At 69.3% G+C, this 96,884-nt stretch carries 90 protein-coding genes; 50 read left to right on the top strand and 40 right to left on the bottom strand.

Annotated elements, in window-relative coordinates; all coding sequences use genetic code 11:
* On the bottom strand, positions 1–244 hold a 244-nt coding region (locus tag BLR99_RS14465), incomplete at its 3' end, for a leucine zipper domain-containing protein (protein WP_139160165.1).
* A gap of 292 nt (positions 245–536) precedes the next feature.
* On the opposite strand from BLR99_RS14465, the gene pyrB reads away from it, so the two are divergent.
* From pyrB to BLR99_RS14440, 5 genes are all read left to right on the top strand, one after another.
* The gene (gene pyrB, locus BLR99_RS14460; RefSeq protein WP_017438209.1) at positions 537–1,520 is read left to right on the top strand and encodes an aspartate carbamoyltransferase; all 984 of its coding nucleotides are present in this window, start codon (positions 537–539) and stop codon (positions 1,518–1,520) included.
* Positions 1,514–2,278, top strand: a complete 765-nt coding sequence (locus BLR99_RS14455; protein ID WP_017438208.1) for a sulfite exporter TauE/SafE family protein — start codon at positions 1,514–1,516, stop codon at positions 2,276–2,278. The genes pyrB and BLR99_RS14455 overlap by 7 nt, the downstream gene beginning before the upstream one ends.
* Positions 2,279–2,464: 186 nt before the next feature.
* Positions 2,465–3,427: a tripartite tricarboxylate transporter substrate binding protein BugE gene (locus tag BLR99_RS14450; protein ID WP_011794455.1), complete on the top strand. Its 963-nt coding sequence runs from the start codon at positions 2,465–2,467 to the stop codon at positions 3,425–3,427.
* A gap of 65 nt (positions 3,428–3,492) precedes the next feature.
* A complete protein-coding gene (gene xerD / locus BLR99_RS14445) occupies positions 3,493–4,404 on the top strand; it encodes a site-specific tyrosine recombinase XerD (RefSeq protein ID WP_017438207.1) in 912 nt (303 codons plus the stop codon).
* 93 nt (positions 4,405–4,497) lie between these two features.
* Entirely contained in the window at positions 4,498–5,508 is a 1,011-nt protein-coding gene (locus BLR99_RS14440) for a Bug family tripartite tricarboxylate transporter substrate binding protein (protein WP_017438206.1), read from the top strand.
* Positions 5,509–5,635: 127 nt separating this feature from the next.
* Here the strand turns inward: BLR99_RS14440 and BLR99_RS14435 are convergent, their stop codons facing one another.
* The 3 genes from BLR99_RS14435 to BLR99_RS14425 all read right to left on the bottom strand — a co-directional run bounded on the left by BLR99_RS14435 (position 5,636) and on the right by BLR99_RS14425 (position 9,226).
* The gene (locus BLR99_RS14435; protein WP_017438205.1) at positions 5,636–6,925 is read right to left on the bottom strand and encodes an EAL and HDOD domain-containing protein; all 1,290 of its coding nucleotides are present in this window, start codon (positions 6,923–6,925) and stop codon (positions 5,636–5,638) included.
* A 152-nt stretch (positions 6,926–7,077) separates the two neighbouring features.
* On the bottom strand, positions 7,078–8,316 hold the full coding sequence (locus BLR99_RS14430; RefSeq protein WP_170838051.1) for an EAL and HDOD domain-containing protein: 1,239 nt from the start codon (positions 8,314–8,316) through the stop codon (positions 7,078–7,080).
* 109 nt (positions 8,317–8,425) lie between these two features.
* The gene (locus BLR99_RS14425; protein ID WP_074687302.1) at positions 8,426–9,226 is read right to left on the bottom strand and encodes a ferritin-like domain-containing protein; all 801 of its coding nucleotides are present in this window, start codon (positions 9,224–9,226) and stop codon (positions 8,426–8,428) included.
* A 74-nt stretch (positions 9,227–9,300) separates the two neighbouring features.
* On the opposite strand from BLR99_RS14425, the gene BLR99_RS14420 reads away from it, so the two are divergent.
* On the top strand, positions 9,301–9,825 hold the full coding sequence (locus tag BLR99_RS14420) for a gamma carbonic anhydrase family protein (protein ID WP_011794461.1): 525 nt from the start codon (positions 9,301–9,303) through the stop codon (positions 9,823–9,825).
* A gap of 31 nt (positions 9,826–9,856) precedes the next feature.
* A complete protein-coding gene (hslO, locus tag BLR99_RS14415) occupies positions 9,857–10,867 on the top strand; it encodes an Hsp33 family molecular chaperone HslO (protein WP_011794462.1) in 1,011 nt (336 codons plus the stop codon).
* Between the two features lie 18 nt (positions 10,868–10,885).
* Here the strand turns inward: hslO and BLR99_RS14410 are convergent, their stop codons facing one another.
* From BLR99_RS14410 to pyrG, 8 genes are all read right to left on the bottom strand, one after another.
* Positions 10,886–11,398, bottom strand: coding sequence for a hypothetical protein (locus tag BLR99_RS14410; RefSeq protein ID WP_074687300.1), 513 nt, complete (start codon positions 11,396–11,398; stop codon positions 10,886–10,888).
* 70 nt (positions 11,399–11,468) lie between these two features.
* Positions 11,469–11,747, bottom strand: a complete 279-nt coding sequence (locus BLR99_RS14405) for a septum formation initiator family protein (protein ID WP_011794464.1) — start codon at positions 11,745–11,747, stop codon at positions 11,469–11,471.
* 70 nt (positions 11,748–11,817) lie between these two features.
* Positions 11,818–13,104, bottom strand: a complete 1,287-nt coding sequence (gene eno, locus BLR99_RS14400) for a phosphopyruvate hydratase (RefSeq protein WP_011794465.1) — start codon at positions 13,102–13,104, stop codon at positions 11,818–11,820.
* A 96-nt stretch (positions 13,105–13,200) separates the two neighbouring features.
* Entirely contained in the window at positions 13,201–13,692 is a 492-nt protein-coding gene (locus BLR99_RS14395; RefSeq protein ID WP_074687298.1) for a hypothetical protein, read from the bottom strand.
* Positions 13,693–13,697: 5 nt separating this feature from the next.
* The gene (locus BLR99_RS14390) at positions 13,698–14,531 is read right to left on the bottom strand and encodes a hypothetical protein (protein ID WP_011794467.1); all 834 of its coding nucleotides are present in this window, start codon (positions 14,529–14,531) and stop codon (positions 13,698–13,700) included.
* 173 nt (positions 14,532–14,704) lie between these two features.
* Complete coding sequence (locus BLR99_RS14385) at positions 14,705–14,995, bottom strand: DUF1330 domain-containing protein (RefSeq protein WP_011794468.1); 291 nt, start codon at positions 14,993–14,995, stop codon at positions 14,705–14,707.
* An 8-nt stretch (positions 14,996–15,003) separates the two neighbouring features.
* Complete coding sequence (kdsA, locus tag BLR99_RS14380) at positions 15,004–15,861, bottom strand: 3-deoxy-8-phosphooctulonate synthase (protein ID WP_011794469.1); 858 nt, start codon at positions 15,859–15,861, stop codon at positions 15,004–15,006.
* A 32-nt stretch (positions 15,862–15,893) separates the two neighbouring features.
* A complete protein-coding gene (gene pyrG, locus BLR99_RS14375; RefSeq protein WP_011794470.1) occupies positions 15,894–17,573 on the bottom strand; it encodes a CTP synthase in 1,680 nt (559 codons plus the stop codon).
* A gap of 112 nt (positions 17,574–17,685) precedes the next feature.
* Between pyrG and coaBC the strand changes: the two genes are divergently transcribed.
* The 3 genes from coaBC (at position 17,686) to BLR99_RS14360 (ending at position 20,060) form a co-directional block, all read left to right on the top strand.
* The gene (gene coaBC, locus BLR99_RS14370; protein WP_074687296.1) at positions 17,686–18,903 is read left to right on the top strand and encodes a bifunctional phosphopantothenoylcysteine decarboxylase/phosphopantothenate--cysteine ligase CoaBC; all 1,218 of its coding nucleotides are present in this window, start codon (positions 17,686–17,688) and stop codon (positions 18,901–18,903) included.
* Positions 18,904–18,978: 75 nt separating this feature from the next.
* On the top strand, positions 18,979–19,425 hold the full coding sequence (gene dut, locus BLR99_RS14365; protein ID WP_011794472.1) for a dUTP diphosphatase: 447 nt from the start codon (positions 18,979–18,981) through the stop codon (positions 19,423–19,425).
* 140 nt (positions 19,426–19,565) lie between these two features.
* Positions 19,566–20,060, top strand: coding sequence for an outer membrane lipoprotein (locus BLR99_RS14360; RefSeq protein ID WP_041827272.1), 495 nt, complete (start codon positions 19,566–19,568; stop codon positions 20,058–20,060).
* 124 nt (positions 20,061–20,184) lie between these two features.
* On the opposite strand, the gene BLR99_RS14355 is transcribed toward BLR99_RS14360, so the two are convergent.
* Positions 20,185–20,709 carry an FKBP-type peptidyl-prolyl cis-trans isomerase gene (locus BLR99_RS14355; protein ID WP_011794474.1) on the bottom strand — a complete coding sequence of 175 codons (525 nt, stop codon included), beginning with the start codon at positions 20,707–20,709 and terminating at the stop codon, positions 20,185–20,187.
* Positions 20,710–20,774: 65 nt separating this feature from the next.
* Here BLR99_RS14355 and BLR99_RS14350 point away from each other — a divergent pair, with 65 nt between their 5' ends.
* From BLR99_RS14350 to BLR99_RS14340, 3 genes are all read left to right on the top strand, one after another.
* Positions 20,775–21,911: a cupin domain-containing protein gene (locus BLR99_RS14350; protein WP_011794475.1), complete on the top strand. Its 1,137-nt coding sequence runs from the start codon at positions 20,775–20,777 to the stop codon at positions 21,909–21,911.
* Positions 21,912–21,953: 42 nt separating this feature from the next.
* Complete coding sequence (locus BLR99_RS14345; RefSeq protein ID WP_011794476.1) at positions 21,954–22,466, top strand: hypothetical protein; 513 nt, start codon at positions 21,954–21,956, stop codon at positions 22,464–22,466.
* Positions 22,467–22,660: 194 nt separating this feature from the next.
* Positions 22,661–22,939: a hypothetical protein gene (locus BLR99_RS14340; protein ID WP_041827273.1), complete on the top strand. Its 279-nt coding sequence runs from the start codon at positions 22,661–22,663 to the stop codon at positions 22,937–22,939.
* Between the two features lie 197 nt (positions 22,940–23,136).
* Here the strand turns inward: BLR99_RS14340 and BLR99_RS14335 are convergent, their stop codons facing one another.
* The 6 genes from BLR99_RS14335 to BLR99_RS14315 form a co-directional block, all read right to left on the bottom strand.
* Positions 23,137–23,913 carry an MBL fold metallo-hydrolase gene (locus BLR99_RS14335; protein ID WP_011794478.1) on the bottom strand — a complete coding sequence of 259 codons (777 nt, stop codon included), beginning with the start codon at positions 23,911–23,913 and terminating at the stop codon, positions 23,137–23,139.
* A gap of 35 nt (positions 23,914–23,948) precedes the next feature.
* On the bottom strand, positions 23,949–25,043 hold the full coding sequence (bamC, locus tag BLR99_RS14330) for an NlpB/DapX family lipoprotein (protein WP_011794479.1): 1,095 nt from the start codon (positions 25,041–25,043) through the stop codon (positions 23,949–23,951).
* Positions 25,044–25,119: 76 nt separating this feature from the next.
* On the bottom strand, positions 25,120–26,016 hold the full coding sequence (gene dapA, locus BLR99_RS14325; RefSeq protein WP_011794480.1) for a 4-hydroxy-tetrahydrodipicolinate synthase: 897 nt from the start codon (positions 26,014–26,016) through the stop codon (positions 25,120–25,122).
* A gap of 61 nt (positions 26,017–26,077) precedes the next feature.
* Positions 26,078–26,632, bottom strand: a complete 555-nt coding sequence (locus BLR99_RS14320) for a class I SAM-dependent methyltransferase (protein ID WP_046060871.1) — start codon at positions 26,630–26,632, stop codon at positions 26,078–26,080.
* 83 nt (positions 26,633–26,715) lie between these two features.
* Positions 26,716–26,880 (bottom strand): hypothetical protein, encoded by a 165-nt coding sequence (locus tag BLR99_RS23145; RefSeq protein WP_162486299.1) that lies wholly within the window; start codon positions 26,878–26,880, stop codon positions 26,716–26,718.
* Between the two features lie 14 nt (positions 26,881–26,894).
* The gene (locus BLR99_RS14315; protein WP_011794482.1) at positions 26,895–28,133 is read right to left on the bottom strand and encodes an MFS transporter; all 1,239 of its coding nucleotides are present in this window, start codon (positions 28,131–28,133) and stop codon (positions 26,895–26,897) included.
* Between the two features lie 124 nt (positions 28,134–28,257).
* Here BLR99_RS14315 and BLR99_RS14310 point away from each other — a divergent pair, with 124 nt between their 5' ends.
* The 5 genes from BLR99_RS14310 (at position 28,258) to BLR99_RS14290 (ending at position 37,278) form a co-directional block, all read left to right on the top strand.
* A complete protein-coding gene (locus BLR99_RS14310) occupies positions 28,258–30,240 on the top strand; it encodes a DNA topoisomerase IV subunit B (RefSeq protein WP_011794483.1) in 1,983 nt (660 codons plus the stop codon).
* A 3-nt stretch (positions 30,241–30,243) separates the two neighbouring features.
* A complete protein-coding gene (locus BLR99_RS14305) occupies positions 30,244–31,089 on the top strand; it encodes a lytic transglycosylase domain-containing protein (RefSeq protein WP_011794484.1) in 846 nt (281 codons plus the stop codon).
* Positions 31,090–31,150: 61 nt separating this feature from the next.
* The gene (gene parC / locus BLR99_RS14300) at positions 31,151–33,508 is read left to right on the top strand and encodes a DNA topoisomerase IV subunit A (protein WP_011794485.1); all 2,358 of its coding nucleotides are present in this window, start codon (positions 31,151–31,153) and stop codon (positions 33,506–33,508) included.
* A 178-nt stretch (positions 33,509–33,686) separates the two neighbouring features.
* Complete coding sequence (locus BLR99_RS14295; RefSeq protein WP_011794486.1) at positions 33,687–35,549, top strand: methyl-accepting chemotaxis protein; 1,863 nt, start codon at positions 33,687–33,689, stop codon at positions 35,547–35,549.
* Positions 35,550–35,667: 118 nt separating this feature from the next.
* On the top strand, positions 35,668–37,278 hold the full coding sequence (locus tag BLR99_RS14290) for a methyl-accepting chemotaxis protein (protein WP_011794487.1): 1,611 nt from the start codon (positions 35,668–35,670) through the stop codon (positions 37,276–37,278).
* A 25-nt stretch (positions 37,279–37,303) separates the two neighbouring features.
* Here the strand turns inward: BLR99_RS14290 and pdxY are convergent, their stop codons facing one another.
* Both pdxY and BLR99_RS14280 read right to left on the bottom strand, forming a co-directional pair.
* On the bottom strand, positions 37,304–38,245 hold the full coding sequence (gene pdxY / locus BLR99_RS14285) for a pyridoxal kinase PdxY (protein ID WP_011794488.1): 942 nt from the start codon (positions 38,243–38,245) through the stop codon (positions 37,304–37,306).
* Positions 38,246–38,259: 14 nt separating this feature from the next.
* Positions 38,260–38,718, bottom strand: a complete 459-nt coding sequence (locus BLR99_RS14280; RefSeq protein ID WP_011794489.1) for a RidA family protein — start codon at positions 38,716–38,718, stop codon at positions 38,260–38,262.
* Positions 38,719–39,022: 304 nt separating this feature from the next.
* Between BLR99_RS14280 and BLR99_RS14270 the strand changes: the two genes are divergently transcribed.
* The 7 genes from BLR99_RS14270 to BLR99_RS14240 all read left to right on the top strand — a co-directional run bounded on the left by BLR99_RS14270 (position 39,023) and on the right by BLR99_RS14240 (position 46,916).
* A complete protein-coding gene (locus BLR99_RS14270) occupies positions 39,023–39,286 on the top strand; it encodes a hypothetical protein (RefSeq protein ID WP_228193871.1) in 264 nt (87 codons plus the stop codon).
* A complete protein-coding gene (locus BLR99_RS14265; protein ID WP_011794492.1) occupies positions 39,267–40,067 on the top strand; it encodes an ATPase in 801 nt (266 codons plus the stop codon). The genes BLR99_RS14270 and BLR99_RS14265 overlap by 20 nt, the downstream gene beginning before the upstream one ends.
* 103 nt (positions 40,068–40,170) lie before the next feature.
* Positions 40,171–40,878 (top strand): hypothetical protein, encoded by a 708-nt coding sequence (locus BLR99_RS14260; protein WP_011794493.1) that lies wholly within the window; start codon positions 40,171–40,173, stop codon positions 40,876–40,878.
* Complete coding sequence (locus BLR99_RS14255) at positions 40,878–41,336, top strand: hypothetical protein (protein ID WP_011794494.1); 459 nt, start codon at positions 40,878–40,880, stop codon at positions 41,334–41,336. Before BLR99_RS14260 ends, BLR99_RS14255 begins: the two co-directional genes overlap by 1 nt.
* Positions 41,337–41,443: 107 nt before the next feature.
* Positions 41,444–44,290 carry a DNA internalization-related competence protein ComEC/Rec2 gene (locus BLR99_RS14250; RefSeq protein ID WP_082082012.1) on the top strand — a complete coding sequence of 949 codons (2,847 nt, stop codon included), beginning with the start codon at positions 41,444–41,446 and terminating at the stop codon, positions 44,288–44,290.
* A 93-nt stretch (positions 44,291–44,383) separates the two neighbouring features.
* Positions 44,384–45,940, top strand: a complete 1,557-nt coding sequence (locus tag BLR99_RS14245; RefSeq protein WP_017439350.1) for a circularly permuted type 2 ATP-grasp protein — start codon at positions 44,384–44,386, stop codon at positions 45,938–45,940.
* Position 45,941: 1 nt separating this feature from the next.
* Complete coding sequence (locus BLR99_RS14240) at positions 45,942–46,916, top strand: alpha-E domain-containing protein (protein WP_011794497.1); 975 nt, start codon at positions 45,942–45,944, stop codon at positions 46,914–46,916.
* A gap of 51 nt (positions 46,917–46,967) precedes the next feature.
* Here BLR99_RS14240 and BLR99_RS14235 read toward each other — a convergent pair whose 3' ends face one another.
* The gene (locus BLR99_RS14235) at positions 46,968–47,312 is read right to left on the bottom strand and encodes a DUF4148 domain-containing protein (RefSeq protein WP_011794498.1); all 345 of its coding nucleotides are present in this window, start codon (positions 47,310–47,312) and stop codon (positions 46,968–46,970) included.
* A gap of 293 nt (positions 47,313–47,605) precedes the next feature.
* On the opposite strand from BLR99_RS14235, the gene BLR99_RS14230 reads away from it, so the two are divergent.
* Genes BLR99_RS14230 through BLR99_RS14220 form a run of 3 tightly spaced genes read left to right on the top strand, consistent with a single transcriptional unit; the run spans position 47,606 to position 50,234 of the window.
* On the top strand, positions 47,606–48,262 hold the full coding sequence (locus tag BLR99_RS14230) for an NUDIX hydrolase (RefSeq protein ID WP_228193870.1): 657 nt from the start codon (positions 47,606–47,608) through the stop codon (positions 48,260–48,262).
* Positions 48,187–49,329 (top strand): adenosylhomocysteinase, encoded by a 1,143-nt coding sequence (locus BLR99_RS14225; protein ID WP_011794500.1) that lies wholly within the window; start codon positions 48,187–48,189, stop codon positions 49,327–49,329. Before BLR99_RS14230 ends, BLR99_RS14225 begins: the two co-directional genes overlap by 76 nt.
* Complete coding sequence (locus BLR99_RS14220) at positions 49,326–50,234, top strand: hypothetical protein (protein ID WP_228193869.1); 909 nt, start codon at positions 49,326–49,328, stop codon at positions 50,232–50,234. The genes BLR99_RS14225 and BLR99_RS14220 overlap by 4 nt, the downstream gene beginning before the upstream one ends.
* Before the next feature lie 57 nt (positions 50,235–50,291).
* Here the strand turns inward: BLR99_RS14220 and BLR99_RS14215 are convergent, their stop codons facing one another.
* Together BLR99_RS14215 and BLR99_RS14210 are read right to left on the bottom strand one after the other, a co-directional pair.
* Positions 50,292–50,627 carry a VF530 family protein gene (locus tag BLR99_RS14215; RefSeq protein WP_011794502.1) on the bottom strand — a complete coding sequence of 112 codons (336 nt, stop codon included), beginning with the start codon at positions 50,625–50,627 and terminating at the stop codon, positions 50,292–50,294.
* A 37-nt stretch (positions 50,628–50,664) separates the two neighbouring features.
* Positions 50,665–51,576: a LysR family transcriptional regulator gene (locus tag BLR99_RS14210; RefSeq protein ID WP_011794503.1), complete on the bottom strand. Its 912-nt coding sequence runs from the start codon at positions 51,574–51,576 to the stop codon at positions 50,665–50,667.
* Positions 51,577–51,741: 165 nt separating this feature from the next.
* On the opposite strand from BLR99_RS14210, the gene BLR99_RS14205 reads away from it, so the two are divergent.
* The 6 genes from BLR99_RS14205 (at position 51,742) to BLR99_RS14180 (ending at position 61,947) form a co-directional block, all read left to right on the top strand.
* On the top strand, positions 51,742–52,587 hold the full coding sequence (locus tag BLR99_RS14205; RefSeq protein WP_011794504.1) for an alpha/beta hydrolase: 846 nt from the start codon (positions 51,742–51,744) through the stop codon (positions 52,585–52,587).
* 232 nt (positions 52,588–52,819) lie between these two features.
* The gene (locus tag BLR99_RS14200; protein ID WP_011794505.1) at positions 52,820–54,076 is read left to right on the top strand and encodes an efflux RND transporter periplasmic adaptor subunit; all 1,257 of its coding nucleotides are present in this window, start codon (positions 52,820–52,822) and stop codon (positions 54,074–54,076) included.
* Positions 54,077–54,108: 32 nt separating this feature from the next.
* On the top strand, positions 54,109–57,354 hold the full coding sequence (locus BLR99_RS14195) for an efflux RND transporter permease subunit (RefSeq protein ID WP_011794506.1): 3,246 nt from the start codon (positions 54,109–54,111) through the stop codon (positions 57,352–57,354).
* Between the two features lie 14 nt (positions 57,355–57,368).
* Positions 57,369–58,871, top strand: a complete 1,503-nt coding sequence (locus tag BLR99_RS14190) for an efflux transporter outer membrane subunit (RefSeq protein ID WP_011794507.1) — start codon at positions 57,369–57,371, stop codon at positions 58,869–58,871.
* A gap of 180 nt (positions 58,872–59,051) precedes the next feature.
* Positions 59,052–60,491, top strand: coding sequence for an NAD-dependent succinate-semialdehyde dehydrogenase (locus tag BLR99_RS14185; protein ID WP_011794508.1), 1,440 nt, complete (start codon positions 59,052–59,054; stop codon positions 60,489–60,491).
* A gap of 223 nt (positions 60,492–60,714) precedes the next feature.
* Positions 60,715–61,947 (top strand): FAD-dependent oxidoreductase, encoded by a 1,233-nt coding sequence (locus BLR99_RS14180; protein WP_011794509.1) that lies wholly within the window; start codon positions 60,715–60,717, stop codon positions 61,945–61,947.
* A gap of 34 nt (positions 61,948–61,981) precedes the next feature.
* On the opposite strand, the gene BLR99_RS14175 is transcribed toward BLR99_RS14180, so the two are convergent.
* From BLR99_RS14175 to BLR99_RS14150, 6 genes are all read right to left on the bottom strand, one after another.
* On the bottom strand, positions 61,982–64,219 hold the full coding sequence (locus BLR99_RS14175) for a TonB-dependent siderophore receptor (RefSeq protein ID WP_011794510.1): 2,238 nt from the start codon (positions 64,217–64,219) through the stop codon (positions 61,982–61,984).
* A gap of 106 nt (positions 64,220–64,325) precedes the next feature.
* On the bottom strand, positions 64,326–65,054 hold the full coding sequence (locus tag BLR99_RS14170) for a DUF4198 domain-containing protein (RefSeq protein WP_011794511.1): 729 nt from the start codon (positions 65,052–65,054) through the stop codon (positions 64,326–64,328).
* A gap of 128 nt (positions 65,055–65,182) precedes the next feature.
* A complete protein-coding gene (locus BLR99_RS14165; RefSeq protein WP_011794512.1) occupies positions 65,183–65,539 on the bottom strand; it encodes a DUF3325 domain-containing protein in 357 nt (118 codons plus the stop codon).
* Between the two features lie 5 nt (positions 65,540–65,544).
* Positions 65,545–67,233: a PepSY-associated TM helix domain-containing protein gene (locus tag BLR99_RS14160; RefSeq protein WP_046060873.1), complete on the bottom strand. Its 1,689-nt coding sequence runs from the start codon at positions 67,231–67,233 to the stop codon at positions 65,545–65,547.
* Positions 67,230–67,538: a hypothetical protein gene (locus tag BLR99_RS14155; RefSeq protein WP_011794514.1), complete on the bottom strand. Its 309-nt coding sequence runs from the start codon at positions 67,536–67,538 to the stop codon at positions 67,230–67,232. Before BLR99_RS14155 ends, BLR99_RS14160 begins: the two co-directional genes overlap by 4 nt.
* Positions 67,539–67,557: 19 nt before the next feature.
* Positions 67,558–68,307 (bottom strand): Plug domain-containing protein, encoded by a 750-nt coding sequence (locus BLR99_RS14150; RefSeq protein ID WP_046060874.1) that lies wholly within the window; start codon positions 68,305–68,307, stop codon positions 67,558–67,560.
* A gap of 368 nt (positions 68,308–68,675) precedes the next feature.
* On the opposite strand from BLR99_RS14150, the gene xopAF reads away from it, so the two are divergent.
* A complete protein-coding gene (xopAF, locus tag BLR99_RS14145) occupies positions 68,676–69,323 on the top strand; it encodes a XopAF/AvrXv3 family type III secretion system effector (protein ID WP_011794516.1) in 648 nt (215 codons plus the stop codon).
* 15 nt (positions 69,324–69,338) lie between these two features.
* Here the strand turns inward: xopAF and bfr are convergent, their stop codons facing one another.
* Positions 69,339–69,815 carry a bacterioferritin gene (gene bfr / locus BLR99_RS14140; protein WP_011794517.1) on the bottom strand — a complete coding sequence of 159 codons (477 nt, stop codon included), beginning with the start codon at positions 69,813–69,815 and terminating at the stop codon, positions 69,339–69,341.
* Between the two features lie 255 nt (positions 69,816–70,070).
* Here bfr and ahpC point away from each other — a divergent pair, with 255 nt between their 5' ends.
* The 4 genes from ahpC to BLR99_RS14120 all read left to right on the top strand — a co-directional run bounded on the left by ahpC (position 70,071) and on the right by BLR99_RS14120 (position 75,405).
* On the top strand, positions 70,071–70,646 hold the full coding sequence (gene ahpC / locus BLR99_RS14135) for an alkyl hydroperoxide reductase subunit C (protein WP_011794518.1): 576 nt from the start codon (positions 70,071–70,073) through the stop codon (positions 70,644–70,646).
* Positions 70,647–70,799: 153 nt separating this feature from the next.
* Entirely contained in the window at positions 70,800–72,368 is a 1,569-nt protein-coding gene (gene ahpF / locus BLR99_RS14130) for an alkyl hydroperoxide reductase subunit F (RefSeq protein WP_017438632.1), read from the top strand.
* 311 nt (positions 72,369–72,679) lie between these two features.
* Positions 72,680–74,887 (top strand): phosphocholine-specific phospholipase C, encoded by a 2,208-nt coding sequence (locus BLR99_RS14125; RefSeq protein WP_046060875.1) that lies wholly within the window; start codon positions 72,680–72,682, stop codon positions 74,885–74,887.
* A gap of 146 nt (positions 74,888–75,033) precedes the next feature.
* Positions 75,034–75,405 (top strand): hypothetical protein, encoded by a 372-nt coding sequence (locus BLR99_RS14120; protein ID WP_011794521.1) that lies wholly within the window; start codon positions 75,034–75,036, stop codon positions 75,403–75,405.
* Positions 75,406–75,538: 133 nt separating this feature from the next.
* On the opposite strand, the gene BLR99_RS14115 is transcribed toward BLR99_RS14120, so the two are convergent.
* Positions 75,539–76,471, bottom strand: a complete 933-nt coding sequence (locus BLR99_RS14115; RefSeq protein ID WP_011794522.1) for a restriction endonuclease — start codon at positions 76,469–76,471, stop codon at positions 75,539–75,541.
* A 132-nt stretch (positions 76,472–76,603) separates the two neighbouring features.
* On the opposite strand from BLR99_RS14115, the gene BLR99_RS14110 reads away from it, so the two are divergent.
* Complete coding sequence (locus tag BLR99_RS14110) at positions 76,604–77,032, top strand: hypothetical protein (RefSeq protein ID WP_017439353.1); 429 nt, start codon at positions 76,604–76,606, stop codon at positions 77,030–77,032.
* A 9-nt stretch (positions 77,033–77,041) separates the two neighbouring features.
* Here BLR99_RS14110 and ppsR read toward each other — a convergent pair whose 3' ends face one another.
* Positions 77,042–77,863 (bottom strand): posphoenolpyruvate synthetase regulatory kinase/phosphorylase PpsR, encoded by an 822-nt coding sequence (ppsR, locus tag BLR99_RS14105; protein WP_011794524.1) that lies wholly within the window; start codon positions 77,861–77,863, stop codon positions 77,042–77,044.
* A gap of 273 nt (positions 77,864–78,136) precedes the next feature.
* Here ppsR and ppsA point away from each other — a divergent pair, with 273 nt between their 5' ends.
* From ppsA to BLR99_RS14085, 4 genes are all read left to right on the top strand, one after another.
* Positions 78,137–80,527, top strand: coding sequence for a phosphoenolpyruvate synthase (gene ppsA, locus BLR99_RS14100; RefSeq protein ID WP_011794525.1), 2,391 nt, complete (start codon positions 78,137–78,139; stop codon positions 80,525–80,527).
* 16 nt (positions 80,528–80,543) lie between these two features.
* Positions 80,544–80,936, top strand: a complete 393-nt coding sequence (locus BLR99_RS14095) for a DUF4212 domain-containing protein (RefSeq protein ID WP_011794526.1) — start codon at positions 80,544–80,546, stop codon at positions 80,934–80,936.
* Positions 80,929–83,022: a VC_2705 family sodium/solute symporter gene (locus BLR99_RS14090; protein ID WP_046060876.1), complete on the top strand. Its 2,094-nt coding sequence runs from the start codon at positions 80,929–80,931 to the stop codon at positions 83,020–83,022. Before BLR99_RS14095 ends, BLR99_RS14090 begins: the two co-directional genes overlap by 8 nt.
* A gap of 100 nt (positions 83,023–83,122) precedes the next feature.
* Positions 83,123–83,620, top strand: coding sequence for a hypothetical protein (locus tag BLR99_RS14085; RefSeq protein WP_041827276.1), 498 nt, complete (start codon positions 83,123–83,125; stop codon positions 83,618–83,620).
* A gap of 33 nt (positions 83,621–83,653) precedes the next feature.
* On the opposite strand, the gene BLR99_RS14080 is transcribed toward BLR99_RS14085, so the two are convergent.
* From BLR99_RS14080 to BLR99_RS14070, 3 genes are all read right to left on the bottom strand, one after another.
* Positions 83,654–84,739, bottom strand: a complete 1,086-nt coding sequence (locus tag BLR99_RS14080; RefSeq protein WP_011794529.1) for a TIGR03118 family protein — start codon at positions 84,737–84,739, stop codon at positions 83,654–83,656.
* A 132-nt stretch (positions 84,740–84,871) separates the two neighbouring features.
* Positions 84,872–85,231: an FKBP-type peptidyl-prolyl cis-trans isomerase gene (locus BLR99_RS14075; protein ID WP_011794530.1), complete on the bottom strand. Its 360-nt coding sequence runs from the start codon at positions 85,229–85,231 to the stop codon at positions 84,872–84,874.
* Between the two features lie 52 nt (positions 85,232–85,283).
* Complete coding sequence (locus tag BLR99_RS14070) at positions 85,284–85,619, bottom strand: winged helix-turn-helix transcriptional regulator (protein ID WP_011794531.1); 336 nt, start codon at positions 85,617–85,619, stop codon at positions 85,284–85,286.
* Between the two features lie 244 nt (positions 85,620–85,863).
* On the opposite strand from BLR99_RS14070, the gene BLR99_RS14065 reads away from it, so the two are divergent.
* Entirely contained in the window at positions 85,864–87,099 is a 1,236-nt protein-coding gene (locus tag BLR99_RS14065; RefSeq protein ID WP_011794532.1) for a CaiB/BaiF CoA transferase family protein, read from the top strand.
* A gap of 28 nt (positions 87,100–87,127) precedes the next feature.
* Here the strand turns inward: BLR99_RS14065 and yddG are convergent, their stop codons facing one another.
* On the bottom strand, positions 87,128–88,039 hold the full coding sequence (gene yddG / locus BLR99_RS14060; RefSeq protein WP_011794533.1) for an aromatic amino acid DMT transporter YddG: 912 nt from the start codon (positions 88,037–88,039) through the stop codon (positions 87,128–87,130).
* 284 nt (positions 88,040–88,323) lie between these two features.
* Between yddG and BLR99_RS14055 the strand changes: the two genes are divergently transcribed.
* The gene (locus tag BLR99_RS14055; protein WP_011794534.1) at positions 88,324–88,764 is read left to right on the top strand and encodes a VirK family protein; all 441 of its coding nucleotides are present in this window, start codon (positions 88,324–88,326) and stop codon (positions 88,762–88,764) included.
* 24 nt (positions 88,765–88,788) lie between these two features.
* Here the strand turns inward: BLR99_RS14055 and BLR99_RS14050 are convergent, their stop codons facing one another.
* On the bottom strand, positions 88,789–89,778 hold the full coding sequence (locus BLR99_RS14050; RefSeq protein WP_046060877.1) for a LysR family transcriptional regulator: 990 nt from the start codon (positions 89,776–89,778) through the stop codon (positions 88,789–88,791).
* A gap of 150 nt (positions 89,779–89,928) precedes the next feature.
* On the opposite strand from BLR99_RS14050, the gene BLR99_RS14045 reads away from it, so the two are divergent.
* From BLR99_RS14045 to BLR99_RS14030, 4 genes are all read left to right on the top strand, one after another.
* The gene (locus BLR99_RS14045) at positions 89,929–90,867 is read left to right on the top strand and encodes a dihydrodipicolinate synthase family protein (RefSeq protein ID WP_011794536.1); all 939 of its coding nucleotides are present in this window, start codon (positions 89,929–89,931) and stop codon (positions 90,865–90,867) included.
* Between the two features lie 91 nt (positions 90,868–90,958).
* Complete coding sequence (locus tag BLR99_RS14040) at positions 90,959–91,921, top strand: Bug family tripartite tricarboxylate transporter substrate binding protein (protein WP_011794537.1); 963 nt, start codon at positions 90,959–90,961, stop codon at positions 91,919–91,921.
* Positions 91,922–91,943: 22 nt separating this feature from the next.
* On the top strand, positions 91,944–92,714 hold the full coding sequence (locus BLR99_RS14035) for an SDR family NAD(P)-dependent oxidoreductase (protein ID WP_011794538.1): 771 nt from the start codon (positions 91,944–91,946) through the stop codon (positions 92,712–92,714).
* Positions 92,715–92,769: 55 nt separating this feature from the next.
* Positions 92,770–93,939 (top strand): mandelate racemase/muconate lactonizing enzyme family protein, encoded by a 1,170-nt coding sequence (locus BLR99_RS14030; RefSeq protein WP_011794539.1) that lies wholly within the window; start codon positions 92,770–92,772, stop codon positions 93,937–93,939.
* 209 nt (positions 93,940–94,148) lie between these two features.
* Here BLR99_RS14030 and BLR99_RS14025 read toward each other — a convergent pair whose 3' ends face one another.
* Together BLR99_RS14025 and BLR99_RS14020 are read right to left on the bottom strand one after the other, a co-directional pair.
* Positions 94,149–95,981: an AAA family ATPase gene (locus BLR99_RS14025; RefSeq protein ID WP_011794540.1), complete on the bottom strand. Its 1,833-nt coding sequence runs from the start codon at positions 95,979–95,981 to the stop codon at positions 94,149–94,151.
* 568 nt (positions 95,982–96,549) lie between these two features.
* Positions 96,550–96,884 (bottom strand): transposase (locus BLR99_RS14020; protein WP_139160164.1); only part of this gene is annotated, 335 nt, incomplete at its 5' end.

The raw sequence follows: 96,884 nt of genomic DNA, 5'->3' as shown, positions 1-96,884 counted from the left end.
GCTGTTCGAACAGCTGGACCTGCTCGGGTGGGCAGGCCTGGGGGCTGCGGTGCGGGCGGGAGCTGCGGTCGAGCAAGCCATCGGGGCCTTCGTTGCGAAAGCGGGCCATCCACTTGTAGCCGGTGCGCAGGCTCACGCCTGCGGCTTCGCTGGCTTGGCGCATCGTCCAGTTCTGCTGGAGCACTCTGTCGACCAGAAGGGCTCGACCTGCGCGGGTCAATCGCGCATGCTTATGACTGTTCATCCGGTGTCCTGTCCTGAGTTGCTGGGGCCTGGTAACCACAGCTTCCCAGGTCGGGCCTGGATGAACAACCTATTGAGACATCACATCTAGATCAATGGTTGTTTCCAAAATGATTTTTATGTTTCGTATAAGAAAGAAAAACTTCTCTTATGGAAGCCTCGGAAAGAAGATTGAAGCAGAAAGTCAGCCCATCCGCACAACAAGATTGTTTCCAGTGTCGCAGTGCCATCGCCCCCAGCCCGCCGACGGGCCCACACGCATCCCACCCCACCGGGCCGGGCACAAGAACCTCGTGTCGATCGATGACTGGTCGCGAGGGGATATCGAGAACCTGCTGGACGTGACCGAGGACATCTGCCGCCATCCGGGCGAGTTCGCCTACAGCCTCGCCGGCTCGCTGGTCTGCACCGCGTTCTTCGAGCCCAGCACCCGTACGCGCCTGAGCTTCGAGGCGGCTGCGCACCGGCTGGGCGCGAAGGTGCTGAGCATGGGCGACATGCAGACCACCCGCATGGGGCTGGGGGAAAGCGCCTCCGACACCCTGCGCATGGCGGGCTACTATGCGGACCTGGTCGTGGCGCGGCATGCGCAGGACGGCATGGTGGAGCGCATGGCGCAGGCGCTGGACGTGCCCGTGGTGAACGCGGGCGAAGGCGTGCACCGCCATCCGACGCAGACCCTGATCGACCTCTTCACCATGCGCAAGCACTTCGGCACGCTGGACGGCCTGCGCGTGGGCATCTGCGGCGGGTTGCGCTATTCGCGGGCGGCCAAGTCGCTGCTGGCCGGGCTGCGTGCCTTCCGCGACGTGCGGGTGCACGTCGTGGATGCAGTGGGAGACGCCGATGAGGCCCAGCCCGTGCCGCTGGCGCAGGTGGTCGGCGCCGGCGCCCAGGAGCATGCATGCGTCGCCGACATGCTCGGCCAGGTGGATGTGCTCTACGTCGTGCGCGTGCAGCGCGAGCAGTTCCGCGACGCGGCCTCCCATGGGGCGCAGCTGGAGCGCTGCCGCGTGGATCGCCGGCTGCTGCAGTGCCTGCGGGGCGGCATGGTGGTGATGCATTGCCTGCCCCGTGGCGGCGAGCTCCCGGAAGACCTGGACGACACCCCCTTCAACCACTATTTCCGGCAGGCCGCCAACGGCGTGGCCGTGCGCATGGCGGTGCTCCAGCGCTACCTGGGGCGGTTCCGCCTGACCACGGCTGCCCTGATGGGCGACAGCCTGCACCTGGACATCGCGCCTCCGTCTTCCGCCACCAGGTCCGTCGCATGGTGATGCTCTTGAGCGCTGCCATCGCGGGCGTGGGAGGCATTGTCGGCATCGTCGCCGTCACCGTGGGCGGAGGCGTCACCCTCGGCGTGCCGCTGCTGCTGCTGCTGGGGCATCCCGCCGCCACCGCGATCGCCACCGTCAAGTTCGCGCTGATCGGTTCCTTCGCCACGGGGGCGCTGGTGCACCGCCGGGACCAGCGCTCCGAAGTCGCCGTGCCCTGGCTGCTCTGGCCGCTGTGCATAGTGGGCTCCGTGGCGGGTTCGCTGCTGGCCACGGGCATGGACGAGCGCCTGCTCAAGATCCTGGTGGTCGTGCTCATGGCCGTGGTCCTGTGGATCACCTACCGCACGGACCTGTCTTCCCGGGAGGCGGCTGCGGCGCAGGGCGGTCCGCGCATGTCGGCCGGGGGCGTGGCCACCGTGTTCGCGCTGTGCGTCTATTCCGGATTCTTCGGCGCGGGCTTCGGCACTTTCCTCATCTTCGCGCTCATGCATTTCTTCGGGCTCAACTTCGTGCAGAGCGCTTCGGTCATGACGCGCATCAACCTGCTGGTCGTCGGGGCCTCGGTGAGCACCTTCGCCAGCAAGGGCGTGATCGACTTTCAGCTGGGCATTCCCCTGCTGCTGGGGTGCGCCGTCGGAGGAATGATGGGTGCCTGGACCGCCAAGACGCTATCGCCGCCCCGCATGAAGGCGGTGTTTCTGGTGTTTTCCATGCTTCTGGGTTCCAAACTTCTCTGGGATGCCATGGTGCCTGTCTGAAACCGGGCAGTGCCCCGAGACTGTCGCGCTCGGCTCCCCGGAGGAGCGCGCCATCCACCACCGATGCGGCAAAGATCACGATGGTGAGGGTAATTCCTCACCAGGAGTGACGCTGCGTGCAACGATGCTCATGCCTTCCCCGTTCGTGGGGCTACATCGTTTTCATGCAGTTACAAAGGGATTGCCATGCATCGTCGAAATTGGTTCGGATTCGTGCTTCTTGCTGCCGCGGGCGGTGCCTGGGCCCAGGCCTATCCCTCCAAACCCATCCGTCTGGTCGTACCTTTCGCGCCGGGAGGCACCACCGACATCATCGCGCGTGTGATAGCAGACCCCTTGTCACGTGCGCTGGGGCAGCCGGTGGTGGTGGAAAACAAGGCCGGCGGCGGCGGCATCGTCGGCGCTTCCGAAACGGCCAAGGCGGTGCCGGACGGGTACTCGCTGGGCATCGCCACCGTGTCCACCACGGCCGCCAATCCCGCGATCAATCCGCGCACGCCCTACAACCCGCTGACGGATTTCACGCCGATCATCAATATCGCCGCCACGCCCAACATCATCGCGGTGAATCCCAATTTCCCGGCCAAGGACTACAAGGGTTTCGTCGCGGAAGTCAAGAAGGTTCCGGGCAAGTACTCTTATTCGTCCTCCGGCACCGGCGGGATCGGCCATCTGCAGATGGAGCTCTACAAGAGCCTGACGCAGATCTTCGTCACGCACATCCCCTACCGCGGCGCAGGGCCGGCACTGAACGATACCGTGGCCGGCCAGGTGCCGATCATCTTCGACAATCTCCCATCCACGCTGCCCTTCATCAAGGAGAACCGCCTAGTGCCCATCGTCGTGGCCGCGCCGCAACGCGTCGCCGCGCTGCCGAATGTCCCGACCTTCAAGGAGATCGGGCTGGAGCCGGTGAACCGCATGGCGTACTACGGCATCCTCGGCCCGAAGGGCCTGCCGCGGGACGTGGTGGACAAGGTCAATGCGGGCGTGCGCAAGGCGCTGGAGGATCCGGCCGTGCGCAAGCGCATCGAGGACACGGGTTCGCTGATCGTCGGCAACACGCCCGATCAGTTCGCCGAGCAGATCAAGGCGGAGTTCGATGTTTACAAGGCGGTGGTGCAGAAGCAGAAGCTTTCGCTCGAGTGACCTGCCGCCCGGCCGTCCGGGCGGGCGGCATCAGGATCCGGGGACGCGTGTTAACTTCGCGCCCCATGACCCTTTCGCCCGGCAGCCAGGCTGCCATCGACGCGTTCGTTGACACCCTCTGGCTCGAAGACGGCCTCTCGCGCAATACGCTGGCGGCCTACCGCCGCGACCTCGCGCTCTATGCGCAATGGCTCGGGGAGCATGTGCCCGATACCGCGGGCATGCTCGACGCCACAATGGAACACCACCTGCAGGCCTATTTCGCGGCGCGCCACGCCCAGACGCGCGCCACGTCGGCCAACCGCCGGCTTACGGTGCTGCGGCGGTATTTCCAGTGGGCCCTGCGGGAGCGCCGCATCGCCATCGATCCTACCGTGCGCCTGCAGGCGGCGCGGCAGCCGATGCGCGTGCCCAAGACCCTCTCGGCCGCGCAGGTGGAAGCGCTCCTCCAGTCCCCCGACACGTCCACGGCCCTGGGCCTGCGCGACCGCGCGATGCTGGAGCTCATGTACGCCAGCGGCCTGCGCGTGACCGAACTCGTCACCTTGAAGACCTACCACGCCGGCCTGGCCGAGGGCGTGCTGCGGGTGATGGGCAAGGGCAGCAAGGAGCGCCTCGTGCCCTTCGGGGAAGTCGCTGCGCAATGGCTGCAGCGGTACCTGGACCATGCCCGGGCGGACATTCTGGCAGGACAGCGGACCGACGACCTGTTCGTGACCCGGCGCGGCGCCGGCATGACGCGTGCCATGTTCTGGGTGGTCGTGAAAAAGCATGCGCAATCGGCCGGGATCCACGTGCCCCTGTCGCCGCACACGCTGCGCCATGCCTTCGCCACGCACCTGCTCAACCACGGCGCGGACCTGCGGGTCGTGCAACTGCTGCTGGGCCATGCGGACATCTCCACCACGACGATCTACACCCATGTGGCGCGGGAGCGGCTCAAGGCGCTGCATGCCCAGCACCACCCGAGGGGCTGAAGGCCGGTCCGCGCCTGGCGGGCGCGCACAATCGCCGCTGCATTCCGCATCCTTTCCCGGGTTTTTCCCGTGTTTCCTGAAACGGTGGTTCCGATGATCGATTCGTTGTCGCGCAGGCGCGCGCTCCTTTTATGTGCCTCGGCCCCGCTGGCCGCTGCTGGCATGGCCCCGGCGCATGCGCTGGCGCAGGGCTCCGTGGCGGACTGGCCGGGCTCCCGTCCCATCCGCATCATCGTGGCCTATCCGGCCGGCGGTGTGAGCGACGTCATGGCGCGGGCACTCGGAGACCGGCTCTCGGCGCAACTGGGCACGCCCGTCATCGTGGACAACAAGGCAGGGGCGGGCGGCGCCATCGCCATGGATGCGGTCGCCAAGGCCCCGGCGGACGGCCATACGCTGGGCTTTTCGTCGATCAGTCCGCTGGTGCTGAGTCCGCACCTGGGCCGGTTGCCGTTCGACCCCGTGCGCGACATCGCCCCCGTGGCCAGCGTGATGGTGTCGCCGGTGCTGCTGCTGGCCACGGCCGCCTGCACCGCCCGGGATTTCCCCGCATTGGTCGCACAGGCCAAGGCCCGGCCGGGGGAGGTACGCTGGGCGACTTCGGGGCAGGCGTCCTTGGGGCACATCATGCTCGAGCAGATCATGCAGGCCTCGGGCGCGAAGATCACGCACGTTCCCTACAAGGGCGGCGGCCAGCAGCTCAACGATGCGTTGAGCGGCCAGTTCGAGATTCTCTCCACCAACGCGGGGCCGGCGGTCGCCCAGCACATCCAGGGCGGCAAGCTGCGCGCTCTCGCCGTGGGGGCCCCGCAGCGAGTGGATGGCCTGCCGGCCATACCCACCCTGGCCGAGCTCGGGATGCCGGCGGCCAACCTGAGTTCGCAGTTCGGCATCTTCGCGCCGGGCAAGACACCGGCAGTGATCCTGGAGCGGCTCAACGCCGAGATCAACAAGGCCCTGGCATGGCCGGAACTGCGCGCGAAGCTGGTGTCCACGGGCAATGTGCCGATGGGCGGCGCGTCCGCGGATTTCGCGCGGGAGATCGCCCGGGAGTCCCAGGGCAATGCCGCCATCATCCGCGCGGCCCGCATCCAGCTCGACTGAGAGCGGCTGACACGACCTTTCTGGCGTCGCTGCCGCATCTTGTCGTACTACGTGTACTGCCTGCGACGCGGCGCCTCGCCGCAACCGCTTCGCTGGGTCGCGATGGCCGCTCCAGGACCGCGGCGGGTCAGCCTTCGCCCAGGCTTTCGGCCCAGGTCAGGGCCTGCAGGTGGGCCCAGTTGACCTGACGGTTCGAGAGGTGCAGCGCCTCGGCGGCCTTGGCGAACGCCACTTCGTCACCGCTTTCGCAGGCCTTGGTGAGGTCGAGGAACGGCGCGAACACGCCGGTGTTGTGCAGCAGCGCATCGATCACCGGCTGCGGCAGGGCCACCGATTCGAGGGCCTTTTCCAGCGGCACGCCGAGCATGGTGTCCAGCAGCGAGAACACGCCCACCACGAAGGCGTTGTCGCACTCTTCGGGCGGCAGCAGTTCGGCGGCCAGCAGTTCCATCAGGCGCCCGCGCACGACGGCCGTCTGGCCCACGGCCGGCGGCGAGCCGCCCGCGCGCGAAGTGGTCATCAGCAGCGCCGCCCAGCGGAAGAGCTTCTTGAGGCCGAGGATCATGACCGCATGCCGGAACGAGGTGATCTCGCAGGACAGTCCGAAGCCGGAGGAGTTGATGAAGCGCAGCAGGTTGAAGGACAGCGTGGGGTCCTTCTTGAGCAGGTCTTCGATTTCCGCGGTGCTCGCCTGTTTGCGCACCAGGTTGATGAGCTGGATGATCGTGGCCTGCGACGGCCGTATGGTCTGGGCCTTGACGAGTGCGGGCTTGGCGAACCAGAAACCCTGGAACAGCTTCACGCCCAGCGCGGCCATGCGCTCGTGCTGCTCGGCGGTTTCCACTTTCTCGGCGACCAGCGTGGCCTGGCTGTTGGCACGTGCGAACTTCACGAGCGGCTCGGCCAGTTCGGGACGGAAGGCCTGCATGTCGAGCTTCACGAAAGCGGCCATCCGCAGCCAGCTGCCGTAGTTGCGGCGCAGCACGTTCTGGTTGAAGGCGAGGCGAAAGCCCCGGGCCCGCAGCCCTTCGAGGGTGGACAGGCGGCCTTCGATCTCCTCCACGCCGGCCGTGTCCGGCAGCGTGGGAACCTCCAGCACGACCTTCTCGGGATGGATGAGCTCCAGGTGGCCGCCCGCGAGGCTCTCATGGGTGCAGTTGATGAACACCGTCTTCTTGCCCACCAGGGCCTCGGTGCCCGCGTATGAGAGCGCATTGAAGAGCAGGGCGGCATCGCTGGCGGCCGTGTGCGCGTCGGAGGCGGTGGAGCGGTCGAAGAGCTCGTAGCCGAAGACGGCGCGGTGCTCGTCCACGATGGCCTGGCGCGCGATGATGGCGAGGTTGGCCTCGTCCATCGCCGCGCCTTCCTGGGGCTGGGTGGACTCGAAAGCGGGTGCGTTTTCGTTATTGCTCGACATGGGCGTGAGGAGAATGGATGACCGGGCGGGTGGGCCCTTGGCAGGTCGCCACCTTACCATCAAGGAAAGCGCCTGCAAGCCTGCTTCCGGCCGGCCGGCATGCGCGAGGGCATGGGCGGAACGGCATGGCGCGCTGGCGCGGGGGCATCGGCTCAGTCCGCCATCTGGTCGGCCCAGGCCAGGGCCTGCAGGTGGGCCCAGTTGATCTGCTGGCTGGTGAGGTGCAGCGTGGTGGCCGCCTGGTCGAAGAGGGCGTCGTCGCTCGACTCGCAGGCTTCGGCGAGGCGCAGCAACTCTCCGAGGACGCCTTCGCGGCGCAGCAGGGCGGCGGCCACGGAGTCGGGCACGTGCAGCAACCCGACAGCAGACTCCATCGGCATGCTGAGCATCACGTCCAGCATCGAGAAGATGCCCACGACGAAGGCCTGGTCTGCGTCTTCCTGGGACAGCGTTTCCTGGGCGATCAGTTCCATCAGCCGCCCGCGGACCACGGCCGTGTGGCCCACGGCCGCGGGTATGCCGCCGATCCGCGACGCGGTCAGCAGCAGCGCGGCCCAGCGGAAGAGCTTCTTCAGGCCCATCAGCATGACCGCCTGGCGGAACGAGGTGATTTCGCGGGTCAGGCCGAAGCCGGACGAATTGATGAGCCGCATCAGGTTGAAGGCCAGGCCCGCGTCCTTCTTGAGGACTTCCTCGATCTCGTCGGTGCTGGCCTGCTGCCGCACGAGGTTGATCAGGTGGAGGATGTTGGTCTGCGACGGAGTGAGCAGCTTGGCCTCGACCACCGAGGGGCGCGAGAACCAGAAACCCTGGAAGAGCTGCACGCCCATGCCGGACGCCATGTCGTACTGCTGCGCGGTTTCCACCTTTTCCGCGATGAGTTCGGCGCGCGAGTGACGTCCGGCGTACTTGACGAGCACCGCGAGCTGTTCGGGCGCCAGCAGGGAAAGGTCGAGCTTGATGTAGTCGGCCAGCGGCAGCCAGGGAGCGTAGGCGGATTCCAGCACGGTGTGGTTGAACGCCAGGTGGAACCCCCGCTCGCGCAGCGCCTGCAGGATCGGCAGGCGGGTGCCGACCTCGGCGGCGGCCGCATGGCCGAGCGGCGGGATCTCCAGCACCACCTTGTCCGGGTCCACCAGTTCGAGGTGGCCGCCCGCCAGGCTTTCGTGCGTGCAATTGACGAAGATGAGCTTCTTGCCCACCAGCTCTTCGGTGCCTGCGTGCGACAGGGCCGTGAAGACGAGGAAGACGTCGGTGGCCGCGGTGTGCGCCACGCCCGCGCGCGACCGGTTGAACAGCTCGTAGCCGATCACGGAGTGCTGGCCGTTGACGATCGCCTGCCGGGCGATCATGGCGCCCGGCGCGGTGCCGGCCGGTCCCTGGGGGGTCATGGTGGGTGGGTTGGGATGCATGCCGGATGCGTGGACGAAAGCCGCCCCGCGGCGTGCGGTGCGGGCTGGGTCATTGTAGAAAATTCCCCGTGTCCCCGGTTGCTCTCCGTCATTCGGATTGCAGCCAGAGCAACTCGGCTTCGCTGAAGCCCGCCTGGCGGCGTGCGGCCTCGTTGAACGGGGGTTTCAGGCGCGGAGCCTCGTAGCGCCGCACCAGTTCGCCGTAGTGGCTTTCCGGGTCGAGCCCTTCGCGACCGCACAGCCAGCGGTACCAGTGGTTGCCGATGGCCACGTGGCCGACTTCCTCGCGCAGTATGACGTCGAGGATGGCGACGGCCGCCAGTGCGTCGGACGTGCCCACCTGCGTGAGCTTGCGCTGGATCAGCGGGGTGGCATCCAGCCCGCGCGCTTCCAGCGTGCGGGGGACCAGCGCCATGCGTGCCACGATGTCGTGCGCGGTCTTCTCGCACATGGTCCACAAGCCCTGGTGGGCGGGAAAGTCGCCGTAGTCGTGGCCCATGTCCCGCAGGTGGGCGCGCAGCATCCGGAAGTGGGAGGCCTCCTCGGCGGCCACGCTCAGCCAGTCGCGGTAGTAGTCCGGCGGCATGCCGGAAAAGCGCCAGACGGCGTCGAGCGCCAGGTTGATCGCGTTGAATTCGATGTGGGCGATGGCGTGCAGCAGCACGGCCCGGCCGAGCGGCGTGGCGGGCGAGCGCCGGGCGACTTCCGTGTGGTGCCGCAATTCAGGCCGGGCGGGGCGGCCGGGCAGGCCGTCCGGTGCCGGAGGGGCGGGGGCGCGCGGGTCCAGGGAGTGGCCCGCGGCCGAGGCGTGCAGCTCCAGCGCCCGGGCCGCCTTGTCCTCGGGATCGGTCAGGCACAGAACCTGCAGGGCACGGTGTCGAAGCTCCATACCTACAATTCTAGGTTCCCGCCCCCACATGGAAGACCTGGGGCGGCGCATGACGATGCACAGGAGACGAAACGATGGCGCTCTACGAACTCGACGGCATTTCTCCCCGCGTGGCCGATTCGGCCTGGGTGGCGGGCAGCGCGGAGGTGATGGGCAACGTGGTGCTCGGCGAGGACGCCAGCATCTGGTTCGGCGCGGTGCTGCGCGGCGACAACGAGACGCTCACCATCGGCGCGGGCAGCAACGTGCAGGATGGCAGCGTGCTCCATTCCGACTTCGGCCAGCCGCTGACGCTGGGCGAACGCGTGACGGTGGGCCACAAGGTCGTGCTGCATGGCTGCACCGTGGGCGACGAGTCGCTCATCGGCATCGGGGCCGTGGTGCTCAATGGTGCGAAGATCGGCCGCAACTGCCTCGTCGGCGCGGGCGCGCTGGTCACGGAAGGCAAGGAATTCCCGGACGGCTCGATGATATTGGGCAGCCCGGCCAAGGCCGTGAGGCAGCTCACGCCGGAACAGATCGAAGGCCTGCGCAAGAGCGCACAGGTCTATATCGCGAATGCCCGGCGTTTCCGGGCGGGCCTGCACCGCACGGGTTGAACCCCGGCGTCCACGGCCCATTTGACAGCAGATGCAGAAAGACTCCAGGGTGTCAGAACTCCACAAGTTCCTCTTCGATGGCCTGCCGGTGCGCGGCATGATCGTCCGGCTCACGGACGCCTGGACCGAGATCCTCGCGCGCCGCTCCGGCAACAGCGCCACGGGCGCCTACCCGCCCGAAGTGCGCGAACTGCTGGGCGAGATGGCGGCGGCCGGCGTGCTCATGCAGTCCAACATCAAGTTCAACGGCGCCCTGGTGCTGCAGGTCTTCGGCGACGGCCCGGTCAAGCTGGCCGTGGCCGAGGTGCAATCCGACCTCGGGCTGCGCGCCACCGCGTCCATCCAGGGCGAGGTGCCGGTGGGCGCGCGGCTGTCCGACATGGTGAACGCCGGAGGCGGCGGGCGCTGCGCGATCACGCTCGACCCGAAGGACCGGCTGCCGGGCCAGCAGCCGTACCAGGGCGTGGTGCCGCTGCATGGCGACCGGCACGAGAAGCTGGAAAAACTCAGCGACGTGCTGCAGCACTACATGCTGCAGTCCGAGCAGCTCGACACCACGCTGGTGCTCGCGGCGGACGACAAGGTGGCGGCCGGGCTGCTGATCCAGCGCATGCCCATCAAGGGCGAGGGCAACCTGGCCGGCACGGAACTGAGCCACAGCGAGAACGAGGACCAGATCGGCCGCAACGAGGACTACAACCGCATCGCCACGCTGGCGGCGAGCCTCACGCGCGAGGAACTGCTGTCGCTGGACGTGGACACTGTTCTGCGCCGCCTCTTCTGGGAGGAAAAGCTGCTGCGCTTCGTGCCGAAGGAGGGTGTGGACGGCCCGCGCTTCGCCTGCACCTGCAGCCGGGACCGCGTCAGCTCCATGCTCCGCAGCCTGGGGCCGGAAGAGGCCGAGAGCATCCTCGCCGAGCGCGGGGAAATCGAGGTGGCCTGCGAATACTGCGGCCAGCAATACCGCTTCGACGCGGTGGACGCCGCACAGATCTTCACCAGCGCAGCGGAACTGGCCCCGGGGACGAAGGCGGTTCAGTAAGGGCGCCGCGGGGGCCGCTCAGTCCGCAGCCGTCGGGGTGAGCAGCCGCTGGAACAGCCGGTGCTCGCATTCCGGGTCGCTGCATTTCTCGCACGACCATGCGAGCGCGGGCCGTGCGGCGCCCCGAGACTGGAGGCGTTCCGGCGTGGCAGCGCCTGCCAACATGAGCGCGTGCCGCAACCGCGCATCGGCATTGCCGTAGAACACGTGGTGGCCCCAGCCCAGGGCCTGCAGCAGGCTCCGCAGGGCCGCGTCATGGCCTTCCTGGCGAAGGGCTTCGCCGGGAGGCAGCATATCCAGCCCCATCAGCCAGGCCTGCGTGCAGCCGCTCTCGCGCAGTGTCCGCAAGGCCCCTGGGGCGTCGCCGGGATCCGGCTCCACCAGCACGAGGCGCGCGCGCGCGGCCGGCCAGGCCGCATGCTCCCGCACTGCGGTCACCAGCGCCGCGGCGCCCGCGCCCGGCGCGCCCAGCACGGCGATGCGCGCGGCGGGCGATGCCGCAGGCGCAGGCGTGGGGGCAGGTGCGGGCATGTCGATGGCGGGACGGGACGGAAGGGCCGGGCCGCAGGCCAGGCGGGCAGATGGGGTCGGCGGGCGGCGTTCAGCGAGGCGCCACGTGCACGTAGATCTCGTTGGGCTTGACCATGCCCAGTTCGCTGCGCGCCTTCTCCTCGACCATGTCGAGGCCGTCGCGCAGGTCGCTCACTTCCGACGCCAGCCGCTCGTTCTCCAGGCGGGCCCGGTCGTTGGCCTGCTTCTGCGCGGCGATCTTTTCCTTCATCTCCTGCACGTGCCCGATGCTGCCGCGGCCCGTCCAGAGCTGCGTCTGGACGGACACGAGCAGGAGCAGCAGCACCAGGGGGACGATACGGGGATTCATGGTGCGCAGGCGCCGCGGGAACGTGGATCGTAAGAGGGCGGGGCCGGTACGGGACCGGAGTTGGCCCGGCTCAGCGCAGGTTGTAGAACGCGGCGCGGCCGGGGTAGTGGGCGATGTCGCCCAGGTCTTCCTCGATGCGCAGCAGCTGGTTGTACTTGGCGATGCGGTCCGAGCGCGACAGAGAGCCGGTCTTGATCTGGCCGGCGTTGGTGCCCACGGCGATGTCGGCGATGGTGGAGTCTTCCGTCTCGCCCGAGCGGTGCGAGATCACTGCGGTGTAGCCCGCGCGCTTGGCCATCTCGATGGCGGCGAAGGTCTCGGTCAGCGTGCCGATCTGGTTGATCTTGATGAGGATCGAGTTGCCGATGTCCTTGTCGATGCCTTCCTTCAGGATCCTGGTGTTGGTGACGAACAGGTCGTCGCCCACCAGCTGCACGTTCTTGCCCAGGCGCTCGGTCAGGTGCTTCCAGCCGTCCCAGTCGCCCTCGGCCATGCCGTCCTCGATGGAGATGATGGGGTACTTGTCCACCCAGGTGGCCAGCATGTCGGTCCATTGCTGGGCCGTCAGGCGGATGCCGCCTTCGCCTTCCAGCACGTAGTGGCCGTCCTTGTAGAACTCGCTGGCGGCGCAGTCCAGGCCCAGGGCGATCTGCTCGCCGGCCGTGTAGCCGGCGGCATCGATGGCCTGCAGGATCAGCTGGATGGCGGCCTCGTGGTTCTCGACGCTGGGCGCGAAGCCGCCCTCGTCGCCCACGGCGGTGCTCATGCCCTTGTCGTTGATGATCTTCTTGAGGGCGTGGAACACTTCGGCGCCCCAGCGCACGGCCTCGCGGAAGCTCGGGGCGCCCACGGGGATGATCATGAACTCCTGCAGGTCCAGGCTGTTGTTGGCATGCGCGCCGCCGTTGATGACGTTCATCATCGGCACGGGCAGCTGCAGGCCGCCCATGCCGCCCAGGTAGCGGTACAGCGGCAGGCCGGACTCTTCGGCGGCGGCGCGGGCCACGGCCATGGAGACGGCCAGCATGGCGTTCGCGCCCAGGCGGCTCTTGTTGTCGGTACCGTCCAGGTCGATCAGCGTCTTGTCCAGGAAGGCCTGCTCGGAAGCGTCCAGGCCCAGCACGGCCTCGGAGATCTCGGTGTTGATGTGCTCGACGGCCTTCAGCACGCCCTTGCCCAGGTAGCGGCTCTTGTCGCCGTCGCGCAGTTCGATGGCTTCGCGGCTGCCGGTGGAGGCGCCGGAGGGCACGGCCGCGCGGCCCATCACGCCCGACTCCAGCAGCACGTCGCATTCGACGGTGGGGTTGCCGCGGCTGTCCAGCACTTCGCGGCCGACGATATCAACGATGGCACTCATTACAGGTTCTCCAGTTTTGAAAGATTATCGATGAGCGGCAGGCAGCGCCGTAGCATGGACTCTCCAATGCACCGTCTGCGTCCGCAAGGCGAGGGTTTATATAAAACGTGAGGGCGTGAGCAGGTACACCACGGTGCAGCCGATCAGCAACACCCCCATGGCCAGCGCTCCCGCTGCCAGGGCGGCCGTGGGCCATTGCGCGACGCGGGCAGCCAGGGCGCTGGGACGCAGCGCCATCCAGGGCGCGGCGAACAAGGCGGCCACCAGCACGAGCGTGCAGAACAGGCCGACCCGCTCGGCCGTCGTCAGCAGTGTGAAGCCGGAGACGATCGCCAGGAAAAAAACGACCAGCAGCCAGGAGGCGGCTTCGGCCACCTGAAGCCAGGGCGCACGCCCCGATGGCGCTGCCGGACGGCGCAGGTAGCGGTGGAAAAGGAACGCGCTGCACGCCAGAAGCACCGGCAGCGAAATGATGGCGAAGCCTGCGCCGAAACCGCCCAGCGCACCGATGCCGATGTAGATCAGGGGCGTCAGCAAGAGTCCCATGATGAGGGACGACATCGTGACCGCTGCAGCTTTGTGGATCATGGGTATCAATCCGTCGGGACTTCATACGTCTTGGTGGTCACGGCCCGCGTGACCAGGGGCCAGAATCCGAACTGGTGCTGCAATTGCCACCACGCGGTGATGCCGACGGCCGCGGTGGAAGACAGCATGGAGTCCGACTGGGCCCCGTATTCCTTCAGGTCGTCGTCGTCCAGGCCGAAGACGTCGTAGAAGATGAACTTCAGGGTGAGCCAGTACTTCTTCCTGGCACTGTCGTGCAGGTAGTGCGTGGCGACGACGTAGGCGTACTGCACGCCGTTGATCATCAGCCCCAGGCCATTGTCGAAGTCCCTCGTGGAAAAGACCTTGCTGCCCAGGTTCAACGCCGGCACTCCCAGGTTCTGCGGCATGTGCAGCTTCTGGATGTCCCATCCCGCATTCTTCAAGGCCTGGTGGATCCGCACCTGCCCCGGCGTCTTGTTCGGCGAATTGGGGGCGGACATCACCGCGTTGGAGAAGGCTTCGATGTTCGGGTGGTTGCCCACCGCCGTGTTGAGGTGGGCATCGTCGAAGTAGGCGACGCCTTTGTGGCGCTGGCTCAGGAATTCGTCGAACAGCCGCCGGGCCATGCCCGTCTTGTCACCACCGGCGAAGACTTTCAGCAGCTTGAGCATCCTGGATTTGAGATCGTTGACGTCGTCCCCCACGGACTGCCCCTGCGGTGCACGGGCACGGCAGCCCGAAGTGATGTCCTGTCCATAGCGCGGCGGACTCAGCAGCGGAATATGCGTGGTGTCCGGGAACGGATACTGCGGTGTGAGGTAGTTGTCTTTCGCGATCGCCAAGGCGAGGGGCTGCGGAAGCGGAAGGGGTTGCGACATGGAGGATCGAGCAGGAGGGGCTTCTTACAAGAAAGTCCAGGACGCGTGCAGCATTGCTGCATGCCTGCGGGACGGGGCCCCGGTCCGGGGTCTTGGGAACCTCGGCCAAGGCGGCACGGGCTTGCGCCGCTACAGCATGGCTGCAGCCGAGCCGGAGTCCGGGCCGGAAGGCCTCACACCCCTTCGACGCACACCATGCGCATGACGGCCGCGCCCAGGCGCGCGGCCTTCGCCTGCTGGTACTCGGCGGATTCGTAGAAGGCGCGGGCGGCCTCCATGGTGGGGAACTTCAGGACCACGGTGCGGCCCGGGTTCCAGTCGCCCTCCAGCACTTCCACGCGGCCACCGCGCACGCACACCTCGGCGCCGTGCACCTGCATGGCCTGCGTGCTGAGGCGGCGGTAGTCTTCGTACTGTTCGGGGTTGGTGACGGTGACGGACGCGATGATGTAGGCACTGCTCATGGGATGTCTCAAGCTCCGAAGTCGTTTTCGAGAAAGCCATTCCGCTTGGTGACGGAATCCAGGGCGACGAGGGTTTCCAGCAACGCCTTCATGTGCTTGAGCGGCACCGCGTTGGGCCCGTCCGAGAGGGCGTTGCAGGGATCGGGGTGCGTTTCCATGAAGAGGCCGGCCACGCCCACGGCCACGGCCGCGCGTGCCAGCACCGGCACCATCTCGCGCTGGCCGCCGCTGCTGGTGCCCTGGCCGCCCGGCAGCTGCACGCTGTGCGTGGCGTCGAACACCACGGGCGCGCCCGTCTCGCGCATGATGGCGAGGCCGCGCATGTCGGAGACGAGGTTGTTGTAGCCGAAGCTCGCGCCGCGCTCGCAGGCCATGAAGCTGTCTTCCGGCAGGCCCTTCTCGCGCGCGGCGGCGCGGGCCTTGTCGATGACGTTCTTCATGTCGTGGGGTGCGAGGAACTGGCCCTTCTTGATGTTGACCGGCTTGCCCGACTGCGCCACGGCGCGGATGAAGTCGGTCTGGCGGCACAGGAACGCGGGCGTCTGCAGCACGTCCACCACCTTCGCGGCCTCGGTGATGTCGTCCTCGGTGTGCACGTCGGTCAGCACGGGCACGTTCAGTTCGCGGCGGATCTTGGCCAGGATCTCCAGGCCCTTCTCGCGGCCGGGGCCGCGGAAGCTCGTGCCCGACGACCGGTTGGCCTTGTCGAAGCTGCTCTTGAAGATGAACGGGATGCCCAGCGCCGCCGTGGTTTCCTTCAGGCGGCCGGCCACGTCCATCTGCAGCTGCTCGGACTCGATGACGCAGGGACCCGCGATGAGGAAGAAGGGCCGGTCGAGGCCGACGTCGAAGCCGCAGAGTTTCATGGAAGGTGCCTTGGGGGGAAAGCGCCGACGCCTCAGGAGGCAGCGGCGGCGGGCAGGGTGGGCTGGCGGCTCTTCTGGTGGTCGATCGCCGCCTTGATGAAGGCGTTGAAGAGCGGATGGCCGTCCCACGGGGTGGACTTGAACTCGGGGTGGAACTGCACGCCGATGAACCACGGATGCACCTCGCGCGGCAGCTCGACGATCTCGGTGAGCTGCTCGCGCTGCGTGAGCGCGGAGATCACGAGGCCCGCCTTGCGGAGCCGGTCGAGGTAGTTCACGTTCGCCTCGTACCGGTGGCGGTGGCGCTCGGTGACGATGTTGCCGTAGATCTCGTGCGCCAGCGTGCCGGAGGCGACGTCGGAGCTCTGCGCGCCCAGGCGCATGGTGCCGCCCAGGTCGGAGGTTTCACTGCGCGTCTGGATGGTGCCGTCGGCGTCCTTCCATTCGGTGATCAGCGCGATCACGGGGTGCGGCGTGGCGGCGTCGAACTCGGTGCTGTTGGCGTTCGCCAGGCCCGCCACGTGGCGCGCGTATTCGATGGTGGCCACCTGCATGCCCAGGCAGATGCCGAGGTAGGGCACCCTCTGCTCGCGGGCGTAGCGCGCCGTGCAGATCTTGCCTTCCACGCCGCGCGCGCCGAAGCCGCCGGGCACCAGGATGGCGTCGTACTTGGCGAGCTTCTCGGCCGCATCGCCCGGTGCGATGGTCTCGGAATCGACGTGCTCGATCTTCACGCGCACGTGGTTCTTCATGCCGGCGTGGCGCAGTGCCTCGTTCACCGACTTGTAGCTGTCGGACAGATCGACGTACTTGCCCACCATGGCGATGGTGACCTCGCCCTGCGGATGTTCGGTCTCGTACACGAGCTGGTCCCAGCGCTTGAGGCTGGTGGGCGGCGTGTTCAGGCGCAGCTTGTCGCAGATCAGGCCGTCCAGGCCCTGCTCGTGCAGCATGCGGGGCACCTTGTAGATGGTGTCCACGTCCCACATGCTGATCACGCCCCACTCGGCCACGTTGGTGAACAGGGAGATCTTGCCGCGCTCCTCGTCGGGGATGCGGCGGTCTGCACGGCAGAGCAGGGCGTCGGGCTGGATGCCGATCTCGCGCAGCTTCTGCACCGTGTGCTGGGTGGGCTTGGTCTTGAGTTCACCGGCCGCCGCGATGTAGGGCAGGTAGGTGAGGTGAACGAACGCGGAATTGTTCGGCCCCATGCGCAGGCTCATCTGGCGCACGGCTTCGAGGAAGGGCAGGGATTCGATATCGCCCACCGTGCCGCCGATCTCGACGATGGCCACGTCCACCGCGTCGCCGGTGCCGATGCCCGCGCCGCGCTTGACGTATTCCTGGATCTCGTTGGTGACGTGCGGGATCACCTGCACCGTCTTGCCCAGGTAGTCGCCGCGGCGCTCCTTCTCCAGCACGGACTGGTAGATGCGGCCCGTGGTGAAGTTGTTGGTCTTCTTCATGCGCGTTTCGATGAAACGCTCATAGTGGCCGAGGTCGAGGTCGGTCTCGGCGCCGTCGTCGGTGACGAACACTTCGCCGTGCTGGAACGGGGACATGGTGCCCGGGTCCACGTTGATGTACGGGTCGAGCTTGATGAGGGTGACTTTGAGGCCGCGCGATTCGAGGATCGCAGCAAGGGAGGCTGAGGCGATTCCCTTGCCCAGGGAAGACACCACACCGCCGGTGACGAAGACAAATTTGGTCATGTCTTTTTATGGTGGTGGGAAATCGGGATTATAGAGGCCGGCCCATCCGCGCCCGGCCGCACCGGCGCCTTCCCCCTGCACCGTGGCAGGGCGTCTGCTAAATTGCTCGCCCATGAACGAACTGGCGGGCAAACACATTCTCCTGGGCCTTTCGGGCGGCGTCGCCTGCTACAAGTCGGCCGAGCTGGCGCGCCTGCTCGCCAAGGCCGGCGCCACCGTGCAGGTGGTCATGACCGAGGCGGCCGAGCGGTTCATCACGCCCGTCACCATGCAGGCGCTCACGGGCCGCGCGGTCTATACCTCGCAGTGGGACGCGCGCGAGCCCAACAACATGCCGCACATCAACCTGGGGCGCGAGGCGGATGCGATCCTGATCGCCCCCTGCAGCGCCGATTTCGTCGCCCGGCTGGCGCAGGGCCGGTCCGACGAACTGCTCAGCCTGCTGTGCCTCGCACGGCCCGCGCAGCGCGTGCCCCTGCTGCTCGCGCCCGCGATGAACCGCGAGATGTGGGCGCACCCCGCCATGCAGCGCAACCTGGCGCAGGTGGCTGCCGACGGCGCCGTGGTGCTGGGCGTGGGCACGGGCGATCAGGCCTGCGGCGAAACGGGCGACGGCCGCATGCTGGAGCCCGCGGAATTGCTGGAAGAGCTGACGGCCTTCTTCGCGCCCAGGCTGCTCGCCGGGCACCGCGTACTGGTCACGGCCGGCCCGACCTTCGAGGCGATCGACCCGGTGCGCGGCATTACCAACCTCTCGAGCGGCAAGATGGGGTTCGCCATCGCGCGTGCGGCCCGGGAGGCGGGAGCGGAGGTCCACCTCGTCGCCGGTCCCGTGCACCTGCCCACGCCGCGTGGCGTGCGCCGCGTGGACGTGCGCTCGGCGCGGGACATGCTGCAGGCCTGCACCGCGCTCGCCCCGCAGGCATCCATCTTCGTGGCGACCGCAGCCGTGGCGGACTGGCGCCCGGCGGAAGCCGCCACGCGCAAGATCAAGAAGGACGGCTCGGGAGCCGTCCCGGCGCTCGCCTTCGTGGAGAACCCCGACATCCTGGCGACCATCGCGGCCTCCGAACGTGCGCGCGAGGGGGCGCTGTACTGCGTGGGCTTCGCGGCCGAGAGCGACCACCTGCTGGAGCACGCCACGGCCAAGCGCGCGCGCAAGGGCGTGCCCCTGCTGGTCGGCAACATCGGTCCCGAGACCTTCGGGCAGGACGACAATGCCCTGCTGCTGGTGGACGCCGAAGGCCACCGCACGCTGCCGCGCGCCACCAAGCGCGAACTGGCGCAGCAGCTCGTGGCGGACATCGCCCGCCGGCTGGTCACCGCCTGAAGCGCAGTCCCGGAGCAGCCCGGAGGCCGGCGCTCCAGGAGTGTTGCGCCCCCGCATCATCCATTGAAAGCATTTGTGAAAATCGACGTCAAGATCCTCGACGCGCGCATGGCGGAGCAGTTGCCCGCCTACGCCACGCCCGGCAGCGCCGGCCTCGACCTGCGGGCCTGCCTGGACGCCCCCCTGACCCTGCAGCCCAATGCCTGGCAGCTCGTACCCACAGGCATCGCCATCTACCTGAAAGATCCCGGCTACGCCGCGCTGATCCTGCCGCGCTCGGGCCTGGGCCACAAGCACGGCATCGTGCTCGGCAACCTGGTCGGCCTCATCGACAGCGACTACCAGGGGCAGTTGATGGTCAGCGCCTGGAACCGCAGCGACATTGCCTTCACCCTGCAGCCGATGGAGCGTCTGGCCCAGCTCGTGATCGTGCCGGTGGTGCAGGCGCAGTTCCATGTGGTGCAGGAGTTTCCGGCCACGGCGCGTGGTGAGAACGGTTACGGCTCCACGGGCAAGGTGTAGGTATCGTCCTATCCGTCCGGGGCGATGGTGCCTACGGCGGCCGCGGCCATCTCCCGTCGCGTACCGCGGCCGGCCCCATGCTCCAATGGGTTGACCGGCGGGGCCCGAGCCTTGTCCATTTCCGCAAGAAGGAGTCGAACATGCTGAAGTTTTCCCGCACCACCGCTGCGATCGCCACCGTGGCCCTCGCCGGCGTCCTGGGCGCCTGCGCCGAGCAGCCGCGCTACGGTTCGCAGTATCCCGGCCAGCCCACCTATTCGAGCTATCCGTCTTCCGCGCCGGCCGGCATGGAATACGGCACGGTGACCAACATCGAGATGCTGCAGGGCCGCAGCGGCAACAGCGGTGTGGGCGTCGGCACCGTGGCCGGCGCCGTGATCGGCGGCGTGCTGGGCAACCAGGTGGGCAAGGGCACCGGCCGTGCGGCCGCCACCGTGCTGGGCGCCGTCGGCGGCGGCGTGGTGGGCAACCAGATCGAGAACCGCAACGGCAGCAATGACGGCCGCGCCGATGGCTACCGCATCACGGTGCAGCTCGACCAGGGCGGCCAGCGTGCCTACGATGTGAGTTCCCCCGGCGACCTGCGTCCCGGCGACCGCGTGCGCCTGAACGGCGGCCAGATCTCCCGCATGTGATCACGGCGCAGCGCCTGGCGGTATCGCCGTGGCCTCCAGGAAAAAGGACCCGAGGGGTCCTTTTTTTTCGGCCGTGCTCTCTGCCGGGCAGCCGGCGTTGCTGCGACCGCCGCCCTGTTGGCGCTCAATGCAGCTGCGGCACGCCCGTGTCGGGCGGCTGGATGCGGAAGAAGCCGGTGCCGGCCGTGCCGCGACCGATTTCCTCCTCGGTGGCCTCGCGCACGCCCTGCACGGTGAGGTGCAGGCGCAGCGCGATGCCGGCCAGGGGGTGGTTGCCGTCCAGCACCACATGCTCGGGATAGAGCTGGGCCACGGTGTAGAGCACGTCCCGCGGGGCGTCCGGGTTGGAGCCTTCGGGCAGGGCGCTGCCCTCGATGGTCATGCCTTCCTCGATGTCGGCCGGGAAGCGGCTGCGGGGTTCGAGGAACAGCAATTGGTCCTGGTAGTCGCCGAAAGCCTCCTCGGGCTCCAGGTGCAGCGCGAGGGTGTCGCCCGCGGTGTGGCCCTGCAGCGCCTCTTCGATGCGGGCGAACAGGTCGTCGCCGCCGACGAGGAATTCCACCGGGTCGTCGAGCACGTCCAGCTCTTCTCCCAATGTGTCTTTCAGGATCCAGGTCAAGGCGACCACGCATTGTTGGTTGATTTCCATAGGAGAATTGTCGCAGTTCGTCCACCGGCCGCGCCATCGGCGCGTGCGCCTTCCGCTCTCTCTCCATGGATACCCATATTCCCCTCGCCCTGCTGGGCGGCATGACCCCCGCGCAATTCATGCGCCGCCATTGGCAGAAGAAGCCGCTGCTGGTGCGCCAGGCCATCGCCCCGTTCGTGCCGCCCGTGGGGCGCCAGGAGCTGTTCGCGCTGGCGGCGCAGGAGAGTGTGGAATCGCGCCTGGTGCAGCAGAAGAAGGGGGCCTGGAGCCTGCGCCACGGCCCCTTCGCGCGCCGCTCGCTGCCCCCGCTCGCCACGCCGGACTGGACGCTGCTCGTGCAGGGCGTGGACCTGCACGACGATGCCGTGCATGCGCTCCTGCAGCAGTTCCGTTTCGTGCCGCAGGCCCGTCTGGACGACCTGATGATCAGCTACGCCACCGACGGCGGGGGCGTGGGGCCGCACTTCGACAGCTACGACGTGTTCCTGCTGCAGGCCCATGGCCGGCGGCGCTGGCGCATCGGGCGGCAGAAGGACCTGGCGCTCAAGGAGGGCATCCCGCTCAAGATCCTGGAGAACTTCGAGCCTGAGCAGGAGTTCGTGCTGGAGCCCGGCGACATGCTCTACCTGCCGCCGCGCTGGGCGCACGACGGCATCGCCGAGGGCGAGTGCATGACCTATTCCATCGGCTTCCGTTCGCCGTCGCGCACGGGCCTCGCCCAGGACCTGCTCACCCGGCTGTCGGACGGGCCGGACGAAGAGGGCGCGTTGTCCCCGCACCTGTACCGAGACCCCGCGCAGGATGCGGCGGACCGCCCCGGGGAGATTCCCGCTGCGCTGCTGGACTTCGCGCGCGATGCCCTGGCGCGGGCGCTGGCCGAGCCGCTGGCCGTGGAGCGCGCGCTGGGCGAGAGCCTGACCGAGCCGAAGCCGAACGTGTGGTTCGAGCCCGGGGATCCGGAGGCGGACGTGGCGCAGGGCGTGCGCCTGGACCGCCGCACGCGCATGATGTACGGCGCGCGCCATGTCTTCATCAACGGCGAGAGCTACCTGGCCGGCGGGCGGGACGCGACGCTCATGCGGCGCCTGGCCGACCAGCGGAAACTCTCCGCGCGCGACCTGGCGCGTGCCAGCGAGGATGCGCTGGAGCTGCTGGCATCGTGGTGCGACGCCGGCTGGGTGCAGGTGGAGGCGGCCGCATAGCTGCTGCCCGTCCCCCTGCGCGGATCAAGAAGGAGGTTGTCCATGGATTTCTCCCCGGTCCTGGCGGGCGAGGCGCCACTGCCGTCCGGCCGTATCGAGGGGCGGCGCGATTTCGAGGGCGGGGTGCGCGCCGCGCTGGCGTGCGCGGCGCGCGAGGGGTGGCCGGAACTGGTGCTGTGCGACTTCGATTTCCACGACTGGCCCCTGGGCGACCGCGAGGCGGAAGCCCTGCTGCAGGCCTGGGCAGGAAGGGGCCGCCGGCTGGTGATGCTGGCTGCGGGCTACGACGAGTTGGTCCGGCGCCATGCGCGCTTCGTGCGCTGGCGCGCCACGTGGGACCACATCGTGGAATGCCGCAAGGTTCCTGCCAGGGAGCGCCAGGAACTGCCCGGCGTGCTGTGGTCCGGCCGCTGGGTGCTGCAGCGCCTGGATCCCGAGCGCTGCACCGGAGTGGCGGGCAGCGAGCCCGAGCGCCGCGTACAGGCCAGGCAGGTGCTGGATGAATGGCTGCGGCGCAGCACGCCTGCTTTTTCCGCGACGACGCTCGGACTGTGACATCGTTCAGCCCGTGCTGTCGGTATTAGTCAGGATTGACGCAACCTCCCTATAATTTGCGATTGATGTCTGGGAGCGCTCCGTGCGCTCCAAGCGCCACGGGGTGCACCGCGCCCGGCCAAAGCGCATCGCTGAAAGAGGGCGGCGTGGCGGCAAAATTCCAAGATCCGTCTGTCCCATAGGAAAAAACCGAAATGAAGAACTCTCTCGTTCTGGCTGCCCTGGTCGCGTCCGTCGCTCTCGCCGCCTGCGGCAAGAAGGAAGAAGCCCCGGCTCCGGCCCCGGCTCCCGTCGAAGCTCCGGCCCCGGCTCCCGCTCCCGTGCCCGCACCGGCCGAAGCTCCTGCTTCCGACGCTTCGGCTCCTGCCGCAGCCGCTGCTGCCGAAGCCTCCGCTCCCGCCAGCGATGCCGCCAAGGCCGCTGCAGACGCCGCTGCAGCTGCTGCTGCAGGTGGTGCTTCCGCCGCCAAGTAAGCTGCCATATCGCCTTTCGCCGCCGGGCCACCAGCCTGCGGCGAAAGGCCCGGCACGAAAGCCCCGTACCGCAAGGACGGGGCTTTTTTTGTGCCGACGCACCGCGCGTGCAGGCTGCAGAACAGGCGCGCCTTGCGCTGCCCATGGCCACGGAGCGGGCCAGGCGAGTGGTGCAGACGGTCAGGAAAGGGTGGAGTTCACCCGCCGATCCAGCCGGTGCCGCTGCGCGGGTCCGCCACCTCGATCCGGGCCGGCTCCCAGCCGATGGCTTCGGCGAGCGCAGCGCGGGCGAGGTCCGGGCGGTTGTTCTGGGCACTGAGGTGGGCCGCTGCCACGCTGCGCAGGCCGTCGTGCCGTACGGCGCGCAGGATCTCCGCCGCCACGTGGTTGCCAAGATGGCCATAGGCGCCGCCGATGCGCCGCTTCAGGAAGGCGGGGTAGCTGGAGACGGAGAGCATCTCGCGGTCGTGGTTGCTCTCCAGCAGCAGCGCATGGCAGCCGCGCAGATGGGCGAGCACGTGCTCGGTGGCGTGGCCCAGGTCCGTCAGCAGCCCGATGTGGGTGGCTCCGTCGCTGCAGCGCAGGTGCAGCGGCTCGCGCGCATCGTGCGGCACGGTGAAGGGGCGTGCCTCGAAAGCACCCAGATCGATGGATTCGCCGTCCGCAGTGAGGTGCAGCAACCCGTCCAGGTCCGGCGCGCCGATGGCCGTGTAGGTACCGTGGCTCATCCAGGCCGGAATGCGGTGGCGCAGGGCGACCTTCTGCAGGCCGCCCACGTGGTCGGAATGCTCGTGCGTGATGAAGATCGCGTCGATGTCGTCGATCGCGAGGCCGGCCTCGCCGAGCCGGCCGGCCAGCTGGCGCGGCCCCAGTCCGCAATCGACGAGCAGGCGCCGTACCTGCGTGCCGCAGCGCCCTTCGACGACGGTGGCGTTGCCCGAGCTGCCGCTGCCCAGGTTCTTGAAGCGCAGCACGCGGTCCGTCGCTCCTCAGCGGGCGGCAGCGCCGGTCACTTCAGATCGTCGGCGAGCACGCGGACGATGCGGTCCGCGTTGGCCGAGCTCTCGGGTGCGCCCGCGGCATTGAGCACCGCGACCGTGCTCCTGCCACCTTCGGTGCGCACCTGGATGCGGTACTTGACGGGCGGCGCGGCGTCGGCCGAGCGGCCCAGCAGCTTGGCGAAGAATCCGGGATCCTTCTTCTCGGTGGGCTCGACGTAGCGCACGGAGTACACCCCCTGGGCGCGGTCGCGCTCCTCGACGGTGAAGCCCGTGCGATCGAGCGCCAGCCCGACGCGGCGCCATGCGCGGTCGAAGCTCTCGTCGAGCTCCACCACGGGCGCGTTGCCCATGCGGCCGATGCGCGCGGTCGGCGGCGGCTGGATGGGGGCGGCCGCCACGGCGCGGGACTCCTCCTGGCTCACGCCGAGCTTGACCATCAGGCGGCGCAGGAATTCGGTTTCCAGTTCCGGATCGGCCGGGCGGGGCTGCCAGACGGTGTTGTCCTTCTGGGCGGTGCTGTAGACCTCGACCATGCCGCGGTGGCTGATGTAGATCTCGGTGGAGCCGTCGGCGCCGCGCTCCAGGCGGGTGCGGAACTTGTCGCGCTCGCCGGTGGAGTAGACGGAATCGAAGATCTTGCCGATGGTGGAGCGGATGATGTCCTGCGGCAGCTTGGCGCGGTTCTCGGCCCAGTCGGTTTCCATGATGCCGAGGTTGGGCTGGTCGATCGTGAGCACGAAGCCGTTCTCGTTCCAGAAGTCGCGCACCGGCTCCCACAGCGCGTCGGCGGGGCGTTTCACCACCAGCCAGCGCTGGTTGCCGTCGCGCTCGATGCGCACGTCGCCCAGCGACCTGGCTGCGGCATTGACCGTGCCGGGCTGCTTCTGCGCCTGGCCGGCCTCGAAGGCCGCGGCCGACACCACGCCGCCCGGGACCGTGTAGCGCGAATCGCGCGAGAGCTGGGTCAGGTCGGGCGGCACTTCGAGCGTCGAGCCCTTGGTGGCGCTCTTGTAGTCGATCTTGTCGTTGTCCAGGATGGAGGTGGAGCAGGCGGACAAGGCCATGGCAAGGCCCAGGAGGCCCAGGCGATTGATAGCGTTCACGCAAAAATCCTTTGAGGGAGTCTCTGGAGGCTGGCTGCGGTGGGGAAAGACGGGCGCAGGCGGAGGCGGACGTGCTTCAGAGCAGGCCAGCGGAGCGCAGCGCGGCTTCCACCACGGGCTCGCTGCCGGGGGAGAGGGGCGTCATGGGCAGGCGCATCGTGCCGCCGCACAGGCCCATGCGCTGCATCGCCCACTTCACCGGAATGGGGTTGGCCTCGACGAAGAGGTGCTTGTGGACAGGCATCAGGCGGAACTGGATCTCCATGGCCCGGCGCACGTCGCCGGCCAGGGCGGCCACGCAGAGTTCGTGCATCAGGCGCGGGGCCACGTTGGCGGTCACGCTGATGTTGCCCTGCCCGCCGCAGAGCATCAGGGCCACGGCTGTCGGGTCGTCGCCCGAATAGACGGCGAAGCCTTCGGGCACGTCGCGGATCAGCCATTGCGCGCGCTCGATGTTGCCTGTGGCTTCCTTGATGCCGATGATGCCGGGCACCTGCGCGAGGCGCAGCACGGTGTCGTGCTGCATATCGGCGACGGAGCGGCCGGGCACGTTGTAGAGGACGGTGGGCAGGTCGCCCACGGCTTCGGCTATGGACCTGAAGTGCTGGTACTGCCCTTCCTGCGTGGGCTTGTTGTAGTAGGGAACGACCTGGAGCTGGCTGTCCGCGCCCACCTTCTTGGCGAAGCGGGCCAGTTCGATGGCCTCGGCCGTGGAGTTGGCGCCGCAGCCGGCCATGATCGGCACGCGCCTGGCGGCCTGCTCGACGGCCACGCGGATGATCTCGCAGTGCTCCTCGACGTTGACGGTGGGCGATTCGCCGGTGGTGCCCACCACGCCGATGCAGTCGGTCCCTTCGGCGACATGCCAGTCGATCAGCTTGCGCAGGGTGGGGTAGTCCACGCTGCCGTCCTCGTGCATGGGGGTGACGAGGGCGACGATGCTGCCGGTGAGGGTGGCGCTGGAAGAGGTCATGTCCACGAAGGAAAACGGTAAAAGAGCATTCTAACGAGTGTGTAACCGGCCCGCCCGGGGGTTAACCGGAGGGTGGCGGTACGAGGGGATGGCGGGGTGGTCCGGCCCCGGGTGCTTCCCGGACGGCCGCGAGGCGTTGCACGAACCGTTCCGGCGACGGCAGGAAGCCGTCCTCGTAGGCCACCACCCTCAGACCCGCGCAGGCGCCCAGCAGTTCCCCCGGTTCGAGCAGAAAGTCCGGCCGCGACGGGCGGCCCACGGTGCCGTTGCCGCGCGCGAAGGTCTCGTAGAGCAGCACACCGCCGGGCGCGACGCTGGCCGCGATGGCGGGCAGCAGGGGGCGCCAGAGGTAATTGGTCACCACCACGGCATCGAAGCAGCGGCCGGCGAAGGGCCAGGGGCCCTGTTCGATGTCCGCGTGGACGAGTTCGCCCAGCGGCGCGAGCGAGGCGATCGCGTCGGCGGACCGGTCCACGCCGCTCACGGCATGGCCGCGCGCGTGGAACCAGCGCAGGTGCCGGCCGCCGCCGCAGGCCACGTCCAGTACATGGCCGCGCGGCGGCACCAGGTGGGCCCAGCGCGTGATCCACCCGGACGGCGCGTCCTGGCCGTGCATCGCGATATTCGTTGGCGGGCCTGGACTGTGCATCAAGGAAGGAGCGCGGGAGGAGCCACGGTCGGACGCGCCGCGGCGGGAGTTCAGAAACAGGACCAGACCTGGTCCGCCATCATCACCACGAAGCCGGGTTCCGCATAGAGCGCGAAAGCGGCGGACAGCACCGCGGCGGCCGCGATGGCCCAGGGCAGCCACCGCTTCCAGCCGGGGCGCCGGGGGGAGGGGGCGGCCAGGGGGGTGGAGGCCATGCGCATGCCCTGCCTCAGGCGGCGGCGCCCGTCCGGACCGGGGCGCGCGTGATCGGCGTTTCGCGCACCGGCAGGTTGATGAGGCCGGCCACCAGCCCCAAGGCGATGGCGAGGTACCAGACCACGTCGTAGCTGCCAGTGCGGTCGTAGAGGTAGCCGCCCAGCCAGACGCCCAGGAAGCTGCCGATCTGGTGGCTGAAGAACACGAACCCGCCCAGCATCGAGAGGTGCTGCACACCGAAGATCTGTGCCACCGTGGCGTTGGTGGGCGGCACGGTGGACAGCCACAGGAACCCGATGACCGCGGAAAACACGTACACCGAGACGGGGGTGAGCGGCGCGAGCAGGAACACGGTGATCGCCACGGCGCGGGCGAAATAGATGAAGGCCAGGATGTGCCGGCGCGCCATGCGCTGGCCGAGGGTGCCGGCGATGTAGGTGCCGAAGACGTTGAAGAGGCCGATCAGGGCCAGCGCGTAGCTCGCCACCTGGGGCGAGAGGCCGTGGTCCTTGAGGTAGCTGGGCATGTGCACGCCGATGAACACCACCTGGAACCCGCACACGAAGTACCCGGCCGTGAGCAGCAGGAAGCTGGGATAGCGCAGCGCTTCGGACAGGGCCTCTCCCACCGTCTGGCTGCGCGGCGCGGCGGGGGCGCCTGCCGCCCGGCGGCCGAAGCCCGGCTCGCGCAGGCCGAAGGCCAGCGGCACGATGAGCAGCACCATGGCCGAGAGGGCGAGCAGCGATTCCTGCCATCCCAGGCGGGCGATCAACTGGCCCTCGACGGGCACCATCAGGAACTGCCCGAACGAGCCGGCGGCCGCGGCCACGCCCATGGCCCAGGAGCGCTTCTCGGGCGCGATCTGGCGGCCCAGCACGCCGTAGATCACGGCATAGGTGGTGCCCGCCTGGGCCGCGCCGATCAGCACGCCGGCCGTGAGGGCGAACAGCAGGGGCGTGGGCGACAGCGCCATGCCGGCCAGCCCGAAGGCATACAGCACCGCCCCGGCGATCAGCACGCGGAACGCTCCGAAGCGGTCGGCCGCCATGCCCGCGAAGATGCCGAACAGGCCCCAGGCGATGTTCTGCACGGCGAGCGCGAGCGCGAAGGTCTGGCGGGTCCAGCCCATGTCCTGCGTGATCGGCTGCAGCCACAGGCCGAAGCCGTGGCGTATGCCCATGGAGAGCGTGACGACGGCCGCGCCGCAGGCCAGGACCTGCGCCATGGAGAGCTTCGGGTTTTCGGAGGACATCCGGTGAATGTAGCCAAAAGCGTCCGCCGGCGCTTGCCGGGAAATGCGGGTTAACCCGCGTGGCAGGCGGGTGGCTGTCTTTCCATCCAGTACCGCCGGGCACACCGCACTACAATCCGCGCCCATGGCAGCCAAACCCTCTTCCGTTTCGCCCAGCGACTATTCCGAAGGTTCGATCCGCGTGCTCAAGGGCCTGGAGCCCGTGAAGCAGCGGCCGGGCATGTACACGCGCACCGACAACCCGCTGCACATCATCCAGGAAGTGCTCGACAATGCCGCCGACGAGGCCCTGGCCGGGCACGGCAAGCGCATCAAGGTCACCCTGTTCGCCGACGGCTCCGTCGGCATCGAGGACGACGGGCGCGGCATTCCGTTCGGCCTGCACCCCGAGGAAAAGGCCCCGGTGATCGAGCTGGTCTTCACGCGGCTGCACGCGGGCGGCAAGTTCGACAAGGGCAAGGGCGGCGCCTACAGCTTCTCGGGCGGCCTGCACGGCGTGGGTGTCTCGGTCACCAACGCCCTGGCATTGCGCCTGGAGGCCACGACCCACCGCGACGGACAGATCGCGCGCCTCGTGTTCGAGGGCGGCGACGTCACCGAGCCGCTCACGGCCCGGCCCCTGGCCGCGGGCGAGCGCCGCCAGGGCACCACGGTGCGTGTCTGGCCGGACGGCAGGTATTTCGAATCCACCGCGCTGCCGATGGGCGAGCTGGTCCACCTGCTGCGCAGCAAGGCCGTGCTGATGCCGGGCGTGACGGTGTCGCTGGTCAACGAGAAGACGAAGGAGACGCAGACCTGGCAATACAAGGGCGGCCTGCGCGACTACCTGGGCCAGAGCCTGCCGGCCGACCCGGTGATCCCGCTCTTCGAGGGCGAGGGCTATGCCGACCGGCACAACGAGAGCTTCGCCGAAGGCGAGGGCGCCGCATGGTGCGTGGGCTTCACCGACGAGGGCGCGCCCGTGCGCGAGAGCTACGTCAACCTGATTCCCACCAGCGCGGGCGGCACGCACGACGCGGGCCTGCGCGACGGCCTGTTCCAGGCTGTGAAGAGCTTCATCGAGCTGCACTCGCTGCTGCCCAAGGGCGTGAAGCTGCTGCCCGAGGACGTGTTCGCCCGCGCCTCGTACGTGCTCTCGGCCAAGGTGCTGGATCCGCAGTTCCAGGGCCAGGTGAAGGAAAAACTCAATTCGCGCGATGCCGTCCGGCTGGTGTCGAGCTACGTGCGGCCCGCGCTCGAGCTGTGGCTGCACCAGCACGTGGACTACGGGCGCAAGCTCGCCGAACTCGCCATCAAGGCCGCGCAGACCCGCCAGAAGGCCGGGCAGAAGGTCGAGAAGAAGAAGGGCTCCGGCGTGGCCGTGCTGCCGGGCAAGCTCACCGACTGCGAAAGCCGCGACCTGTCGCACAACGAGGTATTCCTGGTGGAGGGCGACTCCGCCGGCGGCAGCGCCAAGATGGGCCGCGACAAGGAATGCCAGGCCGTGCTGCCGCTGCGCGGCAAGGTGCTCAACACCTGGGAGGTGGACCGCGACCGGTTGTTCGCCAACACCGAGATCCACGACATCTCCGTGGCGCTGGGCGTGGACCCGCACGGCCCGAACGACACGCCGGACCTCTCCGGCCTGCGCTATGGCAAGGTCTGCATCCTGTCGGACGCCGACGTGGACGGCTCGCACATCCAGGTGCTGCTGCTCACGCTGTTCTTCCGCCACTTCCCCAAGCTGATCGAGGCGGGCCACATCTACGTGGCGCGCCCGCCGCTCTACCGCGTGGACGTGCCGGCGCGCGGCAAGAAGCCGGCCTCGAAGGTCTATGCGCTGGACGACGGCGAGCTGGAGGCCATCCTCGACAAATGCGCCAAGGATGGCGTGGCGCGCGAGAAGTGCCAGATCAGCCGCTTCAAGGGGCTGGGCGAGATGAACGCCGAGCAGCTCTGGGAGACCACGCTCAACCCCGACACCCGCCGCCTGCTGCCCGTGCAGCTGGGCGACCTGGGCTTCGCCGAAACCGAGGGCCTCATCACCAAGCTCATGGGCAAGGGAGAGGCGGCCGCGCGGCGCGAGCTGATGGAACTGCACGGCGACGCCGTGGAAGTGGATATCTGAGCCATGGCGGCGTGGCGCGTGGCGGATGGCACGGCGGTGGTCCGGCTGCGGCAGCAGCTGGCGGCGGGAGCGCGGATGGCCGCGCTGGGGCTCGCCCTGTGGCTGCCGCTGCAATCCGCCCATGCGGATCTCTGGGCCTACGTGGACGAGCGCGGCGTGACGCATTTCGCGGCCGAGCGCATCGACGAGCGCTACAGCCTGTTCTTCCGCGGCGACGTGTTCGACTCCACCAGGGACGGACGCTCCGCGGGCACGGGCCTCGTGCCGCCCGGCATGGCGCCGGGGGCCACGCCGGAGGGCGCGCGGCGCCTGGCCTATTTCGACATCGCGCCCGAGGTCAAGCGCGTGAAGCATTTCCTGCGCGCCTCGGCGAACCGCCACGGGCTCGACTACGAACTGCTGCAGGCCGTGATCGCGACCGAATCGGGGTTCGATCCGCAGGCGGTGTCGCCGCGCGGCGCGGTGGGGCTCATGCAGGTGATGCCGGCCACGGCCGAACGCTTCGGCGTGGCGCGCGAGGCCAGGCGTTCGGTGGAGCAGAAGCTCACCGATCCGGGCACGAACATCGCGGCCGGCGCGCGCTACCTGAGGCACCTGATCGATCTTTTCGAGGGCCGGCTGGACCTGGCCCTGGCGGCCTACAACGCGGGCGAGGGCGCCGTGCAGCGCGCCGGCCGCCGCATTCCCGCCTACCGCGAGACGCAGAACTACGTGAAGAGCGTGCTGGGGCTCTACGCCCTGCTCAAGCCCGCGGCGGTCGCCCCGGTGCCCGTGGCGGCGGGGCGCGGCGCCGCGGCCGGCCGGGTGCGCATGGAGCTGGCGGCGCCCGTGGTCCAGGGCGCGCCCTGATCTTTCGAACGACACCGCGGCGCACCCTCCGCCGCGTTCCTCTTTCCATTCTTTCCGACGCATGAGCGACAACGACCAACCCACCCTCGACTTCTCCCAGCCCGAGTCCGGCGACCACCTGGGCCTGGCCGGCTACGCGCAGCGCGCCTACCTGGAGTACGCGCTCTCCGTGGTGAAGGGCCGCGCGCTGCCGGACGTGTGCGACGGCATGAAGCCGGTGCAGCGCCGCATCCTCTTCGCGATGGAACGCATGGGCCTGGCCTACGGCGGGCCGACCCGCAACGTGCCGGCCAAGCCCGTGAAAAGCGCCCGCGTGGTCGGCGACGTGCTGGGCCGCTTCCATCCGCACGGCGACCAGTCGGCCTACGACGCGCTGGTGCGGCTCGCGCAGGATTTCAGTCAGCGTTATCCGCTCATCGACGGCCAGGGCAACTTCGGCAGCCGCGACGGCGACGGCGCCGCGGCCATGCGCTACACGGAGGCGCGGCTCACGCGCATCGCCAGCCTGCTGCTCGACGAGATCGACCAGGGCACGGTCGATTTCGTGCCCAACTACGACGGCTCCACCGAGGAGCCGCGCCAGTTGCCCGCGCGCCTGCCGTTCGCGCTGCTCAACGGCGCGAGCGGCATCGCCGTGGGCCTGGCCACCGAGATCCCGAGCCACAACCTGCGCGAGATCGCCGACGCCTGCGTGGCGCTGGTGAAGAACCCGAAGCTCGCCGACGAGGAGCTGGCCGCGCTGGTGCCGGGCCCGGACTATCCGGGCGGCGGCCAGATCATCAGCAGCCCGGGCGACATCCAGGACGCCTACCGCACGGGGCGCGGCAGCCTCAAGGTGCGCGCGCGCTGGAAAATCGAGGACCTGGCGCGCGGCCAGTGGCAGATGGTGGTGACCGAACTGCCGCCCGGCGTCTCCGCGCAGAAGGTGCTGGAAGAGATCGAGGAGCTCACCAATCCCAAGGTGAAGGCCGGCAAGAAGGCGCTCTCGCAGGAGCAGACGCAGCTCAAGGCCACGGTGCTGGGCGTGCTGGACGTGGTGCGCGACGAGTCGAGCAAGGACGCGCCCGTGCGCATCGTGTTCGAGCCCAAGACGGGCAGGGTGCCGCAGCAGGAGCTGATCACCACGCTGCTGGCGCACACCAGCCTGGAGACCTCCGCGCCCATCAACCTGACCATGGTGGGCCTGGACGGCAAGCCCGTGCAGAAGTCGCTGCGGCGCATGCTGGAGGAGTGGATCGCCTTCCGCCAGCAGACCATCACGCGGCGCAGCCAGCATCGCCTCGCCAAGGTGCTGGACCGCATCCACATCCTCGAGGGGCGGCAGACCGTGCTGCTCAACATCGACGAGGTGATCGCCATCATCCGCGCGAGCGACGAGCCCAAGGCCGCGCTGATCGAGCGCTTCCGCCTGTCGGACCGGCAGGCCGAGGACATCCTGGAAATCCGCCTGCGCCAGCTCGCGCGGCTCGAAGCCATCAAGATCGAGCAGGAACTCAAGGAACTGCGCGAGGAACAGGGCAAGCTCGAGGACATCCTCGCCAACCCTGCCTCGCTGCGCCGCCTCATGGTCAAGGAGATCGAGGCGGACGCGAAGCAGTTCGCCGACGCGCGCCGCACCCTCATCCAGGCCGACAAGCGCGCCACGGCCGAGGTGAAGGTGGTCGATGAGCCCGTGACGGTGGTGGTTTCGCAGAAGGGCTGGGTGCGCGCGCGCCAGGGCCACGGGCACGACGCCGGCACCTTCGCCTTCAAGTCCGGCGACGCGCTCTACGGCACCTTCGAGTGCCGCACCGTCGATACGCTCATCGCCTTCGGCAGCAATGGTCGCGTGTATTCCGTGGCCGTTTCGCAACTGCCCGGCGCGCGCGGGGACGGGCAGCCCATCACCACGCTGATCGACCTGGAGGCCGGCACGCAGCCGGTGCATTATTTCGCCGGCCCCGCGAACGCGGCGCTGCTGCTCGCCGGCTCGGGCGGCTACGGCTTCATCGCGGCCGTGGAGCACATGACGGCGCGCAACCGGGGTGGCAAGGCATTCGTCTCGCTGGGCGAGGGCGAGCAGCTCTGCCGGCCGTCGCACGCGGCGTTCACCAGCGGCAGCCAGCCGCTCGCCCCGGCGACCCACGTGTGCTGCGCCTCGGCGGGCGGACGCATCCTGACTTTCGAGATCACCGAGCTCAAGCAGATGGCCAATGGCGGCCGCGGCCTGATGCTCATCGACCTCGAGCCCAAGGATACGCTGGCGGGTGCCGCGGCGTACACGCGCAGCGTGCGCATCGCAGGCGTGGGCCGCGGCGGCAAGGAGCGCGACGAGACGCTGGAGATCCGCAGCCTCAACAATGCGCGCTTCCCGCGCGGGCGCAAGGGCAAGGCGGCGGATCTGGGCTTCAAGCCGAACGCCGTGCAGCGCGTCGAGTAAAGCCTGGCGAACACAGCTGCCGGAGGGGCCGCCAGGGCATGGCGGCCCTTTTTTGTTGCGCCGCCGCATCGCGACAGGAACATGGTGTTTATGCGGAGTGGTGTTTCCGCTTGTATCAATGCACTATCTGCCGGCACGGCCATCGAAGAAGGCGGCTGCCGGGTCGTGCATTGCCTAGATGCGCGCCAGGAGCACCCTTACCGTGAAAGATCTGAAAATCGCCACCCGGCTCGCGCTGGGATTCGCGCTCATCCTGCTCGTCATGTTCGTGATGAACATGCTGGGCCTGACCAACATGGGGGAGACGGTCCGTTCCGTGAAGGGAGTCGCTTCGGAGTCGCTCGTCAAGGAACGGCTGATCAGCGACTGGGCCCGCAACATCCATACGAGCGTGCAGCGGACCAAGGCCGTGGCCCGCAGCAGCGATACCTCCCTGAACGACGCGTTCGCGGAGGAGGCCGCTGCCTCTTCGCGGCAGTCGGCGGACATGCTCAAGCGCATCGAGGCGCTCCTGCAGGCCGACCAGGAGAAGGCCTTGATGGCCGACATCCAGAAGGCGCGCACGAACTACCTGACAAGTCGCGATGCGATCTACAAGGCCAAACGCGAGGGGCGGTTGGAAGATGCGCAGCGCCTGTTCACGCAGGAGTTCCAGCCCATCACGGCGCAGTTCCTCGAAGCTGTCCAGAAGCTGCTGAACATGCAGCGTGAGAACATCGATGCCTCCCTGGGGCAGGTGGAATCCGGCTACGCGGAGACCCGCTCCGCCGTGGCGATCGCCACCGTGCTGGCCCTGATCCTGGGCGGGGGGCTGGGCTGGTGGATCACGCGCGGCATCACGCGACCGCTCGGCGAGGCGGTGCGTGTCGCGCGCGCCGTGGCGGACAACGACCTCACGAGTGCCATCGCCGCCGGCGGGCGCGACGAGACCGGCCAGGTGCTGGATGCCCTGCGCCAGATGAACGACAACCTGGCCCAGGTCACGGGCCGCGTGCGCCAGGGGGCCGACAGCATCGCCATCGCCGCGCGGGAAATCGATGCGGGCAACCAGGACCTGTCCGCGCGGACCGAGCGGCAGGCGAGCGCCCTGCAGCAGACGGCCGCTTCGATCGAGCAGCTCACCAGTGCCGTACGCCAGAACGCCGACAGCGCCCGGCAGGCCAACCAGCTCGCGGCCCATGCCTCGCAGATGGCGGGCGAGGGCGGGCAGGTGGTGGCCGGCGTCGTGCAGACCATGGGCGCCATCGACGCTTCCTCGCGCCGCATCGCGGACATCATCGGGGTGATCGACGGCATCGCTTTCCAGACCAACATCCTGGCGTTGAACGCGGCCGTGGAGGCGGCGCGCGCCGGCGAGCAGGGCCGCGGTTTCGCCGTGGTGGCGGGGGAAGTCCGTGCGCTCGCGGGGCGCAGCGCCGAGGCCGCCAAGGACATCAAGACGCTGATCGGCGATTCCGTGGCCAAGGTGGACGAAGGTTCCCAGCAGGTCGCGCAGGCCGGACGCACCATGGAAACGGTGGTGGACAGCATCCGGCGCGTGGCGGACATCATGGGCGAGATCAGCGCCGCGAGCGCGGAGCAGAGTTCGGGCATCGAGCAGGTCAGCCAGGCGATCGGGCAGATGGACCAGGTGACGCAGCAGAACGCCGCCCTGGTCGAGGAGGCCGCGGCTGCCGCCGGCTCGCTCAAGACGCAGGCGGCCATGCTGGCCGAGGTGGTGTCCGCATTCCGGCTGCGCGACGGCAGCGCGGCCGGCATGCCTGCCGCCGCCGCACCCGTTGCGCCGCCCATCGCCAAAGCGGTGCCGCCCGCCGCCGTTCCTGCCCCCCAGGCGCCCGCGCGGGCTGCCGTGGCCGCGCCCGTCCGGCCCCGCCCGCCGGCCACCGTCGGGGCCGCCGGCGGGAAGGCGCCTGCGCTGCCCGGCCGCCCTCCGGCGGGAGCCTCCGCCCCGCCGGCCTCCGCCCCGCCGGCCTCCGCGCCGCGGCCTCCCGCGCCGTCGCGCAAGGCCAGCCAGAGCGACGACGACTGGGAAACCTTCTGATTCCGCGGGCGCATCCGCCGCCCTCTGGTGTAAACACCGAGCCTCCCGCACGTTGCTTCATGCACGATGGCTTCAGTCGTCCCGGGCGGGATCCGCCCGGCAAGGAAAGGAGTCCGCCATGCACCGATCATTGGGTGTCGTCCACAAGCTCTGGATCACGGTGACCGTGCTGGTGCTCATGCTGTCCGCGGTGCTCGGCGTGGCCGGCGCGCACTACCAGCGCGAGCAGGCCCAGGCCGATGCCGCGCGCGACGAAATGGAGCAGCGCACCCAGGCGGCCCTGCGCTGGGCTGGCCTGACGGAGACCAATGCGGCCCGCACCCTGGCGGTGGCTCTCGCCGCCGATCCCCTGCTGGAGGCGCAATTCAAGGAGCCGATCGCGGCCACTTCCGCGCGCATTTCGGAAACCCAGAAGACCCTCGCCGCCATGGACCTGTCCGCGCAGGACAAGGCCCGCATGGCGAAGATCGCCGCCGCGCGCCAGGCCACGCTGGATCTGCGCGGCGAGGCCAGCCGGCTGTCGGCCGCCGGCAGGCGGGACGAGGCGCGGGCCCTGGTGCTGCAGCGCTATCAACCGGCGGTGGCGGCCTACCTGCAGCTCCTGCGGGATTTCGCGCAGTCGCAGACCGAGGCCGCCGATGCGCTGCGCGACCGCACGGCCGCATCGCTGCAGCGCATCCTGCTGGGTGCGGCCGTTGCGCTGGCGCTGCTGCTGGCAGGTATCGTGGCCGGCGGCGTGGTGCTGATCCGCGGCATCCAGAGACCGCTGGCGGAAGCCAATGCGGCAGCGGCGCGCATCGCCGCCGGGGATCTCGCCTCGCCCGTGCCGCGGGGCGGCGGCGACGAGTTCGGCGAACTGCTGCGATCGCTCGGTGCCATGGGCGATGCGCTCTCCGGCGTGGTGCAGCAGGTGCGCCGGAGTACGGACAGCATCGCCATCGCCAGCGCCGAAATCGCCACGGGCAACCATGACCTGTCCGTGCGCACCGAGCAGACCTCCAGCAGCCTGCAGGAGACGGCAGCGGCCATGGAGCAGTTCACCAGCACCCTGCAGCAGAGCGCGGGCAGCGCGCAGCAGGCCAGCGGGCTGGCGGCCAGTGCCCGCAGCGTGGCGCAGCGCGGCGGCGAGGTGGTCACCCAGGTGGTATCCACCATGGATGACATCCACCAGAGCAGCCGCCGCATCGCCGAGATCATCGGCGTGATCGACGGCATCGCCTTCCAGACCAACATCCTGGCCCTGAACGCGGCCGTGGAAGCCGCCCGCGCGGGTGAGCAGGGCCGGGGCTTCGCCGTGGTGGCGGGCGAGGTGCGCGCTCTGGCGCAGCGCAGCGCCACCGCCGCGCGGGAGATCAAGCAACTGATCGGGACCTCGGTGGAGCGGGTGGAGGCCGGCAGCCGGCTGGTGCAGGATGCCGGCGCCACCATGCAGGACATCGTGCGCTCGGTGCAGCACGTGAACGACATGATCGGCGAGATCACCGCCGCGGCTTCCGAGCAGAGCGCGGGCATCGGTCAGGTGAACGCATCCGTGGGACGGCTGGACCAGATGACGCAGCAGAACGCCGCGTTGGTGGAGGAAAGCGCCGCCGCGGCCCAGAGCCTGCGCGAGCAGGCCGAACAACTGGCGCGCACGGTGTCGGTGTTCAAGCTGCGCGCCCTGCCGGGGGCTGCCGGCGCGGCGCTGCAGCAGCCCGTGCGGGGCGGGCCGCGCACGCTGGCGGCCTGATCCGGGCCGCGGCCGGAACTCTGTCTCAGGGCCGCGTCGGGGCGCCCACCATCTCGGCGGCGAAACGCTCCGACGGCTGCGCGATCTGCTCGCGGCAGGCCACCAGGGGCAGGTCGCGCTGGCCCGGCGCGGTGCGCGACACCAGCGCGTACAGGCTGCTGACCGCGCTCGACACCGCGTCCGGCGTCGATGCGCCGCGCAGCAGGTGGCCCAGCAGAACGGCCGAGAACACGTCGCCCATGCCATTGGGCAGGGGCTGCAGGTCGATGAACGGCGTGCGCACCAGCCAGGCGGCCTCCTCCGTGACGGCCAGCGTGGCCAGCCGGTCGTCCGGCAGGTCCGGCGTGCGCAGGCTGGTCACCACGATGAGCGAAGGGCCTGTTCCGGCGGCATCGCCCAGCAGCGCGCGCGCGGCGGCCACCGCCTCGTCCACCGAGGCCAGCGGCGCGCCGTGCAGCAACTCGAATTCGTACTGGTTGGGGGTGATGATGCTGGCCTGCGCCAGCGCGCGGCGGCGCAGGAATTCCGGGATGCCCGGGCGCACGAACACGCCGCGGCCCACGTCGCCCATCACCGGATCGCACAGGTAGCGCAGGCCCGGGCGAACGGCCCGGATCTCCTGCACCGCGGCCAGGATGGCCTCGCCCACGCCGGCATCGCCCAGGTAGCCCGAGAGCACCGCCGTGCAGCGTGCCAGCACGCCGCGCGCACGCAGGCCATCGAGCACGTCGCCGATGTGCGCGGGCGGGAAGACCTGCCCCTTGAACTCGCCGTAGCCCGTGTGGTTGGAGAACTGCACCGTATGCACGGCCACCGGCTGGATGCCCAGCAGTTGCAGCGGCAGCATGGCCGCGTCGTTGCCCACGTGCCCGAAGGCGACATGCGACTGGATGGAGAGCACCAGCGGCGGCTCCCCGGCCGAGGCCGGTGCAGGCGGGTTGGCGGAAGGGGCTGCGGTGGCGCTCACGGCGTCCTCGGCGCTCAGGCCAGTTCGGCGATCAGCTCGATCTCCACGCAGGCACCCATGGGGATCTGCGCCACGCCGAAGGCGCTGCGCGCGTGCTTGCCCTTGTCGCCGAACACTTCGCCCAGCAGCTCGCTGGCGCCGTTGGTCACCAGGTGCTGCTCGGTGAAGTCGCCCGTGGAGTTCACCAGGCTCATCACCTTCACGATGCGCTGCACGCGGTTCAGGTCACCGCCCGTGGCCGCATGCAGCGTGCCCATCAGGTCGATCGCCACGGCGCGTGCCGCGGCCTTGCCGTCTTCCGTCGCGATGTCGCGGCCGAACTGCCCCACCCACGGCTTGCCGTCCTTGCGAGCGATGTGGCCGCTGAGGAAGACGAGGTTGCCCGTCTGCACATAGGGCACATAGGCCGCGGCCGGCGTGGCGACGGGCGGGAGGGTGATGTTCAGGGCGGCGAGTTTGTCGTAGATGCTCATGGTGGTGAAGGGAGGATGGTTGGGAGGAAAAAAGGAATGGTACAGCGCCCGAGCGGCTCCCCTCAGGGCTGCCCGTCGAAGCTGTCCACCCTGTCGGGAGACGGCACCCAGGCAAGGCGCCGCCGGGTCCGGATCTGCCTTTTCGGGGCGCCCGGGGCAGTGGCATTGGCCTTCGATCTTCACGGGAGCTTCTCCTGGGATGGCGGGAGGCGGGATGCCTCCCCGTGGCCCTTCGCGCCGCGCGGGAAAGCGGCTTCCGGGGGGCCCTGATAGACTGGCGGAGACACGTTTTCCCGCATCTCCCATGTCCTCCCCTACCCAGCGAACCATTCCGACCGAAAGGGGAATGCAGATCGCCGAGCGGCGCATTCCCGAGGTGGCCCCCAAGGCGGGCCATGAGGCCTACCGGGCCGCGCTCAGGGCGACGGGGGCTGCCATTGTGAAGACCGCTTCCGGCCAGGTCGTCGAGCGCCGGATCGACGGCAGCGTCACCGTCATCAAAGACCTTCCGGTGGGCAAGCGCGTCAAGCCGGGCACGGTCCTCAAGCGTGTCTCTCGGGGCAGCTGACGTCCGGCGGGCGGCCAGGCCTGCCCTGGCCCAACCGGCCCAACCGCGCCTGCGCGTCCTCGCAGGGCCCAACGGATCCGGCAAGAGCACCCTCCAGTCCGAACTCAAGCCCCAATGGATCGGCGCCTTCGTGAACGCCGACGAGATCGAGAAGGCACTCCACGCCTCCGGCGGCTGCCTGGCGTTGCGGGAACTCGGCGTGACGGGCGAGCCCCCGGCGGTGCTGGAGCGGATCCGCGGCAGCTTCCAGACATTCGGCCTGGGGCGGCGGCTGGACATGCCGGCCCTGCTGGCCGGAATCACGCTAGACGGTGAATTGACCCTCCGGATGCCCGGGCCCTGGGACTCCTACCTGGCCGCCACGCTGGCCGAGGCCGTGCGCCGGGAACTGCGGGACGAAGGCCGTACCTTCACGTTCGAGACCGTCATGTCGCACCGCTCGAAGATCGACTTCATGCGCGAAACCCGTGCGCGGGGCTACCGGGTCTATCTGTACTTCGTGGCGACCGACGACCCCGCCATCAACATCGACCGGGTGCGGCGGCGCGTGCTGCAGGGCGGCCATCCGGTGCCCGAGGACAAGGTCATCGACCGGTACCACAAGTCCATCGCGCTGATGACCGAGGCCTGCGAGGTGGCGCACCGTGCCTACATCTTCGACAACTCGGGCGCCAGGCACAGGCTGCTTGCCGAGGTGACGGATTTCGACACCCTCCGGCTGGAGTCCAGCGTGCTCAACCCGTGGTTTCTCGGCACCGGGCTGTGGAGGGCGTTTTCCTGAAGCAGGGCGTTGGCACGCAGTGAAACAGTTTGTGTCTCTAACTTGCCAAGCAAAGCGTTCCTCCATGAAATCCTCAGCGTTATCAACGATGGGGAGATAGAGCATGCAGGATGAGCATCGGAACAACGCCACGCTCGAAACCGCGCTATCGCAGTTGGAGTCGGCATGCGCGAACTTTGCGCAGCGATTTCTGAAGGATGGGCGAGTACGCCAGAGCTATATCGAGCAAACCAGAAGGCTTTCCCAAGAGTATCGGGCGCGTGTGGCGTCCGGTGCCTTGAGTCCGCAGGAGGCTGCAACACAGGTGCAGTCGATCCGCAATGAAATTCTGGAGGTGCAGCGCTTGCGCTCCAGCGACATAGGGCGGGCGAAGGCGATCCAGCTGAAGAAGGTCGGTTTGAGTCTCGATGCTCTGACCGAAAAGTATGCGAAAGACAAGTTCGGCAAGCCCTTTGCGCAACTGGCGACCAATGAGCGCAATCTTGTCTATCTGGAAATCATTGATAGTTCCGGTCGTCCCAGGCCCTCGGTCAATGCGGCGGCACGGCGCTATACCACTCTGGGCCGCGGCCTGGTTTTCGTATCCCTGGGGGCAGCGGTCTACAACGTTGCCGTGGCGGACGACAAGGCCCGTGCGGTGGCAAAGGAGGGAGCCGTGGTCGGAGGCGGGTTTGCCGGCGGTGCTGCTGGAGGTGCTCTTGCCGGGCTGGCATGCGGGCCGGGTGCACCTGTCTGCGTCACGCTCGGTGTGTTTGTGGGGGGCGCCCTGGGAGCACTGGGAGCGGATGTGTCTTTTGACTGGGTGTTCTGATGCAGGCTCTCCAGCCATCGTCTGCGTTCTCTGTGGAATGCAATACCACCAGCGACGCAACTCCCCCCCGGCTCTGCCTGCGGCATCGCGAGGACGGGGACATTCTCCTCGACCTGCCGGGTGCCGTGATGGAGGCCCAGTTCGAGGCTGTTGACGGCTATCTTGTCTTCACCACGGAAAACACGCCTTACGAAGAGGCGCTGCATGTCCATTGGATTGCGCGGGACGGACGGGTGCTGGACGCTGTCGAACTGTCCGCGCCCTATACGCCGGCCATCTTCGCGAACGCCGTGCTGGCAGCTCCCCGGACGGTGCGTTTCACCTTCTTCAATGACGGGCGCCTGTGGAGCGTCGAGGTGGCCCGGACGCCTCGCAGGCAATGGCATGGTCCTCCGTATCCTGCGCGGCGCAGGGCGCGGTGGTGGCGGCCGGGGTGGCTGCTGATCGCAGTGCAATAACGGTCACGGGCCCCGCAGGGCGTCGCCCCTGCCTCACGGATCGGCATGCCCTGCATGCCGTTTTCTCGCAGTCCGCGGCCTGTTGCCGGCCCTAGCATCAGGGCCCCATGAGCCGGCCCGCTTCCTCCGCCACGCCGCCCGTCCCTCCTTCTGCGCCTGCCCCGCCATCCAGCCCCGTCGTCGAGGCCGGAGGCTGGCTCTGGCCCGCCCTGCTGCTGGGCAGCATTGCCGGTGCGTTGCTGCAGCTGATGCAGCCCGCGCTCTGGCCGGCGCGCGTGTATGCGGCACTGCTGCTGGCGGGCGTGGCCGCGGTGGTGCTGGCCCGGCGCCTGGGCCGGCGGCGGCGCGGGCCGGCGGCCCATGCACTGCCGGCTTCCGCACCGCAATGGCTGGCCTTCTGCGCCATGGCGCTGGCGGCGTTCGCGGTCTGCGGCCTGCGCGCTGGCGCCTATCTGTCGGATGCGCTGGACCCGGCCCTGGAGGGGCGCGATCTGCGCATCGTCGCGGTGGTGGCGGCGATGCCGCAACCCACCGACGCGGGCGTGCGCCTGCGGCTGGAGGTGGAGTCGGCGTGGCTCGCGGAGCAGGGTGGCGGCCGGCCGCGTTCCGGGGGACTGCGCCCGCAGCGCGGCGGCCGGAAGGACCGCCCGGAGGCGGAGGGCGGTGCCGGCGCACGCCATGCGCCCGGCCGGCCCGTGCGGCTGCCGCCGCTGGTCGATGTGTCGTGGTCTTCCGGGGCACCCTGGTTCGCACGCCAGGCGGACGGCACCCGGACGAAGGCCCGGGCCGCAGCCGCATCCGTGGGCATGCCGGACGCGGCACTGGCCCCGTCTTCGTCCTCGCCGGCACCTGTCTCCCCACCCGTGCCGGCCGCCCGCGTGGGCGAACGGTGGGAGATGACGGTGCGCCTCAACGCCCCGCACGGCCTGCGCAATCCGGGCGGCTTCGATGCCGAGCTCTGGCTGTGGGAGCAGGGCGTGCAAGCCACGGGTTCCGTGCAGGCGGGCGCCCGCGCCGGGTGGCCGGTGCGGCTGGAGGCAGCGCCCTGGTGGCGGCACCCGGTGGAGCAGGCGCGGCAGCGGGTGCGCGATGCCATCCTCGCCCGGCTGGCGCCGCCGCAGGTGGCCGGGGCGGACACCGATCCGCAGGACCTGGCCCGGCGGCGTGCCGCGGGCGTGGTGGCGGCCCTGGTGACGGGCGACCAGCGTGCGATCGACCGGGCCGACTGGGACGTATTCCGCGCGACGGGCGTGGCGCATCTGGTGAGCATTTCCGGGCTGCACATCACCCTGTTCGCCTGGGTCGCCGCGGCAGTGGTGGGCTGGCTGTGGCGGCGCTCGGCGCTGCTGTGCCTGGCGGTGCCGGCGCCCTGGGCGGCGCTGGCGGGCGGGGTGCTGCTGGCGGCGGCGTATGCGCTGTTCAGCGGCTGGGCGGTGCCGGCGCAGCGCACGGTGTGCATGCTGGCGGTGGTCGGCGCGCTGCGGCTTTCGGGGCGGCGCTGGCCCTGGCCGCAGGTCTGGCTGCTGGCCTGCGCGGCGGTGGTGGCGGCCGATCCGTGGGCGCTGCTGCAGGCGGGCTTCTGGCTCAGCTTCGTGGCGGTGGGCGTGCTGTTCGCGTCCGACGCCGCCACGCCGCCCGAGGTGGTGCCGGCCGCGCGCGCGGCCGGACGCCTGCGCGCACGCGTGCTGTCCCTGTTGCGCGAGCAGGGGGTGGTGACGCTGGCGCTGACGCCGCTCACGGTGCTGCTGTTCGGGCAGATATCGGTGGTGGGCTTCGCGGCGAACCTGGTGGCGATCCCGTGGATGACGCTGGTCGTCACGCCGCTGGCGCTGCTGGGTGTGCTGTGGGCGCCGCTGTGGTCGGCGGCGGCGGCCTGCCTGCGGCCGTTCGCGGAAGGGTTGCAGTGGCTGGCCGCCTGGCCCTGGGCCACGGTTTCGCTGCCGGCGGCGCCGCTGTGGGCGGGCGTGGCCGGCATGGCGGGCGGCATGCTGCTGGTGATGCGTCTGCCCTGGGCGCTGCGCCTGATGGGCCTGCCGCTGCTGCTGCCGGTGCTGTGGTGGCATCCGGCGCGGCCCGGGGCGGGCCAGTTCGAGCTGCTGGCGCCCGACGTGGGCCAGGGCAGCGCGGTGCTGGTGCGCACGGCCGGCCATGCGCTGCTCTACGACGCGGGGCCGCGCTACGGCATGCAGAGCGATGCCGGCGACCGGGTGCTGGTGCCGCTGCTGCGCGCGGGTGGCGAGCGGCTGGACCGGGTGATGCTCAGCCATCGCGATACCGACCACACGGGCGGTGCGGCGGCGGTGCTGGCCGCGCACCCGGGCGCGGACCTGTGGGGATCGCTGGAGCCCGGCCATCCGCTGGAGGCTCGGGGTGCGCGCGTCATCACCCGCTGCGAGGCGGGCCGGCAGTGGACGTGGGACGGGGTGCGTTTCGAGGTGCTGCATCCGCCCCTGGGCGCACTGGACGGTGGCGGGGCAGACACGGGCGCACCGGCGGGACGTGAAGACCGGACCAATGCGGTGAGCTGCGTGCTGCGCATCTCGGCGCCCGGCGCGTCGGCGCTGCTGGCCGGCGACATCGGCCGGGCGCAAGAGGCCGCCCTGGCCGCGCGGGGCGCGCTGGTGCCGGCCGACGTGCTGCTGGTGCCCCACCACGGCAGCCGAACGTCCTCTGGCCCGGCGCTGCTGGACGCCGTGCGGCCGCGCACTGCCGTGGTGCAGGCGGGCCACCGCAACCGCTACGGGCACCCGGCGCCGGACGTGCTGGCGCGCTATGCGGAGCGCGGGGCGCGGCTGGTGGATTCGCCCTCCTGCGGCGCGTGGTCCTGGCAGTCCGCGCGGCCGCTGCGCTGGCGGTGCGAGCGCGAAGCCGCGCGGCGCTACTGGCACCATGCGCCGCCTTCCGCGGCCTCGGCCGCGGCCGCGGCCGCCGTGGAGGTGGCGGATCCTTTCTGACAGCGGAATCCGGCGAAGCCCCGCGCACGGGGCGCGCGACCGGCGGCCTGGCAGGCTTGCAACTTGCTATGCTGGCTGCAGGAGGCACCACTGATGCAGAAGTTCGACGAGATGTACGAGATGCTGCCCTTCGATGGCAGCGATGTGCGCCCCCACTACCAGCGCTACGGCCAGTGGCTGTCGCGCCAGCCGGCCGAGGCGATGCAGGCGCGCCGCGCCGAGGCCGAGATGATCTTCCGCCGCGTGGGCATCACCTTCGCGGTCTATGGCGCCAAGGACGAGAACGGGGCCGGCACCGAGCGGCTCATCCCCTTCGACCTGATCCCCCGCATCATTCCCGCCCACGAATGGGCGCGCATGCAGCAGGGGCTCGTGCAGCGGGTGACGGCGCTCAACCGCTTCATCCACGACATCTACCATGGCCAGGACATCCTGCGCGCGGGCATCGTGCCGTCCGACCTGATCGTGGGCAATGCGCAGTTCCGCCCCGAGATGGCGGGCGTGGACGTGCCGTGCGACGTGTACGCCCACATCGCCGGCATCGACATCGTGCGCGCGCCGGACGGGCAGGGCAACGGCATCTACTACGTGCTGGAGGACAACCTGCGCGTGCCCTCGGGCGTGTCGTACATGCTGGAGAACCGCAAGATGATGATGCGGCTCTTCCCCGAACTGTTCCGCAGCCACCGCGTGGCGCCCGTGGCCCACTACCCCGACCTGCTGCTGGACACGCTGCGCGCCAGCGCGCCGGCCGGCGCGGCCGAGCCCACGGTGGTGGTGCTCACCCCGGGCATGTACAACAGCGCGTACTTCGAGCATGCCTTCCTCGCGCAGCAGATGGGCGTGGAGCTGGTCGAGGGGCAGGACCTGGTCGTCAAGGAGAACTTCGTCTACATGCGCACCACGCGCGGGCTGCAGCGCGTGGATGTGATCTACCGCCGCGTGGACGACGACTTCCTCGATCCGCAGGTCTTCCGTCCTGCGTCCACGCTGGGCTGCGCCGGCCTCATGGCTGCGTACCGCGCGGGCAACGTGGCGATCTGCAATGCCGTGGGCACGGGCATCGCGGACGACAAGTCCGTCTATCCGTACGTGCCGGAGATGATCCGCTTCTACCTGGGCGAAGAGCCCATCCTGGCGAACGTGCCCACCTGGATGTGCCGCAAGCAGGACGACCTGCGGTACGTGCTGGACCACCTGCACGAGCTGGTGGTGAAGGAAGTGCACGGCGCGGGCGGCTACGGCATGCTGATCGGCCCGGCCGCGACCAAGGCGGAAATCGAGGAGTTCCGCGGCGCGCTGCTGGCGAACCCGGCCGGCTACATCGCGCAGCCCACGCTGTCGCTCTCGAGCTGCCCCACCTACGTGGAATCGGGCATCGCCCCGCGCCACATCGACCTGCGGCCCTTCGTGCTCTCTGGCCAGAAGGTGCAGATGGTGGCCGGCGGTCTCACGCGCGTGGCGCTGAAGGAGGGTTCGCTGGTCGTCAATTCATCGCAGGGCGGCGGCACCAAGGACACCTGGGTGCTGGGCGACGGCGACGCCAACGGCACGCCCGCCGCGGGCCTGTCGCAGTCCATGGGTGCCATGACCCAGACCCTGGGCGCCCCGGGCGCCATGGCCATGTCGCAGTCGATGGGAGGGAAGTGAGATGCTGAGCCGTACTGCCGATCATCTGTTCTGGATGTCCCGCTACACTGAGCGGGCCGAGAACACCGCCCGCATGCTGAACGTCAGCTACGAGACCTCGCTGCTGCCGCAATCGGCCGACGTGGCGCAGGAGAGCTGGCTGGGGCTGCTGTCGATCAGCGAGCTGATCCCGGCCTATACCGCGCGCCATGGCGAGGTCACGCGCGAGGGCGTGCTGGAGTTCATGGTGCGCGACGGCGACAACCCGTCGTCCATCCTCTCCTGCCTGCGCGCGGCCCGCGAGAACGCGCGCGCGGTGCGCGGCGCGCTGACCACCGAGATATGGGAGACGCAGAACCAGACCTGGCTGGAGCTGCACCGGCAGCTGCAGGGCCGGGATTTCGAGCGCGACCCGGGGGCGTTCTTCGAATGGGTGAAGTACCGCTCGCACCTCTCGCGGGGCGTGACGCTGGGCACCATGCTGCAGGACGAGGCCTTCCACTTCCTGCGCCTGGGCACCTTCCTGGAGCGGGCCGACAACACGGCACGGCTGCTGGACGTGAAATTCCATGCCGTGCAGAGCGACTTCCACGGCTCGGCGATGCGCGAGCGCGGCCGGGCAGCGCCGCAGGAGTTCGACTTCTACCACTGGAGCGCGATCCTGCGCAGCGTGTCGGCGTTCGAGGTGTACCGCAAGGTGTACCGCGACGTGATCACGCCCGAGCGCGTGGCCGACCTGCTCATGCTGCGGGCCGACATGCCGCGCTCGCTGCACGCCAGCCTGCGCGAGGTGGCGGACAACCTCGCCGTGGTCGCCAACGACCAGTCGGCGGAGACGCAGCGCAAGGCCGGGCGCCTGCTGGCCGACTTGCGCTACGGCCGCATCGACGAGATCCTGGCCACCGGGCTGCATGCCTACCTCACGCAGTTCCTGGACCGCGTGAACGACCTGGGCGCGGGCATCAGCCGGGATTTCCTGGTGCCCGTTCCGGCCTGAGTCCGCCCGCCGGGCCGGCCCGCGCGACGCTCTCCCCGGGGGCGGGGCGGGTCAGCGGGGCTGCGCCGTGTCTCCCGAGGCGAGCACGCGCTGCTGCGCGCATTCGGGAACGCTGCGGTCGATGGGGCGGCCTTCGACGCCGTAGCCCTGCAGCGCCATGGATTCCAGTTCGCCGGACGCCTGGGCGCACGCCAGTTCCGCGATCACGTCGGCACGCGTGCGGCCGTGCTGCTTGTCCGATGCGCCCGTGCCCGGCCGGGCTGCGGTACCCACGCCTTGGGGCGCCGGGGCGGCCGTCTGCGCGGTGGCGGACGTGGCGGCCAGCAGGGTGCCGGCGCAGAAGGCGGCTGCGCGCAGCAGCGTGCGCGCGGGAAGACAAAAGGGATGATGTGCCATGGTTCCGGGCTCCTGCGGAGAATGCGACGTGCTCTCCATGCCTTCACTGTGCGCGGCCGCCTTCGCGCGGGCCAGGAGAACGCGACGGAATGCCGCTGCCGCGGCGCGAATGGCCCGGATGGCGGAGCCGGAGGTGATGGCGCTGCATGCCTCGGTCCTCTCCGCAGGCACTGCCGCCACGAAAGGGCATATTCATAAATTTTGTTTACCGGGAATATGAATGGCGATCGGCTGCCCCTGCGCCGCGGCCTGCTAGATTCCAGGGCTGCTCAAATTCTGGAACTGATCTGCCAATGAACGAGAGGCTGGAAAACGATGAGCGCCATGGCGTGCCTTCGGATCTGGGGTGTATCGTCGATGAATATCTCCGGGAATATCCGTCGGAATCCGGTGCGCTGGTACCGCTGACGGAGCAATTGCACAAGGGAGGGGACATCACCCGGCGCAGGACATGGCCTGGCCACGTGACCGCCAGCGGCATCGTCCTCTCGCGCGACACCGTGCTGCTCGTGTTCCATCCCTACCTGAAGCGATGGCTCCAGCCCGGCGGCCATGTCGAATCCTCCGAGGCGCCTCTCGATGCCGCCATCCGGGAAGTCCAGGAAGAAACGGGCATCGCCACCTTTCCCCATCCATGGCATCTCAAGGCGGGAATCCCGCTGGACATCGACATCCATGCCATTCCCGAAAATCCCGCCAAGGGAGAGCCGGCCCACATGCATTTCGATTTCCGTTACCTGCTGGTGAGGGATGAGTCGAAACCCATTCTCCGCGGCGCGGAAAATCACCCATGCCAGTGGACGGAGATTTCCGCGGTGTCCGGCGAAGGTTTGGCCAGAAGATTGCCCGCCACGGCCTGGCCGCCTGATCCGCCATGGATTCCAAAGCATTCTTCCAGGCGGTTCTGGACAGCAGCGTTCCCAGGCGGGCGGGCAAGCTGGTCCTCGTGACCCACATCGTTCCCGGGAGCGAGAATTTCGTCCTCGGCATCCACGAACGCCTGCCCCTGGCGGCGGTCATTCCCAAGCCCAGTTCCCTGCACGAGCCCACCTGCCGCGTGATCGAGGAGCATGTACCGGTGATCCACTACACGCGGGACAGGATCCAGCAGAACGCGCTCGGCTTCATTGCGCACCTGCGCAGCCTGATCGGGGAGGAGCCTTTCGCGGCCATCGATACCGGGGGCTATTTCTCGAGCATCCTGGCCGCCCTGAAAAAGGCATTTCCCTCGCAACTGGTGGGCATCGTCGAGGACACCGAGAACGGACACCAGAAGTACGACGCCGCACTGCGCAGCATCCGGGCGGGCGGGGGCGCCATGTTTCCCTGTCCCGTCATGTCCGTGGCCAGGAGCAAGCTCAAGGAGCCGGAGGATTTCCTGGTCGGCCAGGCCATCACGTTTTCCGCCGAGGCCCTGCTGCGGGAACTGGGGAACATCCTGACCGGCCGCAGGGCGCTGGTACTGGGCTACGGGAAGATCGGATCGAGCATTGCCCGGCACCTGCATGCCAAAGGCGTTCGCGTCGACGTGTACGACACGAACCCGATCCGCCAGGTGCTGGCCCTGGCGCACGGCTACCACACCGGGCCGAAGCACGAACTTTTGAGGACGGCGGAACTCATTTTCTGCGCGACCGGCAACCGGTCCATCGGAACGTCCGACCTGGGCGCCATCCGGCGCGATGCCTACATCTTCACCGCCACGTCGGCCGACGACGAGATCGAGAACCACCAGGACATGATCGCCAGCGCGAGCCCCGGCGGGCACAGGCACGTGCTGCAGGTGAACGCGCAGGGCAACCAGTTCTTCCTCTGCAACGAGGGCAAGTCGGCCAATTTCATGCACGGAGGCGTGGTCGGGCCCTTCATCGACCTCGTGCAGGCCGAGCTGCTCTTCGCGCTCTCCAGGATCGGCGACGCCCCCCGGGACCGGGTGGTGGAACTGGGCGACGATGCGAAGAGATTCATTTCCGAGCTGTGGATCACGCGCTTTTCTCGACAGGGCATGGTCCATTGAACAACTTTTCCGCGCAGGAGGTCATGGCGGTGGCGTGGGCCTCCGCCCTGTGCAGGGCCGTCCTGAACCTGATAGACCGGCAGCAGATCGGACGCAAGGGCCTGTCGATCGTCCGGGTCAATTTCCTCAACAACGCATTGCCCGCGCTCCTGTTCCTGTGCGCGGCAGCGGCGTACCTGCGTTCCTGGGAGGCGCCGCTCGGCTGGCTGCTGGACTGGAAGGCGGTCGCCTTCAGCGGGCTGGCCCAGCTCGTCGCGTATGCCTACTCCCATGCGTTCCGTGCACTGACCGTGAACCAGGTGACCGTGTCCGGCAAATTGTCCGACCTGTTCATTCCCTTGGGTATCCTGTGGCTCACCGGGGAATGGAGCGCCGAAACCTATGCCTTCGCCGTGGCGACCACCGTGGCCTGCGTGCCTCTGCTCTGGCGGCACGGCGCCGTCGAGAGGCGGCAGGGGTTCATCGCGAGCGCGGCGATCGTCTGTGCGGCATTGACGCTGCAGGCGACCCTGTCTCCATGGCTGTTCTCGGCAGGGGAGGGCCCTTCCACCCGGGCCTCCGGAAACCTGCTGGCATTCGCGGTGGCCGTGATGGTGTGGCGTGCGCTGTGGTCTTCGCTGCCCCTGCTCTTCCTGGAGAGTGCGCGGGCCCCGTCGGGGCTCCGGCAATCGATGGGTGTGCTGTTCGGCGTGCGGGCCCTGCTCACGGTGGCCACCCAGGTGACTTTCATCTACGCCATCACCAGTGCCGCCTCCGCCGTGGCATGGCCCATCCTGAATACGACGGGATTGATGGCCATGGCGCTGTCCTCCCTGCTGCTGCGGGAAAAGCCCAGTCGCCTGGAATTCCTCGTCATTCTCGCCATCACGCTGCTGGCGGCGGTCCGGTACCTGACATTGCCCTGAGGCCTGCGGCGTGCCGCCCGGGGCTCGGCAGGGGCCTGGCCGCCAGGCTGCCAGGGTTCAGCGGCCTTTCCCGGGCGGATGGCCACGCCTGCGGTCCCGCAGCATGAAGAGGTAGAGGCTTTCCACCTTCTCGCGCGCCCAGGGCGTCTTGCGCAGGAATTTCAGGCTGGACGACACGCTGGGCTCGCTCTGGAAACAGCGCACGGGAACGCGCTCCGCCAGGCCCTTCCAGCCGTATTCCTGCTGCAGGGCCACCACGATGGCCTCCAGCGTGATGCCGTGCAGCGGGTTGCGGGGCTGGGGTGGGGCGGACGGGGCGGGCGCGTGGTTCGCCTCCGGAGGCGAGGACGGGCGGCCGGGGGAGCCGGGGAGGTCGGGGGAGTCTGCGGTCATGGCGCCGAGCATATCGGGCTGGCCTGCGATCGCGGGTTCAGCCCTGCAGGTACCGCTCCCGCGCGAACAGTTCGGCGGCCCAGTCCACGAAGGCGCGCACGCGGGCGCTCAGGTGGCGGTTGGGCGGATACACCACATAGACGGGCAGCAGCGGATGCGACCACTCGGGCAGCAGCCTCACCAGGTCCCCCCGCTCCAGGTGGCCCTGCGCCTGCAGGGTGGTCACCTGCCCCACGCCGCGGCCGGCGAGCAGCGCGGCCAGGTAGGCATTGCTTTCGTTCACCGCCAACTGCGAGGGGCCGCCGATCTCGATCACCTCGCCGTCACGGTGGAACTCCAGCGGATAGCGGCGCGAGGTGCGCGGCGAAAAATAGATGACGCTGCGGTGTCCGTTCTCGAGGTCCAGCGGCTGGGCCGGCGTGCCGTGGCGTTCCAGATACGCGGGCGAGGCCACGGTGATGAACTCCAGCAGACCGATGCGGCGCGCCACCAGCGACTGGTCGGTGAGTTCGCCGCCGCGGATCACGCAGTCCACGTTGTCGCCGATCAGGTCCACGATGCGGTCGCTCACGCCCAGGTCGAGCTGGATGTCGGGATAGCGCGCGTGGAATTCCTCCAGGTGGGGAATGATGAGCAGCCTCGCCATGGCGGTGCCGACGTCCACGCGGAGGCGGCCGCTGGGCGTGGCACGCGCGTGGGTCATGCTCGCCTCGATGTCGTCGAAGTCGGCCAGCAGGCGCACGGCCCGGTCGTAGTAGGCCGCTCCGTCGGGCGTGACGGTCACCCGCCGCGTGGTGCGGTTGAGCAGCCGCACGCGCAGGCGCGCTTCCAGCGCCTGGATATGCTTGGTGACGGTGGCTTTGGGCAGTTGCAGGGAGTCCGCGGCGCGCGTGAACGTGCCGGCTTCCACCACCCGCGCGTAGATGCGCATGGCCTGGATCTGGTCCATGGCGTTCCTTCCTCGGTGCCTCTTCTCGGGCCGGCGAATTCTCACACGCGCCGCGGTGCCCGATTGTTCGGACTTTGGAAACAGTGCGGCCCGCATCGGCTGGTTTATCGTCGCGGTCCGGCCCCCTACATTTGCAGCACCGGATCGTTTCCGGCCACACCGCCCATGCCTACCACCTCCGCTTCCCGCTCCACGCCCGCCGGCGCCCGCTCCGAGTCCACCATTGCGGTGGCGCCGGGGCAGGACGTCGCCGTGCGCATGTACGGCCGCAGGAAAACCGGCGAGACGTCGCCGCTGGTCGTGCATTTCCATGGCGGCGCCTTCGTGTCCGGCGACCTGGACAGCGGCTGCACCATCGCCGGGCTGCTGCAGGAAGCCGGGGCGCTGGTGGTGTCGGTGGCCTACCCGCTGGCCCCCGAGCATCCGTTCCCGCAGCCGCTGGAGACGGGCTATGCCGTGCTGCAGTGGGCCTACCGCTACCGCACGCGGCTGGCCGGCACGGGCGCGCCGGTCTATGTGGCCGGGGAGGAGGCCGGCGGCAACCTGGCGGCGGGCGTGTGCCTCATGGCGCGCGACCAGTCCCACCCGCCGCTGGCGGGGCAGATCCTCGTGTCGCCCATGCTCGACCCCTGCGTCGGCACGCCGTCGCTGCGGGCCGCCACCGAGGGCGCGGAGGCCTGCCGCTGGGCGCTGGGGTGGGAAAAGTTCCTGCGCTGCGCGCGCGACGCGGAGCACCCGTATGCGGTGCCCGGCACCGCGCAGCGGCTGGCGGGCCTGCCGCCCACGCTGCTGCTGGTCGGCGACACCGACCCCATGCACGACGAGACGCTGGCCTATGCGGCACGGCTGAAGGCCGCCGGCCTGCCGGTGGAACTGCACGTGCTGCGCAAGGCCGAGCGATGGCCCGATGCGCTGCTGGAGCCCGGCACACAGGCCTGTCCGTGCGCGGACGAGGCGCGCGAGCGGTTCCGGAGCTTCCTGGATGCCGGGCGATGTCCGGCACCGCGCTGAAACCCCTCTTTCGAAGAACGCTCCTTCCGTCACCACGGAAGGTATTGACCTCAACAATGGTTGAGGTTTGAGAATCCGGCTCCGTTGCCGTATCCGTGCAGGGGCGCGGCCTTTCCCTCCGATGCATTTTTTCCGGACCGCGGGCCGGAGGGGGAAGGCTTTGCCTGGCCGGTGCCGGCCCCGCTTTTTTGCTTGCGATACCACCGTTTTCAGACATACCGAAGGATCTGCCATGCCGTCATCCCAACCCGTTTCCCTCTTCTCGCCCGCGCGCCGCTGGTGGACCGCCGCCGGCGCCGCAGCCGCCATCGCGGCCGGCGGCGGAGCCCTGTTCGGGCTGTCCGCCTCGCACGCCGAGGCGCCGGCCGCCGACGCCGCGCCCCCGGCCGTGCCGGTGTCCGTCGCGGCCGTGGTGCAGCAGGACGTCGCGCTGTGGGACGAGTTCTCCGGCCGGCTGGAGGCCGTGCAGCGCGTGGACATCCGCCCGCGCGTGGCCGGCGCCGTGCAGGCCGTGCACTTCCGCGAAGGCGCGCTGGTGAAGCAGGGCGACCTGCTCTTCACCGTGGACCCCGCGCCCTACGCCGCGGAGGTGGACCGGGCCGACGCCCAGGTGGTGGCCGCCCAGGCGCGCCTGACCTATACCCGCAGCGAAATGGAGCGCGCCACGCGCCTGTGGGAAGAGCACGCCATCGCCCAGCGCGAGCGCGACGAGCGCGTGAATGCGCAGCGCGAAGCAGAGGCCAACCTGCGCGCCGCCCAGGCCGCGCTGCAGACGGCCCGGCTGAACCTGGGCTACACCCAGGTGCGCGCGCCGGTCGCGGGCCGCGTGGGCCGCATCGAGGTCACCGTGGGCAACCTGGTGGGTTCCGGGGCCGGTGCGCCGGTGCTGACCACGCTGGTGTCGGTGAGCCCGATCTACGCGAGCTTCGATACCGACGAGCAGATCGTGGCACGCGCGCTGGAGGGCCTGCGCTCCGGCCAGAGCGCCCGCGCCCTCATCGAGCGCATTCCCGTGCAGATGGGCACGGGCACGGCCGGCGGCACGCCGTATGCGGGCCATCTGCAGCTCATCGACAACCAGGTGGATGCGAGGAGCGGCACCGTGCGCGTGCGCGCCGTTTTCGACAACGCCGACGGCGCGCTCATGCCGGGCCAGTTCGCCCGCATCCGCGTGGGCCGGGCGAAGAGCACCCCGGCCGTGCTGATCAACGAGCGTGCCGTGGGCACGGACCAGAGCAAGAAGTTCGTGATGGTGGTGGGCGAGGGCAACAAGGCCGAATACCGCGAGGTGCAGCTGGGCGCGCCGGTCGATGGCCTGCGCGTCGTCACCTCGGGCCTGAAGGCGGGCGAGCGCATCGTCGTCAACGGCCTGCAGCGCGTGCGCCCCGGCGCCGTGGTCGCACCGCAGGACGTGCCCATGACCGCCAAGTCCGAACTGGGCGGCGAGGGCGCGCAGGCGCGTGCCGCCGCCCGCCAGCCCGCAGCCTGAGCGCCGGGCTTCAGAGAGCAGAGAACGACACCATGAACCTCTCCCGTTTCTTCATCGACCGCCCCATCTTCGCGGGGGTGCTGTCGGTGCTCATCTTCCTGGCGGGGCTGATCGCCCTGCGGGCGCTGCCGATCTCGGAGTACCCCGAGGTGGCGCCGCCCTCCGTCGTGGTGCGCGCCACCTACCCCGGCGCCAATCCCAAGGTGATCGCCGAGACCGTGGCCACGCCGCTGGAGGAATCCATCAACGGCGTGGAAGGCATGCTCTACATGGGCAGCCAGGCCACGACCGACGGCGTGATGACGCTCACCGTGACCTTCGCGCTGGGCACCGACCCGGACAAGGCGCAGCAGCTCGTGCAGAACCGCGTCTCGCAGGCCGAGCCGCGCCTGCCCGAGGAGGTGCGCCGCCTGGGCGTCACCACGGTCAAGAGCGCGCCCGACCTGACCATGGTCGTGCACATGGTCTCGCCCAACGGCCGCTACGACATCGACTACCTGCGCAACTACGCCGTGCTCAATGTCAAGGACCGGCTCGCCCGCATCCCCGGCGTCGGGCAGGTGCAGATCTTCGGCGGCGGCGATTACTCCATGCGCGCCTGGCTGGACCCGCAGAAGGTGGCGCAGCGCGGCCTTTCCGCGGGCGACGTGGTGGCCGCCATCCGCGGGCAGAACGTGCAGGCCGCCGCGGGCGTGGTGGGACAGTCACCCGGCCTGCCGGGCGTGGACATGCAGCTGTCGATCAACGCCCGGGGCCGCCTGGCCACGGTGGAAGAGTTCGGCGACATCATCGTCAAGACCGGCGCCGACGGGGCCGTGACGCGCCTGCGCGACGTGGCCCGGCTGGAGCTGGGCGCGGCCGACTACTCGCTGCGCTCGCTGCTCAACAACGACCCGGCCGTGGGCATGGGCGTTTTCCAGGCGCCCGGCTCCAACGCGCTCGACATCTCGGCCAACGTGCGCGCCACCATGGCCGAACTGCAGAAGCACATGCCCGAGGGCGTGGAGTTCCGCATCGCCTACGACCCCACGCAGTTCGTGCGCGCCTCCATCCAATCGGTCATCCAGACCTTGCTGGAGGCCATCGCGCTGGTGGTGATCGTGGTCATCCTCTTCCTGCAGACCTGGCGCGCCTCCATCATCCCGCTGCTGGCCGTGCCGGTGTCGGTGGTGGGCACGTTCGCGGTGCTGCATCTGCTGGGCTTCTCGATCAACGCGCTGTCGCTCTTCGGGCTGGTGCTGGCCATCGGCATCGTGGTGGACGACGCCATCGTGGTGGTGGAGAACGTCGAGCGCAACATCGAGGCGGGCCTCACTCCACGCGAGGCCACCTACCGCGCCATGCGCGAGGTGAGCGGGCCCATCATCGCCATCGCGCTGGTGCTGGTGGCCGTGTTCGTGCCGCTGGCCTTCATCAGCGGGCTCACGGGGCAGTTCTACCGCCAGTTCGCGGTGACCATCGCCATCTCCACGGTGATCTCGGCGATCAACTCGCTCACGCTGTCGCCCGCGCTCAGCGCGTTGCTCCTGAAGGGCCACCACGAGCCCAAGGATGCGCTCACCCGTGGCATGGACCGGGTGCTGGGCGGTTTCTTCCGGCGCTTCAACCGCGTGTTCCACCGCGGCTCCGAGGCCTACAGCGGCGGCGTGCGCCGCGTGATCGGCCGCAAGGCGCTGATGCTGGCCATCTACCTAGTGCTGGTCGGCGCGACCTGGGGCCTCTTCAAGGCGGTGCCCGGCGGCTTCGTTCCCGCGCAGGACAAGCAGTACCTGGTGGGCTTCGCGCAACTGCCCGACGGCGCCACGCTGGACCGCACGGAAGACGTCATCCGCCGCATGGGCAAGATCGTGAAGAAGAACCCCAACGTGGAAGACGCCATCGCCTTCCCGGGCCTGTCGATCAACGGCTTCACCAACAGCTCCAACGCGGGCATCGTGTTCGTCACGCTCAAGCCCTTCGCCGAGCGCAGGCGCGCCGACCAGAGCGGCGGCGCCGTCGCGGGCCAGCTCAACCAGGCCTTCGGCAGCATCCAGGATGCGTTCATCGCCATGTTCCCGCCGCCGCCGGTGGCGGGGCTGGGCACGACGGGCGGCTTCAAGCTGCAGATCGAGGACCGAGCCTCCCTGGGCTATGGCGCCATGGACGCGGCCGTGAAGGCCTTCATGGCCAAGGCCTACCAGACGCCGGAGCTGGCGGGGCTGTTCACCAGCTGGCAGGTCAACGTGCCGCAGCTGTACGCCGACATCGACCGCACCAAGGCCCGCCAGCTCGGCGTTCCGGTGACCGACATCTTCGAGACCCTGCAGATCTACCTGGGCAGCCTGTACGCCAACGACTTCAACCAGTTCGGCCGCACCTACAGCGTGCGCGTGCAGGCCGATGCGCCCTACCGGGCGCGGGCGGAGGACGTGGGCCTGCTCAAGGTGCGCTCCACCACCGGAGAGATGGTGCCGCTGTCGGCGCTGATGAAGATCGAGAACAGCTTCGGCCCCGAGCGCGCCATGCGCTACAACGGTTTCCTCTCGGCCGACGTGAACGGCGGGCCCGCGCCCGGCTTCTCGTCGGGCCAGGCGCAGGCCGCCGTCGAGCGCATCGCCGCCGAGACGCTGCCGCCGGGCATCTCCTTCGAGTGGACCGAACTCACCTACCAGGAGATCCTGGCCGGCAATTCCGCCGTGCTGGTGTTCCCGCTGGCCATTTTGCTGGTGTTCCTGGTGCTGGCCGCGCAGTACGAGAGCCTGACGCTGCCCATCGCCATCATCCTGATCGTGCCCATGGGTCTGATGGCCGCCATGGCCGGCGTGTGGCTCACCCGCGGCGACAACAACGTGTTCACCCAGATCGGGCTGATCGTGCTGGTGGGGCTGTCGGCCAAGAACGCCATCCTGATCGTGGAGTTCGCCCGCGAGCTGGAGTTCGCCGGCCGCACGCCCGTGCAGGCCGCCATCGAGGCCAGCCGCCTGCGGCTGCGCCCCATCCTGATGACCTCGCTGGCCTTCGTGATGGGTGTGCTGCCCCTGGTGCTGTCCACCGGCGCCGGCTCGGAGATGCGCAGTGCCATGGGCGTGGCGGTGTTCGCCGGAATGATCGGCGTCACGGCTTTCGGCCTGTTCCTCACGCCGGTCTTCTACGTGGTCCTGCGCCGCCTGGCGGGCAACCGGCCACTGCAGCAGCACGGCAGCCACGTGGCGCCGATCACCGACGCCGAGCGGGGCGCGCCGGGCCATGGGGCCTCGGCCCAGCCTGTGATCGCCGCACCGCGCGGCCGGCACGAATGAGACGGAGCTTTGCCATGACGATGTTTCCCCACTGGTATTCCCTTTCCCGGCTGGCGCCGCTGGCCGCGGCCCTGGCGCTGGCCGGATGCATGAGCGCTCCGGCGGTGCCGGAGCATGCCGGCGTGGCCGTGCCGGCCACGTTCAGCGAAGCGGCCGGCGCCCCCTCGTGGACCACGGCGCCGCCCGCCGAGGCGCAGCCCCGCGGCACGTGGTGGCTGGGCTTCCGCGACCCGGTGCTGGACGATCTGGTGCAGCGCGCCGGCAGCGGCAACACCAGCGTGCAGGAGGCCGCCGCCCGGCTGGCCGAAGCGCGGGCGCTGCTGCGCTCCGCCGATGCCAGCCGCGCGCCGCAACTGGGTGCCTCCGCCGGCGTGGCGCGGCAGGCCGGCGCCAACACGGCCACGGGCGGTCCGGTGCCGGCCACGCTGGCCACGGCGGGGCTGAACGTGTCCTATGAGCTGGACCTGTTCGGCCGCCTGTCGCAGGCCAGCGAGGCCGCGCGGCTCGATGCCCGCTCGCGCGAGGCACTGCTCCAGAGCACACGCCTGATGGCGCAGGCCGACACCGCCCAGGCCTACCTGCAACTGCGCTCGGTGCAGGCCGAGCAGGCCCTGGTGCAGGAGGGGCTGGCCGCCTACCGCGACACCCTGCGCCTGACCGAGCGCCGCTACCGGGCCGGCGACGTGGCCGAGCTGGATGTGGCGCGCGTGCAGGCCGAGGTGGCCGCCACCGAATCCGATGCCCTCGCGCTGGAGCGCCAGCAGGCCGTGCTGACCCATGCGCTGGCCCTGCTGGTCGGCGAGGTGGCCACCGGCTTCACCGTGCCCCCCGCGGCCGGCGAAGCGGCGCTGCCCGTCATTCCCGCCGGCGTGCCGGGCACGGTGCTGGCGCGCCGTCCGGACGTCTCGGCGGCGCAGGCGGCCGTGCTGGCGGCGCAGGCCCGCGTGGGCGTGGCCCAGGCCGCGTGGTTCCCGGCCGTCACGCTCACGGGCAACGGCGGCTATGCCTCGCCGGAACTGGGCGACCTGTTCAAGTGGTCGGCCCGCTCCTGGGGCATCGGTGCGCTGCTGTCGCTGCCGCTCTTCGACGGCGGCCAGCGCCAGGCGCAGGAAGACGGCGCCCGCGCCCGGCTGGAGGGCGCGCTGGCAGCCCACCGCGGCCAGGTGCTCACCGCCTTCCGCGAGGTCGAGGACCAGCTCAGCGCGCTGCGCCTGCTGGCAGGGCAGGCCGAGGCCCAGGGCCGTGCCGTGCAGTCCGCGGCCCGTGCCACGCAACTGTCGGATTCGCGCTACCGCAACGGCATGGTGAGCCAGCTGGAGCTGCTCGACGCCCGCCGCAGCGAGTTGCGCAACCGTCGGCAGGCCCTGCAGGTGCGCACCGCGCAGTACACGGCCACCGTCGGGCTGATCCGCGCGCTGGGCGGCGGCTGGGGCGACAGCGGCACGACTGCGCGGGAAACGGACCGCCCGGTGGCCGGAAATGGTGAAAAATCCCGCAACTTGGGTAAATCGGGGTAGCAAAGCGCCGCCGCCGGGGCGCCGCGGCGCCATCCGGCCTATAGTGCTCCTGTTTGGAGCCGGACCGTGCCATAGGTCCCGGCTAGGATATGGGGTCGCCGCCCGCCACCCCGTGGCGCGAGCGGCCGTTTTCCCCTTCGCCATTCCCCGTTCCCAATCAGCTATCGCAGGAGCACACGCATGACGTATCCGAGCACACGCCTTTTCATTGCCGGTGAGTGGCAGGACGCCGCCGATGGCAGGACCATCGCCGTGCACAACCCGGCCACGGGCAAGGAAATCGGCCGCGTGGCCCATGCCGGCCGTGCCGACCTGGACCGCGCCCTGGAAGCGGCCCAGAAGGGCTTCGAGGTCTGGCGCGACATCCCCGCCGTGGAGCGCGCCCGCACCATGCGCCGCGCGGCTGCCCTCATGCGCGAGCGCGCCGAAGCCATCGCCCGCATCCTCACCCAGGAGCAGGGCAAGCCGCTGGCCGAGGCGAAGATCGAGGCCATGGCAGCCGCCGACATCATCGAGTGGTTCGCCGACGAGGGCCAGCGCATCTACGGCCGCATCGTTCCCGCCCGTGGCAGCCTCGCCGTGCGTCAGCTCGTCCTGAAGGACCCCGTCGGCCCCGTGGCCGCGTTCACGCCCTGGAATTTCCCGATCAACCAGGTGGTGCGCAAGCTGGCCGCCGCGCTCGCTTCCGGCTGCTCCATCCTCGTGAAGGCGCCCGAGGAAACGCCCGCCAGCCCCGCCGAACTGATCCGCGCATTCGCCGATGCCGGCGTGCCGGCCGGCACCGTGGGCCTGGTGTACGGCAACCCGGCCGAGATTTCCAGCTACCTCATCCCGCACCCGGTCATCCGCAAGGTCACGTTCACCGGCTCGACCCCCGTGGGCAAGCAGCTGGCAGCGCTGGCCGGTCAGCACATGAAGCGCGTGACCATGGAACTGGGCGGCCACGCCCCGGTGATCGTCGCGGACGACGCCGACGTGGAACTGGCCATCAAGGCCGCCGGCGGTGCGAAGTTCCGCAATGCGGGCCAGGTCTGCATCTCGCCCACCCGCTTCCTGGTGCACGAGAGCATCCGCAAGGATTTCGTGGCCGCGCTGGCGCGCCACGCCCAGGGCCTGAAGGTGGGCGACGGCCTGGCCGACGGCACCCAGATGGGCCCGCTGGCCAATCCGCGCCGCATCACGGCCATGGCCGAGCTGATGCAGGATGCCGTGCAGCACGGCGCCCAGGTGGCGGCCGGCGGCGAGCGCATCGGCGGCGACGGCAATTTCTTCCAGCCGACGGTGCTGGACGACGTGCCCGTGTCCGCGCGCATCTTCAACGAGGAGCCCTTCGGCCCGGTGGCTGCGGTGCGCGGCTTCGAGAAGATCGAGGACGCCATCGCCGAGGCCAACCGGCTGCCCTACGGCCTGGCCGGCTATGCCTTCACGCGCTCCCTCAAGCACGCCCACCTGCTGTCGCAGCGGCTCGAAGTGGGCATGCTGTGGATCAACCAGCCCGCATCCCCGTCCGCCGAGCTGCCGTTCGGCGGCCTGAAGGACTCCGGCTACGGCTCCGAAGGGGGCCCGGAGGCGATCGAGGCGCACCTGAACACGCGCGCGGTCTCCATCACCAACGTGTGACCGGACCGCCCACCGGTCCCGGGGCGCCTCGTCCCGGACAGCCCCCGCGGACACCCATCCCGGGGGCTTTGTCACATGGGGGAGGCTGGAGCGATCCGGCGACGGTGCCTGCGAAAAGCGTTCCGTCCTCCGGATTTCCGGGGCAGAGCGAGACAATAACTTGAAGACCGGCGGCCGGTCGTGCACATTGGGCCACTGTCAACCAGAATTCAGGCGGGAGAACATGTCAAACCATGGCGACGCAGACGATGTGCTGCACGTGGCCATCGTCGGAGGCGGGGCCCTGGGCCTTGCGTCCGCATACCACCTCATGCAGCGGGCGCGTCGCCTGGGCGCGTTCCTGGACGTGCATGTCTTCGATGGCCGGGAGGCCGCGCAGGGGCAGGGTTTCGCGCCCGGTGCGGGTCCGGCCGGCGGGAGGGATGACGAGGGCAGCCAACTCGCCGTGCCGCTGGTCCGCACCGTGCACCGCGCCGCCATGGCCCTGCGCGGCCGTATCCGGCTCGACTATACCTGCGGGCGCTTCTTCGACGATTGTCTCCGGGATCCGGAGGCGATACTCGGCGATGCGGCGCGTACCCTGTCGCTGTCCATCGACTGGCGCGATCCGGGCGTGCTGGACGCCCTGGTCCAGGTGCGCGACGGCTACTACTACCCGCTCATCTCGACCATGTTCCTCTGCGACCCCTCCGGGCCGCAGAACACCCCGGTTCAGGCGGCGCTGGAATACATCCGCTGGAAGGACGACGGCCGCTCCCTGGCGGGCAGCGATTTCTCCGACGATGCTTCGCGCAAATGGGCGGAATCGCTGGCGGCCCACCTGGAGGAGCGGTCGGACGAGCAGGTGTCCGTCACCATCCGCTCGGGAGGCCGGTTGCTGGTGCGCGTGATGAGCGACATGGTGGAGGTCCTGTGCGATGGCCAGTCCCGGATCTTCGACATCTGCGTCATGGCCAGCTCGCCGGGCGATGCCTTGCGCGTGCTGGCCTTCGACACCGCCACGGCCGCCTTCGGCGTGCAGGTCGGCCGCATCCTGGACAGCGTCTGCGAGACGGACGACGAATCCGCGCGGTATGGCGAAGAGGGCGTGCCGCCGTCACGCCTCCCGGGAGCGTCCCCGGGGTCCGGCGCCGGATGGCGGCCGGATGCGTGGGACGGCAATGCGCCGGGCAACCCGTCGGCGCAGCCGCAGTCCCCGTCCACCCGCCCCGCGCCGGAAGACCGGGCCTGGGCCGCTTTCCGGCGCCACGTGTTCGATGTGTCGGTGAAAGCCCGGGCCGACATCCGGGCGCTGAACGAAGCCTTCGTCGAGGGCTGGCGCGAGGGGGAAGGGCGCGTTCCCTGTGCCGAGATACCGCCGCTGCTGTTCGTGGGCGGCTGGCCCTACGGCGCCGTGCTGCAGGAGCAGTGCATGGAGCAGGCCGAGGAACTGGGCAACTGGCTGCTGCCCGAGTGAGTCCTCCCGCGGGGCGTGCCCCGGGGAAGTTCCGTCAGAAGCGGTAGGTCGAGGTCAGCATGTAGGTGCGCCGCTGGCCGTAGAAGCAGTCGCCGCGCGCCAGGCACTGCGTGACCTGCACCTTGTCCGCCAGGTTCACCACGTTGAAGGCCAGCCGCCAGTCGCCCGCGTCGTACGCCACCATGGCATCGGCGATGGTGGAGGACGGCGTGGTGATGGCGGTCGTGCCGGTCCACTGCGAGCCCGTGTAGCGCAGCCCGCCGCCCACCGTCCACTGCCCGCGGCCACCCGTGCCGAAGCGGTGCGACAGCCAGGCGGAGGCCGTGTGCTTCGGCACGCCGGCCACCGGCTGCCCCTGGTCCCCCGCGTTGCTGCGCGAGATCTCGGTGTCGGTGTAGGCGTAGGCCAGCGTGGCGTCCCAGCTGCGCGCGATGCTGGCCGTGAGTTCGGCCTCCAGGCCGCGGGCCTTGGTTTCGCCGATCTGCAGGTTGTTGCGCGGGTTGGCGGGGTCGGTGGTCTTGCGGTTCTTCTCGCGCACCTGGTAGATGGCCGCATACGCCGAGATGCCGCGGCCCTCGGGCTGCCATTTCACGCCGGCTTCCCACTGCTGGCCGCGCTGGGGCTTGAACGGCGTGCCGTAGAAGTCCACCCCGCCCAGGGGCTGGAACGACTCCGAATAGCTCAGGTAGGGCGCCCAGCCGCCATCCATCTGGTAGGTTGCGCCCAGCCGCTTGGTCCAGGCGCTGTCGTCCACGGCCGCCGCGGGGCGACCTTCGGTGTCGGTCCTGGCGCGGTCGTGGCGCAGGCCGAGCGTGGCCGTCCAGCGGTTCCAGCGGATCTGGTCCTGTGCGTAAAAGCCCATCTGCCGCTGCCGCACGCCGGGCTGGCGTGCCAGGTCCGATTCGGACGGCGGCGTGAAGTTGCCGTACACCGGTGCATAGACATCGATGCCGCTCACGGTCTTGAGCCACGAGGACTGGCTGGTGGTGTTGCGCTGCGCGTCCATGCCGAACAGCAGCGTGTGTTCGGTGGCTCCGGCGCGCAGCCTGCCTTCGAGCTGCGTATCGACCATCAGCAGGCGGCTGGCGTTGCGCTGCCAGGAGGCATCGCGCAGCAGCGTGCGGTTGTCCGCCTCGAACACCGGGCGCGCCGGCCGGCCCGTGGCGCGGTTGGCCGTGAAGCTCGTGTACATGCTGCGGTAATCGACGTCGCTCACCGTGCGGCGCAGGTTCTGCCGCAGCGTCCAGGCGCCGTTCAGCTGATGGCTGAAGAGGTAGCCCCAGGAATTGTTCTCGCTGTCGTAGGCGTCCCAGCCGGGCTCGCTGATGAACGCCGAGGTCGGGATCTGGCCATGCGGGCTGGGCAGTTGCGTGCCCTGCCACGGGAAGAAGCCGATCAGCGAGCCGCTCCTGTCCTTCTGGTGCGTGAACTGCAGCGTCAGCGACGTGGCGGCGCTGGGTTTCCAGGTCAGCGTGGGGGCGAACACCTGGCGGTCGTCGCCCACGTGGTCCACCTGGGAATCGCTGTCGCGGCCCACGGCCACCAGGCGGTAGAGCCATTGCCCATCCTGCGTGAGCGGGCCGGTCAGGTCGGCCGTGATCTGCTTGCGGGCGTAGTTGCCCAGCTGCACCTGCACCTCGCGCAGCGGCTCGGCCTGGGGGCGCTTGCTCGTGAGGTTGAGCACGCCGCCCACGCTGCCCTGGCCGTAGAGCACGGACGACGGCCCGCGCAGGAATTCCACGCGTTCGAGCAGGTAGGGATCGGCCTTGATGTTGTTGTAGGTGCCGTAGATGCGCAGCAGACCGTCCAGGTACTGCGTCACGTCGCCGCCGCGGGCCTTGAAGCTGTCCACGCGGCTGTCGAAGTAGTTGGACACCATGCCGGCGGTGTAGGCCGTGGTCTGGCGCAGCGTCTGCGCGCCCTGCGCCTCCATCTGGTCGCGCGTGACGACGCTGATGGCCTGGGGCGTTTCGATCAGCGGGGTATCGGTCTTGGTGGCCGACAGCGCGCGGCGGGCCACGAAGCCTGCGACGGGGTTCACGGGGTTTTCCTGCTGGCCGTCGGCGCTCACCGTCACCGGGGCGAGCGTGGCTTCCGCGGCCGGAGCGCCGCCGGTGGCGGCGGCCTGCTGTGCATGCGCGGCGGTTGCGGCGCCCAGGGTGCAGAGCGTGGCGGCGGCCGCGGACAGGGACCGGACGAGCGTGCGCGGGGCGGCGGCGGGGCGGGAAGCGCGCCGGTGGGGAGAGGGGAGAAGGTCGAGGGATTGCGTCATGGCTGGCAGGAAATGGATCGACCGCGCCGCCGGGGCGGCGTGCGGGAGGAATGGCGGAAACGGGGCCGCGCGCGCCGGGTGGCGTGGCGCGCGGCGCGGCAGGAGGTCAGCGCGCCGGGGCGGCCGGCAGGGCGGGAGATTCCATGCCCTCGGCCTGGGCGAAGGTGAGCGTGGTGAGGTAGGCCGTCTCGCCGTACTTCTCGCCATTGCGCTCGCCGGCCGCCGCATCGGAGTGCTTCACCTCGGCCACGTACTGGCCTTTCCACGGCAGGGCGAACCGCACCGTGCCGTCCGCTCCGGTCACGGCCTCGCGGGCCCAGCCGGAGGGCGCGGCCAGCGTCACCTGGGCCTTGGGCAGCGGCTGGCCGTTGAACACCACGCGCAGTTCGCCCGCGCGGCCCGTAGGCACCACGTCCAGCGGCGCCGTGGCCGCGACGGGGCGGGACAGGTCCGCGACCCAGCGCGCGGCGGGGCGCCAGAGCAGCGCGGGCTTGCCGCCCTTGCTGCGGTCGATCACCGGGTAGGGGGCTTCCGCGAACAGCGTCTCGGCGGCGCCGGGCAATGCGTAGGCGAAGGCCGTGGCGGTGCGCCGGCCTTCCACGGGCGTGGCCGAAGCCGCACCCGGCGCATGGGCCTGCAGCACCGGAATGCCCTGGAACTTGTCCAGCGCGCCCGGCGATTTCTCGAGCAGGTTGTCGGCATATTCGCCGAACTGCAGCCGTGCCTGGCCGTTGCCGGCTTCGAGCCACACCTGGTGGGCCTGGGCACCTGCGGCGGCGCAGGCGGCGCAGGCGGCGAAGAGGGCGGTGGCCCAGGGGCGGAAGGACGATGGCATCGGTTGGCTCCTTGAAAAGGTGGAAGAGTCGATGGAAAAACAATGCGGCGGCGCGCCGGAGGCGCCCCCGGCAGCGGGGTCTTGCGGCGAGGCGGGGACTGCGGCCGGACCGTGGCGGCCGGGGCCGGTCAGCCCGTGGCGTGCGGCCCCAGGGCGGCCGTCAGTGCCGCCCACAGCACTGCCAGCGCCAGGGCCGCGGCCCAGAGCCGGGGCAGGCGCCGCGGCCACCAGGTGGCCGCTGCAGTGGCGCCCAGCGCCGACACGGACAGCGCCACGGCCCACCAGGTGACCGACAGCGGCACGCTGGCCATGCGCGGCCATGCCACGGCCAGAACCAGCGACAGGCCCAGCACGGCCCATCCGCCCCGGCGCAGGGCACGCAGCCGCGCCGGGGCGCCTTCGCGCCCCCAGGCGTCCTCGTGGTGCCGGTCCATGCCCAGCGCGATGCCGGCCCAGCCGGCGAAACACAGCAGCAGTTCGAGCATGGCGGTCAGGCTCCTGGCGCGGGCGTGGTGCCGGACGGTGCCCTTGGCTGCGCGGCGGCGCGCGCCGCCTTCGGCGCGGCGGCCGCGCGGCGCCGCAGCAGGTGGCGGGCCAGGGCGCCGAACACCAGCCCGGCGGCCAGGAACGACAGGTCCATGCCGGCCCAGGCCCATTCGCCCGCGGGCAGCGTGGTGCCCAGATGCGCCGAGGTGGTGGCCGCGTTGATCACCGGCAGCGCCGCGAACAGCGCGCCCGCGGCGCCCAGCAGCAGTGCCCAGCCGCGCCGGTCGGGCCGCAGCAGGCCGACGGCCAGGCCCGCGCCCCAGGTGCCGAAGAACCACGCGAGTTCCGCGTCGGCGCGCCCGGTCGTGGACAGGGGCAGCAGCCGGTTGGCCGCCAGGAACGCGGCGACCGCCAGGGGCAGCCCCCCCATCAGGCCCACGTTCAGGCTGGCCACCAGCCGCTCGCCGAAGGGCAGGCCGGCATCGCCCGGCTTGCGCTGCGCCTGCGCGCGCCGCTTCACCGACCAGAGCACCAGCCCGGAAGCGATCATCAGGCTGCCCAGCACGCCGAAGCCGAACAGCGCCCAGCGCATGCCCGGTCCCGCGAAGCGGGCGAGGTGCAGCCCGTAGAGCACGCGGTAGGTCTTGATCGCGGGCGTCTGCGGATCGATCAGCGCGAGCTGCCGCGCCGTGGCACCATCGAAGCGCAGCCGCGCGGGGCCGTACTGCAGCCGGTCGCCATCGTGCCGCGTGACCTCCACCACCGTGCCGTCCGCGTCGCGGCGCGCCGAAATGTTGCCGATGCGGGCATCGCCCCAGGTGCGGTGGGCTCCCGCCACCATCGTGGCCAGGTCCAGCGCCGGCAGGGGCGCGGCCGCTTCCGCCGTCCCGCGGACCCGCCGCGCGCTGCGTGCGCCCGGCTCGTCGCCCTGCATCTCCGCGAAATAGGCCTGCGAATCGGGGCCCTCGGGCGTCGCGTAGGCGGCCGCGATGCCGGCGGGCATGTAGAGCGTGTGGAAGATCATCAGCCCGCTGAAGGTGATGACGAGGTAGAACGGCAGCGCCAGCACGCCGGAGACGTTGTGCGCGTCCAGCCAGGCGCGCTGGCCGCCCTTGGTGGGCCGGAAGGTGAAGAAATCCTTGAAGATGCGCCGGTGCGTGACCACGCCCGTGAGCAGCGCGATGAACATCAGCAGCGTCGCCACCCCCACGATCCAGCGCCCCTGCAGCGCCCAGCGGCTCTGGTGCGCCGTGCGCAGCTCGAAGTGGAAGCGGTAGAAGAATTCGCCGCCCATGGTCTCGCGCGTGCCGATCGACTCGCCCGTGGCCGGGTCCATGAGCAGGGTCTGGAAGCGGCCGTTGGCACTGTCGCGCCAGAGCACCGTCACGGCGGGCAGGCGCTCGTCCGGCAGGCGCATGAACCACTGCGTCACGCCCGGCGCGTGGCGGTGCAGTGCGGCCTGCGCCCGGCCCGCCACGTCGGGGCTCGGGGCTGCCAGCCCGTGCATTTCCGGGCGCATCCAGAGATTGAATTCGCTCTTGAAAAAGCTCAGCGTGCCGGTGGCGAAGATGGCAAACAGCAGCCACCCCAGCACCAGGCCCGCCCAGGTGTGGACCCAGGACATCGCCTGCCGGAACCCCTCGCGCCCGGGCGCGGCGGCGGCGCGCGCGGTGTCGTTCGCTGCAGCCGTCATGCCGCGCCTCCCCACAGGCGCGGAGCGACCACGCAGGCGCCCAGCAGCAGCGCGGGCACGCCCGCCCCGGCCCAGGCCGACCATGCGGTGCGCGCATAGAACGCCCAGGCCACCGCGCCGGCATACACCAGCCACGAGAACATCGTCGCGGCCAGCACTGCCTCCACGCGCGGCATCGCCGGCGCGAGGGCCAGGGCGCCGGCCGCCGTTGCGGCGGCCGCGAGCGCATAGCCGCCGACCGTGGCAGCCAGCACGCGCGACGCGATGGCCAGGCGGTACTTCCAGAGGGGACGGGTGGGTTTCATGGCGGCTGCTTCCGGGTGGTCAGAAGGCGTAGTCCAGCGTGACCTGCAGCGCGCGCGCCTCGCCCGGCGTGACCGAGGCGAAGCCCGCGGCATCGCTCGTGCCGTCGAGGTCGTAGCGCTTGTCCGTGGCGTTCTTCAGGTGGGCCTGCAGCCGCAGGCCGCCGGCCATCTCGCAGCCCACGGCCAGGTCGGCCACCGTGTAGATCAGCCCTCCTGGCGCGGCCTGGCCGTATTCCAGCGCCGCGGGCCCCTTGATCACTTCCACCCGGTCGATATTGAACAGCGGCGGATCGATCAGGTGCATGAACTTGGCGCCGTCCCGCAGGTCGTTGTAGGTGTTGTCGGCCCACAGGCCGCGCACCGAGAACTGCGAATAGGAGCCGTAGTACTCGCTGCGCGAGGCCACGCCGGAAGCGTTGCGCAGCACCTCGCGCTCGGTGGTGGCGCCCTGCTGATCCAGTGTCTCGCGCTCCACCACGCTCACCGAGCGCGGCGTCTCCAGCACCGACAGGCCCAGCCGCGATGCGCTCTGCGCGCGGCGTGCGGGCGTGCCCGCCTCGCCGGAACGGTCCGCGTTCACCTGCACTTCGCCGAGCGTTGCGGGGCGCTCGTCCCCGGCCTGGGCCTGCGCGCGTGCGGCCAGGGACACGGCCGTCAGCAGCACTGCGCCGCAGCACAGGCCCGCACGGGCCAGCGCGGTGCCGGAAGGGCCGCCCCAGGCAGTGGCGCGGCGGGGCAGGGGAGGGGTGGAGACGGGGGAGGACAGCATGGCGGCAGACTTCGGGACGGCAAAAAGACCTGAGTGCGCTGGCTGCCGGGGCGCGGGGGCCCTGTCCGGACTGGCTTGCGGTGGGAGCGCCGTTCAACGCCTGCGGCGAAGGCCCGTGCAGGGTGCGCGGGCGGCGGCTCCAAGGCGATGGATTCTAATTATTTTTGATACGCATTCTCATTTGTAGTTGTGGAATGTTGCTGAATTCTGGAACCTGGGCCTTTTTGATGGTGCGGCCGCTGGTCGCGCGGAAGCCGCAGCATGGGCCATCCGCTTCGGCTATCCATCGATGTGTTTGCATAGCGTCTGGCGTCGGTCCGGATGACGAGTCATCCTTCGGGTCAAGTAACTTTTTTTGGAAATTTCCAATGACCAACGTCCAACGCTACCGCTTCAACGCGGCCCTGACCTGTTTCACACGCCACGATGAGGCCACCAACCAGCAACTCCGGAATCATCCCGGCAATCCGCAGAAAGACCGAAGCACGGAGACGGACTTTCCTGCGCGCCTGGCCGCCAGGCGCGTCCAGACAGGCGCTTCCGCCGGACCCAGGCAATTTCTGCTCAATCCCCAAAAGGAAATCAAGGCAGTGGGCTATGCGCCCAACCGCGTGGCGACCACGGGCACGTCCAAGCCAGGAGTTCTTTGCGCGACGGACGGGCTGGATCTATGCTTCGCCGTGGGTGTGGGAGGCAAGAAGCCCAGTACCGGCGAGGCGAAGGCCCGCGTCTTCCACGTGATGCCCAACAATATGCCCCTGCCGGTAGCGCAGTACGTCAACAAGTTGACAGACCAGGGCTACGAGGTGAAGGCGGCCATCCACGGCGGGGATACCGGATCGACCGCCAGCGTCAATGCCGTCAATAGGATGAGCAGGATGCTGCAGGGGTTGGACGTACCCATCGAGTTCAATGACACTGCAGGCGGTTCCAGCCGGAACGGAACCTTCGGCGCCGTCGTGGAAGACGGCGACGTCCGGTTCGTCACGCAGTTGGTATCGCCAGGAAGGAGGTAACCACTTTGGGCGAGGTCAGTCCGCCTCGCCCATCTGCGACTGCAGGTAGTTCTGCACGCCCACCTGCTCCACCAGGCCCAGCTGCGTCTCCAGGAAGTCGATGTGCTCCTCGGTGTCCTCGAGGATTTCCTGCAGCAGGTCGCGCGAGACGTAGTCGCGCACTGCCTCGCAGTGGGCGATGCCTTCCTTGATGGTGGCCTGCGCGCCACGCTCGGAGCGCAGGTCGCATTCGAGGATCTCCGGCACGTCCTCGCCGACCTGCAGCTTGCCCAGGTCCTGCAGGTTGGGCAGTCCGTCCAGCATGAAAATGCGGTCCATGATGCGGTCGGCGTGCTTCATCTCGCCGATGGACTCTTCGTACTCCTTCTTCGCCAGACGGTCGAAGCCCCAGTGCTTGAGCATCCGGTAGTGCAGAAAGTACTGGTTGATGGCCGTCAGCTCGTTCTTGAGCTGGGCCTGCAGGTGGGAAATGACCTGAGCGTCGCCTTGCATGGACTCTCCTCGTAATAATGGAATGGTGCGGTGTCGGCGCGATTGTCGTGATGCCCGCCCGCCACGGCAAGGCGAAGCCCCCACGCACCCGGTCTGCCTGCGTGTGACACTGAGTTGTGTTCTCATTGGAGCGCCACGCGGGCATTCAATAGATCAATGCAATCGATTGGATGGAATCAATTAATTGGATTGATTGGGTGAGCGGCCCTAAACTTCGTCTTGTCATTCAGCAACCCACCAACCGAGGAAACAGCAATGTCCCTGATCAATACCCAAGTCCAGCCTTTCAAGACCGAAGCGTTCGTGAACCGCAATGGCAAGGGTGAGTTCATTACCGTCACGGAAGAGAACCTGAAGGGCAAGTGGTCCGTGCTGATCTTCATGCCGGCCGCCTTCACGTTCAACTGCCCGACCGAGATCGAAGACGCCGCCGACAACTACGCCGAGTTCCAGAAGGCCGGTGCCGAGGTGTACATCGTGACCACCGACACGCACTTCTCGCACAAGGTGTGGCACGAGACCTCCGACGCCGTCGGCAAGGCCAAGTTCCCCCTGGTCGGCGACCCGACCCACCAGCTGACCAACGCCTTCGGCGTGCACATCCCCGAAGAAGGCCTGGCACTGCGCGGCACCTTCGTGATCAACCCCGACGGCGTCATCAAGACGATGGAAATCCACTCCAACGAAATCGCCCGCGACGTGTCGGAAACCCTGCGCAAGCTCAAGGCCGCCCAGTTCACCGCCGCCAACCCCGGCCAGGTGTGCCCCGCCAAGTGGAAGGAAGGCGCCAAGACCCTGACGCCTTCGCTGGACCTGGTCGGCAAGATCTAATCGCCCGCGCGATCCGGAAGCGCCCTGTGCGCTTCCCCGGCCGGACCTTCGCATGGCGCCCGCGCGCCGTGCCGTCCGGCTTTTTTTCGCCCGCTTTTCGCTCGTTCCCGGCCTCCGGCACCCTGCATGACTCGAAACCACTGAAGGACTCCCATGCTCGACGACCAACTCAAATCCCAACTTTCCGCCTATCTGGAGCGCGTGACGCAGTCGTTCGAGATCGTGGCGTCGCTGGACGGCAGCGACACCTCGGCCCAGATGCGCGACCTGCTGGAGACCATCCAGTCCCTGCGCAGCGACAGGATCAGCCTGCGCACCGACGGCACTGGCGCCCGCAAGCCGTCCTTCACGCTGCAGCGCGCCGGCACGCAGACGAGCCTGCGCTTCGCCGGCCTGCCCCTCGGCCATGAATTCACCTCGCTCGTGCTGGCGCTGCTCTGGACGGGCGGCCACCCGCCGAAGGTGGAGCAGGACGTGATCGAGCAGGTGCAGGCGCTCGACGGCGACTTCGATTTCGAGGTGTACATGAGCCTGACCTGCCACAACTGCCCGGACGTGGTGCAGGCGCTGTCGCTCATGGCGATCCTCAATCCCCGCATCCGCACCACCGTGATCGAGGGCGGCGCGTTCCAGCAGGAAGTGACCGACCGCGAGATCATGGCCGTGCCCATGGTCTTCCTCAACGGCCAGGTGTTCGGCTCCGGCCGCATGACCATCGAGGAAATCGTCGGCAAGCTCGACACCGGCGCCGCGAAGCGCGAAGCCGCCAAACTGTCCGCCAAGGAAGCGTTCGACGTGCTGATCGTCGGCGGTGGTCCGGCCGGCGCCGCGGCGGCCGTCTATGCCGCCCGCAAGGGCATCCGCACCGGCGTGGCGGCCGAGCGCTTCGGCGGCCAGGTGAACGACACGCTGGACATCGAGAACTACATCTCGGTCAGCAAGACCGACGGCCCCAAGTTCGCCGCCGCGCTGGAGCAGCACGTGCGCGACTACGAGGTGGACCTGATGAACCTGCAGCGTGCCCGCGCGCTCAAGCCCGCCGCCACCGAGGGCGGCCTGATCGAGGTCGAGCTCGAGAACGGCGGCACGCTCTCGTCCCGCACCGTGATCATTTCCACCGGCGCGCGCTGGCGCAACATGAACGTGCCGGGCGAGGAGCAGTACCGCACCAAGGGCGTGACCTACTGCCCGCACTGCGACGGCCCGCTCTTCAAGGGCAAGCGCGTGGCGGTGATCGGCGGCGGCAACTCCGGCGTGGAGGCCGCGATCGACCTGGCCGGCGTGGTGGCCCACGTCACCGTGCTGGAGTTCGCGGGCGAGCTGAAGGCCGACGCGGTGCTGCAGCGCAAGCTGCGCAGCCTGCCGAACGTGGACGTGATCCTCAACGCGCAGACCACCGAGGTGAAGGGCGACGGCACCCGCGTGACCGGCCTGAGCTACAAGGACCGCACGAACGACGAGCACCATGTGCTCGCCCTGGAAGGCATCTTCGTGCAGATCGGCCTGCTGCCCAACACCGACTGGCTCAAGGGCACGGTGGACCTGTCGCGGTTCGGCGAGATCGTGGTGGACTCCCATGGCCGCACCAGCGTGCCGGGCGTGTTCGCGGCCGGCGACTGCACCACGGTGCCCTACAAGCAGATCATCATCGCGGCCGGCGAGGGCGCGAAGGCGGCGCTGGGCGCGTTCGACCACCTGATCCGCACGACGGCCCCGGCCTGACGCGGCCACCCACCCCACGAAAAAGGGAGCAGCATGGCTGCTCCCTTTGCTTTTGGGGCCCGGCATCCGGCGATGGCCGGCACGTTGCGGCGGGCCACGCCAATGGGGGGGCGCGTCATGGGGCTGACACGCGAGGGGAATACGTGCGGCTCCAGCTCGCCCTGCTGGCCGCCCAGGCCATCGTCCCGGCCGTGGCGGGCTGCGCGGGAGGGTACTGCCGAGTTGAGTCGTTTGGCGGCGAAAATCCCGTCATGGGCTGCGCGCCCTGAGCGTGCCGCACCTGTTCGTCCCATTTTCCTCCACGTTACACCATGACCCTTGACCCCTCCAAGCGCAAGTTCCTGCAGGCCGCCGCCGGCACCACGGCCGGTGCCGCGGCGCTGGGTTTGTTCCCGCCCAGCATCCGCCGCGCCCTGGCCATTCCCGCCAACCGGCGCACCGGCACGATCAAGGACGTCGAGCACGTCGTCATACTCATGCAGGAAAACCGCTCGTTCGACCACTACTTCGGCACGCTCGCCGGCGTGCGCGGCTTCGGCGACCGCTTCACCATTCCCCTGCCGGGCGGGCGCAGCGTCTGGCAGCAGTCCGACCAGAACGGCCAGACCGTACTGCCCTACCACTTGAACCAGGCCGCCGGCAACGCCCAGCGCGTGGACGGCACGCCCCACAGCTGGGAGGATGCGCGCGACGCCTGGGACCGCGGCCGCATGGCCGAATGGCCGCGCTACAAGCAGCCACAGTCCATGGGTTACTACACGCAGGCCGAAGCCTCGTTCCAGTTCGCGCTGGCCAACGCCTTCACCGTATGCGATGCGTATTTCTGCTCGTTGCACGGCGGCACCAATACCAACCGCCTCTTCCACTGGACCGGCACGAACGGCCCCACGGGGCCGGCCGGCCAGGTGGTGGTGGACAACGCGTGGGATGCGCTGTATTCCGACACCGACATCCGCACGGGGGGCTATGACTGGATCACCTATCCCGAGCGGTTGCAGCAGGCCGGCGTGTCGTGGATGGTCTATCAGAACATGCCCGACAACTTCACCGACAACCCGCTCGTCGGCTTCCGCCAGTACCGCCAGGCCAACCTGGCCTCGGGCAAGCCGGTGTACAGCGACAGCGACGCGAACCCCGCCTACGACCCCGCCAGGGACCAGGCCGGCAATCCGCTCTACAAAGGCATCGCCAACACCATGCCCGACGGCGGCTTCCTCGGCACCTTCCGCCAGGCCGTGCTCCACGGCAGGCTGCCGCAGGTGTCATGGATCATCCCGCCGGCAACCTACTGCGAGCACCCCGGTCCTTCCAGCCCCGTGCAGGGCGGCTGGTACGTACAGGAAGTGCTGGACGCGCTCACCGCCAACCCGGAGGTGTGGAGCAAGACGGTGCTGCTCATCAACTTCGACGAGAACGACGGCTACTTCGACCACGTGCCGCCGCCGTGCGCGCCGTCGCTGGACGGGCGGGGCGGCACGCTCGGCAAGTCCACCCTGTCCGCGGGCGAAATGGCCTACGAGTACTACACCCATAAACCCTATGCCGACACCGGCATGCCCCCGCCCGATGGCGACTGCTACGGCCCGGGGCCGCGCGTGCCCATGTGGGTAGTCTCCCCCTGGAGTCGCGGCGGCTGGGTGAATTCGCAGAACTTCGACCACACCTCGGTGCTGCGCTTCCTGGAAGCCCGCTTCGGCGTGAAGGAGCCGCAGATCAGCCCCTACCGCCGCGCCGTCTTCGGCGACCTGACCAGCGCATTCAATTTCGCCACGCCCAACGATGCGCCCCTGGCCACCCTGGCCGGCCGGCGCAGCAAGGGCGATGCCGATGCGCTGTGCGACGCCCAGGGCGCGCTGCCGCAGATCGCCGTGCCCTCGCCGCAGGCCCTGCCGCGGCAGGCCACGGGCACGCGGCCTTCCCGTGCCTTGCCCTACGAACTGCACGTGCGCGCGCGGACCCATGCGGCCGGCGGCACGGTGCAGCTGGGGTTCTCCAACACCGGCACGGCCGCGGCCGTGTTCCACGTGTATGACCGGCTGCACCTCGACCGCGCCCCCCGGCGCTACATGGTGGAGGCCGGCAAGCAACTGCACGATCACTGGAGCGCGGGCGCGGACGGCGGTGCCTACGACCTCTGGGTGCTGGGCCCCAACGGCTTCCACCGCTCCTTCGCCGGCAACCTGGCCGCGTTGCGCGGGGCCGTGCCCCATCCCGAGGCGGACGTGTGCTACGACATCGCCAACGGCAACGCCCATCTCGTGCTCATGATCATGAACCAGGGCAGCGCGAGCGCGGCCCTGCAGGTGAAGTCCAATGCCTACCGCGGCGACGGCCCATGGACCACCACCGTGGCGCCCGGCCAGTCGCAAGAGCTGCAGTGGGACCTCTCGGGCAGCGCGCACTGGTACGACTTCACGCTCACCTGCGACGCGCTGCCGGGCTTTGCACGGCGCTTCGCGGGACGCGTCGAGACCGGCCGCGACGGGTTGAGCGATCCGGCGATGGGCCTGGCCGGCTGACGGCGCAGGAGGGCCGGGCCGCGGGGCGCCGCGTGCTGGCCCGACGCATTCGCATCGCGTCCTTGCCGCCACCAGGGTTTGCGCTGCATTTTGATATTGAGAACCATTCTCATAAAATGCCGAAAAGCAAGCCAGGAGGCCTTTTCATGTCCGATGCGTCCCGTCCCTTCCCCAACCCGTTGCTCCATCCTTCCGAGGCCGAGCCGGGCCTGCCCTGCGCCGAAGCCCTGTTGGCCGGCACCCTGGCCCTCATGACCGGCTACGCCCACAGCGACCGCGCGGGCGACCGGGACGCCATGGGCCGCAAGATCGCCGCCCACCTGGAGAGCCTCGCGCGCATGGACGGGCTGTCCCCGCACTTCCGCACCATGGCGGGCAACTTGAACAACCGCTGGTCGCGGCGGCTGGGCCTGGCGGTGGCGGCGGGCGAGGGCGAGGGTGCTGCGGCGCCGGCCGGCCCGAGTGCGGCGGAACTGCAGCGGCGGCTGTGGCATACGGCGCCGCAAGCCGTGCAATAGCCGCAGCCCGGCAGCAGGGCCGTTCGCACGCCGCCCTGCGCGCCTACAGCCGCCCCAGACCGGGTGGCACAGGCGTGCCGTCAGGCAGCGCCCACTCCCTGTTCTGCAGCAGGCTCCCGCTCAGGTACTCGGTTCACAGGGGCCGCGTACCCCTGCAGCGCGGATAGCCCGAGCATCCCCAGAACCCCTGCCCCGCCGAAGCCCCGCGCCGGGCGACCCGGCGCACCATCGGCTGCGCACAGACGGGGCAACTGGGCGGCGCCTCGGCCTCGGGGGCCAGATCGGGGTCGGGGGCCGGATCGGGGTCGGGCGCGGGGCCATCGCCCGCCGGCTGCTCCGTGGGCCGGGCCTGCGTACGCGCCTGTGGCTGAGACTGTGCCCGTGGCTCCGGCGCAGACCGCCCCTGCCGTATCAGCCGCAGCAGCGCAGCGCCGTCGATCAGCTGGATGTTGCGCCCGCTGGCGAATTCCGTGGCCTCCCGGGTGAAGCTGCCCGACGTCACGACGAAGCCGCCCGCGGCGCCGCGGGCGGCCATGACGCCGTACAGCTCGCGCACCACGGTGACGCCGACCTTGAACGCCTTCCATTGCTTGCACTGCACGAGAAACTTCTCGCCGGCCTTGCCGAGCACGAGATCGACACCCCCGTCCGCGCCGCCGCCACCCGTTTCCGCCACCAGGTAGCCCTGCCGCCGGAAGCCTTCGCCCACGAGCCTTTCGAATTCCTGCCAGTCCATGCCGTGCAGCGCGTCGGCCGCCGTGCTGCGGCATGCGGTGTCGATCAGCCGGCGGCGCTCGCGCCGGCGCACGGCGGAAGCCAGGGCGCCCATGGCGCAGATGAGCGGCACGATGAACTGCCCGGCGTAGGCCAACCCTCGCCAGATGCTGTGGGTGGCCATGTGCGCGATGTCCTGGGGCGTGCTCGCCACCGGCAGCGGGGCGTTGGCCAGCCGGTTCAGCACCACGTAGCCCAGGACCGCGAGCAGCACGCCCACCCACCAGGGCAGCAATGCCACCAGTTCCATCAGGTCCTCGAGGACGGATGTCTTCCCTCTTTTTCTCGCCATTGCGGCTTCCTCCCTTATTCTCTCTTCCGCGGAGATTCTGCAATATTTCCCGTCGCGCGCCAGCCCGGCCACGTATGCCGCCCGCTGGTGTTGTGTGGTGTCTCTTACCTCTTATTCCATCCCGGCTGAACGATGAATGCGGCGCTGGACTTGATCGGTGAGCGTGGCTGTGGCTTCGTCCGCGTGTCGGCCGTGGGCCGCCATGGGGCTGCGCTGGCGCAGTTGCTGGAGTCGTTCGGCTTGCAGCCGGAGGCCGGTGCGCTGTCCGAAGTGACGCGCGAGGTGTCCGCCGCCTGCGTCAGCGCGCTGCTGTGGCGCGACATGGCGTACGGCGTCGAGCTGATGCCCCGTGAGAGGGCCGATGCCCATGCGCATCGTTTCCTGGAGGAATGCGCCGTGGAAGGCGCCACCTTCTTCACCAATGGAAGGTGGGACCTGTACCACGACGGAGAAGGGGGCACCTCCGCCTGGTCGCCGCTCACCTCCGCGACGTTCAGCGCGGCGGTGCTGGTGGTGTGCCCCGCCGTGGCCACCTGCCTGCTGGTGGAGGACGAGGACTGACGGCGGGGATCAATACACCAGCCGCTCCGGCCGCACCTCCTGCAGGATCGTCGTCGCGATCTCCTCGATGCTCTTCGTGGTGGTCGAGAGCCACCGGATGCCCGAGCGCCGCATCATCGCCTCGGCCTCGGCCACCTCGTGGCGGCAGTTGGCGAGGTCGGCGTATTTCGAGCCCGGCCGGCGTTCGTTGCGGATCTGCGAGAGCCGCTCGGGCAGGATGGTCAGGCCGAAGATCTTCTTGCGGTGCGGCTCCAGCGCGGGCGGCAATTGCTTGCGCTCGAAATCCTCGGGGATGAGAGGGTAGTTGGCCACCTTCAGGCCGCACTGCATGGCCAGGTAGAGGCTGGTGGGGGTCTTGCCGCTGCGCGACACGCCCACCAGGATCACGTCCGCGCCGCTCAGGTCGCGGTGGCTCTGGCCGTCGTCGTGGTCCAGGCTGAAGTTGATGGCCTCGATGCGGTCGGTGTATTCCTTGCTCAGGCTCACGTCCGCGAAGCGGCCCACGCGGTGCAGCGACTTGATGCCGAGTTCGCCCTCCAGCGGGCGGATGAAGGTGCCGAACATGTCCAGCAGCATGCCCTGGCAGTTCTCCTGGATGATGCGCAGCACGCTCATGTTGACCAGCGTGGTGAACACGATGGGCTTCTTGCCCTCCAGCTCGGCCGTGTGGTTGATGCGGCGCACGGCCTGGTGGGCCTTGTCCTCGGTGTCGATGAAGGGCAGGCGCACATGGCGCGGCTTGATGTCGAACTGCGCCAGGATGGCGTTGCCGAAGGTTTCGGCGGTGATGCCGGTGCCGTCGGAGATGAAGAATACGGTGCGCGTGTGCATGGAGGGGTCGGGGCTTTCCGCGGTGATCGTTCGCTGGGTGGGCTGCTGGCTGGACCGGAGGCCGGCCGTGTCCCACAAGCGCCTTGCGGCCGGCCGCCCTACAATCGCGCCCATTATTCCCATTTCCACCATGCACGCGCCCGGCCTACAACCAGAACAGCCAAGCCACGGCGCGCCGTGCATGCGTGATGATGGCGCCCCCGCCGGCCCGCCCTCGCGCGCGGGCGGCCCCCTGGGGCGCGCAGACCCGGTTTCAACTTCTGGAGCTTCCCCATGTCTGCACTGTTTGAACCGACCGCCCTGGTCGTTCCGTTTGAGAACCTGAGAATGACCGACGTCGAGTCGGTGGGTGGCAAGAACGCCTCCCTCGGCGAGATGATCTCCCAGCTGCCCGACGGCGTGCGCGTGCCCACCGGCTTCGCGACCACCGCCCACGCCTTCCGCCAGTTCCTCGCCCACGACGGCCTGGCGCAGAAGATCAGCGACCGCCTCAAGACCCTCGACACCGAGGACGTGCGCGCCCTGGCCGCGGCCGGCGCCGAGATCCGCGCCATGGTCGAGGCCCAGCCCTTCCCGGCCGACCTCGAGAAGGCCATCCGCGATGCCTTCGCCACGCTGTGCGGCGGCAATGCCGAGGCCTGCTTCGCCGTGCGTTCCTCCGCCACCGCGGAAGACCTGCCCGACGCCTCATTCGCCGGCCAGCAGGAAACCTTCCTGAACGTGGTGGGCATCGAGGATGTGCTGCACAAGATGAAGGAGGTGTTCGCCTCCCTCTACAACGACCGCGCCATCAGCTACCGCGTGCACAAGGGCTTCGCGCACGACGTGGTGGCCCTTTCTGCAGGCGTGCAGCGCATGGTGCGCTCCGACAAGGGCGCCGCGGGCGTGATGTTCACGATCGACACCGAATCCGGCTTCGACCAGGTGGTGTTCATCACCTCCAGCTACGGCCTGGGCGAGACGGTGGTGCAGGGCGCCGTGAACCCCGACGAGTTCTACGTGCACAAGCCCATGCTGGCCGCCGGCAACCGGGCCGTGATCCGCCGCAACCTCGGCAGCAAGCTCATCCAGATGGTGTTCGCCTCGCCCGAGGAGAAGAAGGCCAGCGGCAAGCTCGTGAAGACCACCGACGTGCCCACCGAGCAGCGCAACCGCTACTCCCTGACGGACGCCGAGGTGGAACAGCTGGCGCGCTACGCCCTGCTCATCGAGAAGCACTACGGCCGCCCGATGGACATCGAGTGGGGCAAGGACGGCACCGACGGCCAGCTCTACATCCTGCAGGCCCGCCCCGAGACGGTGAAGAGCCAGCAGCAGGGCCAGGCCGAGCAGAAGTTCAAGCTCAAGGGCACGGGCACGGTGCTGGCCGAGGGCCGCGCCATCGGCCAGAAGATCGGCACGGGCCCGGTCCGCCTCGTGAGCGACATCGCCGAGATGGACAAGGTGCAGCCCGGCGACGTGCTGGTCACCGACATGACCGACCCCAACTGGGAGCCCGTGATGAAGCGCGCCAGCGCCATCGTCACCAACCGCGGCGGCCGCACCTGCCACGCGGCCATCATCGCGCGCGAACTCGGCATTCCGGCCGTGGTCGGCTGCGGCGACGCCACCAGCCTGCTCAAGGACGGCACGCTGGTGACGGTGAGCTGCGCCGAGGGCGATACCGGCCGCATCTACGACGGCCTGCTGGAAACCGAGGTGACCGAGGTGCAGCGCGGCGAGATGCCCAAGATCTCCACCAAGATCATGATGAACGTGGGCAATCCCCAGCTGGCCTTCGACTTCTGCCAGTTGCCCAACGAGGGCGTGGGCCTGGCGCGGCTGGAGTTCATCATCAACAACAACATCGGCGTGCACCCCAAGGCCATCCTGGACTACCCCGCCGTCGATGCCGACCTGAAGAAGGCCGTGGAATCGGTGGCGCGCGGCCATGCCAGCCCCCGTGCCTTCTACGTGGACAAGGTGGCCGAGGGCGTGGCGACCATCGCCGCGGCCTTCTGGCCCAAGCCCGTCATCGTGCGCCTGTCGGACTTCAAGTCCAACGAATACCGCAAGCTCATCGGCGGCAGCCGCTACGAGCCCGAGGAAGAGAACCCGATGCTGGGCTTCCGCGGCGCGGCGCGCTACATCAGCCAGGACTTCGGCGAGGCCTTCGCGATGGAATGCGAAGCCCTGAAGCGCGTGCGCAACGACATGGGCCTGACCAACGTGCAGGTGATGGTGCCCTTCGTGCGCACGCTGGGCCAGGCCGACCGCGTGACGAAGCTGCTGGCCGAGCACGGCCTCAAGCGCGGCGAGAACGAACTCAAGCTCATCATGATGTGCGAGGTGCCGTCGAATGCCGTGCTGGCCGACGAGTTCCTGCAATTCTTCGACGGTTTCTCGGTGGGCTCCAACGACCTGACCCAGCTCACCCTGGGCCTGGACCGCGACTCCGGCCTGGAACTGCTGGCCGCCGACTTCGACGAGCGCGACCCGGCCGTGCAGGCGCTGCTCTCGCGCGCCATCGAGGCCTGCAAACGCCAGGGCAAATACGTGGGCATCTGCGGCCAGGGCCCCAGCGACCACCCGGACTTCGCGCTGTGGCTGGCGGAGCAGGGCATCTCGTCGATCTCGCTCAACCCCGACAGCGTGATCGCCACCTGGCAGAAACTCGCTGGCTGACGGCCCGCGCCGGACCATGCCCGCGCCGCCGCCACCCCCTGCGCCGCGGGCCGCGGACGGCCGCGAGCGCGCGGCCCCCGACCCCTACGGCGAAGGCGGAGGGGCCGCTCCGCCGTTCGCCCCCGACCTGCACGACGCGCGCCACCTCTGGCTGAAGGCGGCGCTGCTGCTGGCCTGGGCGGCGGTGTCCTTCGGCGCCTGCTATTTCGTGCGGGACCTGACCTGGCGGGTGGGCGACTGGCCGCTGGGCTACTGGATCGCCTCGCAGGGCGCGGTGCTGGCCTTCATCGCCATCGTCGTGGCCTATTGCGTGGCGATGGACCGCTTCGAGCGCGCGGATGCCCGCGCGGCGACGGCCATGTCGCCCGAAGACCCGCCCGCAGGCGGCGCGCCGCACTCCCATGGCTGACGGGCGCCCTGGCGGCTCCGGCGCTGCGGGGAGCGGGCGGCTGCACCGCCTGCTCGCCCTCTACACGGTGGGCGTGCTGGCCTTTCTCCTGCTCATGGCCTGGGCCGAGCAACGGGGCATGTCGCGGCAGTGGATCGGGCCGATCTTCCTGTTCCTCTCGGTGATGGTCTATGCGGCCATCGGCGTCTATGGCCGCACCACCGACCCGGAGGAATACTACGTCGCGGGCCGGCGCATCCCGCCGTTCTACAACGGCATGGCGGCGGCGGCCGACTGGATGAGCGCGGCCTCCTTCATCAGCCTCTCGGGCGCGCTCTACCTGCAGGGCTTCTCGGGCGGGCCGGGACAGGCCGGCGGGCTGGCCTACCTGCTGGGCTGGACGGGGGGCTTCTGCCTCGTCGCGCTGCTCATCGCGCCGCATCTGCGCGCGATGAACCTCTACACGATTCCCGAATTCTTCCAGGTGCGCTTCGGCGGGCGCTGGCCGCGCGTGATCGCGGCGCTGGCGGCGATGCTGTGCTCGTTCACCTACGTGGTGGCGCAGATCTACGGCGTGGGCCTCATCGCCTCGCGGCTCACGGGCGTGCAGTTCGAGATCGGCATCATGCTGGGCCTGGGCGGCGTGCTCCTGTGCTCCTTCCTGGGCGGCATGCGCGCCATCACCTGGACGCAGGTGGCGCAGTACGTGGTCATCCTGCTGGCCTTCCTGATTCCCGTGTCGTGGCTGGCGTACAAGCAGTTGGGCAATCCGCTCGCGGCTGCGGTCTACGGCGGGCAGATCGGCAAGATCGCCGCGCTGGAGGCGCAACTGATGCAGTCGCCCGCCGAGCGCGAGGTGGTCGCCGCGCACGAGCGCCGCGCACGCGAACTGCAGGAGTACCTGCGCGACGTGCCCGCGGCGCTGGAGCGCGAACGCGAGGCGGCGCGCGAGCGCGTGCACCGGCTGCGCGACGCGCATGCCGACGTCGCCCTCGTGGTGGCCGCCAGCCGCGAACTGGCCCTGCTGCCGCGCGACGCGGAGGCCGCGCGCGAACTCTGGATGCGCGAGATGCGCGAGAGCCAGGAACGCGCCCGCCCGCTCGGCGGCCTGCCGCCCCACGGCCTGGCCTACGCGGGCGACCCCGAAGGCACGCCCGCGGAGCGCGAGGCCTACGAGGCATCGCGCCGCAACTTCCTGGCGCTGATGTTCTGCCTCATGGTCGGCACCGCCGGGCTGCCGCACCTGCTCACGCGCTACTACACGGTTCCGACGCCGTCGGCCGCGCGCGCCTCGGTCGCGTGGTCGCTGTTCTTCATCGCGCTGCTCTACCTGAGCGCGCCGGCCCTCGCCGTGCTGGCCAAGTTCGAGGTCATGCAGAACCTGGTGGGCAGCCGCTTCGATGCGCTCCCGGGCTGGATCGGACAGTGGTCGCGGGTCGATCCGTCGCTGCTGTCCGTGCAGGACGTCAACGGCGACGGCATCGTGCAGTTCGGCGAGATCCGGCTGGGTGCCGACCTCATCATGCTGGCCACGCCGGAGCTGGGCGGGCTGCCCTACGTGATCTCCGGGCTGGTGGCCGCGGGCGGGCTGGCGGCGGCCCTCTCCACCGCCGACGGGCTGCTGCTCACCATCAGCAACGCCCTGGTGCGCGATCTCTACCTGCACGGCAGCGGCCGCGGCCGGCCGGTGTCGCCCGAGCACCGCGTGATTCTCACCAAGTTCGCGCTGCTGGCCGTGGCGCTGTGCGCCGCCTTCGTCGCCGCGCTCAAGCGCTCGGAGATCCTGCCCATGGTGTCGGCGTCGTTCTCCATCGCGGCTTCGGCCTTCGTTCCCACCATGGTGCTCGGCATCTTCTGGCGGGGTGCCACGCGCCAGGGCGCCGTGGCGGGCATGCTGTGCGGCCTGGGCACGGCGCTCTACTACCTCGCCGCCCCCTCCGGGGTCGTGCGGGCCGTGGTGCCGGCCTGCCTGCTGCCGGACGGCCTGTGGTTCGGCATCGACCCCGTCTCCGCGGGCGTGTTCGGCGTGCCCGCGGGCCTGGCCGCGGCCTGGCTGGCGAGCCTCGCGACGCGGCCTGCCCGCGCGCCGGATCGGCCGCCCGGTTGACGGAACGCGCCCCGTATGGAGAAACCCGGATTCACAAACCCGGGGGCGCGTGCGACTCTGCACCGCACTTCGCCACTCGCGGCCGCGTGCCGGATCCACCGTGCTTCTCGTCAAAACCCCCGCCGGCCAGTTGGCTCTCAAGGACCGCCATGGCGGCCTCACGCCGCGCCAGCGTTCCGCGTTCATCCTCTTCGACGGCCGCCGCACCGTGGGGCAGGTGCTGGCCGCCACGGCGGCCATGGGCATCACCATGGACGACGTGCAGGCCATGATCGACCAGGGCCTGCTGGAAAGCCCGGACGGGCGGCCCCTAGTGCGCCCGCAGGCCGCGCCGGCGGCCGGGGGCGAGCGGTCCGCCGCCGAGCCGGGTGAGGTGCCGGTCCCGGCCCCGGCCGCCATGGCGATGGCAGACCGCTACCAGGGCGCTTACCGGGTGGCCACCGAGCTCACTTCCGGCGCCGGCCTGCGGGGCTTCCGCCTGAACCTGGCGGTGGAGGGGGCGCGCAACGTCGAGGAACTCGCCGCGCTGGCCCCGAAGATCCGCGAGCTGGTCGGCGAGGAAAAGTACCGCCGGCTGCAGGACGCGCTGTTCGGCTGAAGGCCGGCGTCCCGCCCGGCGGTTTCCCCCAGGTCAGTTCTGCAGGTCCACCCGGCCGTAGGCGCCGTTGGCGCCCTGGTTCGGCCCGGCGATGTAGAACAGCGTGTTGAGCGGCTGCTGGTTCAGCCCGTTGCCGAACGCGATGCCGCGCAGGCCGTCCACGCGCAGCACGGTGCCGTCGCGCTGGGCGAGCACGCCCTTCGAGAGGCCGGTGGCCAGGTCGAACGCGCCGATGGTGCCGTCGCCCTCGTTGGCGATCAGCAGACGGCCGGAGGCGCCGCCGAAGTCCGCGGGCGCCAGGGCCACGCCCCAGGGCGCATTCAGGGGGGCGCCGGGCGGCAGCAGGCGCTGGGCCAGCGTGCCGTCGGCATTGAACACGTTCACCGCGCCCGTGGCGTCGCCGTGCACGGCGTTGCGGCGGCTGGCGTCCTGGCGCGCATAGGTCACCACGATGCGTGAGCCGATGGCCTGGATGCCGTAGGGAGCGTAGTCGGCAGGCAGTTGCGTGTCGGAGAAGTCACCGGCCAGGCGGACCTTGCGGAAGCTGCCGTCGAACACGTCCACCTTGCGGTTGCGGAAGTCGGTGGCGTAGAGGAAGTTGGCATTGCCGCTGGCGGCGATGGCCAGGCCCTTGTACACCGCGCCGCCCGCGCCGTCGCTGTAGGTGACGATGGCATTGTTCAGGTCCGCGGCGGGACTCCAGCCGGCGATGCTGCCGTCCTCGCTCGAGAAGATGAAACGGCTCGGACCGGTCACGCCGTCCTTGGTGACCTGGAAGTCGCTGCCGCCGCTGAATACGATGCCGGTCGGGTTGGCCGGCGCGCTGCCCGCGGGGGGGACCGTGACCACCAGCGACTGCGGTACGCCGTTGCCGTCGTAGAGCGTGGATTTCTGGGTGGCGGTGGCCGTCACCCACACGAAGCCCTGCGGGTTGAAGGCGATGCCCCAGCCGTTCTTGAGGTTGGGGTCCGTCTGCGTGGAGGGCACGCTGCCGTCGGACACCACGGTGCGCGCCGTGAACGCGGTGGCGAGGGGGGCCGGGTCGCTGCCGCCTCCGCAGGCGGCCAGGAAGAGGGCGGCTGCGGGCGCCAGGCCCAGCAGGTAACGGGAAAGTTTCACGAAAAGACTCCACGGGTTGGCAGGACGTTCTGCGCGTGGTGGGTGCCCGTGGCCGGCGCAAAGGTTGCCGTGCTGCGGAATGCACGGCATGGCGGCCGGGGGCCGGCGCGAAGCCGGCCCGGGAAAAGGTGCTCAGCGGCCGACGCCGAGCAGTTCCACGTCGAACTTCAGCGTGGCGTTCGGCGGGATCACGCCCCCCGCGCCGCGCGCGCCGTAGCCCAGGGCGGCGGGGATGATGAGCGTGCGCTGGCCGCCGATCTTCATGCCCTGCACGCCTTCGTCCCAGCCCTTGATCACCATGCCGGCGCCGAGGTGGAACTCGAACGGGGCATTGCGGTCGCGGCTGGAATCGAACTTCGCGCCCTGCTGGCCGTCGTTGTAGAGCCAGCCGGTGTAGTGCACGCGCACCGGCTGGCCGCTGGTGGCCTCGGCGCCTTCGCCGACGGTGGTGTCTTCGTACTGCAGTCCGGACGGGGTGGTGGTGAATGCCATGGGTGAAAAACTCCTGGGTGGTGGGTAAAGGGAAAGAGCCTCGGGCCGCCGTTCAGCTCCGGGGAGCGGGGGGCGTGCCGGCGGCCCTGGCGGCGCGGGCGGCGACCCAGCGGGTGGCGAAGGCCTGCACGTCGCTCAGACGCTTGAGCAGGTCCACGCCCGAGGGCGTGACCGTATAGCCGTCGCTGCCGTGGTCCAGCAGGCCGGCCTCGCGCAGTTCCTTGATGCGCGTGTTGAGGGTATTGGGCGTGATGCCGCCGACGCTGTCCTGCAGCAGCCGGAACGTCTGCGGATGGCCGTCGCGCAGGGCCCAGAGCACGCGCAGCGCATAACGGCATTCGAGCTTCTCGAAAAGCTGGTTGATGGCGGCGTTTTCCTTGGAACTCATGGCGGGTTCTCCTTGGCGCGGGGGCGCGGCCGACGGGACGACGGATGGGCAGCCGGGCGCCGGGGAAATATAGCGTGGAAATTCGTTTGCTACAAGTTTAATAGCTCAAAGTTCATGTCTGGCAGGCGCCCCGCCCAAATAACTCAGGTGTTACCGGCCTGTTGCATTCCCGCCGTGGAATCTCCCCCACGGCAGGCCCGGCGGGGGCGGCGGTGCCGCGTGCCCGTGGGACACTTGCGGTCCCATGACGTTTTCTTCCGCATCCCCGTCCCCGTCCCCGTCCTCTTCCCCGCAACGCCCCCTGCCGCTGTCCGGCCTGCGCGTGGTGGAGTTCACCCACATGGTCATGGGGCCGACCTGCGGCATGGTGCTGGCCGACCTCGGCGCCGAGGTCATCAAGGTCGAACCCGTGGACGGCGACCGCACGCGCCACCTGCTGGGCGCGGGCGCGGGCTTCTTCCCCATGTTCAACCGCAACAAGAAGAGCATCGCCATCGACCTGCGCAGTCCCGGGGGCCTGGAGGTGGCGATCCGCCTCGCGTCCTCCGCCGACGTGGTGGCGCAGAACTTCAAGCCCGGCGTCATGGCCAAGTACGGCCTGGACTACGGCGCGCTCTCGCGCCTGAACGAAGGGCTGGTGTACGTGAACCACGCCGGCTTCCTGCCGGGGCCCTACGAGCACCGCACGGCGCTCGACGAGGTGGTGCAGATGATGGGCGGCCTCGCCTACATGACCGGCCGTCCCGGTGACCCGCTGCGCGCCGGCGCCAGCGTGAACGACATCATGGGCGGCATGTTCGGCGCCATCGGGGCCATGGCGGCGCTGATGCAGCGCGCGCACACCGGGCGCGGGCAGGAGGTGGATTCCGCGCTGTTCGAGAACAACGTGTTCCTGGTGGGCCAGCACATGATGCAGTACGCCGTGACCGGGCAGCCGGCAGCGCCCATGCCGGACCGCATCTCTTCCTGGGCCGTGTACGACGTGTTCGGCGTGAAGGACGGCGGGCAGATCTTCCTGGCGGCGGTGAGCGACGCGCAGTGGCAGACCTTCTGCGATGCCATGGGCTACGCCGATCTGAAAGCCGACCCGGCCCTGGCCACCAACAACGACCGCGTGCGGGCCCGGGGCACGTTGTTGCCGGAGCTGCGGCGGCGCCTCGCGCAGCACACGGCCGACGCGCTCGCCGCCATCTTCGAGCGCCACGGCCTGCCGTTCGCGCCCATCCTGCGGCCCGAACAGCTCTTCGACGATCCCCACCTGAACGCCACCGGCGGCCTGGCCGAAGTCACGCTGCCCGACGGCGATCGCGCCGGCGAGCGAGCGCGCGTCACCCTCCTGCCGCTGCGCATGGACGGCGGACGCCTGCCCGTGCGCGCCGATCCGCCGCGCCTGGGCGAACACACGCGCGAACTGCTCGAAAGCCTGGGATACGCCCCGGACGCCATCGACGCGCTGCGCGAGGCCCGCGCCGTGGCCTGACCAGCCGCCGGCCTGCCGCAGGGGGACGTCAGCAGGCCCCGGAGCGGGGCGCCTGCGGCCGGGCCCGCGTCGCGAGCCAGCACAGCACCGCGCCGCCGCACACCATGCAGGCCCCCGCCCAGAAAGCGGCCGACAGCGGCACGCGCAGCAGCAGCGCGGCCAGCGCCGCCGACAGCACCGGCGTGAAGTACGACGCCCCGGCCAGCACCGTGACGTTGCCGTGCAGGATGCCGACGTTCCACGCCGCGTAGCCGAAACCCATCGCCGCCGCCGCGAACGCCAGCTGCACCGCCGTGGGCACGCTCCAGCGCATCGCGGGCGCGCCGCCGGCCAGGTACTGGACCCACAGCACCAGCGCGGTGAGCAGGAAGAACAGCGTGATCCCGTTCGTGCCGCGGGCCAGGCGCGCCGTCACCGTGCAGTACGCGGCCCAGACCACGGCCCCGGTGAAGGCCAGGCCGTAGCTCAGCGGGTTGTCCTGGATGTTGGCGGCCATGCCGGGCAGGCTCACGCCGTTGCCGCCGCCCAGCACCGTGCAGATGCCCGCCAGCGAAATGGCCAGCCCAGGCGCCACCAGCCAGCTGGCGCGCTGGCCGTTGAAGGCGATGGCGGCCAGCATGGTGAAGGTCGGCCACAGGTAGTTCACCATGCCCACCTCGATCGCCTGCTGGCGGCTGCGCGCATGGCCGATGGACAGCGACAGGCACAGCTCATAGCCCACGAACAGCACGCTGCCCCACGCCAGGTAGCGGCGCGGGAACGCGCGCAGCGGCGTGAAACCCACCGTCGCCCACAGCAGGGCGGCGGCGGCGCCGTAGATCATCGCCGCGCCGCCCACGGCGCCCAGGCCCTCGCTCACGCCGCGGATCAGCCCCACGATCGAGGCCCACAGAACGATGGCGACCAGCCCGATGCCGGTGGCGCGGTGTCTTTTTTCCATCACCGGATTATCGAAGCGGCCCGGCTGGCATCCCGCTGAAAGCTAATGCAGTGGATGAAGTTCATCAATGCCGTGCCGTCCGGCGGGGCCGCCCGGCCGGCGCCGATCGGCGTGCAGGCCTTGCGGGGCAAGGGTTTCCCCTTGCTGGTGGTGCTTCGCTACCGCCGTCGGGCCCGCGCACGCCGCCGTGGCCACCGTCCGGGGCAGGGGTGTCACGGACGCGACGGCTGCCTACCATGGGCACGCTTTTGCTTCCAACCTCCTGCATCGAAAGGTTCGCACCCATGGTCCGACTGCTGCCCTACCGCACCTACTGCCTGCTGCTCGCGCCCTCCCTCTGGATGGCAGCCGCCCATGCCGGCGATGTCCTGCCCACCCATGCCGCCATCCAGCAGGCGCTGGACCAGGGCGGGAACGTCTCCGTCGCCATCGATCTCTCGCAATGCGTGCCCCAGGGCGCGGCGGCGCCCTCGCAGACGCGCGGCGGCCTGCGCATCGGCGCCTACCGCATCGTGCAGGACGGCACCGTCTCCTTCAGCGACTCGCACTTCACCGTGGCGGGCGACGGCCAGCCCATCGTCCAGTTCATGCGCTACCAGGTGCGCCCCGACCAGTCCGTGGACTTCTCCACCTGGATGTTCAACCTGCCGGGCTACGACCTGCGCACGCCGTCCGTGGCCTACCGCTGCACCATCGGCCAGGGCACGCGCTTCCACAAGGACTGACCGCCCGCCGCCAGGCGGCGCGTGTCAGGGCAGGGCGCCGCCTGCGGCCTGCCCGGCCTGCCCGCCCGCGGCGAGGCGCCAGAGCGTCTCCGCCGCGTCCGACATCTCCGTGCGCTGCCGGTACAGCCGGATCTCCACCGGCACGTCCCAGCCGGCCGGCCCGGCGGCCACCAGCGCGCCTGATTGCAGTTCCTCCGCGATCAGGCTGCGCGGCAGCCAGGCCATGCCGCGGCCTTCGAGCGCCATCGCCTTGAGCAGCGCCGCATGGTGGGCGGTAAACACCACCTCCACCTCGCCCGGCATGCCGGCCACGCCCCCCGCGTCGAACACCCCCTTGCGCAGCGCGCGCATGATGCGCCCCAGGCCCGAGGCATCGCTGTACGCCAGCACCGGCAGCGGCGGCCGCGCGCCGCCCTGCGATTCCGGGCCCGGTATCGCATGCAGCGGCGTGCCGTCCCCCTGCGGCGCCGACACGGGCTGCAGCACGTCGTCCGCCAGGCGCGCCGCCGGGTAGCCCGCCTCGTCCAGCCGTCCCGGCACGGCCGCATGGCCGTGGCACAGCACGAACTGCACGCGCCGCTGCATGGCCAGGTCCTCGCAGGCCTGGTAGCTGTCGGAAATCGTCTGGATCGGCCCCAGCCGCAGCTGCGACTCCAGGCCCCCTAGCCATCGCGGGAAGAAGGTGAGCGAGAGCACGTGCGTCGCCGCGAAGCGCAGGCTGGCCGCCGCCTGGGCCTGCGCCGCGCAGGCCTTGATCCGCGCCGCCTCCAGCCGCGCAAGCACGTCTTCCAGCAGGGGCTGGAAGCGCTGCCCCGCCGCCGTGAGGGTGGCCGGGTGCGCGCTGCGGTCGAACAGCTCGGCGCCCACCCAGTCCTCCAGCGCGCGGATGTGGCGGCTGAATGCCGGCTGCGCGATGGCGCGGGCCTCGGCCGCGCGCGAGAAATTGCCGCTCTCGGCGAGGGCGAGGAAATCCTCCAGCCACTCCAGATCCAGCGGTCGGTTGCCGGGGCCCATGCGTCTCCTGGCGCGTGGCGGCACGCGCGGATAGTTGTATGCGATTCGGGTATTGGACGGCCGCGGGCGGGGCGGGAATCATCCGCTGCGCTCCCCTTCTTTCCAACGATCCAACGACGGGACCATCCCGGAACCACGGAGACAGCCCACATGCCTTCCATCGCGAATTATCGCGGCATCATCCCCGCCATTTCGTGCCCCTTCACGCCGGACCACCGCATCGACGAGCCCGCCCTGCGCAAGCTCGCCTCCTGGCTCGCCGGCCACGACGGCGTGGTCGCCATCATGACCAACGGCCACACGGGCGAGGTGTTCTCGCTCACGCCCGCCGAGCGCGCCGAGGTCACCCGCATCGTGGCGGACGAACTCAAGGGCCGCTGCCCCGTCATCTCGTCCATCGTCTGCGAGGGCCTGAAGGACGCCGCCGACCATGCCCGCGCCGCCGTCGCGGCCGGCGCCGTCGCGCTCGACGTGATGCCCCCGCACCACTGGCTGCGCTTCGGCTTCACCTCCGGCCATGCCCTGCAGTACTTCGAGGCCATCCACCAGGCCGCCCCGGAAGCCGACCTCGTCTGCCACGTCTATCCCGCCTGGACGCGCGCCTCCTACTCGTCGCAACTGCTCGCCGACCTCGCGAAGCTGCCCTACCTGCAGGCCTTCAAGGTGGGCCAGCGCGACATGAACAAATACGCCCGTGACATCCAGGCGATCCGCGAGGCCGATGCCTCCAAGGCCATCCTCACCTGCCACGACGAATACCTGCTCGCCTCCATGGTGCAGGGCGTCGATGGCGCGCTGGTCGGCTTCGCCACCTTCATTCCCCAGCTCATCATCGACCTGTGGAACGCCGTCAAGGCGGGCGACCTCAAGAAGGCCATGGAAGTGCAGGCCGTCATCACCCCGCTCAAGGACGCCGTCTATGGCGGCGGCGAACCCACGGGCGAGGCCCATGCCCGCATGAAGGGCGGCATGTACCTGGCCGGCGTGATCGACGACGCCACCGTGCGCCCGCCCACCGAAGCGCCGAGCGCCAAGGAAATGGACGCGCTGCGCGCCGCCGTGAAGCAGGCCGGCCTGCTCCAGCGCTGAACAACAGCAGCTCCAGCACAAGGGCAGCGGATGAAAAGTCCGTTGTTCTACCGGTGGCCTCACAAGAAACAACGACAGGAGACAAGACACCATGCAACGCAAGCACTTCCTCCGCGCCGCCCTGGCCGCCGCCGCCCTCGCGGCGGCGGCCGGCGCCATGGCGCAGACCTACCCCAACAAGCCCGTGCGGATGGTGATTCCCTTCCCGCCGGGCGGTACGCTCGACGCTGTCGGCCGCATGCTCGCGCAGAAGCTCGGCGAGCAGACGGGCCAGTCCTTCGTCGTGGACAACAAGCCCGGCGGCAGCGGCGTGATCGGCGGCGACATCGTCGCCAAGGCCCCGGCGGACGGCTACACCCTGCTGTTCAGCGCCTCCACGCACACCACGGCGCCGATGACGCTCAAGTCCGTGCCCTACAACGTCACGCAGGATTTCATCCCCGTGGCCCTGGTCGCCAAGGCGCCGCTCTCGGTCGCGATCAACAAGGACCTGCCCATCACCGACATCAAGAGCCTGCTCGCCTACGCCCAGGCGCGCCCCGGCAAGATGACCTTCGCCGTCGGCTCCATCGGCTCGGCCGGCCATCTCTCCACCGAGCTGCTCAAGCGCGCCGGCAGGATCGACTACCTGGTCGTGCCGTACAAGGGCACGGCGCCGGCCTTCCAGGACCTGATCGGCGGGCAGATCGACGGCTTCATCGACCCCATCCTCGGCTCGCTCCAGTACCACAAGAGCGGCATGCTGCGCGTGGTGGCCGTCACCTCGGCCCAGCGCGTGCCCAGCCTGCCGGACGTGCCCACCGTGGCCGAAACCATCCCCGGCTACGAGTTCTACAGCTGGTACGGCCTCTGGGCTCCGGCCAGGACCCCGCCCGCGCTCGTGCAGCGCCTCAACGCCGAGGTCAACAAGGCCCTGGCCGAGATCGGCCCCAAGCTCAAGGAGCAGGGCCTGATCGTCACGCCCGGCAGCGCGGAAGATTTCGCCAGGTTCCAGCGCGAGGACATGGAGCGCTCCCAGAAGATCGTGACCGAGGGCCGCATCCGTGCCGAGTGACGCGCTTCCAGCGGCCCGCCCCGTGCCCCATGCCGTCGTCACCGGCAGCAGCAGCGGCATCGGCCGCGCCATCGCCGAATCGCTGCTCGCCACCGGCTGGCGCGTGACGGGGCTCGACATCGCGCCGCCCGCCATCGCGCACCCGGCCTTCGCGCACCTGCCCGTGGACCTGGCCGACGGCGAGGCCATCGCCCGCGCCGCGGCGGGGTTGCTGGAGGCGGATCCGCGCGAAATCGTGGCGCCGAACACATCGGGCCACGCCAGCTCCCAGCCGCCGAATTCCCCGCCCGCGCCCCAGGCCCCCGATGCCTTGGTGCACGCTGCAGGCGTGTTGCGCGTCGGCCCGCTCGGCCAGCTGGACCATGCCGGCGGCGCACTCATGTGGCGCCTGCACGTCGATGCGGCCACGCGCCTTGCTGATGCCCTCGTGCCCGCCATGGCCGCACGCGGGCGGGGCCGCGTCGTCTTCATCGGCAGCCGCGTGGCCCAGGGCATGCCCGGGCGCGGCCAGTACGCCGCCACCAAGGCCGCGCTCATCGCGCTCGCGCGCAGCTGGGCGGCCGAAGTGGCGGGGCAGGGCGTCACCGTCAACGTCGTCTCGCCCGCCGCCACCGCCACCGGCATGCTCGCCGACCCGGCCCGCGCCGGCAGCGCGCCGCGCCTGCCGCCCATCGGCCGCCTCATCGACCCCGCGGAAATCGCCGCGCTCACGGGCTACCTGCTCTCGCCCGCGGCCGCCGCCATCACCGGGCAGGACATCGCCATCTGCGGCGGCTCCTCGCTCGCCCGCTGAACCGCTCCCTTCATCCATCCCGTTTCATCTCACACGGCCCGCGCCTTTGACCACCATGCGAATCGTCAACATCCTCGAATCCACGCGCCCCATCAAGTCCGACATCCGCAACGCCTACATCGACTTCTCGAAGATGACGCTCAGCCTCGTGGCCGTCGTCACCGACGTCATCCGCGATGGCCAACCCGTGATCGGCTACGGTTTCAACTCCAATGGCCGCTACGGCCAGGGCGCGCTCATGCGCGACCGCTTCATCCCGCGCGTGCTGGAGGCCGACCCCGCCTCCCTGGTCGATGACACCGGCGACAACTTGTGCCCCCACAAGGTCTGGGCGCGCATGATGACCAACGAAAAACCTGGCGGCCATGGCGAGCGCTCCGTCGCCGTCGGCACCATCGACATGGCCGTGTGGGACGCCGTGGCGAAAATAGCCAACAAGCCCCTCTACCAGTTGCTCGCCGAGCGCTACGGCAACGGCACGCCCGCCAACCCGCGTGTGTTCGTGTACGCGGCCGGCGGCTACTACTACCCCGGCAAGGGCCTGGACGGCTTGAAGCAAGAGATGGAGAGCTACCTCGCGCGCGGCTACTCCGTCGTCAAGATGAAGATCGGCGGCGCGTCGCTCGCCGACGACTGCGAGCGCATCGAATCTGTCCTGAAAATCCTCGGCCCCGGCCAGCAGCTCGCCGTGGACGCCAACGGCCGCTTCGACCTGCAAACCGCCATCGACTATGGCAAGGCGCTCTCGCAATACCCCCTGTTCTGGTACGAAGAGGCCGGCGATCCGCTCGACTACGAACTGCAGGCCAAGCTCGGCGAGGTGTACCAGGGCCCCATGGCCACGGGCGAAAACCTGTTCTCCATGCAGGACGCCCGCAACCTCATCCGCCACGGTGGCATGCGCCCCGACCGCGACTGGCTGCAGTTCGACTGCGCCCTCAGCTACGGCCTCGTCGAATACCTGCGCACGCTCGACATGCTGAAAGACAACGGCTGGTCCCCCAGCCGCTGCATCCCCCACGGCGGCCACCAGATGTCATTGGCCATCGCCGCCGGCCTGGGCCTGGGCGGCAACGAGAGCTACCCGGACCTGTTCCAGCCGTATGGCGGGTTCCCGGACGGGGTGAAGGTGGAGAACGGGTATGTGACGCTGCCGGCGTTGCCGGGGATTGGGTTTGAGGGGAAGTCGGACTTGATTGCGGAGATGCGGGCGTTGGCGAGTTGATGGAGGAAGGTGCTGGCGCTCGGCACGTGGTGTGTTGTTGCCCTTGGTTCCAAGTCGGTGCTGACACGCGGTTGACGCGTATAAATGACTGCTGACGCGTTCGAGCTGCCGCCGACCGAAGAAGGCAAGCCCTGAAGGGCGATCTGTCAGTGCAGGAGGAACCTCGCCTCATCGCCCGGCGGTCAAGTGGTCGGTGAACCGAGGACGTTTTAATCTTCGACAGCTGCTATCTCTACAGCCGCCCTTGGATCGGAGCGCGGCATTCCAAAAAAGCGTGCCAACCGATCTATGATCGGCTCGAACTGGGCGAAGTCCTTCACGTCTCCGCGAGCGCAGATGTGTTCACAGAAGGCTACCTTGCGCAGGGCTATGGTCGTGGTGATGACTTTGTCATCGCCGCCTCTCTCGATTTTCTTCGTCTCGAAGAATTCTTCTTCGAAGACGTGCGGCGGCAGAAGATTCTCAATGCCTCCCTTTCGAACTGTGTTGGCTTCGTTGCGAGGCAGCCGCATGACTAAGAAATTGGTTTGCGTGTAGTCTTCACCTGGTTGATCGCAGTCGTAGACGAGCGCCAACGGCACCGCAACCAAATTCGGATTGCACTTGAACAGCCGCACGGCGTTGTCCAATGCGCCGGCCCCGCCGTTCTTGGCCGTGCCACCCTCCTTGGATCCAATCCAGTCGAAGTCGACATTGGCTGCAAAGTCGTCAAAGCCCAATAGTTCCGCAGCTCGCTGTAGATACTTTGGATCTGTTTCCCCTTCGCAGATTACCGAAGGACGCTTGCCGGCAACAGCGGCTTCCCGCATCAACAACTCAAAGGCCTTCGTCTCGGTGAAGTAGTCGAAGCTGCGCTGAAACTCTCCGAACCTCTCTGGGCTGATGGTGAGGCCGGACGGCAGTTCGACCAAACTGTAGCCAGCAGGGCCGTAGACACGCTCCATCCCGAGCGCAAACAGGGGGGCATGAGAAGTCGCGACGAACTGCACGCGAGGAAAAAGCTTCATCAATGCTGGTAGTACCTCAGTCTGAAGCTCCGAATGCAAGTGGGCGTCGACCTCATCGATCACAGAGATCCCCGCGATCTCTTCAAGGCGTATCCCCGGCCGCCCCATGTCTGAATAGCGGATGATGTTAAGAAAGATCGCGGCCAATGCAGCTTGGCCAGTCGAGAGGGAATCAAGGCTTCTCAGAACGGTACTGCCAGTGAGGTCCCGCAAAAACAGCTTCGACGCACCAGCTCCCCGACCATCGCGCGTCACGAAAACCTGCTGACGAAGGATGGTGCTAAAGACAGTGTTGATTGCGGTGAGAGTGCCTTGGTTGGCCCTCGCCATAAGGTCTGCGATTCGTCCCGAGTTGGGCTGAGACACCATGGTAAGCACCATAGACGCGTCAACCGCTTGGTCGAGAATGACATCCGCGATCCACGGCTTCAAAAGAGCGAACGATGTCTGAAGTACGACGGGCTTCGCCAGTTCGCCGTTTACACGATGCGCGAAACGCACATCCTCGGACTGCTCCATGCGCAGACTCTGCCACCACGCATCTTCGTTTCGATTGACGGGAAAGAAGCTGTAGGAATCCGAGATAAAGATGTTTTTAAGCTGAGCGCTGTCGCCAATTACTTCCTTTGCTGGTTCAACATTCCATACATCAAACGCTGCGATCGTCTCCAGCTTATTGATGACTGTTTCAGGCACAGGACCAGTCTGAGCGCGGTACGAAAAAGAGCTCTCAGCATGCTTGAATGTCGCGACTGAGACTTCAAAAGAACGATTCAAGCTGGTCGTCGAGCCCCCGAGAAGGCGATAGAACAAGCGCCTCCCCATCTTGTTATTGGGAAGTATGTCGTTGAATCCGGCAGCCACCTGCAGTTCAAGGATGGCGTCCGCAATTGTCGACAGCACGTTTGTCTTGCCAGCCCCGTTCAGGCCTACCAAGATTAGCGGCTTAGGCAAACCATCGGCGGTAAACTGCGGCTGCAGGTCAAGCTCTTGGGTCGGCCCGCTGTTGTAGATCATGAGGTGTTTCAGGTGCATGGCGTTCTCACACGTTAAATGGCCGCAAGAAATCGATGTGGACGTCCCTTTGCTAGCCTAGTGACCCGTCCGTTCCATCGAGCCACATTGCACGGCAATTCCTAGCCTATCCAGGAGCTGGCATTCTACGCCGACGGGTGAGCGAGTGTTTAATCCTCGCTCAGTGCATACAGTTGGCTTCAACGAACATCTGGGGTATAGCCGGGTAGGTTTTTGCGATAATTTCTGATTAGTTCGACCACACGTTGTACTGAAACTAGATAGTCCTGTGCTGATTCCGGGGTAGGAATAACCTTGGCATGTGCGACTTGATTGCGCAGTTGTCGGAGGTCTTGCACAAGATTCCTTGTCTCGATCGGCAATACCTCGGAGTCCATGATCTCGCGATAGAGCTTAGCCTCACTCAGTAGGGGATCCCCGTTGATACCAGTTTGTCGAGCTAGTTTATGTAGTTCGCCATCAAGCGTTGACCACCCTTCAATGATGGTGGCAGTTGGCTCAGATCTTGCAGTGAGGAGCTTTGAAGCAGTGTCTTCAAGCGAACTCTCATCCTCGATCTTAGAGCGTGTTATGAACTTCCCGCCGCAGCCAGCACCCGTGCGGCTGCAGGCAACATGAGCACGGCAAAGACCAGGAAATGCAGCCCGCCGAGCACTTCGGGTAGGCGCTCGTAGTCCCGCGTGAGTCTGCGGAATCTCGCCAGCCACCCGAAGCTGCGCTCTACCACCCAGCGCCGGGGCAGCAGCACGAAGCCCTTTTTCGCTTCGGGCAGCTTCACGATCTGCAGATCGATGCCGTTGTCCCTTGCAGCCTCTGCTGCCACCTCGCCCGTATAGCCCTGGTCCGCCCAGCCCAGCTTCACCGAGTGGCCCGTGGCCTGCTGTACGTCTCCGCACAGACGCT

The organism is Paracidovorax citrulli (assembly GCF_900100305.1).
Classification (GTDB): domain Bacteria; phylum Pseudomonadota; class Gammaproteobacteria; order Burkholderiales; family Burkholderiaceae_C; genus Paracidovorax; species Paracidovorax citrulli.
The sequence above is the reverse complement of the archived record's forward strand: the minus strand, read 5'-3'. Positions and strand labels throughout refer to the sequence as shown.

Excerpts from the sequence above, each read along its gene's own strand:
- BLR99_RS14225 (WP_011794500.1), top strand. The coding sequence starts at position 48,187 with ATGGATTCCAAAGCATTCTTCCAGGCGGTTCTGGACAGCAGCGTTCCC.
- yddG (WP_011794533.1), bottom strand. The coding sequence starts at position 88,039 with ATGGAAAAAAGACACCGCGCCACCGGCATCGGGCTGGTCGCCATCGTT.
- hslO (WP_011794462.1), top strand. The coding sequence starts at position 9,857 with ATGCAGAAAGACTCCAGGGTGTCAGAACTCCACAAGTTCCTCTTCGAT.
- BLR99_RS14150 (WP_046060874.1), bottom strand. The coding sequence starts at position 68,307 with ATGCTGTCCTCCCCCGTCTCCACCCCTCCCCTGCCCCGCCGCGCCACT.
- BLR99_RS14030 (WP_011794539.1), top strand. The coding sequence starts at position 92,770 with ATGCGAATCGTCAACATCCTCGAATCCACGCGCCCCATCAAGTCCGAC.
- BLR99_RS14255 (WP_011794494.1), top strand. The coding sequence starts at position 40,878 with ATGCAGGCTCTCCAGCCATCGTCTGCGTTCTCTGTGGAATGCAATACC.
- ppsR (WP_011794524.1), bottom strand. The coding sequence starts at position 77,863 with ATGCACACGCGCACCGTATTCTTCATCTCCGACGGCACCGGCATCACC.
- BLR99_RS14090 (WP_046060876.1), top strand. The coding sequence starts at position 80,929 with ATGGCTGACGGGCGCCCTGGCGGCTCCGGCGCTGCGGGGAGCGGGCGG.
- BLR99_RS14160 (WP_046060873.1), bottom strand. The coding sequence starts at position 67,233 with ATGACGGCTGCAGCGAACGACACCGCGCGCGCCGCCGCCGCGCCCGGG.
- BLR99_RS14435 (WP_017438205.1), bottom strand. The coding sequence starts at position 6,925 with ATGTCGAGCAATAACGAAAACGCACCCGCTTTCGAGTCCACCCAGCCC.
- BLR99_RS14055 (WP_011794534.1), top strand. The coding sequence starts at position 88,324 with ATGGTCCGACTGCTGCCCTACCGCACCTACTGCCTGCTGCTCGCGCCC.
- BLR99_RS14355 (WP_011794474.1), bottom strand. The coding sequence starts at position 20,709 with ATGGAAATCAACCAACAATGCGTGGTCGCCTTGACCTGGATCCTGAAA.
- BLR99_RS14095 (WP_011794526.1), top strand. The coding sequence starts at position 80,544 with ATGCCCGCGCCGCCGCCACCCCCTGCGCCGCGGGCCGCGGACGGCCGC.
- BLR99_RS14350 (WP_011794475.1), top strand. The coding sequence starts at position 20,775 with ATGGATACCCATATTCCCCTCGCCCTGCTGGGCGGCATGACCCCCGCG.
- BLR99_RS14385 (WP_011794468.1), bottom strand. The coding sequence starts at position 14,995 with ATGAGCAGTGCCTACATCATCGCGTCCGTCACCGTCACCAACCCCGAA.
- BLR99_RS14180 (WP_011794509.1), top strand. The coding sequence starts at position 60,715 with ATGTCAAACCATGGCGACGCAGACGATGTGCTGCACGTGGCCATCGTC.
- BLR99_RS14045 (WP_011794536.1), top strand. The coding sequence starts at position 89,929 with ATGCCTTCCATCGCGAATTATCGCGGCATCATCCCCGCCATTTCGTGC.
- BLR99_RS14340 (WP_041827273.1), top strand. The coding sequence starts at position 22,661 with ATGAAGAACTCTCTCGTTCTGGCTGCCCTGGTCGCGTCCGTCGCTCTC.
- BLR99_RS14280 (WP_011794489.1), bottom strand. The coding sequence starts at position 38,718 with ATGAGCATCTACGACAAACTCGCCGCCCTGAACATCACCCTCCCGCCC.
- ppsA (WP_011794525.1), top strand. The coding sequence starts at position 78,137 with ATGTCTGCACTGTTTGAACCGACCGCCCTGGTCGTTCCGTTTGAGAAC.
- pyrG (WP_011794470.1), bottom strand. The coding sequence starts at position 17,573 with ATGACCAAATTTGTCTTCGTCACCGGCGGTGTGGTGTCTTCCCTGGGC.
- BLR99_RS14290 (WP_011794487.1), top strand. The coding sequence starts at position 35,668 with ATGCACCGATCATTGGGTGTCGTCCACAAGCTCTGGATCACGGTGACC.
- BLR99_RS14070 (WP_011794531.1), bottom strand. The coding sequence starts at position 85,619 with ATGAGTTCCAAGGAAAACGCCGCCATCAACCAGCTTTTCGAGAAGCTC.
- BLR99_RS14320 (WP_046060871.1), bottom strand. The coding sequence starts at position 26,632 with ATGCACGGCCAGGACGCGCCGTCCGGGTGGATCACGCGCTGGGCCCAC.
- xerD (WP_017438207.1), top strand. The coding sequence starts at position 3,493 with ATGACCCTTTCGCCCGGCAGCCAGGCTGCCATCGACGCGTTCGTTGAC.
- BLR99_RS14075 (WP_011794530.1), bottom strand. The coding sequence starts at position 85,231 with ATGGCATTCACCACCACCCCGTCCGGACTGCAGTACGAAGACACCACC.
- BLR99_RS14115 (WP_011794522.1), bottom strand. The coding sequence starts at position 76,471 with ATGGCGAGAAAAAGAGGGAAGACATCCGTCCTCGAGGACCTGATGGAA.
- BLR99_RS14305 (WP_011794484.1), top strand. The coding sequence starts at position 30,244 with ATGGCGGCGTGGCGCGTGGCGGATGGCACGGCGGTGGTCCGGCTGCGG.
- BLR99_RS14245 (WP_017439350.1), top strand. The coding sequence starts at position 44,384 with ATGCAGAAGTTCGACGAGATGTACGAGATGCTGCCCTTCGATGGCAGC.
- parC (WP_011794485.1), top strand. The coding sequence starts at position 31,151 with ATGAGCGACAACGACCAACCCACCCTCGACTTCTCCCAGCCCGAGTCC.
- BLR99_RS14310 (WP_011794483.1), top strand. The coding sequence starts at position 28,258 with ATGGCAGCCAAACCCTCTTCCGTTTCGCCCAGCGACTATTCCGAAGGT.
- BLR99_RS14405 (WP_011794464.1), bottom strand. The coding sequence starts at position 11,747 with ATGAATCCCCGTATCGTCCCCCTGGTGCTGCTGCTCCTGCTCGTGTCC.
- BLR99_RS14025 (WP_011794540.1), bottom strand. The coding sequence starts at position 95,981 with ATGCACCTGAAACACCTCATGATCTACAACAGCGGGCCGACCCAAGAG.
- BLR99_RS14170 (WP_011794511.1), bottom strand. The coding sequence starts at position 65,054 with ATGCCATCGTCCTTCCGCCCCTGGGCCACCGCCCTCTTCGCCGCCTGC.
- BLR99_RS14450 (WP_011794455.1), top strand. The coding sequence starts at position 2,465 with ATGCATCGTCGAAATTGGTTCGGATTCGTGCTTCTTGCTGCCGCGGGC.
- BLR99_RS14175 (WP_011794510.1), bottom strand. The coding sequence starts at position 64,219 with ATGACGCAATCCCTCGACCTTCTCCCCTCTCCCCACCGGCGCGCTTCC.
- BLR99_RS14110 (WP_017439353.1), top strand. The coding sequence starts at position 76,604 with ATGAATGCGGCGCTGGACTTGATCGGTGAGCGTGGCTGTGGCTTCGTC.
- BLR99_RS14200 (WP_011794505.1), top strand. The coding sequence starts at position 52,820 with ATGCCGTCATCCCAACCCGTTTCCCTCTTCTCGCCCGCGCGCCGCTGG.
- BLR99_RS23145 (WP_162486299.1), bottom strand. The coding sequence starts at position 26,880 with ATGGCCTCCACCCCCCTGGCCGCCCCCTCCCCCCGGCGCCCCGGCTGG.
- BLR99_RS14185 (WP_011794508.1), top strand. The coding sequence starts at position 59,052 with ATGACGTATCCGAGCACACGCCTTTTCATTGCCGGTGAGTGGCAGGAC.
- xopAF (WP_011794516.1), top strand. The coding sequence starts at position 68,676 with ATGACCAACGTCCAACGCTACCGCTTCAACGCGGCCCTGACCTGTTTC.
- kdsA (WP_011794469.1), bottom strand. The coding sequence starts at position 15,861 with ATGAAACTCTGCGGCTTCGACGTCGGCCTCGACCGGCCCTTCTTCCTC.
- BLR99_RS14230 (WP_228193870.1), top strand. The coding sequence starts at position 47,606 with ATGAACGAGAGGCTGGAAAACGATGAGCGCCATGGCGTGCCTTCGGAT.
- BLR99_RS14420 (WP_011794461.1), top strand. The coding sequence starts at position 9,301 with ATGGCGCTCTACGAACTCGACGGCATTTCTCCCCGCGTGGCCGATTCG.
- BLR99_RS14390 (WP_011794467.1), bottom strand. The coding sequence starts at position 14,531 with ATGTCGCAACCCCTTCCGCTTCCGCAGCCCCTCGCCTTGGCGATCGCG.
- BLR99_RS14260 (WP_011794493.1), top strand. The coding sequence starts at position 40,171 with ATGCAGGATGAGCATCGGAACAACGCCACGCTCGAAACCGCGCTATCG.
- BLR99_RS14455 (WP_017438208.1), top strand. The coding sequence starts at position 1,514 with ATGGTGATGCTCTTGAGCGCTGCCATCGCGGGCGTGGGAGGCATTGTC.
- BLR99_RS14410 (WP_074687300.1), bottom strand. The coding sequence starts at position 11,398 with ATGCCCGCACCTGCCCCCACGCCTGCGCCTGCGGCATCGCCCGCCGCG.
- BLR99_RS14195 (WP_011794506.1), top strand. The coding sequence starts at position 54,109 with ATGAACCTCTCCCGTTTCTTCATCGACCGCCCCATCTTCGCGGGGGTG.
- BLR99_RS14440 (WP_017438206.1), top strand. The coding sequence starts at position 4,498 with ATGATCGATTCGTTGTCGCGCAGGCGCGCGCTCCTTTTATGTGCCTCG.
- BLR99_RS14430 (WP_170838051.1), bottom strand. The coding sequence starts at position 8,316 with ATGACCCCCCAGGGACCGGCCGGCACCGCGCCGGGCGCCATGATCGCC.
- BLR99_RS14040 (WP_011794537.1), top strand. The coding sequence starts at position 90,959 with ATGCAACGCAAGCACTTCCTCCGCGCCGCCCTGGCCGCCGCCGCCCTC.
- BLR99_RS14065 (WP_011794532.1), top strand. The coding sequence starts at position 85,864 with ATGACGTTTTCTTCCGCATCCCCGTCCCCGTCCCCGTCCTCTTCCCCG.
- ahpC (WP_011794518.1), top strand. The coding sequence starts at position 70,071 with ATGTCCCTGATCAATACCCAAGTCCAGCCTTTCAAGACCGAAGCGTTC.
- BLR99_RS14215 (WP_011794502.1), bottom strand. The coding sequence starts at position 50,627 with ATGACCGCAGACTCCCCCGACCTCCCCGGCTCCCCCGGCCGCCCGTCC.
- BLR99_RS14120 (WP_011794521.1), top strand. The coding sequence starts at position 75,034 with ATGTCCGATGCGTCCCGTCCCTTCCCCAACCCGTTGCTCCATCCTTCC.
- BLR99_RS14165 (WP_011794512.1), bottom strand. The coding sequence starts at position 65,539 with ATGCTCGAACTGCTGCTGTGTTTCGCCGGCTGGGCCGGCATCGCGCTG.
- BLR99_RS14250 (WP_082082012.1), top strand. The coding sequence starts at position 41,444 with ATGAGCCGGCCCGCTTCCTCCGCCACGCCGCCCGTCCCTCCTTCTGCG.
- BLR99_RS14155 (WP_011794514.1), bottom strand. The coding sequence starts at position 67,538 with ATGAAACCCACCCGTCCCCTCTGGAAGTACCGCCTGGCCATCGCGTCG.
- eno (WP_011794465.1), bottom strand. The coding sequence starts at position 13,104 with ATGAGTGCCATCGTTGATATCGTCGGCCGCGAAGTGCTGGACAGCCGC.
- BLR99_RS14270 (WP_228193871.1), top strand. The coding sequence starts at position 39,023 with ATGTCCTCCCCTACCCAGCGAACCATTCCGACCGAAAGGGGAATGCAG.
- bfr (WP_011794517.1), bottom strand. The coding sequence starts at position 69,815 with ATGCAAGGCGACGCTCAGGTCATTTCCCACCTGCAGGCCCAGCTCAAG.
- BLR99_RS14240 (WP_011794497.1), top strand. The coding sequence starts at position 45,942 with ATGCTGAGCCGTACTGCCGATCATCTGTTCTGGATGTCCCGCTACACT.
- dapA (WP_011794480.1), bottom strand. The coding sequence starts at position 26,016 with ATGACCTCTTCCAGCGCCACCCTCACCGGCAGCATCGTCGCCCTCGTC.
- coaBC (WP_074687296.1), top strand. The coding sequence starts at position 17,686 with ATGAACGAACTGGCGGGCAAACACATTCTCCTGGGCCTTTCGGGCGGC.
- BLR99_RS14205 (WP_011794504.1), top strand. The coding sequence starts at position 51,742 with ATGCCTACCACCTCCGCTTCCCGCTCCACGCCCGCCGGCGCCCGCTCC.
- BLR99_RS14425 (WP_074687302.1), bottom strand. The coding sequence starts at position 9,226 with ATGGAGCTTCGACACCGTGCCCTGCAGGTTCTGTGCCTGACCGATCCC.
- BLR99_RS14395 (WP_074687298.1), bottom strand. The coding sequence starts at position 13,692 with ATGATCCACAAAGCTGCAGCGGTCACGATGTCGTCCCTCATCATGGGA.
- BLR99_RS14190 (WP_011794507.1), top strand. The coding sequence starts at position 57,369 with ATGACGATGTTTCCCCACTGGTATTCCCTTTCCCGGCTGGCGCCGCTG.
- BLR99_RS14295 (WP_011794486.1), top strand. The coding sequence starts at position 33,687 with ATGCGCGCCAGGAGCACCCTTACCGTGAAAGATCTGAAAATCGCCACC.
- BLR99_RS14360 (WP_041827272.1), top strand. The coding sequence starts at position 19,566 with ATGCTGAAGTTTTCCCGCACCACCGCTGCGATCGCCACCGTGGCCCTC.
- BLR99_RS14235 (WP_011794498.1), bottom strand. The coding sequence starts at position 47,312 with ATGGCACATCATCCCTTTTGTCTTCCCGCGCGCACGCTGCTGCGCGCA.
- ahpF (WP_017438632.1), top strand. The coding sequence starts at position 70,800 with ATGCTCGACGACCAACTCAAATCCCAACTTTCCGCCTATCTGGAGCGC.
- BLR99_RS14210 (WP_011794503.1), bottom strand. The coding sequence starts at position 51,576 with ATGGACCAGATCCAGGCCATGCGCATCTACGCGCGGGTGGTGGAAGCC.
- BLR99_RS14050 (WP_046060877.1), bottom strand. The coding sequence starts at position 89,778 with ATGGGCCCCGGCAACCGACCGCTGGATCTGGAGTGGCTGGAGGATTTC.
- BLR99_RS14125 (WP_046060875.1), top strand. The coding sequence starts at position 72,680 with ATGACCCTTGACCCCTCCAAGCGCAAGTTCCTGCAGGCCGCCGCCGGC.
- BLR99_RS14315 (WP_011794482.1), bottom strand. The coding sequence starts at position 28,133 with ATGTCCTCCGAAAACCCGAAGCTCTCCATGGCGCAGGTCCTGGCCTGC.
- BLR99_RS14345 (WP_011794476.1), top strand. The coding sequence starts at position 21,954 with ATGGATTTCTCCCCGGTCCTGGCGGGCGAGGCGCCACTGCCGTCCGGC.